This window comes from Pseudomonas sp. MYb193 (assembly GCF_002966775.1).
GTDB classification, from domain to species: Bacteria; Pseudomonadota; Gammaproteobacteria; order Pseudomonadales; family Pseudomonadaceae; genus Aquipseudomonas; species Aquipseudomonas paracarnis.
In genome coordinates this window covers 1037141-1151061 of sequence record NZ_CP023269.1, presented here as the reverse complement: position 1 = coordinate 1151061, position 113921 = coordinate 1037141, and the positions used below count along the sequence as shown (strand labels likewise).

Here is a 113921-nt window from a genome sequence, read left to right as displayed (position 1 = left end):
GAGCCCCGCCGCCGCCGCCAGCCGAATTGGGGGGGGCCTTCAGGCCACTGCCAACGGCATTGGCCACCTGACTGATGTTGTCCAACACCCGCCCTTCCAAGTGCAGCGCTGCAGCAGCTTTTTCACCGGCATTCACCACTTCATCGGCCAACTTACGGTAGAAATCCAGGCGTCCCTGAGCCAGTGCCTTACTCGCCTCCAGCGCTTTTTTCTGCTCAAGGTCGATCTTTTGTGCCTGCTGCTGAAGGTCCACCGCAAATTGGGCGAACTCCCAAGCCTGGTGGTATTGCAGCTCCTGCAGTTGCGCCTGTTCCTTGCGCTCGATCAATGACAACAACGTATTGCCAAATTGGATCAGGGTTTCCACAGCACTGCTGGCACGGTTGTGCATCACACTGTAGCGATAAGGTGGCACCTCCTGGGCCAACAACCGCGCGGCACCACCGGAGGCCGCGCCCTGACCGAACGCCGCCAGCAGATCGCGCGGGTTCAAGGGGGCAGCAAACAAGGGCAGCATCAGCGGCTTGCCGTCCAGCGTACGGTTGTTACGCAGGTTGTCCAGGCGCGCCTCGGCGGTATCCCAGTTCTGGACCAACTCACGGTTGAAGGGCAAGCGCAGGTATCTGTTATCCAGATCAAGCAGGGTAGGGTCGGGCGCGAAAGTGCGCAGGTACAGCGGCGGTTCGGCGAAGTGGTAGAGCGACTCGCCATCGTTGGCCGCGGCACTCTCTTCGCGTAGTTGGTCCTGCCGGATCAGGCGCTGTTCGAACTCGCGCAATTTTGAGTTGGTGGCGTCGCTCAGGGTTTTCAGGGGGATCGGTTGCCAATGGTCCACCACGTTGATATCAGGGCGCGGCCCCAGCAGGTCAAGCACGCGCACGTACCACAGCTTGGCCGCTACGAGGCTGTCGGGGGTCAGTTGCCGGTAGGCGGCGTCACCCCGGTCCAGCAGGTTCTTGATGTAGAACATGTAGATCGCCTTGCGATAGCGCACCGGATGACTACTGGCAATACCGTCCGGGTCGGCGGGTTTGCGCGACACGTAGTCCATTTCTACCGGGTCATCCATCAAAGGCCGTACGTTCCAGTAGGCCGGACGGCCCTTCTCGTCTTTTTTGCGCGAAGGGTCGAAGATAAAGCCCAGCCACTGTTCGGCGCCTTCGAAGTTTTGCTCCTGGTTCAGACGGTGGCTGACCATGAAAGGCAGGTGCAGGAACAACTCCCAGAAATACAAGCCGTTGGCACCGTGAAAATCCATCTGGTTAATGGCCGCTGGTGGATTGAGAGGGGGCTCTTCAAGGAGCTGAGTATCCCAGGACAGCAGGTTTTCCAGGGCGATATTGGCGCGATTGATCAACTCACGCGCAAACAGGGTATTCATGCGGATGGGTTGGCGTGGGGAGTTGCCGGCATCGTTTTGTTTGATGTCGGAGCCGGTGAAATCGATAAATTCGGCGACCCCCAGGGTTGGGTTGGCACAGGTGTTGATGCGAGGGGCAACAAGTGACGTATTGATAGCAGCGACACGTTGCAATTCGACAAAAGTAAGCCTCAATGCATGCCCGACATTCTTGTTGCCCTGGAACATCTTGATGCCATGAATCAGCGGGATTTTCTTCGAACTTGCTGGCCATGTGCCGGGCCAACTGGGCAACAGTGTTTCAATATCAATTAGCATAGAGGCTGAGAAGGTATCGGGTGGGTTTCTGACTGAAAGACCGGAGGAGAAATTAAGCCAAGCCGCACCGGGATTAGCCGCTTCAGGGTCATTTAAATTGAGCGGCCGTAAAATAACGTGCTGAAAAACAAGAGGTGTAAAACTATCACTCCTTACAATAGGCATATCAAAAATTATCACGTCCCTCATAATATCAAAGAACTCTACCGAAAAGTTTTCTCCAAGACATCGCACAACGTCCAATCTCACAAGTTTCCCTTCCAAAGATGCGGACCCACCCGCACCAATCGGCGGAAGAGTGCACCCAGAGTCCTCGAACGAATCCACCAAAAAATCCGTGTAAATAACGTTGCTACCCCCAGTGTATCTTCCATAGTTAAATATATCCGTCCCCCCTCCGGCCCACATCCCCGGTACGTCCTCCAATACGTCTATTCTCGACCCCCCAATTAGCCTACACCGCCCCAATACCGGTAGGTCAGCGGATAAAACAAAAGTGAATTTACAAGTACCCCCATTAAAGCGAAAATCTACAATGCATGTATCACCCATGCTAGTAAACGAGCCTGACAGTCCAGAGTCGAAGTACACTCTTTTAGAACCCGGGTCATACCTTACCTCTACATCCACACGCGGCGCCTTGATATTGACCTGCCCACCCTGAAAGTTCCAAGCATCCAAATTCTGATTTGGCGTAAACGTCTCAACGCTTTTCAATGCCACGCTAAATGCCGGCACTACAAACTGAAGTCGCTCCTTGTTATCCAACGCGAACATTCGTGCCACCTGTAACACATGAACTTTTTTGCCCCCTGGTGTCACCTCAATGCTTGGTACATACCCTTGCGCAGGAAATAGAGGCATTACATTAAAGTTCTTATCAATATGCGCCACTTTCAAAAAGGCGTACGCATCATTTATTCCGTCATTCGCCGCACCTGGCGTATAACCTGCATACATGGCTACCAACATCAAATCCGATGAACCGCCGCTGTCTTCCACCGCAATACTATCAAGCAAGCCCGATAGATTCTCGGTGCGCAATAACGGCGACTTACTCCAGGCTTCAATGACGGTTTGCGGCACACTCCAGCTATCGTCGAATTTTTTATAAACCATGTTCAAGCGCAACATCGGGTTACTGTGTATCTTGATTACCGGTGAGCCCGGATCAGGCGGCGTGGGGGTACCACCTGGGAGATAACCTTCTTCAACCGTCATCTGAGCAGGGTTGTTATCCACACATTCCACCCAAAATACAAACAAGCGGTTATTGAACAACACCGGCCTTATTGTACGCTCAATGGCACTGGCCGAAATCGGCAAGTCAGCCTTGTGCCAGTCCGACCACGCCCCCGGCTGCGGATAATCGAACTTTGGCCGGTTGGGATCCGTGCCGTTGAGGTTCACGTAAGTACGCTGGGACATATCCACCGAGCGCCAGTAGTACACACTCTCGGCCCGGGACTTGCCGATAAAGTAATACATGCCATTCTTGAAATCGGTGGTATTGATGTAACCATTGATAATCGTCAGGTTGGCCACTTCCTCAAAGCTCGCCAGATAAGACAGCACCGCTTCCTGAGTGGTGTCGATCTCGATCTTGTTCTGATTGAGGTCGTTTTCCAGTTGTTGGAAATACGTTGATTTGCTCAAGCGCAACGAGGGGTCGATATACAGCTCCGGGTAATAGCTCAACTGCTGGTTGGCCGCCCAGATGGGGTACTGGCAGTCGATCTCGCGCCACTGCCTTATCAGGTGCTCTTCCATCACCTTGGTTTCATAGCCCGGCTCCATGCCCATCAGCGCGGCATTGATGTATTGCTGAATACTGGCGATGGCCGAGGCCACCGGGCTGGTGGGCACGGCCTGGCTGACCTGCACATCCAGCAGCTTGTATTGGTAGAGGTCGTTGGCGGTCTTGATTTTGTCGCTCAACTGGGCGTCGACAAACTCCGCTGCGTTCGGTACCACCTCATCCAGATAGTAGGCCACCAGGGCATCGCGCAGGGTTTCGTTGAGCTGGCTATCGATTGAGCTGGACATGCTCGCTCCTTATTCATCGTAAAAACGCGCAGGCGCTCAGCGCCGGGCAGCCATGACGGCATTGCCTACCGCTTGCCAGGCCACCCCCGTACTGTCGCCGTGCAGGGCTGTGGCCCTGAGCAAGTCCGCCGCAGACAGGCCGCTGGCGGCACAGGTGGCTTGGCTGCGCAGGATCCAGTCGATGTCGGCCATGGAGCAGGCGCGCTTTTGCGCCAGCAATTGGAAAAGCTCATGCACGTCGTCCTGCCTCCACCCCAACAGCCTGGCCAAAACGGAAGCGGCCTGGTCGCTGACTGCAGCGCGCAATGTTTTGTTTTTGAGCGCTGTTTTTCCGGGGTTGGCCGCGATGAAATAACCCAGCAATGCCTCCTCCGCCTGGCTTTGGCCATGAAACCACTGACTGTAGCGGCTCAGCAGGTAGAAGCTCTTGAGGTTCAACTCCAGATTTCTACCCGGAACTCCCAGCCATTGCGGATTAAGCAAAAACACACGCAAGGCACTGGTGCTCAACCGCAGGTCCATCACCACTGTCCCATGACGCAATACACGCTCGAGTTGATTGATCAATGAGTCAGTGGCGGCTGCAGTAGCTAGCCCCAACACCGCTGACAACAGGGCGTGTACCGAGGTCTGTGCCCAACGCAGTACAACTTGGGTGCGGTCCATCGGCAGGTTGATCATTTCTTGTGCCAAACCTTCGATCAGCCGCAGTTGGCGGTCATGCCCGGCCAGTAACAAGCCGACAAGCTTCGCCACGCTCTGCTCACGTTCATCAGGGAATAGGTTCAACTGCCCCACTCGATAGTTAATCGCTTCTTGCAAGTACTGATGGGGGTCTTCGAGACCTGTGAGCGGAACAGGCCTCACGAGCCCCTGCGGGTCCAGCAAATACTGCAGCACTTCGCGCCATTTGATAGGCTCTCGTGCGGCTGCGGACTTGGGTCGTTCATAAACAGGCAGATTCAGCGCCGAGATCTGCTCATCGGTAATCAATACCTCTCGCGTCGCGGCGGTCAATATGCCCAAGCGGTCCACCAAGCCTTGGGGGGGCAGGTAATCTCCAGGCTCCAGGCCCAACGCGCGGCGTACCCCGGTAACACTTTGCTTGCTGTCCTTGAGCCAATTCACGGCCCAATCCATCTGCATCAACACATCGAGAACGTCAGGCGCGGGCGCCATCGCATCCTCTTCCCAAGCCTCTACGGTCGGTAGGTGTCTTTTAGGCAGCGAGCCGCACTTTACTTGCAGGTGGTGAATTGAAGACAGTTGGCTGGTTATTACCTCCCAAGCTGTCCTTGAAAGGCGCTTGCCGCTGAGCGACAACGTCCCACCAGCGCTCAACGGTTCAAGCGTAAGCGCGCTGCCGTCAGGATTGCGCACGAAGTTTTCTTCGTCTGAATGCTGGGGCTGCCGCTCCAGGGTAAACACCCGCGTGCCAGTTGCTGATGCAAAGTCGGTCCCCGCCAGCACAAACAAGGCTGAACCTGGTAGCAGACGCAATAAGGTACCTTCATGCGCGGCATCAACCACCAGCACCAGCCTGATGCTCATATCGCTGGCGCCCTGCGCAGTCAACGACCATGGCCTGAGGGACGACAATGAGGGTTGCAGCAGGCGCCCGGTACAGAGTAATCGCTGGTACTCCAGCCCCCCCAGCATATCCACCAAGCCCCAGCCTTCCTCCGGCGACAAGCCAAACATTTGCGGAATACGCGCCTGACGGTAGAGAGAGGACAGGGTGCCAAGGTCGCGGAGTAACGGCCCAACAAAATCCTTCGTTTGGTTGGCCAAGCGAGAAAGCGATGACTCTGTAGGCTCAAGGCCGAGCGCGGCACAGAGTTGTGCGACGATTTTTTTGTTCGCAGCGTCTGTCCCACTGATATTAAAGGCGGCTCTATTGAGTTCCAACGGCGTATCGAACAGCGCAGCAGGGTTAAAGACGTGGTCAAACAGCGGCACCTTGTCACCCGTGGCGTAAGGCGTGAGATCGTGGAGGAACGCCGCAAATTCTTCGGGCTTGATGCCATAACGTCGGCTGAAATAACGATAAACACCCAGGACCCGCAGGGTATTGGTGTTCAGGTCCATGGTCAGGTTGTGTTCACCCTCGCTGCGGATGGCGCAGATGAGCAGCGTGTCCAGTTCGGCATAGGACATGTCCATACCCAGGTCTTTTTTCAGCCAGCGCTGCAGACGAATCATGCGTTGCAAGCGGTCAAACCGTTGAGGGGACGTTTTAGTCAGGTACCAGACCGTGCGGCTACCGAGCGTGGTTTCCTTGAGGCCCATGGAATTGTCGAACTGGTCCGCACGCGTCGAGACAACGGTAGCAGGCACAACACTGTCATAACGCTCACTGCCATGGCCGTTGACATAACACGCGCCATAGTGAGAGGCGTGCGGGTATGCCTTGCCGACTCCCGCGCCCCCCGTCCATTGTGGGTTGCCGCTGGGGCAATTGGGAGACACGCGGGGGAAATGCTGACGCTGGGATAAAAGCGCCTCGACCTGCTCGGCATCCAGCTCCGAACGTTGCATGAACGTCTCGAGCTGCACCAGTGGGTTGTCAAGGTGGCCAATACCTTGGAGACCGTAACTGCGCTGAAAAAACTCCTGCTGCTCGGCCGTCCATGTCACGTACTCATCCAGGACAATGGTGAAGCTGAGTACCGCCAGTGAAACTGGCCTAGTGGTAGTGCCCGTGGTGGTGGTGACAGTAAATGAGGCTCGATAGCCCGGTTCGATCGGAAACGGTTCTTCTCCCCCCCAGCGGATAACTGTGCAGATTGTTGAGGTATTCGCGGGGTGAAGATAATTAGGCGTCCATATATTAGCCGTGTTCGCATATAACGGCGTCCCAGAATTAATCCAGAAAAGACCCTCTCGTTTAGCATCGTCAGACCCCGAGAATTCAATCGTTGCCGTGCTCGTCAAATCCCCTTTGTTGACTAAGGTTTCTGCCTGAGGCACAACAGACTTCAGGCTTGACTGTGGGGATATCAGTAAAGCAATCCTGATAGCCGAATGCGGACTCAGATGAGAAGTCCCCGGCCCTCCCCAGGCCGCCGTCAGCTCAGCCTTCGATAGATAAAACGTGGTGAACATTGAAGGTTCGATCAACAGTTGCTGTTGCTGTGGGCTTAACCCCGACATCAACAGTTGCGCTTGCGCTGCAGTGTTCTGCACCGCGCCATAATCGTTCAAGCCCCGTTGGCTGATGGGCAACTGCAAGCTGATACGGTAGTTCAACTCCCCCAACTCAAGCTTCTTTTCGGCCAGCCCTAATCGGCATTGGTGGTGAGGGTAGTAATACGGAAACATGAACGGATAGCGCCGCTCGGCCAGCACGTCGTAAATCGGCTTGTTGGCATCCGGCTTTCCTGTCCGGTACCGGACGATGTCGGCCATGAGTATCTCATTGACCAACTCCAGCATCGGTCTAGGGGTAAAGGTGCTTTGCTGGTCAATGATCAACCCCTCCAGATCGGGCCGCCGAGTCCTCAACAGAATCTTGGGCCGATCACCCTGGCCGGAGCCTTCCAGGGTGCGCGTAGCGAAACGATATTGAGCGCTGAGGTAGGCCACCGGCGAATCGACCGCCGCCATCGCGCCGACTTTGCAGAACTCATCCCAGTTTTCCTTGAACAGGTTCGGGAAACTCGGCCCGACATCGACCAGCGCACGCACACCGGTCTGCTGGCCCTGGTACTGGGTTCTGCCGTTGGATACCTGGTGTTCACGGTACAGCCGACCGATCTGCACCGCATAGCACATGGCATTGTCATAGGCCTCCTCGCCATCCGCCTCGCAGATCTCACCCAGGCGTTGGACGAAGTGGGGCTTGGGTTGGGCGATGATGTCGAACACCGACGTCATGCCCATTTGCTGCATCGCGGTGATGAAGCTGACTTTTTCCAGGCCCGCTTGCCGTTCGGGCTCGTTGACCAACGTAAGGAGCAGACGGTCAATTCTCGAGTCGTTGTCCATGCCCACGCATTCCCTCAGGTAGAGATACACCGCTACGTCCAACAAACTGAGTGGTTCTAAAAAATAAAGAACCTGTGAACTCTGACAGTAACGACGAACGGTACCTGGGGACGGCCGAACACCAGAGCTACCTGAATTGGACGAGTCTGCAGTTGGCGGAAACTGGCTTGGCTTTGGTGGAAGCTTGCATTGATGGCTTGCATTGATGGCTTGCAGGCCGATGCTTGTGCTCAGTAAGTCAGTCATCGCGGGCGAGCCCACTCCCACAGTTTGACCGGGTACGTCCTTGGAATAGGGTCAACCTGTGGGAGCTGGCTTGCCTGCGATGGCGTGCGCCCGGCCAGCACAATGCTCAAGCTAACCAATCCCGCCTACGCTTAAGTTAGGATGCTCGTTCCCTATTCGAGGTGGTCTCCATGTTTTTCGGCGTTCTCCTGATCATCACCTGGCTGATCCTGCTGCTGCGCTACCCGGCCAAGGCGCTGCCGGTATCGTTGGCCGCTGCCGTCGGCCTGGGGGTTGTCGCGGTTTGGGTGGTATGGCTGGACAATCGCGAAGCGTCACAACTGGCGCGTCTTGAGCTGCGCATCATCTACGCGCCGCAAGACTGCCCCGCCGACCGCCCGCTCAAACTGACCCTCAACAACGGCAACGATGTACCGCTCACCGAACTGCGCTGGCGCGTGGCCGCCTACGCACCGGGCGATACGGTCAACCTGGCCGACAACGTCTACGCCGCCCCACGCTATCGCGGCCCCGGCGAGTTGCAGGCGGGCGCCACCTGGGATGACTGCCTGCCCACCCCGCCGCTGCGCCCCGGCTATCGCCCACAAACCCTGGAATTTCGCGCCGAGCACCTGCAAGGCAGTTTCTCGGACTGACAAAGGATGGACCCATGCCCAACGTACTGATCACCGGTTGCTCCAGCGGCATCGGCCGCGCCCTCGCCGACGCGTTCAAAGCCGCAGGCTTCGAGGTATGGGCCAGCGCCCGCCAACCCGATGACGTCGCCGCCCTCGCGGTCGCAGGCTTCAATGCTGTGCAGTTGGACGTCAATGACAGCGCCGCTTTACAACTTCTGGCCGAGCAATTGAGCGAGCTGGATGTACTGGTCAACAACGCCGGCTACGGCGCCATGGGCCCGTTGCTCGACGGCGGTACCGAGGCGATGCAACGCCAATTCGAAACCAATGTGTTTTCCATCGTCGGCGTGACCCAGGCGCTGTTTCCTGCCTTGCGTCGCAGCAGGGGCCTGGTGGTGAATATCGGCAGTGTTTCCGGCGTACTGGTGACGCCGTTCGCCGGCGCCTACTGCGCATCCAAAGCCGCCGTACATGCCTTGAGCGACGCCCTGCGCATGGAGCTGGCACCGTTTGGCGTGCGGGTGATGGAAGTGCAGCCCGGTGCGATCAATACAAGCTTTGCGAAGAATGCCGGCGCCCAGGCCGAGTTACTGATCCAGGAACAGTCGCCATGGTGGCCATTGCGCGACGGCATTCGTGCGCGCAGCCAAGCGTCCCAGGACAAGCCAACCCCGGCCAGTGAGTTTGCTGCAGACGTGCTCAAGGCGGTGCAGCAAGCGCAACCGCCGCGCCTGTTGCGTTCGGGTAACGGCAGCCGCGCGTTGCCGTTGATGGCGGCGCTGTTGCCCAAGGGGTTGTTGGAGAAGGTGCTGAAGAAGCGCTTTGGCTTGGGCGGTAGGCTCTAAGGCTTCATGAAATCAATAAACGCCCGCACCTTCAGCGGCAAATGCCGCGTGTCCGGATACATCGCGTAAACCCCTTGCGGCGCAAAGCGGTGGTCCGCCAACAGGCGCACCAAGCGTCCCGCGTCGACATCCCCCTGCACCAACCATTGCGGTAAAACCGCCACACCGTGGCCGCGCACCGCAAATGCCTGGAGGACCGCCGCGCTGTCGGCCACCAAGGCTGACGGGCCGGCTCGATAAGGGTGTTCGAGACCTGCCGGGTCGGTGACGCTCAGTTCGCTCAAGCGGCCGTGGCCCAGCCTGGGCAACTGCTCCAACTCAGCCAGGGTTTGAACTGCGGCAAACTGCGGCGCCGCGACGGCGAACACGTCGAATGTGGACAACTGCACGGCGCGGTGGTTGGAGTCCAGCAAGCGCCCCAGCCGAATCGCCACGTCAAAACGTTCGGAGATCAGATCGGCGTGGGTGGAGGATGTGGATAAGTGGATATTCAGGTCCGGGTGCAGGCGTCGAAAGGCTTCTACCGCCGGAGCAACTACAGCCAGGGCATATTCGACAGTGGTGGTGATACGCAGGGTGCCTTTGAGCTGGGCATGTTCACTGCGGGCTTCTTCTACCGCCAGGCGGGCCTCTTCAAGCATGCGCGTGCAGCGCAGGTAGAAGCGCTCACCCGCGTCGGTCAGTGCCAGTTGGCGGGTGTTGCGGGTCAGCAGGGTGACGCCGAGTTCCGCTTCCAGGCGCTTGAGGTTGAAGCTGACCACGGCGCGAGTCTGGCCCAGCAGGTCCGCGGCAGCGGTGAGCGAGCCGGCCTCGACCACGGCCTTGAAAGTGTCAAAACGGTCCAGGCTGACCATGGTGAACGCCCTCCTTTGTCAAAATAATTTTGACAAACTAGCAGGCAAACCAACGTATCCCAAACCCTGTCTGCGGCCTACCCTGCCGGCTTCACTCGCAGGAACGCGTTCATGACCTACCGCTCGAAAGTCGCCTGGATCTTTTTATTGGGTTTTGCCCTGGACCTGGTGAACATGTTTGTCGCCACCGTCGCCTACCCGGATATCGCTCGCGAATTGCAAGCCTCGGTCACCCAGTTGGCGTGGATCAGCAATGCCTACATGCTCGGGCTGACAGTGATCATTCCCTTGAGTGTGTGGTTGGCGGCGCTCATGGGCGAGCGCACCCTGATCGCTACCAGCCTGCTGCTGTTTGCCGGCGCATCGGTTATGGTCGGCCAAGCCGGCTCCATCGAAGCGTTGATAGCTTGGCGCGCCTTGCAGGGGCTCGGCGGCGGCTTACTGATTCCGGTGGGGCAAGCCATGGCTTACCGACACTTTCCCGCGGCCGAGCGCAGCCAATTGACAGCGCGGGTGATGTCGGTGGCGTTGCTGGTGCCAGCGCTGTCCCCGGCGTTGGGTGGGGTGATTGTCGACAGCCTGTCCTGGCGTTGGATTTTCTACGCCAACCTGCCTCTGGCGCTAGTGACCCTGCTGCTGGCGCTGCTGTGGATAAAACCCGATGTGCCTTTAACCGAGCGCCCGCCCCTGGACCTGGGCAGTGTGTTCAAACAAGCCGCCAGCCCGATGCTGCGCGTGGCAATGCTGGTTTACCTGTGTATTCCGGGGGTATTTATCGGCACCAGCCTGATCGCTATCCTCTACGTGCGTGGCCTGGAGTATGACGCCACCCAGACCGGCGCGCTCATGCTGCCGTGGGCACTGGCCTCGGCCGTGGCGATCTACCTGAGCAAGCGACTCTTCAATCGCTTTGGCCCCAAACCCTTGTTACTGGCCGGCATGGCGCTGCAATGCGGCGGTATCCTGCTGCTCAACGAGCCGACGCTGATTATTGCGGCCTACGTCTTGATGGGCCTGGGCGGCAGCTTGTGCAGCAGCACCGCACAAACCCTGGCCTTTCTGGATATTCCCGCCGAGCGCATGGGCCACGCCAGCGCGTTGTGGAACATGAACCGGCAAGTGAGCTTCTGCGTAGGCGCCGCCGTGCTCAGTGCAGTACTGTCGGCCTTGGATTCCTTCGCGATTACCTTCACGATGGCGGCAGCTCTGACCCTGTTGCCGCTTTTCGCAGTGTTGCGCCTGGATGCTTCCAGGATACGCACGCTGCTTCACCCTTGCAGCGAGCCCAAGCATGATTGACTACAGTGATTTTTTTGAAGAAGTGATCCAGACCCACGTCGAGATCGAACAATGGTTTGCCGGCGTTGCGCCTGAGGGCACGCTGGAAAACCTGCTGGCGCGCTTCTCACCCGAGTTCAGCATGGTGGCGCCCGCCACCGGTACGCGGGTCAACACGGCAGGGGTCAATGCCTTGTTCACGCGCCTGGGCGGGATGCGTCCGGGGTTGAAAATCACCTTGAGCGAAATGACCGGGATTGACCGCCATGCACGCGGCGCGACGGTCACGTATCGCGAGCATCAGATTGACGACAGTGGCACCCAGACCGACCGCCGCGCCACGGTGGTGTTCGAGAAACAGGCCAGTGGCGCGCTGCTGTGGCGGCACTTGCATGAAACCTTTATCAAAGCCTGACACGGTCAACTGTGGGAGCTGGCTTGCCTGCGATAGCGGTGTGTCAGCTACAAATACTTCAACTGACAGTCCGCTATCGCAGGCAAGCCAGCTCCCACAGTTTAGTTTTGTGTTGGGTTGACGATCACGGTGCAGGTAATCCCGGCCGCCAACAACACGCCCTCCGGCACTTCATCAATATGAATCCGCACCGGCACACGCTGGGCCAAGCGCACCCAGTTGAAGGTCGGGTTCACATCGGCGATCAGTTCACGGCTCTCGGGGTTGTCGCGGTCGTAGATGCCGCGCGAGATGCTTTCCACATGGCCCTTCAAGGTCTCGCCGCTCATCAATTGCATATCGGCGTTATCACCCACCTTCACATGGGGCAGTTTGGTTTCTTCGAAGAAGCCATAGACCCAGAACGAGTTCATATCCACCACGGCCATTTTCGCTTCGCCGATGCGCGCATAGTCGCCACGGTGCACGTTGAGGTTGGTGACATAACCGTCCACCGCCGCCAGCACTCGCGTGCGTTTCAAGTTGAGTTCGGCGGCCTCCAGTTGCGCCAGGGCGTGCTGATAATCGGCCAGGGCCGAGTCGGCGATGTTGCTGGCGTCGTCGCGGTTTTCCCTGGAGATCACCAGGGCGTCGAGGTCGGCGCGGCGGTGCGCGTTGACCTTGCGCATTTCCCAGGTGGCCTTGCGTGAGGCCACCAGCGATTGCGCTTGCTTGACGGCAATGCGGTAGTGCTCGGGGTCGATCTGCATCAGCAGGTCGCCTTTTTTCACCAACTGGTTATCGCGTACCGGTACGTTCACCACTTCGCCGGTGACGTCAGCCGCCACATTGATAATGTCGGCGCGCACGCGACCATCGCGGGTCCACGGCGTTTGCATGTAGTGCACCCACAACGTGCGGCCAATCCAGATCGCCAACGCCAGAACCAGCAAGGTGGCGAGCAGGCTGAAAAACTTTTTCATCGGGGCATTCTCAACGGTAGACGCTCAGCGCCAGGGCGCCGAACAGGCAAGCGAACAGGCTCAGGCGCAGCAGCGCCGGGTGCCAGAAGAAACGGTACAGGTCGAACCCGGCCAGGAAGCGATCAATCGCCCAGGCCAGCCCGGCTGCGATCAAGAACATCAGGGTCATGGTCGGCATATAGATGCCGTGGAATGCAATTTCACGAGGCATTCGGGGCTCCTTTGAGGGCGGCCAGAGGCGATTGCGGGTCGAGCAACGAGGTGCGAATAAAGTGCAGGTAGCTCTTCACACGGCGCAGGGCCGAGGTGTCGAAGTGCGGGGCGAAGGGTTCGTCGGTGGCCTGCACACGGCTGATCGCATGGTCGACGGCAATCAACCCGCGCTCCAGGTTGCTGGCGCTGGGTTGCAGGAACAGCCGCACCAGCGAGCGCCCCATCACGCGGATCGCCTGACGCCACGGCTGCGACTCGGCATACGCCGGGTGCACCGGCAAAATTGCCTGTTCCTTGCGCAGCTCGATGATCGCGTGGCCGACCTCCAGCACCACGAACATCCAGCGCAGCAAATCGCGCTGCACCTGCGGCTCGCCGGCCGCGAGGCCGTAGGCCTGGTGCAGCAGGTCGCGGGTGCGGCTTTCAAAGCTCGACGCCAGGCCCTTGAGCTTGCCGCTGATGGCATACACCACTTGCTCACGCAGGTCTTGCTCCAGGCGGCGCCACAACCAGCGGCTGTTGGGCGGCAGGATGATCGCGCCCGCCGCCGCGCACACCAGCATACCGATGACCATGGCGATGTAGTCGTTGATAAAGGTGTAGGGGTTGTAGACCGTGAGGTTATCCGGCACCGAGCCGGTGCTGAAAAATATCAACAGGCCCACGCCCACACCGGCGTATTGCGGGCGTGAAGACAGGAAGGCACCGAAGATGATCACCGGTGCGAGCATCACGCACAGCAATGGGAAACCGTCGATCCAGGGGAACACGAAGAACATTTCGACAAAGCCGACCAAGGCGCCGATCAAGGTGCCGCAGGCCATCTGGAACGCCATGCGCTTGGGGTTGGGCGTGGCAGCAGACAGGCCCACCGTGGCCGCCGCGATCAGGGTCATGGTGGCGCCGCTGGGCCAGGCCGTGGCCACCCAGTAACTGCCCAGCACAACCAGGATAAACGAGGCGCGCACCCCGGCAGCGGCACAGGCCAACCAGTTGGTCTTTGGCGTGTAGGCTTCGTGCCAATCCTCCCGTGCATGGCGATGCTCGGCCAGGGAGGCGTGGGTTTGCGCGTAGTTGTGCAGGTCGTCGACGAAGCGGTACAGCAGCTCGTAGGCCGTGTGGAAATCCAACTGCTCGGCGTCCGTCGGGTTGCCCTCCTGGAAGCTCGCCCGCAGGCTGCGCACCTTGGCGGGCAGGCCGTCCTTGTAGGCGCTCAGTTGGTCGACCAGGCGCGCGGCATCGGGGCTGGTGAGGGCGCGACCAGAGAAGCTGTCGAGCACTTCGGCCAGGTCTTGCAGGCCGGGTTTGATCGCTGCCACCACATGGTCTGCCTCATCGGCGCGCAAGCGTTCGAGCAATTGGTGCAAGGCGTTGAAGCGTGTGGTGATGCTCATGAATTCGCTGTTGAGGCGACTGAGCCGCCCGTTGCGCCGACGCATGTGCGGGTCTTCGAACACGGTGACGCTACGCAAGCCTTCCAGGCCCACGGCTTCGGCAATAAAGCGCACGTTGCTGGCCTCGAAGCCTTCGCGCTGGCTGCGCCCGCGCAGGCCATCGGTCACGAACAGCGCGAACACACCGAAGCGCTGGTACAGCGCGTTGCGCATGGCGGCGCTGGAGGTCTGCGGCAGGATGGCGGCGCTGACCAGTGTCGAACACAGTATCCCCAGGGAAATTTCCAACACCCGCCACACCGCCGCCATGAAGGCGCCGTCCGGGTGGGCCAGGGCCGGCAGGCCGACCATCGCCGCGGTGTAGCCGGCGAGCACGAACCCATAGGCGCGAAAGTTACGATTGCGCGTGGCACCGGCGGTGCAAATGCCGACCCAGATCGCCAGCGCACCCAGGAACAGTTCGGTGTTCTGCGCAAACAAGGCGATCAACAGCACCATCACCGCCGAGCCTGCCAAGGTCCCTAGGAAACGGTAGAAACTTTTGGCGAACACCTGGCCGCTCTGGGGCTGCATCACGATAAATACGGTGATCATCGCCGTGCGCGGTTGCGGCAGTTCCAGGCGCATGGCCAGCCACAGCGTCAGGAACGCAGCGACCAGCACTTTGAAGATATACACCCAGGTCACGCCATCACTGCGTGCCCAGTCGAAGAAACCACGGCGCCACTCAAGGGAATGCAGCCAGCGCAGCGGTGCAGGCAAGGGAGTCATCAAGGCCTACTCAGTGATCAAACACGGCGAGCGCCGCCGGAGTCTTGCTTGGGAGTGTCTTGGTAGCCGAGGGCACATCGTCGCCAGCACCGAGGCCGCCGCCCAAGGCGGTCACCAGCTCGGCATGGGCGCTCAGGCGTGCCGCCTGCACCTGTTGTTCGATCTGCTGCTGGCGAAACAACAAGGTTTGGGCGTTGAGCACGTTGAGATAGTCAGTGAGGCCACGTTGATAGGCGACCATGGCGATGTCGTAGGTTTTCTGCGCCGAGGCCACCGACTGCGCGGCGAAGGCCGACTGTTTGTCCATGGACTCGCGGCGGATCAACTGGTCGCTGATGCCCTTGAGCGCATTGACCAGGGTCTGGTTGTACTGGGCCACCGCGATGTCGTAGCCGGCACTGGCTTCACCCAATTGCGCACGCAGGCGGCCGCCGTCGAAGATCGGCAAGGTGATCGCCGGGCCGACGTTGTAGTTGAATTTTTTGCCGGCCAGGAATTCCAGCATGCCGCCGCCAGTGGCCATGTAGCCAAGGCTGCCGACCAGGTCGACGTTGGGATAGAAGCCTGCATGAGCCACATCGATACCCCGTGCCTGGGCTGCTACCTGCCAGCGGCTGGCAACCACATCCGGGCGTTGGCCGAGCAATTGCGCCGGCAGGCTGGAGGGCAATTTCAACGGCGCGGCGAGGGCCAGGGTCGGGCGCTGCAACTTCGCGCCCTCCCCCGGACCTTTGCCGGCCAACGCCGCCAGTTGGTTACGGCTCAGGGCGATTTCCTCGTCCAGGGCATCCAGCTGGCGATGGGTTTCCGGCAGCGGGGTTTCGGCCTGGCTGACGTCAAAGTGAGTGCCGATCCCGGCGGCCAGCCGTTTGTTGGCCAGGTCCAGGATCTGCTGTTGCTGGGCCAGGGTAGCGGCCGCGATGTCACGGTTGGCGTACTGCAACGACAGCTGGATATAGGCGCGCACCACGTTGTTTTGCAGTTCGAGTTGGGCCAGGCGCGCTTCGGCGGCGCTCATGTGCGCCAGGTCGACCGCACGTTCGGTCGTGTTGCTTTCCAGGCCCCAGAGGTCGAGGGCGTAGCTCAGGCCCAGGGACGAATTGTTGTCCCAGGTGTTGGCGCCGCTCAATTCGCCAGGACCGTAGAACTGATCCTTCGGCCAGTTGTGGCGCTTGAGGGTGGTGTCACTGTTGATCTGCAGCGACTCGGCCGACTCGGCCACCCCGGCCAGCGCTCGGGCTTGCCGTACACGGGCGGCGGCCACGGCCAGGCTGGGGCTGTTGCGGGTGGCGAGTTCGACCCAACGGTTGAGCTGCGGGTCGCCGTAGGCCTGCCACCATTGGGCGGTAGGCCAGTGGGCGTCGCGGGCGGCGCTCTGGATCGCGGCGTCGGTGGCCAGGCTATTGGCGTTGATCGCCTGGCCCTGCGGGGCGATTCCTCCGGTTCCGATGCAACCGCTGATGACTGACGTTAAGGCCCAAACACTGAGAGTCTTCAGCTCTCTGCTGATGCGACGCGGCACGGCAAGCGAATTCCTGAGAGGGTGTTGCGGGAGAGGTGGCGCAATTCTAGGCGGCGCCAGGGAGGACGATAAGCTGGCATTCCTGTGAATCTTTGTTACCGTTCAGGCGATAATCCGTTGGTAGGGATCACTGAAAGCGTAACTTTCTGTCACAATTTGCTATCTCCCTTGAGAACACTCCATGGACACTTTGCAAAACATGCGCGCCTTCAGTTGCGTGGCCGAAGCCGGCAGCTTCACCGCCGCCGCCGTGCAACTGGACACCACCACGGCCAACGTCTCGCGCGCGGTCTCCAACCTTGAGGCCCACCTGCAAACCCGCTTGCTCAACCGCACCACCCGGCGCATCGCGCTGACCGAGGCCGGCAAACGCTATTTGCTGCGCTGCGAGCAGATCCTCGCCTATGTCGAGGAGGCCGAGGCCGAAGCCAGTGACGCCCATGCGCGCCCGGCCGGGCAGTTGAAAGTGCACACCATGACCGGCATCGGCCAGCATTTCGTTATTGACGCCATTGCCCGCTATCGCCGCACCCATCCCGACGTGACCTTCGACCTGACCCTGGCCAACCGCGTGCCGGATTTGCTCGACGAGGGCTACGACGTGTCCATCGTGCTGGCCAGCGAACTGCCGGACTCAGGTTTCGTTTCCCAGCGCCTGGGCATCACCTACAGCATCGCCTGCGCCTCGCCGGACTACGTCAAGGCCAAGGGCTGCGCACAGCGGCCCCAGGACTTGCTCAACCATGCGTGCCTGCGCCTGGTCAGCCCGGTGGTCCAGCTGGACAAATGGACCTTCAACGGCCCTGAAGGCCAGGAAAGCGTGGCGATCAACAGCTCGCCCTTCCTGGTGAACTCGGCCGATGCGATGAAAACCGCGATCACCAGCGGCATGGGCGTCGGCCTGCTGCCGGTGTACGCCGCGATCGAAGGGCTACGCAACGGCACACTGGTGCGGGTGATGCCGACCTACCGTTCCCAGGAGCTGAACCTGTACGCCATCTACCCCTCGCGCCAATACCTGGATGCAAAGATCAAAACCTGGGTGGAATACCTGCGCGGTTCGTTGCCGGAAATTCTCGCGGCGCACCAGGCGGAGTTGGTGGCGTATGAGTTGAGCGGTGGTGTGCGGATGGCGAACTGATTTTGAAATGCTGCTTCCCACCCCCTATAAACTCATTGGGGGAGCTGGCTTGCCTGCGATGACGGTGGATCAGCCAACACAACAGTGGCTGACACACCGTCATCGCAGACAAGCCAGCTCCCACATGTTGAGTGGAGTTCTGCCATGAAAAAGACTGTCCTGGCCTTCAGCCGTATCACCCCACCGATGATCGAACGCCTGCAACAGAATTTCGAGGTGATCGTGCCCACCCCCAAGTTGGGTGACATCAACGCACAGTTCAACGAAGCCCTGCCCCATGCCCATGGCTTGATCGGCGTGGGCCGCAAGCTGGGCCGCGAGCAGCTTGAAAGCGCGAGCAAGCTGGAGGTGGTGTCCAGCGTGTCGGTGGGCTACGACAACTACGACGTGCCGTACTTCAACGAGCGCGGGATCCTGCTCACCAACACCCCCGATGTGCTCACCGAGAGCACTGCCGACCTGGCCTTTGCGTTGCTGATGAGCAGCGCACGCCGCGTGGCCGAACTGGATGCCTGGACCAAGGCCGGCCAATGGAAAGCCAGCGTGGGCGCGCCTTTGTTTGGTTGCGATGTGCACGGCAAGACCCTGGGCATCGTCGGCATGGGCAATATCGGCGCGGCCGTGGCCCGGCGTGGGCGCCTGGGCTTCAATATGCCGATCCTTTACAGCGGCAATAGCCGCAAGACCGCGCTGGAGCAGGAACTGGGCGCGCAGTTTCGCAGCCTGGAGCAGTTGCTGGCCGAGGCGGATTTCGTCTGCCTGGTGGTGCCGTTGAGCGACAAGACCCATCACCTGATCAGCACCCGGGAGCTGGGGTTGATGAAGTCCAGCGCGATCCTGATCAATATCTCCCGTGGGCCAGTGGTAGATGAGCCTGCGCTGGTCGAAGCCCTGCAAACCCAGCGCATTCGTGGTGCCGGGCTGGATGTGTACGAAAAGGAACCGCTGGCTGAATCGCCGTTGTTCCAACTGAGCAATGCGGTGACCCTGCCGCATATTGGTTCGGCCACCGGTGAAACCCGCGAAGCCATGGCCAACCGCGCCGTGGACAACCTGCGCAGCGCCCTGCTGGGCCAACGCCCGCAGGATCTGGTGAACCCACAGGCCTGGAAGGGCTGATACTGGACTTTATGTGGGAGCTGGCTTGCCTGCGATAGCGGTACATCTGTCACTCAATAGCTGACTGACAGATTGGTATCGCAGGCAAGCCAGCTCCCACATAAACAGTGCCCGACACAAAAATCCGGTTAAAGCCCAGGCCAGCCAAGTCGATAACTCTCTATAGATCGTCATCCCTGATCCACAGAAGGTTTTTATGTCCACCACCAAAGCCCGCGCAGACTCACTCTCGCTTCTGCTCTTTACCTTGCGCAGCGGCAAGCTGATGGCCATCAACCTGTTGAAAGTCAGTGAGATCATCCCCTGCCCGCCGTTGACCAAGCTGCCGGAGTCCCACCCGCACGTCAAAGGCATCGCCACCTTGCGCGGCGCTTCGTTGTCGGTGATCGACTTGAGCCGCGCCCTGGGTGAAATGCCCTTGCAAGACCCGGATGGCGGCTGCCTGATCGTCACCGATGTCAGCCGTTCCAAACAGGGCCTGCACGTGCAGGCGGTGAGCAAGATCGTGCATTGCCTGACCACCGATATCCGCCCGCCTCCCTACGGCTCCGGCGGCAATCGGGCGTTTATCACCGGCGTTACCCAAGTGGAAGGTGGCCTGGTGCAGGTGCTGGATATCGAGAAAGTCATCCATGGCATCGCCCCGGCACCGATTGAAGCGGCGCCGACCGACCTGACCATGGAAGAAGCCGAAGTGCTGGGCAACGCCCGCATCCTGGTGGTGGACGACAGCCAGGTGGCTTTGCAGCAATCGGTCCACACCCTGCGCAACCTCGGCCTTACCTGCCACACCGCCCGCAGCGCCAAGGAAGCCATCGACGTGTTGCTGGAGCTGCAAGGCACGGTTGAACAGATCAACGTGGTGGTGTCGGACATCGAGATGTCTGAGATGGACGGCTACGCCCTCACCCGCACCCTGCGCGAAACCCCGGATTTCAAGGATCTCTACGTGCTGTTGCACACCTCCCTGGACAGCGCGATGAACAGCGAAAAAGCACGCCTGGCCGGTGCCGACTCAGTACTCACCAAATTCTCATCCCCAGAATTGACCAAATGCCTGGTCGTCGCCGCACAAACCGTGGCGCAAAAGGGCCTGTAAGCCTTGGGCGAGTATTACCAGCTGCTGCGTCGCGACCTCACCGGCAGCCTGCCCGCCCCGCAGTGGCCAGCGGATACCCGACTGGATCATTATCGCGATGAACTGGCCCCGGCGATCCATGCCGTGCTGCGCATGACCCAGGACCAGGGCGGTGGCCGTGTCGGCCACCTGGATGAGTGGCGCCAGCAGTTCGTCACCGATGCCGAGTACGACCCGACGCTGTGCCTGGTGGCCAGTAACCACGACGGTGTTCTCGCAGTGGCCCAATGCTGGACCAGCGCCTTTATCAAGAACCTGGCCGTACACCCCTGCGCCCAAGGCCAAGGACTGGGCCGCGCCTTGCTGCTGCACAGCTTCCAGGTATTCAAGCAGCGCGGTGAACCCTATGTGGACCTCAAGGTGCTGGAGAGCAACCTGCGCGCCCGGCAACTGTATGAAAGTGCGGGCATGCGATTTGTGCTGCGCGACATCGTATCCCAGGGCTGATCCTCACTGGCGCATAACTTGCTTCCAGAGCCCCTGAGCGGTAGATAGAGGTAAAAACCCGTCACCCCTCAAGCGTGCCCTCTGACCTTGCCTGGTGACAGATCCGCCATGAACACACACTTTTCCTGCGTCGGTTGCGGTAAATGCTGCAGCGACCATCATGTGCCCCTGACCCTCGAAGAAGCCCGCAGCTGGGCGGCGGACGGCGGTAACGTCATCGTTCTGGTGGAGGGCTTTCTGGGTAACGGCCTGGGCCTGCCCCTGCAACAACGGGAACATGCCGAGCGCCGCTCAGTGGTCGTGCCCAGCGGCAATACCGAGGCGTTTGTGGCAATTACCTTTGCCGCCTACAACGCCGGACGCTGCCGGAATCTTGACGAAGACAACCGCTGCCGCATCTACGAACGGCGCCCGCTGGTGTGCCGCATCTACCCGATGGAGATCAACCCGCATATCCCACTGAACCCAAGCGCCAAGGACTGCCCGCCGGAATCCTGGGAGCAAGGCCCTGCGCTGATCGTCGGTGGTGAGTTGATGGATGCGCAACTGGCCGAACTGATTCGCCGTTCACGCCAGGCCGACCGTGATGACGTGCAGACCAAAGAAGCGGTGTGCGCGTTGCTTGGCATTCGCACGACCGCACTCAAGGGCGACGGGTTTACCGCGTACCTGCCGGACATGCAGGCGTTTGCCCAGGCCATTGAACAGGCGGTTGAACAGCCGGTAATGGCCAACGAATGGGTGTTTCATGTGTCCGGGATGGACATCGCTGAACAGGTGCTGGATGCCGGGGCGCGCATTGCCACTGAGGTGCCGGCCAATTATGCGTTTATCTCGTTGAGGGCGGCTTAGGCTACTACGGCCTTATTTTGGCGTAGGTATCTACTCAACTTCAGCGCGACGCTGGACCTGTGGCGAGGGAGCTTGCTCCCGCGACGGCCTACCATTCGACGAAAATTTCCCTGACGCCCCTCGATCCAACTGTGGGGCGTCAGCTAGATAGTCGCAGGCTGTCAGGCCGTCATCGCAGCAAGCCAGCTCCCACATTTGGAGCTCGGAGTGTCAGGTAGATAGGCGCCTCTCGGGAGCAGAGTTGCACTCACACAATAGCGCTCATGGATGGGCAGGCAACACATCGAGGCGATAGGGCTGGAGGATGCGTTGGTATTCGCCATTGTGCATCAGTTGCTCAAACGCGTGATTAAGCTCATTACGCAACGCGGTATCGGTTTTTCGCACCGCAATCGCCACGCTATTACCCAGCAGACCAGACGACACAGGCGGCCCCATGAAATTGAAGTCCAAGCCCTGGGGCGTGTCTAGCAGGGCCTCTCGGATCTCCACGGCGCCTTGAAGGGTCGCGTCAATATCGCCCGAAACCAGGCTCTGCACCAGTTGGTCGTTGAGCCAGAAACTCCTGATGATTACCCCTGCCGGCGCCCACTGCGACAGGGCAAAGGCTTCCCGATTACTGCGCACCAGCACCCCGACACGCTTGCCCCTGAGCGACCGTCGATTAGGGCGCAGGCCCGAGGTTTTACGCGCCACCAGCCGAGTGGTGATCGGGTAGAGATCACGGGTGAAACTCACCCGTCGCCGTCGACTGCAGGTGGGCGCCATGCCCATGATCGCGTCGAACTGCCTGGCCTCAAGAGCGGGGAAATTTTCCATGACGATCTGGTCAACCCAGGTACAGCGCACGTTGAGCTGCTCGCACAGGGCATTGCCCAGTTCGATGTTCAGCCCCACCAATTGCCCTTGAGAATTGCGGCTTTGAAAAGGCGGAAAATGCGCGGCGACGGCGAAACGGATTTCACGCCGCGGTTGAACGTCGGCGGCAACGACACTTGTCGAGAGCAAGAGGGCAAGCACCGCACAAAGGTGTATCAGGGCCACGGGAATGTCCTTTTCCGGAAAGCTGACTCACCACGCCCCGATGAGCGTCATCGGGACGAAGCAAACGCTGTGCAAGCTTTCAAGAATCGGTCGCAGACCTACAAGCAGAAATGTCCACGGGCGATGTAGGCAACTGCCTATAACGCACGCAACGCTTTAATCTCAGCGTTTACCCATGGAGCGGCGAGTGCCCGGAGGCGCCATGCCTGGCGTCTTGGTATGGCCGTTCTTGGCGCCGCCTTTGTACCAGGGCTGGCTGGCATTCTTGGCGCCAGCCAGCTCACCCGGTTTGAAGGGGAACTTGAACGCCGGGATCTCGGCTTTTTCAACGCCGTCGGCGGTGGCCGAATCGACGGGGTCAGCCGCGTCGACAGGGGGTTGGGTTGGGGAAGTCATAAGGGCTCCGGCGCAGCTATAGGTGTAAAAGCGCCAGTATACGGGGGCAAAGCGGCGAGCGGTAAGCTTCAAGCCACAAGTAAAAAGCGCTAGCTGTCGCGGCTGTCAGTTTGGCGTCACCGTGCTGACCGCATTACCGGGCTATAAAGCAGCTACCCAACCTTCAACTGGCAGCTTGCAGCTTAAAACGTGCAACTGCGCCCCGGCGCCTCCCATGCAGATAAAACGAAACACGGCCCTGATGGTGGGCATCCTCTTGGTATTGGCGGTGGCCGCCTGGGCAGTAACACGGCCTGCCAAGCCCCGCCTGGCAGCGCCCACGGCGATCCCGGTACGGGTGGTGAACGTCGCGCAACAGGACGTTCCCAGGTTTGTCAGCGGCATAGGCTCAGTGCTGTCGTTGCACAGCGTGGTGATTCGCCCGCAAATCGACGGCATCCTCACACAACTGCTGGTCAAGGAAGGCCAATCAGTGAAAGCGGGCGATCTGCTGGCCACCATCGACGACCGCTCGATCCGCGCCAGCCTCGACCAGGCCAAGGCGCAATTGGGTGAAAGCCAGGCACAGTTGCAAGTGGCGTTGGTCAATCTCAAGCGTTACAAGGCGCTGAGCATCGACGACGGTGTGTCGAAACAGACCTATGACCAGCAACAGGCACTGGTCAACCAGCTCAAGGCCACGGTGCAGGGCAATCAGGCGGCCATTGATGCGGCTCAAGTACAACTTTCCTATACCCAGATTCGCTCCCCGGTCAGCGGCCGCGTGGGCATCCGCAACGTGGACGAAGGCAACTTCCTGCGCATGAGCGACACCCAGGGGCTGTTTACCGTCACCCAACTCGACCCGATTGCCGTTGAGTTCTCGCTGCCACAGCAGATGCTGCCAACCTTGCAGGGCCTGATCGCCGCCCCCACCCGGGCCACCGTCGACGCCTACCTGGGCGCCGACACCGATGGCCAGACCGGCGACCTGCTGGGCGAAGGCCACCTGAGCCTGATCGACAACCAAATCAGTTCCACCACCGGCACCCTGCGGGCCAAGGCCGAGTTCAGCAACCCGGCGCATAAGCTATGGCCGGGACAACTGGTGACCATCAAAATCCAGACGGCCCTCGACAAGAACGCCCTGGTGGTACCGCCGACCGTGGTGCAGCGCGGGCTGGACTCACATTTCGTGTACCGCGTAAGCGCTGAAAAAGTCGAGGTGGTGCCGGTGCAGGTCGCTTACCAGAACAGCGACATCAATATCATCAAAGGCGTGCAGGCCGGCGATGTGCTGGTCAGCGATGGGCAATCTCGGCTCAAGGCCGGTGCGCAGGTGGAGGTGCTCAAGGAGCCGCCACAAGTGATCCACACCGCCGACGCCCAGGTGCAGCCATGAGCGCAAGCCGGTCGCCCTCGGCCTGGTGCGTTGATCACCCGGTCGCCACCCTGCTGTTGACCTTCGCAATGGTGTTGCTGGGGATTATTGCCTTCCCGAACCTGGCCGTCGCGCCACTGCCGGAAGCGGAATTCCCGACCATCCAGGTCACCGCGCAACTGCCCGGCGCCAGCCCGGACACCATGGCCTCATCGGTGGCCACGCCCCTGGAGGTGCAGTTCAGCGCCATCCCCGGCATGACCCAGATGACCTCCAGCAGCGCCTTGGGCTCCAGCCTCTTGACCCTGCAGTTCACCCTGGAAAAAAGCATCGACACCGCCGCCCAGGAAGTCCAGGCCGCGATCAACACCGCATCCGGCAAGCTGCCCAGCGACATGCCGAGCTTGCCTACCTGGAGGAAGGTCAACCCGGCAGACAGCCCGGTGTTGATCCTCAGCGTCAGCTCCAGCAGCATGCCCAGCACTGAGCTGAGCGACTACGTGGAAACCCTGCTGGCGCGCCAGATCAGCCAGATCGACGGCGTCGGCCAGATCAACATCACCGGCCAGCAACGCCCGGCGATTCGCGTGCAGGCGTCCCCAGACAAGCTCGCGGCCATCGGCCTGACGCTCGCCGATATACGCCTGGTCATCCAGCAGTCGAGCCTCAACCTGGCCAAGGGCGCGATCTATGGCGAAAACAGCGTGTCCACCCTGTCGACCAACGACCAGCTGTTTCACCCTGAGGAATACGGCCAACTGATCGTTTCCTACAAGAACGGTGCGCCAGTTCAACTGCGCGATATCGCCAACGTCGTCAACGGCTCGGAAAACGCCTACGTACAAGCCTGGTCCGGCGATACGCCTGGGGTGAACCTGGTGATTTCGCGCCAGCCCGGCGCCAACATCGTCGACACCGTCGACCGCATTCAAGCCGAACTGCCGCGTCTGCAAGGCATGTTGCCGGCCTCGGTGCAGGTCAGCGTGTTGACCGATCGCACCAAGACTATCCGCGCCTCACTGCATGAAGTGGAAATGACCCTGCTGATCGCCATCCTGCTGGTGGTGGCGGTGATGGCGTTGTTCCTGCGTCAACTGTCGGCGACGCTGATTGTGTCTGCGGTGCTGGGTGTCTCGCTGGTGGCCAGTTTCGCCCTGATGTATGTGATGGGGTTCAGCCTGAACAACCTGACCCTGGTGGCCATCGTGATCGCCGTGGGCTTTGTGGTGGACGATGCGATTGTGGTGGTGGAGAACATCCATCGGCACCTGGAGGCTGGCCTGGGCAAGCGCGAAGCAGCGATCAAGGGCTCGGGTGAAATTGGCTTTACCGTGGTGTCCATCAGCTTCTCGCTGGTGGCGGCGTTTATTCCGCTGCTGTTCATGGGCGGGGTGGTCGGTCGGTTGTTCAAGGAGTTTGCGTTGACGGCCACCGCGACCATTCTGATTTCAGTGGTGGTTTCGCTGACATTGGCACCGACGCTGGCCGCCTTGTTCATGCGTGCCCCTACCCACCCTGCCCACGCCAAACCCAGCTTCAGCGAACGCCTGCTGGCCGGCTATGCGCGCAACCTGCGCCGTGCCCTGGCGCACCAACGCAGCATGGCCGCGACCTTCGTGGTAACCCTGGCCCTGGCGGTGGTCGGCTATGTGTTCATTCCCAAGGGATTCTTCCCGGTGCAGGACACCGGTTTCGTGCTCGGCACCAGCGAAGCGGCGGCCGATGTGTCGTACAAGGACATGGTCGCCAAGCACAAGGCCCTGGCCGAGATCGTCAAGGCCGACCCGGCGGTGCAGGCGTTTTCCCATTCAGTGGGCGTTACCGGCAGCAACCAGACCATCGCCAACGGCCGCTTCTGGATCGCCTTGAAAGACCGCAGTGAGCGCGATGTGTCCGCCAGCCAGTTCATCGACCGCATCCGCCCGCAGCTGGCGAAGGTGCCGGGCATCGTGCTGTACCTGCGCGCCGGCCAGGACATCAACCTGAGCTCCGGCCCCAGCCGCGCCCAGTACCAATACGTGCTCAAGAGCAACGACGGCCCGACGCTGAACATCTGGACCCAACGCCTCACCGAAAAACTGCGCGCCAACCCGGCGTTTCGCGACCTGTCCAACGACCTGCAACTGGGCGGCAGCATCACCCATATCAGCATCGACCGCCAGGCCGCCGCGCGCTTCGGGCTGACCGCCACCGATGTCGACCAAGCGTTGTACGACGCCTTCGGCCAGCGCCAGATCAACGAGTTCCAGACCGAGATCAACCAGTATCAAGTGATACTTGAACTGGACAGCCAACAGCGCGGCAAGGCCGAAAGCCTCGACTATTTTTACCTGCGCTCGCCATTGACCAATGAAATGGTGCCGCTGTCGGCCTTGGCCAAAGTCGACCCGCCCACAGTCGGGCCGTTGTCCATCAGCCATGACGGCATGTTCCCCGCCGCCAACCTGTCATTCAATCTCGCGCCCGGCGTGGCGCTGGGCGACGCAGTGATCATGCTCGACCAGGCCAAAAACGAAATCGGGATGCCGAGCACAATCATCGGCAACTTCCAGGGTGCGGCCCAGGCGTTCCAGAGCTCGCTGGCCAGCCAACCCTGGCTGATCCTCGCGGCGCTGGTAGCGGTCTACATTATCCTGGGTGTGCTGTATGAGAGTTTTGTGCACCCGCTGACGATCATTTCCACCCTGCCCTCGGCGGGCCTCGGTGCGCTGATCATGCTGTGGCTGCTGGGCCAGGACTTTTCGATCATGGCCTTGATCGGCCTGGTGCTGCTGATCGGCATCGTGAAAAAAAACGGTATCTTGATGATCGACTTCGCCCTGGAGGCGCAGCGGGTACGCGGGCTGTCACCCGAAGATGCGATTTATGAAGCCTGCGTCACGCGGTTCCGGCCGATCATCATGACCACCCTTGCTGCGTTGCTCGGTGCGGTGCCGTTGATGCTCGGCGCAGGCCCTGGGGCGGAACTGCGCCAGCCGCTGGGCATCGCGGTGGTGGGCGGCTTGTTGGTGAGCCAGGCGCTGACGCTGTTCACCACTCCGGTCATATACTTGTACCTCGAACGGCTTTTCCACAGGCCCAAACCAGCGCTTGCGCTGGCGACCACACACTGAGGCGGTCATGCGCGTCCTGATTATTGAAGATGAAGAAAAAACCGCGGACTACCTGCACCGCGGCCTGACCGAGCAAGGCTATACCGTCGACGTGGCCCGAGAAGGCATCGAGGGCCTGCACCTGGCGCTGGAAAACGATTACGCCGTGATCGTGCTCGACGTGATGCTGCCCGGCCTGGATGGCTTCGGTGTGTTGCGCGCCTTACGCGCCCGCAAGCAGACGCCGGTGATCATGCTCACCGCTCGCGAGCGCGTGGAAGACCGCATCCGCGGCCTGCGCGAAGGCGCCGACGATTATCTGGGCAAGCCCTTTTCGTTCCTGGAACTGGTGGCCCGCCTGCAAGCCCTGACCCGCCGCAGCGGCGGCCATGAACCGGTGCAGGTCACCGTCGCAGACCTGTGGATCGACCTGATCAGCCGCAAGGCCAGCCGCAACGGTGTACGCCTGGACCTGACCGCCAAGGAGTTCTCGCTGCTCAGCGTATTGGCGCGGCGCCAGGGCGAGATCCTGTCCAAGACTGCGATTGCCGAGATGGTCTGGGACATCAATTTCGACAGCGACGCCAACGTGGTGGAAGTGGCGATCAAGCGCCTGCGCGCCAAGCTCGACGGGCCGTTCGAACACAAGCTGCTGCACACCATTCGTGGCATGGGCTATGTGCTGGAGAACCGCATGCAGGAAAACCACAGTGGTCGCTAATTCCATCGCCCTGCGCCTGAGTGGCATGTTCACCCTGGTGGCGCTGCTGATCTTTCTGTTGATCGGCGGCGCGCTGTACCAGCAGGTCGACCGTGGCCTGGGGTTGTTGCCAGGTGCCGAGCTGGATGCGCGCTACAGCGTGCTGGAGTCGTCGATCAATCGCTTCGGCACGCCGGAGCATTGGGCCAAGATCAGGTCCAAGCTCAAGCTGTTGGGGGAAGAAGACAAGCGCATCCGTTTCTGGGTGGTCAGCAGCGACCCGAGCTACGAATACGGTGAGCCGGATGCGCAGATTCGTGCCTTTGCCGAGGGCGCCACGGGTAAGCGCGACCTGCGTCTACCGGATCACGATTATCCCTTCAAGGTGCTGGTCAGCCAGTTTTCAGCCAAGGACCAGCGCCCGGCGCTGCGCTTCATGATTGCCATCGACACGGAAAACTTCCGTGCCACCCAGCATCACTTGCTGGTGGCGTTGATCAGCCTCGCGCTGGTGGGTGTAACACTGGCGGCACTGTTGGGGTTCTGGGTCGCGCGTATCGGCCTCAAGCCCCTGGGCAAACTCTCGGATGAGGCGCAAAAGCTTGCGCCGCCGAAACTCTCCGGGCGCCTGCACCTGTCGCCGCTGCCGCCGGAATTGAGCCAGTTCGTCAATTCGTTCAACGCCACCCTCGACCGTGTCGAGCAGGCGTATTCGCGCCTGGAATCGTTCAACGCCGACGTCGCCCATGAACTGCGTTCGCCGCTCACCAACCTGATCGGCCAGACCCAGGTTGCCCTCACTCGCGGCCGTTCGGCAGAGCAATATTTCGAGGTGCTGCAATCGAACCTGGAAGAGCTGGAACGGCTGCGCTCGATCATCAACGACATGCTGTTCCTCGCCAGCGCCGACCAGGGCAGCAAGGCCACCAAGCTGATCGAAAGCGCCCTGGCCGATGAAGTGGCCACCACCCTCGACTACCTGGACTTCATCCTCGAAGACGCCCAGGTCGAAGTGCGCGTGCACGGCGATGCCGTGGTACAGATCGAAAAGGCCCACCTGCGTCGCGCACTGATCAACCTGCTGAGCAATGCCGTGCAACACACCGCGCCGGGGCACGTCATCGACGTGCACATTGAAGTGCAGGCACACCAGGTGGCGATTGGCGTGACCAACCCCGGCGAGGTCATTGCCAGCGAACACTTGCCACGCCTGTTTGAACGTTTCTACCGCGTGGATGCATCGCGCAGCAACAGCGGGGCCAATCATGGGCTGGGGCTGGCGATCGTCAAGGCGATTGCGTTGATGCATGGGGGGGATGTGTTTGTGCGTAGTGAAGGCGGTGGCAATACGTTTGGTATCACCCTGCCGATCTAAACAACTCGGTCAAAATGTGGAAGCTGGCTTGCCTGCTCCCACAGAAGATCCCATGGCCCTCACTGTTGCGGTTTGGGCAATAGTTATTATCTTGTTACACTCTGTATCGCACCGCTCGCCTGCGTTACTTTGACGCATCGATGAGCGCGACGGCAAAGGCAGCTGACCACTCACCCGAATTTCCCTCGACTTATTTCCAGGGCTCTACACTGGGAATCTGTCTTAAAGCCGCTGACTTCAGCGGCTTTTTTTTGCCGTGAAAAAAGGCCGGGCACACCCCACGACACTGGCCGTTCATGATTGACCAAAGGAGCTCCACCGGTGAAGAACTCGCTGACGTTAACCCCGTTATTCCTCGCAATCGCAGCAACGATCATCCCCCTTGCCCATGCGACAGACGCCCCGCCCGCCGAAGGTTTCGTCGAGGGTTCGCACCTCACGATCAACACCCGCAACTACTACATGAATCGCGACCGACGCGATATTCATACCGATGACAGCAAGGAATGGGGCCAGGGCTTTATCGGCACCTTCGAATCCGGCTACACCCAGGGCACCGTCGGCTTCGGCCTGGACGTCAATGCCATGCTCGGCCTCAAGCTCGACGGCGGTGGTGGTACGGATGGTTCCAGCATCCTTCCGTATGGCAGCGGCAACGGCAAAGCGCCAGGTTCGTTCTCGACGGCTGGCGGCACCTTGAAGCTGCGCGCCTTCGACACCGAACTGAAAGCCGGCGACCTGTTCCTCAACAACCCGGTGATCGCCGGCGGAATGACGCGCATGTTGCCGCAGACTTTCCGTGGCGTGAGCCTGACCAACCACAGCTTTGACGGCTGGATGATCGAAGGTGGCCAGGCCAGTTTCACCAAGCTCTACAACCAGAGCGGCCATCGGCGCATCGGCACCAGCTACGGCACTCTGCCCGCCAACACGGACAGCCAGCATCTGGACTGGGCTGGCGTGTCGTTCAGCGGGATCGAGGGGCTGACCAGCAACCTGTACGCCTCCGAACTCAAGGACGTCTGGCACCAGTATTACTACGACCTGGAATACACCTATGCCCTGAACGACCTGGTCAGCCTGACCCCCGGCGTGCACTACTACCATACCCAGGACACCGGCCAATCGCTGCTGGGGGATATCGACAACAACACCTACAGCCTGCATTTCACCGTGGGCGTGGGCAACCACAGCGTCACGGCGACTTATCAGCGGGTCAATGGCAATACGCCGTTCGACTACATTACCCAGGGCGACAGCGTGTACCTGGACAACTCCCAGCAGTACTCGGACTTCAACGGGCCCAACGAGCGCTCCTGGAAGCTCAAGTACGCCTACGACTTCGCCGGCCTCGGCGTGCCCGGCCTGACGTCCGCCGTGTCCTACATCAGCGGCAAGACCGACCTGACCAAGGTCGACCCCAACAGTCGTGGCTACAGCAACTGGTACAGCGCCGATGGCAAGGACGCCAAGCACTGGGAGCGCGATATCGACCTGAAATATGTGGTGCAGGGCGGCACGGCCAAGGACTTGGCCGTGCGCCTGCAATGGGCGACCAATCGCGGCAGCAATGGCTACTCTGCAGTGGACCGCGATGTGGATGAATACCGTGTGATCGTGGATTACCCGATCAACGTGTTCTGAGTACAGGTAGGAGCGAGCTTGCTCGCGAAAAACGTTAACGATGACGCGGGCATCCTTAATGCACGCGGCGCACTCGAGTTTTTCGCGAGCAAGCTCGCTCCTACAGGTTGGCTTTGCGCCATATTTAAGAGTTGCTACTACGCTAAGGGCATTCTCAACGCAGAAGTGTGCCCGATGAGTTCAAGCCCTACCCGCCCCAACCGCCGCCCGGAGCGCCTGCTGATCCTGGGCAGTACGCTCACAGTGTTGCTGATCGTGGGGGTCGTCACTGCGCTGCTGATTCGTGAACATGCCAATACCCTGCAGACGGCCAAGCGCACCGCCAATACCATCACTCAATTGATCGACGCGGACGTGCTGCGCAATGTCGAACTTTACGACATGGCCCTCAAAGGCTTGATCAGCGCCACCGAGCGCACCGACCTGCAAGACGTTTCAGAGAGCATCAGGCACCTGGTGCTGTTTGATCGTTCTGCAGCGGCGCCCTACAAGGGCGATATCCTGCTGTTGGACCCGGCCGGCGAGGTGATTGCCGATTCGTCCCTGCTCACGCCCAAGCTGGGTAACTTTGCCGATCGGGACTATTTTCAGGCGCACCGCACCAACCCCGACCTGGGCTTGTATATCAGCCGCCCGTTCATGGCGCGCTGCCAGTGTGCCGACCCCTGGCGCATCGCGTTCAGCCGTCGCGTTTCGTCACCGGATGGGCGCTTCCTGGGAGTGGCGGTCGCGTCCATGCGCCTCTCGTACTTTCATCAGTTGTTCAGCAGCTTGAACATCGGCAGCCACAGCACCATCAACCTGCTCAACCACCAAGGCATCCTGCTGGCGCAAGAGCCTCTGCTGGAAGTAGATATCGTCGACAAGGACCTGAGCCAGCGCCCGAATGTGGCGCGCATGCTGCGCGAACGGGACGGCAGCTTCCAAAGTATCTCCAGTGTCGATCGCCATGCACGGCTCTACAGTTTTTCGAATGTGGGCAACTTGCCGCTGATCGTGGCGGTGGCCTTGTCCAGCGATGAAATGTTCGCACCCTGGCGGCGTGCGGCGTGGCTGGTCAGCATCGCGACCGGAGTGTTGTGCGTGGGCCTGTTGTGGCTGACTTGGGCGCTGTGCATGGAACTGCGCCGTCGCCATCGGGCTGAACAGGTGCTGTCAGAACTGGCAGCCACCGATGCCCTCACCGGCCTGGCCAACCGTCGCACGCTGGACGAACGCTTGCGGCTGGAATGGGACCGGGCACAACGCTCAACCGAGTCGTTGAGCGTACTGATGATCGATGTGGACCACTTCAAGGCCTTCAACGACCGCCACGGTCACCAGGGCGGCGATGAGGCGTTGCGTGCAGTCGCGCATGTGATCGCCAGCCATATCCGCCGCCCTGCCGACCTGGCGGCGCGTTATGGCGGTGAAGAGTTCGCGGTGGTGCTGCCCAATACCGACGCCAAGGGCGCGTGGGTGATCGCCGAGCATATCCGCAAGGGGGTCCAGCACTTGCCGAGAGTGGCCGGGGATGAGCAACCGATCACCGTAAGCATCGGCCTGAGTACCTGGCAGAAGCACAGCCGTACCTCCCTTGAAGACCTGCTGCTCAAGGCTGATCAGGCGTTGTATCAGGCCAAGCACAGCGGCCGTAACCGGATAGTGGATGTTTCAAAGAACTCAAACTGATGAGGTCAAATGTGGGAGCTGGCTTGCCTGCGATGGCCATAGGTATCTACACAACTTCGGCACGACGCTAAATCTATGGCGAGGGAGCTTGCTCCCGTGACGGCCTGGCAGCCGACACAGATATAACTGATGCCCCGCGATCCAATGTGGGAGCTGGCTTGCCTGCGAAGACGGCCTGACAGTCAACACAGTTGGACCGTGTACATATCCATTCCTGCGGTAACGGCCACTTAGGGTTCCGCCCTGACGGCGGCTCACTTTCGAAAAGCGCGAAAGTAAGCAAAGCGCTCTTGCCCCACCACTCGGCACCTCGCTTAGGCTCGGTGTGCCCGTAATCCGCCAGCGTGGTTTAACGGGGCGCCTAAGATCAAAAGCAGATCAAGATCAAGAGCGGCTCGCTTCGCATCGTGATTACCGTTGAGCTAACAGAGTTATGTAGATACCTATGCTGCGATGGCGGTGGGTCAGCTACCTATAAGCTAACTGGCAGGCCGCTATCGCAGGCAAGCCAGCTCCCACATTTGGATATTCGTCGGGCATAAAAAAAGGCCACCCGAAGGCAGCCTTTCAAAACTAAAGAAAGAGAGTTGTTACTTACACCGCCGCAACGGGACGCATGTAAGAGATCGGTGCGGTGCTGGCATCTTCGAAGGTCACGACTTCCCAAGCGTCTGTCTGCTCAATCAACTTGCGCAGCAGCTGGTTGTTAAGGGCGTGGCCCGACTTGAAGCCTTTGAACTCGCCTATCAGGCTATTGCCCAGCAGGTAGAGGTCACCGATTGCATCGAGGATCTTGTGCTTCACGAATTCGTCTTCGTAGCGAAGGCCGTCTTCGTTCAGTACACCATCCGCGTCGACCACAATGGCGTTTTCAACGCTGCCGCCGAGTGCGAGGTTGTGCTTGCGCAGGTACTCGATGTCACTCATGAAACCAAAGGTACGGGCGCGGCTGACTTCTTTTACGAACGAAGTGCTGGAAAAATCCACGCTTGCACTTTGGGTGCGGTCACGGAATACCGGGTGATCGAAATCGATCTCAAAGCTCACTTTAAAGCCTTCGAACGGGACGAAGGTAGCGCGCTTGTCGCCGTCTTCTACTGTCACTTCCCGCAGAATGCGAATGAACTTCTTGGCTGCGTCCTGTTCTTCCAGGCCGGCAGATTGAATCAAGAATACGAAGGGGCCAGCGCTGCCATCCATGATCGGGACTTCGGACGCGGAGAGCTCGACGTAGGCGTTATCGATGCCCAGGCCAGCCATGGCCGAGAGCAAGTGCTCCACCGTGTCCACTTTGACGTCACCGTTGACCAATGTGGTCGACATAGTGGTTTCGCCAACGTTTTCCGCGCGAGCAGGAATCTGCACCACAGGGTCCAGGTCGGCACGCACAAACACGATGCCGGTGTCGACAGGTGCAGGCTTGAGGGTCAGGTATACCTTCTCCCCGGAGTGCAGACCTACACCTGTGGCACGAATAATATTCTTCAGGGTGCGTTGTTTAATCATGGCTTGGACCGCTTCAGCGCAAATTGCGAACTGGTATCAACAAAGGCTGGCGATAATAGCAGACCAGACCTTTGCTGAACACCAATCACCTTCATAGCCCTGATACATTCCATTAATCGGCCTGACGACGCAGGAATGCCGGGATGTCCAGGTAGTCCAGGTCATCTTGCGGATTCGGGCTACGGGACGCCGCAGCACCGGCCTGAGCCTGGTTGCGCATCACGGTCGGACGGTCCAGGTCACGGTAGTTGACCGACGGCAGTTCCTGGCGAGCAGGGGCTGGAGCGGCAGCTGCCTGGCTGGCCTGGCTGGTGTGCAGGGTGTTGTCGATGACCTTCACAGGCTTCTCGATTTTTGCACCCAGGCCGGTAGCAACCACGGTTACATGCAGCTCATCGCGCATGTCCGGATCAATAACGGTACCGACTTTGACCATGGCGTGCTCGGACGCGAAGGCTTCGATGATGCTACCCACGTCGGAGTACTCACCCAGGGACAGGTCAGGACCGGCGGTGATGTTCACCAGGATGCCGCGTGCACCTTGCAGGTTCACGTCTTCGAGCAACGGGTTGCGGATGGCCGCTTCGGTGGCTTCGCGTGCACGGTTCGGACCGCTGGCGCAGCCAGTGCCCATCATCGCCATGCCCATTTCGCTCATCACAGTACGTACGTCGGCAAAGTCGACGTTGATCATGCCTGGGCGCTTGATGATGTCGGAGATACCGCGAACGGCACCGGCCAGTACATCGTCAGCCTTGGCGAACGCGGACAGCAGGCTGGCATCCTTGCCCAGGATGGTCAGTAGTTTCTCGTTGGGGATGGTGATCAACGAGTCGACGCTTTCAGACAACAGACGGATACCTTCGTCGGCGATCTGCATGCGCTTGCGGCCTTCGAACGGGAACGGACGGGTCACGACAGCAACGGTCAGAATCCCCATTTCCTTGGCCACTTCGGCAATGATCGGTGCAGCACCGGTACCGGTACCGCCGCCCATGCCCGTGGTGATGAACACCATGTTGGTGCCTTGCAGCACTTCGGCAATACGCTCGCGGTCTTCCAGGGCGGCTTGACGGCCGACTTCCGGATTGGCGCCAGCGCCGAGGCCCTTGGTCACTGCGGTGCCCAATTGCAGGATGGTCCGCGCGCCGATGCTTTTGAGCGCCTGGGCATCAGTGTTGGCGCAGATGAACTCAACGCCTTCAATGTTGCTCTTGACCATGTGGTTGACAGCGTTGCCGCCGCCACCGCCGACACCGATTACTTTGATAACCGGGCTAGCGGGGATGTTGTCTACGAGTTCGAACATGTTCCCTCTCCTTTCATTTTCTCTAGTTTTTTCGCCTACTGCTTATTGCGGGTGCTGCGGTGTCGCGGTAAATCTTTAGAAATTGCCTTTTACCCAAGCCTGCAGCCGCTCGAACAACGGCGCTTTCGCCTCGTCGTCGCTGCGGTAGCTGTCACGGATGCTCGGGCCCGACAGGGAAATGCCGTCGGTCTGCTTTTGCAGCCCGTACAACAGCAAGCCCACACCGGTGGAATAAATCGGATTACGCACCACGTCGCCCAGGCCCTTCACGCCATGAGGCACGCCCAAGCGCACCGGCATGTGGAAGATTTCCTCGGCCAACTCGACCGCGCCTTCCATCTTCGAGGTGCCACCGGTCAGCACGATGCCAGCCGGGATCAAATCTTCGTAGCCGCTGCGGCGCAGTTCAGCCTGGATCAGGGTGAACAGCTCGTCGTAGCGTGGCTCGACCACTTCGGCCAGGGCCTGGCGCGACAGCTCGCGCGGTGGACGATCACCCACGCTTGGCACCTTGATGGTCTCGCCGGCACCGGCCAGCTTGGCCAGGGCGCAGGCGTAGCGGATCTTGATTTCTTCGGCGTACTGGGTCGGTGTGCGCAGCGCCATGGCGATGTCGTTGGTGACCTGGTCGCCGGCAATCGGGATCACGGCGGTGTGACGGATCGCACCCTCGGTGAAGATCGCGATGTCGGTGGTGCCGCCGCCGATGTCCACCAGGCACACGCCCAGTTCTTTTTCGTCGTCAGTCAGGACCGAGTAGGCCGAGGCCAACTGCTCGAGAATGATGTCGTCGATTTCCAGGCCGCAGCGGCGCACGCATTTTTCAATGTTCTGTGCGGCGTTGACGGCGCAGGTCACCACGTGGACCTTGGCTTCCAGGCGAACGCCCGACATGCCCAGGGGCTCGCGCACGCCTTCCTGGTTATCGATCACGTAGTCCTGCGGCAGGGTGTGCAGCACGCGCTGGTCCGCCGGGATCGCCACGGCCTGGGCAGCGTCGAGGACGCGCTCAAGGTCGGCCGAGCTGACTTCACGGTCGCGGATCGCCACGATGCCGTGGGAGTTCAGGCTGCGGATGTGGTTGCCAGCCACGCCGACGAACGCCGAGTGAATCCGGCAACCGGCCATCAGCTGCGCTTCTTCGATAGCGCGCTGGATCGACTGCACAGTGGACTCGATGTTCACCACCACGCCCTTCTTCAGGCCCCGGGACGGATGCGTGCCAATACCGACGATTTCGATCGCGCCGTCTTCCCCGACCTCGCCCACCAGCGCCACCACCTTGGAGGTGCCGATATCGAGACCGACGATCATTTTGCCGCTTTGCACGTTTGCCATGGGTCCTGCCTCTTCTTAATTCTTCGCGACAGCGGGTTGTGCTGCCGTGGGCGCAGCCGGTGTACGCCAGCCGACGGCCAGGCCGTTGGCGTAACGCAGGTCGACGCTCGCAATGTTCGTAATCTGTTCTTTCAAGGTTTTTTCATAGATGGCAATAAAGCGGCGCATCTTTTCCACCAAGCGGTCGCGTCCCAGCAACAACTCGATGCCCGGGCCGGAACTGCCTGCCCCGGTCGTCAAAAACCAGCTGCCCCGCTCACGCAATTCCAGGCGTGCAATGGAGAAGCCCAATGGCCGCAGCATCTGGCTCAAGGCCTGGTACTGCTGCATCACTTGCTGCTGCGCCCGCTGCGGCCCGAACAGCTGCGGCAGGTGTTCATAGTTGGCCAGCTCACGCGGGGTGAACGCCTGGCCCTGGTTGTTCAACAGCGCTCCATCGCCCCAACGGGCCACGGGCAGTTGTTCTTCCAGGCGGATCGTGACCTGGTCCGGCCATACCCGGCGAACTTCGGCGTGGGCGATCCACGGCATCTGTTCCAGCTCCGAGCGCATGCCAGCCAGGTCGATGGTAAAGAAGCTCGCCGCCAGGTATGGGCCGATGCGCTGCTGTACCGCTTGCTGGCTGATGTAGCTCAAGTCGCCCTGCACGCTGATCTTGGTGATCGGCCGGTCGGCATACGGCAACAGACGCTGCGCGCCTTCGTACGTGCCAAAGCCCAGCACCACCAGCAGCACCGGCCAGAACAGCGCCTTGATAAAACCAAAGTTGGCTTTTGGCAGGCGCGCCGACATCGGCTCTTTAGCCACCATTCGGCTTGCACCCCGTGGCACCGGCTTGCGGCTCGGTGCTTGTGGGGGCTGATGACGAAGCGATGCGCCGTTCATGTCTTTAGCCTCTTGGCTCAATGCTGTCGGCCAGGATCGCCAGCACTAACTGCTGGAAATCCAGACCGGCGGCACGGGCAGCCATGGGAACCAGGCTGTGATCAGTCATGCCCGGTGCGGTGTTGACTTCAAGGAACCAGAAATTCCCTTGGTCATCCTGCATCACGTCTGCCCGCGCCCAACCGGCGATACCCAGCGCCTCACAGGCTTTCGCCGTGAGGTCCATCAATTCCTGTTCCTTGGTTGCTTCGAGCCCACACGGGATCCGGTACTGAGTATCGGAAGCCAGGTACTTGGCGTCGTAGTCATAAAAGGTGTGGGGCGTGCCCAAAGCGATGGGCGGCAATACCTGGCCACGCAGGGTGGCGATGGTGTACTCGGGACCGGAAATCCACTGTTCCACCAACACTTGCGAATCGTAGGTACTTGCCGCTTTCCATGCGTCGATCAATTCGGCGGCCGAGTTCACTTTGGCCATGCCGATACTGGAGCCTTCATGGGCTGGTTTGACGATCAAAGGCAGGCCCAGTTCCTTGGCCGCAGAAATACAATCGTCTTCACTGCACAGTACGGCGTGACGTGGGGTCGGAATGCCCAGGCTGTGCCACACCTGCTTGGTGCGCAACTTGTCCATCGCCAAGGCCGACGCGAGGATGCCGCTGCCGGTGTAAGGGATGCCGGCGCATTCGAGCAGGCCCTGCATGCTGCCGTCTTCACCGCCGCGGCCGTGAAGAATGAGAAAGGCACGGTCGATCTTCTCGGCCTGCAGGCGGGCAAGGAAGTCATCGCCCACATCGATACCGAACGCGTTCACGCCAGCACTTTGCAGCGCCTCAAGCACCGCATTGCCGGACTTGAGCGACACTTCGCGCTCGGCGCTCTTGCCGCCGAACAACACGGCCACGCGACCGAAGTCGGCAGGCGCAAGGGTGGAAAACAGGGAGCCGTAATCAGTGGTCATTTCGACTTCCCCTTGGCGGCGGCTGCAAACAGCGGGCTCGCCAGCAATTTGGGCGCAAGGCCACCGATATCACCGGCGCCCTGGCACAGCAGGATGTCACCGGCACGCAGCAGCGGCTTGACGATAGGCGCCAGATCCACGCCACGCTCGATGTAGATCGGGTCCAACTGGCCGCGCTGGCGGATGCTGTTGCACAGCTTGCGGCTGTCAGCGCCCGGGATCGGTTCTTCACCGGCCGGGTAGACTTCCATCAGCAGCAGCACGTTGGCATCGGCCAGTACATTGACGAAGTCGTCGTACAGGTCGCGGGTGCGGCTGTAGCGGTGCGGCTGGTACACCATCACCAGCCGGCGCTCCGGCCAACCACCGCGTACGGCCTTGATAACGGCCGCAACTTCGGTCGGGTGGTGGCCGTAGTCGTCCACCAGCATCACGTCACCGCCTTCGACCGGCAGTTGGCCGTAGACCTGGAAGCGACGGCCCACACCGGCAAAGCGCGACAGGCCCTCGACGATGGCTTCATCGCTGACGCCTTCATCGGTGGCAATGCAGATGGTCGCCAAAGAGTTCAGCACGTTGTGGTTGCCCGGCATGTTCACCGACACGTCCAGCGGCTCGCGATCGGGGCGCAGCACGGTGAAGAAGGTTTGCATGCCTTCCTGGCGCACATTGATTGCGCGCACGTCGGCGTCTTCGCTGAAGCCGTAGGTCACGGTAGGGCGTTTGACCTGGGGCAGGATTTCACGCACCACCGGGTCGTCCAGGCACACCACCGCCAACCCATAGAACGGCAGGTTGTGCAGGAAGTCGACGAAGGTTTTCTTCAACTTGTTGAAGTCGCCGTCGTAGGTCGCCATGTGGTCTTCGTCGATGTTGGTGACGACGGCGACCAGCGGTTGCAAGTGCAGGAAGCTCGCGTCACTTTCATCGGCTTCGGCGATCAGGTAGCGACTGGTGCCCAGCTGGGCATTGGTGCCAGCTGCATTCAGGCGGCCACCGATGACGAAGGTCGGGTCCAGGCCACCGGCGGCGAACACCGAGGCGATCAGGCTGGTGGTGGTGGTCTTGCCATGGGTACCGGCCACGGCGATGCCGTGGCGATAGCGCATCAGCTCGGCAAGCATCTCGGCACGCGGTACCACAGGGATACGGCGCTCAAGGGCGGTGGCCACTTCCGGGTTGGACGTGTTCACGGCGCTGGACACCACCAGCACGTCAGCTTCGGCGGCGTTCTCGGCACGGTGGCCGATGAAGATCTGTGCGCCAAAGGACTTCAGGCGCTCGGTGACCGGCGACTCTTTCAAGTCCGAGCCGGACACCTGGTAGCCCAGGTTCAGCAACACTTCGGCAATCCCGCACATGCCCACGCCACCGATACCGACGAAGTGAATACGGCGGATGCGGCGCATCTCGGGTTGCGGCATGGCTTTCTGATTCTCAACCATGGGCCACCTCCAGGCAGATATCGACCACGGTGCGGGTTGCGTCAGGTTTGGCCAGGCGGCTTGCGGTGCTCGCCATGCTGTTGAGTCGTTCCGGTTGCATCAAAACCTCGGTCAGGCGTGCGGCCAAATCGGCGGCGCCAGTCGTTCTTTGCGGCAGCAGGAAGGCAGCGCCCTCCCCGGCCAAATATTCGGCGTTGCGGGTCTGGTGATCGTCGATGGCGTGGGGCAAAGGCACCAGCAAGGACGGCAGACCGGCGGCCGCCAGTTCACTGACGGTCAGCGCACCAGCGCGGCAGACCACCAGGTCGGCCCAGCCATAGGCTTGGGCCATGTCTTTGATGAAGGGCTGTACATTGGCCTCTACACCGGCCTCGCGATAACGCGCGGCGGTGACTTCATCGTGGTTCTTGCCGGCCTGGTGGAAGATCTCCGGGCGCACATCCTCAGGAAGTTGCGCAACGGCTTCAGGCAGCAATTTATTCAGCGGCTCGGCGCCCAGGCTTCCGCCCAGGATCAGCAGGTGAGCCTTGCGCCCCGCCAGCGCGTCACGCGCAATGGCCATGAACAGCTCGGTACGCACCGGGTTACCGGTGGTGCGAAGCTTGTCGGAGGCGGCGAAGGTTTTCGGAAAGGCTTCACACACCCGCGCAGCCAATGGCACCAGCAGGCGGTTGGCAGTACCGGCGACGGCGTTCTGTTCATGGACGATCACCGGCACGCCCGCGAGTTTCGCCGCAACGCCACCAGGGCCGGTCACATAACCGCCAAAGCCGAGCACACACACCGGCTTCAACTCGCGAATGATCTTGCGCGCCTGCATGACCGCCTTGAGCAACACGAACGGCGCCTTGAGCAATGACAACTTGCTCTTGCCGCGCAACCCGGTGACGTTGATCAAATGCAGCGGCAAACCGGCATTGGGCACCAATTCGTTTTCGATGCCACGGGGCGTACCCAGCCAGTGCACGGTGTAGCCACGGTTCTGGAATTCACGGGCGCAGGCCAGGGCCGGGAACACATGCCCCCCGGTACCGCCCGCCATGATCAGCACGTTAGCGCCCATGAGTCGGCTCCTCGGCGAAGTCGCTCTCGCTGAACTCCATCTCTTCGCTGCCCAGGTGGGTGCGACTCTCCCACTCGATACGCAGCAACAACCCGAGACAGGCGCAGCAAATCACCAACGAGCTGCCGCCGTAACTGAGGAACGGCAAGGTCAGGCCCTTGGTCGGCAGCAGGCCGACGTTCACACCGATGTTGATCAGGAACTGGCCGATCCACAGGAAGGCCAACCCATAGGCAACGTAGGCGGCGAAGAACTGCTTGGCCTTCTCGGCCCACAAGCCGATGTACATGGCGCGCACACAGACGAATACAAACAGTGCCACGGTGCACAGCGAGCCCACCACACCCAACTCTTCGGCCAATACCGAGAACACAAAGTCGGTGTGGGCTTCCGGCAGGTAGAACTGCTTCTGCACACTGTTGCCCAGGCCCACACCCAGCCACTCGCCGCGACCGAAGGCAATCAGCGCCTGGGTCAACTGGTAGCCGGAGCCGAACTGGTCGGACCAGGGGTCGGTAAAAGTAATCAGACGCGCCATTCGGTAGGGTTGCGCCTGCACCAGGATGGTCACGGCCGCCACCGCCAGCACCACCATCAAGGTGAAGCGGAACAGCCCGACACCACCCAGGAAGAGCATCGCGGCGGCGGCGCCCATCATCACGACCGTGGCCCCGAAGTCGGGCTCCATCAGCAGCAGACCAGCCATGGGCAGCAGCACGATGAACGGCTTGAAGAAGCCCATCCAGCTTTCGCGTACTTCTTTCTGACGGCGCACCAGGTAACCGGCGAGGTAGATCACCACGAACACCTTGGCGATTTCCGAAGGCTGCACGTTGAACGCGCCGAAGCCGATCCAGCGCATCGAACCGTTCACCTCGCGGCCAATGCCCGGGACGATCACCATGACCAGCAAGCCGAACGCACCGATCAGCATCAGCCAACCCAGGCGCTGCCAGGTGGCAATCGGAATCATCATGGTGACGATGCAGGCGCCCAGGCCGATCACCAGGTACACCAGGTGGCGGATCATCATGTACAGCGTGTTGCCCGACTGCACGGCAGCCACTTCGGAGGACGCCGAAGTGATCATCACCAGGCCCAGGCCGAGCAGCGCCAGGCAACCGGCGAGCATAGGGAAATCAAGGTCAATGCCGCGCCCGGTAATGATCGGCGACGGGTATGGCTTGATGATGTTTCTCAGGTTGAGGCTCATGCCAAAGCCTCCACGGCGCGGGCGAACAGTTGGCCGCGCTCTTCATAGTTCTTGAACATGTCGAAGCTGGCGCACGCGGGCGACAGCAACACCGCATCGCCAGGCTGGGCCAAGGCTTTGCTCTGGGCAATGGCATCGTCCAGGGAAGCTGCGCGTACTTGCGGTACAGCGTCACCGAGGGCGGCGGCGATCAGGTCCGAATCGCGGCCCATCAGCACCACGGCGCGGCAATGGGCGGCCACTGGCGCTTTAAGGTCCTTGAAGTCGGCGCCCTTGCCATCACCACCGGCGATCAGCACCAGCTTGCCGTCGATATCGGCACCCAGGCCTTCGATGGCCGCCAGGGCTGCACCGACGTTGGTGGCTTTGGAGTCGTTGTAATAGCTGACGTCATTGAGGTCGCGCACCCACTGGCAGCGATGCTCAAGCCCGGCAAACGTGCGCAGGCTCGAGAGCATGGCGTCGAATGGCAGGCCAACCGCGTGACCGAGTGCCAAGGCCGCCAGGGCATTGGACTGGTTGTGCGCGCCACGGATTTTCAGTTCGCGTACCGGCATCAGGTTCTGGAATTCGAACGCCAGGTACTTCTCGCCGTTCTCTTCACGAATGCCGAAGCCTTTGAAGTCCGGTTTGCCCAAGCCGAAGGTCCAGCAGGGCATGCCCTCGCCCATCAGCGGACGGCTCAGGGCATCCTGGCGGTTAACGACAAATTGCCTGGCGCCACGGAAGATCCGGTGCTTGGCCAGGTGATAAGCCGGCAGGCCGCTGTAGCGGTCCATATGGTCTTCACTGACGTTCAATACCGTCGCCACTTCAGCGCCGAGGTCGTGGGTGGTTTCCAGCTGGAAGCTCGACAACTCCATCACATACAGCTCGACGTCGTCGCTGAGCAGGTCCAGCGCCGGCACGCCAAGATTGCCGCCGACGGCCACACGCTTGCCCGCCGCCGCGGCCATCTCGCCGACCAGGGTGGTGACGGTGCTTTTGGCGTTGGAACCGCTGATGGCCACGATCGGCGCCTTCGCGTTGCGTGCGAACAGGTCGATATCGCCAGACAGCTTCACGCCACGGGCCGCAGCCGCTTGCAGGGCCGGTGTCGCCAGGGCCAGGCCCGGGCTCACGTAGAGCTCGTCGGCACGGCACAGAAACTCGACATCCAGCTCGCCACAACGCACTTCCACGTGCGGGTAGTCACGGCGCAGCGTGACCAGCTCCGGTGGATTTTCCCGCGTATCGGCCACGGCAAACGACGTGCCCCGGTTCGCCAGGAAGCGAACCAGGGACATGCCGCTCTTGCCGAGGCCGACAACGATGCGGAAGTGGTCTGAAGCGATCAGGGACACTCGTTTCTACCTCAGTTTCAGGGTGGCAAGGCCGACCAGTACCAGAATCACGGTGATGATCCAGAAGCGGACAATCACGCGTGGCTCAGGCCAGCCCTTGAGTTCAAAGTGGTGGTGAATCGGTGCCATGCGGAACACGCGGCGCCCGGTCAACTTGAAGGACGCCACCTGGATGACCACCGACAGGGTTTCCATCACGAACACACCGCCCATGATGAACAGCACGATTTCCTGGCGAACGATCACCGCGATGGTGCCCAGGGCGGCGCCCAGCGCCAATGCGCCGACGTCGCCCATGAAGACTTGTGCCGGGTAGGTGTTGAACCACAGGAACCCCAGGCCGGCACCGATCAAGGCGCCGCAGAACACGATCAACTCACCGGCGCCCGGTACATAGGGAATCAGCAGGTATTCAGCGAATTTCACGTTACCCGAGAGGTAGCAGAAAATGCCGAGCGCACCGCCTACCATCACCGTCGGCATAATCGCCAGGCCGTCGAGGCCGTCGGTCAGGTTCACCGCGTTGCTGGAGCCGACGATCACGAAGTAGGTCAGCACCACAAAACCGACACCCAGCGGGATGCTCACATCCTTGAGCATCGGGATGATCAAGGTGGTTTCCACGGCGCTCGGCGCGGTGGTGTACAGGAAAATCGCCGCAGCGAGGCCGAACACCGACTGCCAGAAATACTTCCAGCGGCTTGGCAGCCCCTTGGAGTTTTTCTCGATCACTTTGCGGTAGTCATCCACCCAGCCGATGGCACCGAACAGCAGGGTCACCAGCAACACCACCCACACGTAGCGGTTATGCAGATCGGCCCACAGCAAGGTACTGACGCCGATGGACGACAGGATCAGCGCACCGCCCATGGTCGGCGTGCCGGACTTGGACAGGTGCGACTGCGGGCCGTCGTTACGAACCGATTGACCAATTTGCAGGTTCTGCAGGGTGCGGATCATCCACGGCCCCAGGAACAGTGACAAAGACAGCGCGGTCAGCACACCCAGGATCCCGCGCAGGGTCAGGTACTGGAAGACCGCGAAGCCTTTGTGGAACTGTTGCAGATACTCAGCCAGCAGCAGCAGCATTAATGTTTCTCCGTACTTGAGCCACACAAGGCTGCGACGACGTTTTCCATCACCGCGCTGCGCGATCCCTTGATCAAAATGGTTGTGTGTTTGTCATGTTCAGCCGCCGTCAACGCCTGGATCAGCTCGGCCTGGCTCGCGAAATGCCGCGCGCCAGGGCCGAAAGCGTTGACCGCATGGGCCATGTTTGTGCCAACGGCGTAGAGCGCGTCCACTTTGCCGGCGGCGTAGGCGCCGACTTCACGGTGGCCTTGTTCAGCCCAATCGCCCAATTCACCGATATCGCCCAGCACCAGTACCTTGCGCCCATCAAAACCTTTGAGCAGGTCCACAGCGGCATTGATGGAAGACGGGTTGGCGTTGTAAGTGTCATCAATCACGCGCATGCCGTTGCCAGCCAGTTGCGCCACGGTGCGGCCCTTGACCGGCTGCACCGCGCCCAGGCCGGTGGCAATACCGAACAGCGACACACCCAGGGCATGGGCGGCAGCGGCGGCGGCCAAGGCGTTGGCGACGTTGTGGTTGCCCAGCAGGTTCAACTGCACGTGCTCATCACCTTGCGGGGTGTGCAAAGTGAAGGACGGGCAGCCACGGGCATCGACATTGATGTTGGAGGCGTGGAAATCGGCTGCGGCATTCAGCACTGCAAACGTCAGGACCTTGCGACCGGCGGCGCGTACACGCCAGGTCTCGAAGGCCTTGTCATCCAGGTTAAGTACCGCAGTGCCCGAAGCGTCGAGCCCCTCAAGGATTTCGCCCTTGGCTTCGACGATTTTTTCCGGGCCGCCGAACTCACCGACGTGGGCGGTACCGGCGTTGTTGATGATCGCCACGTGAGGCTGGGTCAGCGCCACGGTGTAGGCGATTTCGCCGATGCGCGAAGCCCCCAGTTCGATCACTGCCGCCGTGTGTTCCGGGGCCAGTTCGAGCAGGGTCAGCGGTGCGCCGAAATCATTGTTCAGGTTGCCACGGGTCGCGAGTACCGGCCCGCGCGTGCGCAAAACGCCGGCGAGCAGCTCCTTGACCGTGGTCTTGCCGCTGGAACCGGTAATGGCCGCCACCGGCTTATCAAAAGCAGCACGGTTAAGCGCACCCAGTTGGCCCAGCGCCAGGCGGGTGTCGGCTACCAGCAGTTGCGGCAAGGCAGAATCGGCCACTTCACGCTGCACCAAGGCACCGACGGCACCTTTGGCGGCAACGTCGTTGAGGTAGTCGTGACCATCGAAACGCGGGCCGGCCAGGGCGACAAACAGCTGCCCCGGCTGGATGTTACGACTGTCGATACTGACGCCGGTGAATGTGCAGTCGCTCGACAGCACACGGGCCGACAGGGCCTGGGCCAGTTCGCTGAACGTCATCGCCTTAAGCATGGGCGACCTCCCAGGCGGTCAGGGCGTGATCCGCCTCGACCAGATCAGAGAAGGCATGGCGCTCACCGTTTATTTCCTGATAGTCCTCGTGACCTTTACCCGCGAGTACCACTACGTCGTCCGCGCCGGCACTGGCGATCAACTGGGCAATGGCGGCGCCGCGACCAGCCACAAAAGTGACGTTGGAGGCGTCTTTGAAACCGACACGGATGTCGTCGAAAATCTGGCTCGGGTGTTCGCTGCGCGGGTTGTCGTCGGTGACGAGTACGCCATCGGCCAAGCGCTCGACAATTTCGGCCATCAACGGGCGCTTGCCGCGATCGCGATCACCGCCGCAACCGAACAGGCAAAGCAGTTTGCCTTTGGCATGTGGGCGCAGGGCTTCGAGGACTTTTTCCAGGGCGTCCGGAGTATGGGCGTAATCGACCACCACCAGCGGTTGTGTACCGCCACCCAGGCGCTGCATGCGACCGGCAGGGCCTTCCAGCTTCGGCAGTACCCGCAGGATTTCATCCAGGGCGTAATCCAGGCCCAGCAGTGCACCGATAGCGGCGAGCACGTTGCTCAGGTTGAACCGCCCGAGCAAGGTGCTGCGCAAGTGGTGCTCGCCCTGCGGCGTCACCAACGTGGCGCGCACGCCTTCATCATTGAATTGGGCTTCGCGGCAGTACAGGTAGGCACTGGCATCTTGCAGGCTATAGCTGATCAGGCGCGCGTCGCTGTCTTCGCCCGCCAGTTGGCGGCCGAATGCGTCGTCGAGGTTGACCACCCGGCACTTCAGGTCATTCCAGGCAAACAGCTTGGCCTTGGCGGCGGCGTACGCCTCCATGGTGCCGTGGTAGTCGAGGTGATCGCGGGACAGGTTGGTCATCACGGCCACGTCAAAAGCCAGTGCGGTGACACGCCCTTGGTCCAGGCCATGGGAAGACACTTCCATGGCTACCGCCTTGGCGCCGGCCTTTTTCAGGTCGGCCAGGGTCGCTTGTACGGCAATCGGGTTTGGCGTGGTGTGCAGGCCGCTTTGCAGCGCGCCATAGAAACCGGTACCCAGGGTGCCGACGATGCCGCAGTGCTGACCCAGCAGGTCCAAAGCCTGGGCAACCAACTGGGTCACACTGGTCTTGCCGTTGGTGCCAGTCACGCCCACCAGGTTGAGTTGGCGGCTCGGGTCACCGTAGAAACGCCCGGCGATGTCGGACAACTGCGCTGCCAGGCCCTTGACCGGAATCAACGGCACATCGGTGATCGGCAGCACGGTGGCGCCTTCCACTTCATAGGCGACCGCAGCCGCACCGCGTTGCAGGGCATCGGCAATATGCGCACGGCCATCGAGCTTGCCGCCAGGTACCGCCAGGAACAGGTCACCGGCGCGTACATTACGGCTATCCAGGGTCAGCTCACGAATCAGCAGATCGTGGCCGGCATGGGCAAAAATCTTGTTCAGGCTAAGAGACATCAGCCGCGCCCTCCATTGGCTTTAACAGCGGCAGCCGGTGGACCAGCGTTGGCTTGTTGCGTCGGCGGCAGGTTGTCCGGCGTGATATTCATCAAGCGCAGGGTGCCGGACATCACTTTGCTGAACACCGGCGCCGAAACCAGGCCACCGAAGTAGCCGGCTTTACTAGGCTCGTCGATCACCACGACGATGGCGTAGCGAGGGTCGCTCATCGGGCCGAAGCCGGCGAACAGCGAACGGTAGGAGTTTTCGGCATAGCCCTTGGTGCCCACCGAGGTCTTACGCGCCGTACCGGACTTGCCAGCAACGTGGTACGCCGGCACCTGGGCGCGGAATACGCCACGCGGTGCCTCGATCACTTGTTGCAGCATGCCTTGCATGGTCTTGGCGACGTTTTCCGGGATCACTTGGGTGGCTTTTGGCGCTTCGTCGACGTGGATCAGGCTCAGCGGAACCATACGGCCGTTATTGGCCAATACCGAGAACGCGTGGGCCAACTGGATGGCGGTCACCGACAGGCCGTAGCCATAGGACAGCGTGGCAGTCTCGGCCTTTCTCCACTCGCGGTAGTTCGGCAGGTTACCGACCCGCTCGCCCGGGAAGTCGAGGCCGGTGGGTTGCCCCAGGCCGATCTTTTGCGCCAGGTGATAGATGGTCTCGCCGCCGATATCGAAAGCAACCTTGCTCATGCCGACGTTACTGGAGTTGATCAGGATGCCGGTCAGGTCCAGCACTGGCCCCTCGGTGCGGGACACGTCACGAATGGTGTACTTGCCCAACTGCAAGGTGCCTGGGTAAACCTCGACCTTGTCGCTGGGTTTCCAGCGGCCGGTTTCCAGGGCAGCACTCATGGAGATGGCTTTCATGGTGGAACCGGGTTCGAACACGTCGATCATCGCGCGGTTACGCATCATCGCCGGCTGCAGGTTGCGACGGTTGTTCGGGTTGTAGGTCGGCTGGTTGACCATGGCGAGGATCTCGCCAGTCTTCACATCCATAATCACCAGGCTGCCGGCCTTGGCGCCGTTCTCGATGATCGCGTTACGCAGTTCGCGGTTGGCCAGGTATTGCAGGCGCAGGTCAATCGACAACGCCAAGGGCTTGCCAGCCTTGGCGTTCTTGGTGACCTGGACGTCCTTGATCAGCCTGCCGCGCCGATCCTTGATGACCTGACGCTTGCCCGGAACCCCAGCCAGCCATTCGTCATAGGCCAGTTCGACCCCTTCGCGGCCGTGGTCATCGATGTCGGTGAAACCCACCATGTGCGCGGTGGTTTCACCGGCCGGGTAGAAACGCCGAAATTCCTCGATGCCGTAGACGCCGGGGATTTTGAGATCGAGCACTTGCTGGCCTTGCTCAGGGGTAAGCCCGCGAACCAGGTAGATGAATTCTTTATTGGCCTGGGCTTCCAGGCGTTCGGTCAGGGCCTTGCGGTCCTGCCCGAGGGCAGCGGCCAGTTCAGGCCACTTGTCCTTGGCAACTTGCAGCTCTTTGGCGTTGGCCCACAGGGTGGTCACCGGGGTACTGACGGCCAGAGGCTCGCCGTTACGGTCGGTGATCAGGCCACGGTGTGCAGGAATCGGGATGTGCCGCAGGCTGCGGGCATCACCCTGGCCGATCAGGAAGTCGCGGTCGACGACCTGAAGGTCGAAGATGCGCCAGACGATCGCGCCCACCATCAATGCCAGCAAGCCGAGCATCAGGCGAAAGCGCCATGGGTAGAGTGCCCCTTCGAGTTTCATCATGGCGCCACCATGCGAACTTCAGCCGCGCCTGGGATGTGCATCTTCAACTGTTCGGTAGCCAGCACTTCGATACGGCTGTGGGCCGTCCAGGTGCTTTGCTCAAGGATCAACCGGCCCCACTCTGCCTGGGCTTTGTCGCGCACGCTCAATTCCCCGTAAAGGGTATTGAGCAACTGACGGTTCCAGTGGGCGCTGTAGGACACCGCAATCGCGGACACCAGCACGCCGACAAACAGCAGCAACATAAAGAAGCTACCGCCCGGGAGGGGCTTGGCGAAAAGCTTGCTCACCGCAATTTCTCCGCAACACGCATGACGGCGCTACGGGAACGTGGATTGGCCTTGAGTTCGGCTTCGGAAGCGAACTGCGCTTTGCCATGGATTTTGATTTTTGGCACGAAGGCTTCGAAACGCACCGGCAGGTTACGCGGCAGGTTATCGGACTCACCCTTGACCAGACGACGCATGAAGAGTTTGACGATGCGGTCTTCCAGGGAGTGGAAGCTGATCACCACCAGGCGACCGCCCACTTCCAAAGCATCCAGAGCGGCTTCGAGGCCGGCTTCCAGATCGCCCAATTCGTTATTAACGTGAATGCGCAACCCTTGGAATGCGCGGGTGGCCGGGTTCTTGCCTTTTTCCCAGGCAGGGTTGGCGACCTTCAGCACTTCGGCCAGGTCAGCGGTGCGTTCAAACGGCTGGATTTCGCGGCGCTCGACCACGGCACGCGCCATTCGACCGGCGAAGCGCTCTTCACCGTATTCCTTGAACACACGGGCGATTTCTTCTACCGGCGCGGTGGCGATGAATTGTGCGGCACTGACCCCACGAGTGGGATCCATACGCATATCGAGGGGACCGTCGTTCATGAAGCTGAAGCCGCGCTCCGGGTCGTCGAGCTGTGGCGAAGACACGCCCAGGTCGAGCAGAACCCCGGCCACCTTGCCCGCCATACCGCGCTCGGCAACTTCGGCACCCAGCTCGGCAAAGCTGCGCTGCACAACGACAAAGCGGCCGTCTTCGGCCGCTAGCGCTTGCCCGGTGGCAATCGCTTGAGGGTCTTTGTCGAACCCGAGGAGTTTGCCGTCGGACCCGAGCTGGCTGAGTATCAACCGGCTATGCCCGCCCCTGCCGAATGTGCCATCGACATAGCAGCCATCGGCACGTACGGCGAGAGCCTCAACGGCTTCGTCAAGCAGTACGGTGATGTGGTTAAAGCCGCTATCAATAGTCACAGGATCAAATCACGCAGTTCATCAGGCATGGCGCCCGGTTGTTGAATAGCAGCCAGGTCCGCTGCAGACACAGCATCCCAGGCATCTTCGTCCCACAATTGGAACTTGTTCAGTTGGCCTACCAGCATTGCGCGCTTGTCGAGCCTGGCGTACTCGCGCAGTCGCGGCGGCACCAGGAAACGACCGCTGCCATCGAGCTCAAGGTCGACGGCATTACCGATCAGCAAACGCTGGAGGCGGCGGTTTTCTTCACGCAATGAAGGCAGCGCGCGCAACTTGGTTTCAATCAACTCCCACTCGTCGAGGGGGTAAACACATAAACAGGGGTCAACGGCGTCAATCGTGATGATTAACTGCCCTGAACTTCGCGAAATAAGCTCGTCACGATACCGGCTCGGCATGGCGAGACGGCCTTTTGCATCGAGACTGATAGCGTTAGCTCCGCGAAACACAGATGCGTTTCTCCAAATTTTAGCGTTTTACGTTCAAAAAACCCACTTTGTGCCACTTTCCGCCACTTGCGCACACTATAGGAATGCGCCCACCACACCGTCAAGGCGCGTATTCAAGGAAAAGCCTTACAGAACGGAGATTTAGGAGTGCAAAAGGAGGAGAAACGAGAGTTTGGCGATGCTTTTGACTCAACAATGGCAAATAGCTCAGAGAGCTAGAGGCTAAAGTTAAAGTAATTTATTAAGAGTAAGATTTTTTTGGTATTACGAAGATGCATCTGCCAATGATTTGGCAGGGAGGGATTCTTGCGTTACTACCGGGTTTGCGCACGAGATTCGAACGCAAGGAAAAAAGGTGGAGAGTCGATCTGTAAGCCGGGTTCTGTCTTGAACAGTCATTCGTCTACGATGGCCATCACTGGACATCTTTAGCAACCTACCCGGTCCCAGCGCGGGCCACGCCTTGGGACCCTATTTGGTCTTGCTCCAAGTGGGGTTTACCTAGCCACGAACTGTTGCCAGTCGTGCGGTGCGCTCTTACCGCACCTTTTCACCCTTACCGGCACCGAAGTGCTTAGGCGGTTATTTTCTGTGGCACTTTCCGTAGGCTCACGCCTCCCAGGCATTACCTGGCACTTCGCCCTATGGAGCCCGGACTTTCCTCCCCCCCCTAATTTTCATAGAGGGCAGCGACTGTCCAATCGACTCTCCGCCGCGCAGGTTAACGGCACGGCGGCTTGAGGACAAGTATTAAAAGTGCAGCATTGCCATCACGTTCAGACGAAATGCAGATTTGCCCCTGGAACTATTCGACCTTCTGCTTATCGAGTGCGACCTGATACAACACATTCTTGCGCACGCCGGTAATTTCCGCTGCCAGGGCGGCGGCGCGCTTGAGTGGCATTTCCTTGAGCAACAAATCGAGGACGCGCATCGCCTCGCTGCCCACCGCATCTTCATTCTCCGGCGCGGTCCAGCCTGCGACCAGCACCACGCATTCGCCACGTTGCTGATTGCTGTCGCCCTCGACAAACGCTCGCAGCTCCTCCAGCGGCAACCCCTTGAGGGTTTCGAAGGTCTTGGTCAACTCTCGAGCCAGCAAGGCCAGGCGCTCACCGCCGAACACCAGCTCCATGTCTTGCAGGCATTCAAGGATGCGATGCGGAGCCTCATAGAAGATCAAGGTGCGCGGTTCTTCTTTAAGTGCCTGCAGACGCGCCCGACGCCCTACAGCCTTGGCGGGCAGGAAGCCTTCGAAGATAAAGCGGTCCGAGGGCAACCCGGCGGCCGATAATGCAGCAATCAGCGCGCAAGCTCCGGGAACAGGCACTACATTGATACCAGCGGCACGTGCCTGGCGGACCAGGTGGTAACCAGGATCGGAAATCAGGGGCGTGCCCGCGTCGGAAATCAGCGCGACGTCATCACCCGCCAAAAGACGTGTGATAAAGCGGCTACCCTCTTCACGTTCGTTGTGTTCGTGGCAGGCCGCTAATGGCGTGCTGATACCAAAATGCTGCATCAACCGCTGGGAGTGCCGAGTGTCTTCTGCCGCGATCAATTTCACCTCGCGCAACACTTTCAGCGCCCGGGCACTGATGTCGTCCAGGTTGCCAATGGGCGTCGCCACCACAAAAAGCGAGCCAGCAGTGGAATTCAAAGGACCTGGAGCAGTCAAAGCGCACACCTCGATGATTGGCAAAAGCCACATTGTAGCGCGTAGACGCCTTGAAAATATGCCATCACGGCCGATGCCGTTTCAGCCACCATTAGCTAAACACAACATTTGCACGACCTAAATCCACGGTTTAACGCCATGAACATCGCGCCTGGGCCAGTGCTTGGGTACACTTCCACGCTAATTTGATCGGTATCAGGAACACTTACATGATCGCTTGCCTGCGGCTGCTCTCCGCCCTCTGCCTCGCTGCCTTGCTGGCTGCTTGCGCCAGTTCGCCCTCCTCCAGTCTTGGCGAACTGCCACGCACGCCCGACGCCAGTATCGAGCAACTGCTCGAACAGGCGACGAACGCCAAGACGCCAGAAAAAGCCGCGTTGCTGCGCCTGAGCGCGGCAGACCTGGCTTACCAGCAGAACAACCCCGGCCGCTCCTCGCAGATCCTTGCGCAAGTGCCCCTGGACGCCCTGAAGCCAGCCGCGCAAGTATTTGCCAGCACCCTGGCCGCAGAACTGGCCATGGGGCGCAACCAGCCCAAGGCGGCCTTGGCAGCGCTGAACCACCCCAGCCTGCAAAGCCTGAAGGAGTTGCCGACCGACCAGCAGATCCGCACCGGTACCGTACATGCACGTGCCTATGAAGCCGATGGCCAGACCCTCGCCGCCGCTCGCGAGCGGGTGTCCATGGCGCCCCTGCTGACGGGTGAGGCTGCCAACAGCAACCACGAGGCCATCTGGGTATTGATTGCCGCGTTGCCAGCCGAACAGCTGCAAGCCACCGGCAACCCGACACTCGATGGCTGGATCACCCTGGCCCAGGCGGTCAAGGGCGCCGGTACGCTGGAGCAACAACAAGCCGCCATCGACACCTGGCGCGCACAGAACCCGGGCCACCCAGCGGCTGTGCAACTGCCAGCGCCGCTGACCAAACTCAAGGAACTGGCCAGCCAGCCCCTGAACAAGATCGCCCTGCTGCTACCGCAGGAAGGCCCGCTGGCGGCTGTGGGCAAAGCGCTGCGCGAAGGCTTCATGGCGGCTCACTACCAGGCTGAACAAGCCGGGCAGAAGCCACCGGTCATCGAGTTCTATGACAGCTCGCGCCTGGGCTCCCTCGACGACTTCTACGCCAAGGCCCAGGCCGCCGGCGTGCAACTGGTCGTCGGCCCGCTGGAAAAACCGCTGGTCAAGCAACTCAGCGCACGCCCGCAGCTGCCGATCACCACCCTCGCCCTGAACTACAGCGAGACCGATCAAGGCCCGGCGCAGTTGTTCCAGTTCGGCCTGGCCGCTGAAGACGAAGCCCGCGAAGTGTCGCGCCGTGCACGTGCCGACGGCCTGCACCGCGCCGCCGCCATGGTGCCCCGTGGCGAATGGGGCGAGCGCGTCTACAAAGCGTTCCGCCAGGATTGGGAAGCCAATGGCGGCACTGTCATGGGCGTTGAATATGTCGATCAGCCTGTTGCCCTGGCCCAGCAGATCGCCGATCTGTTCCAACTGCGCAAGAGCGAAGGCCGCGCCAAGAGCCTGCAAAGCACAGTAGGCACCGACGTAGCCGCCCAGCCTTCGCGTCGCCAGGACATCGAGTTCATCTTCCTGGCTGTCACGCCACAACTGGCCCAGCAGATCAAGCCGACCCTGAACTTCCAATACGCCGGCGATGTGCCGGTGTACGCAACCTCCCACGTGTTCAGTGCCAGCGGTGACCGTAACCAGTACCTGGACATGACCAACGTGATGTTCTGCGAAACCCCTTGGTTGCTTAACACCACCGACCCACTGCGCAACCAGGTTGCGGCGCAATGGCCGCAAGCCAATGGCAGCCTGGGCCGGCTCTACGCAATGGGCGTCGATGCCTACCGCCTGGCACCACGCCTGGGCCAGCTCAAGGCACTGCCTGACACCCGTGTCGACGGCCTCTCGGGCAACCTGGGCATCAGCGCCAACCAGCGCGTGGACCGCCAGATGCCTTGGGCGAAGTTCGTCGGCGGCGAAATACAGCGCCTGCCCGATACCCCACGCTGATGCCCCAGCGGTCCAGCGCACAAAGCGGCAAGGATGCCGAACTGCATGCGCTCGATTACCTGCAACAACAGGGTCTGCGCCTTCTGGCGCAGAACTGGTTATGTAAACGCGGCGAGCTTGATCTGGTCATGCTTGACGGCGATACAGTAGTATTCGTCGAAGTCCGCTACAGAAAACACGCACAATGGGGTGGCGCGCTCGCCAGTATCGACGAGCGCAAGCGTCAAAAGCTGATACTCGCTGCGCAGTTTTTCCTGCAAAAAGAGCATCGCTGGGCTGACCGCCCCTGCCGTTTCGATGTGGTTGCAATGGAAAGCACCCCGTCAGGCACAGCTGATCTGACCTGGCTTAAAAATGCCTTCGACAGCTGATTCGCCGGGCACCCTCACCACTCACTTTTGCTCTTTGCATTGCGGGCTGCACATTACCTGTGCCAAACAGCCGCGCTACTTAAGGTCACACAGATGGACATGCAATCCCGAATTCGCCAGCTTTTCCAGGCCAGCATCGACACCAAGCAACAGGCGATGGACGTACTTGCACCGCACATCGAGCAAGCCAGTCAGGTCATGGTCAATGCCTTGCTCAACGAAGGCAAAATGCTTTCGTGCGGCAACGGTGGTTCGGCCGGCGATGCCCAGCATTTTTCATCCGAGCTGCTCAACCGTTTTGAACGCGAGCGCCCGAGCCTGCCGGCCATTGCGTTGACCACCGACTCGTCGACGATCACTTCGATCGCCAACGACTACAGCTACAACGAAATCTTCTCCAAGCAGATCCGCGCCCTAGGCCAGCCGGGCGATGTATTGCTGGCGATTTCCACCAGCGGTAACTCGGCGAATATTATTCAAGCGATCCAGGCCGCACATGATCGCGAAATGATTGTCGTAGCCTTGACCGGTCGCGACGGCGGCGGCATGGCTTCGCTGCTGCTGCCAGAGGACGTGGAGATTCGCGTCCCGGCCAATGTCACTGCACGTATCCAAGAAGTTCATCTGCTGGCGATCCACTGCCTGTGCGATCTGATCGACAGCCAACTGTTCGGGAGTGAAGAATGACCGTTAATCGCCTCAGTCTTTTGGCCATTACGCTGTGCGTCGCCATCAGCGGCTGCAGCTCGGCTATCACCGCTACACGGGACACCCCTATTCAGGACGACCGGGGCACACGCACCTTCGGCAGCACCATTGATGATTCGCTGATCGAAACCAAGGTCAAGGTCAACGTCGCCAAGGCTGCTACCGACCTGGGCAACGGTGCCTCGCGCATCGTGGTGACCAGCTTCAACGGCGTGGTCCTGCTGGCAGGCCAAACACCCCGCGCCGATCTCAAGGCCCAGGCCGAGCAAGCCGCTGCCGGCGTGCAACGCGTCAAGAAGGTCCACAACGAACTACAAGTCATGGACCCGATCACTCTGCTGGCCATCAGCAACGATGCCTTGCTGACCACCAAGATCAAGGCCCAGATGCTGACCGACAGTGCAGTGCCAGGCTCGCGAATCAAGATCGTCACCGATAACGGCATCGTCTACATGATGGGCCTGCTGACCCAGGCAGAAGCCACCCGCGCCGCCAACCTGGTGCAAGGCGTGTCGGGCGTACAGAAGATCGTCAAGGTATTCGAATACATCGACTGATGTAGATCGATCGGCCACAAAAAAGGGCGCCGTGCATTGACTGCACGGCGCCCTTTTTAGTGCCCAGGGTTTACTGGTATTGCTGGTACGGATTGCCCTGGAACTGGTTGTTCTGCTGTGGCGCCTGCTGCTGGCCAGGCTGGCCGTATTGCTGGCCAGGGATCGGGCCGAGGTTGACTTCGACGCGACGGTTCTGCGCACGGCCATTCACGTCGGCGTTGCTGGCAATCGGGTTATCCGGACCGGCACCGCGTGCGCTCAGGTTGGCACCATTGACGCCTTGGGAGGTCAGGTAGTTGGCCACGCTCTGCGCACGGCGCTGGGACAGGTCCATATTCAGTTGGCGGCTACCGGTGCTGTCGGTGTAGCCAACGATCTGGATGGTGTTCTGGTTGAACTGCTTGAGAGAGTTGGCCAGGTTGTTCAGCGGCTGGTAGAAGCTGCTGGAGATCGCGTCCGAGTTGGTGGCGAAGGTAATGTTGCCCGGCATGATCAGCTTGATCTGGTCACCCTGGCGCTGCACCTCAACCCCGGTGTTCGCCATGCTTTCACGCAGTTTTTTCTCTTGCTGGTCGGCGTAGTAGCCATAGCCCGCCGCACCGGCACCCGCAACGACTGCGCCAATCAGCGCGCCCTTGCCACGGTTGTTATGGTCGATGGCCGCACCGGCCAATGCACCAGCCAGTGCACCGAGGCCGCCGTACTTGGCGGTTTTGCTCATGCCGCTTTCGGAACCATTGCTGGCCTGTCCCTGGCTGCCGTCATAAGGGTTAGGTGAAGCGCAGCCAGACAACAGGGCTACGGCGGTAGCGACAACAAGCAGACGACGCGGAGTGAACATGAAGGAAGCTCCTACTTTTGCATTCTGTGATGCAGAGGACATTGGCAATGGACCTGTGCCGAGTTTGGAACGCGACAAACGGCAAAAATTCCGTGGAGGGTGCGTAAAGCATAGCTGTGTTTGGCTCGGGCCTGTGTCTGTGTGTCTGTACCGCTTTGTATCAGAGCCGACAACCCATCACGCACGCACGAAAGGATTCTCCCGCATCTCATCGCCCAGCAACGTATCCGGCCCATGCCCAGTGACCACCGTCGCGCCCTCGTCCAGCGTATACAAGCGCTGCTTGATCGACCGCACGATCGTCGCCTGGTCGCCGCCCCATAAGTCCGTGCGCCCTACGCCGCGACGAAACAAGGTATCGCCGGCGATCAACAGCTTGGCGTCGGCGAACCAGAAACTCATCGAGCCCGGCGTATGCCCTGGGGTGTGCAAGGCTACGCCACAGCCGCAGGCCAGTTCTTCGTCATGCTCCAGCCAGCGATCCGGCGACGGCACCGGGACGTAGGGCACGCGAAACATCTGGCATTGCATTTCCAGGTTGTCCCATAAAAATTGATCATCTTTGTGCAGATGCAGCGTGGCGCCGGTCTTTTCTTTCAATTGGCCGGAGGCGAGGAAATGATCGAGGTGAGCATGGGTGTGGATAATGCTCACCACCTTCAGGCCCAGCGCATCAAGGCGCGCCAGGATCAACTCGTGATTGCCACCGGGGTCGACTACGATGGCTTTTTTAGTGATCGGGTCGCCAATGATGGTGCAGTTGCACTGCAACGGGCCGACGGGAAAGGTTTCGCGAATCAACAGTTGTTTTTCAATAGTCATGGGTGTCCTGCAAGCTCTCTGGCGCGTTCCAAGTGCAGTATGGTGTAGCTTGGCCCTGCTCTGGAAGGAGTCGATTACGCGACCCATCCGCTGCTAAGCTACGCAAGCGCCATTGAAATCCCTGCTGCAGTCAGTCGCATTTGGAGCAACACCCATGGCGAATCAACAGATCATCTGCGAACACTGCGACTGCGTGTACGAGAAAGTCACGCTCGCCAAACATCAAAAAGCCCTGTGTGTGCGTTGTGCTGGCGTGCTGCAGCGCTATAACGGCCTGTCGGTGCAGCAACGCCTCGCCTTGACGGTGACCGCCGCAGTGCTGTGGACCTTTGCCAACTTTTATCCGGTGATGAGCATCAGCCTGCAAGGCTTGAAAAACAGCGCGACGCTCTGGGATTCAGTCGTTGCATTGAGCCTGGGGCCGATCACGTTCATTGCCTTGGTCGCGGCGATTTCCATCATTATCGCGCCGGTGTTTCAGCTGCTGTTGCTGATCTGGGTGCTGAGTTTCGCCTTGGCCGGCAGGCGCTCGCCGGCGTTCAAGCTGTGCATGCGCTGGCTCGAAGCACTCCGGCCCTGGAGCATGCTGGAGGTGTGCCTGCTGGGCGCGATGGTCGCGGTGTTCAAGCTGGCCGGCATGCTGGATGTGATCCCTGGCACTGGCCTGTTTGCCTTGGCTGCCCTGAGCCTGTTGCTGATCCGCATTGCCGGGCGCGATGTGCGCGACCTGTGGGACACCCTATGAATTCACCGCCCACCGCCCGCGAGCTGAACCTGTGCCTGTGCCACACCTGCGGCCAGCCCTGCGACATGCGCCTTGAGCCCACCGAGTGCGATCGCTGTGGCGCCGCGCTGCATCGGCGCAAGGTGCAGTCCCTGACCCGAACCTGGGCCTACATGCTCACCGCCCTCGCCTTTTATGTCCCGGCCAACTTACTGCCGGTGATGAACACCACCATGCTCGGCTCGGGCGCAGACAGCACCATCATGAGCGGCGTGCTGGAGTTCTGGCAGCATGGCGCCTGGGACATTGCGCTGATCATTTTCATCGCCAGCATTGCCGTGCCGGGTATCAAGTTCCTGTCGCTGGGGCTGCTGCTGGTCACCGTGCAGCGCAATAGCCAGTGGGCGCGCAAGGAGCGTTCAAAGCTGTTTCGGTTTATCGAACTGATCGGCTACTGGTCGATGCTTGACGTCATCGTGGTCGCCCTGGTGGCCGCGCTGGTGAAGTTTCAAGCCCTGGGCACGATCGAACCGCGCCTGGGCATTCTGTTTTTTGGCCTGGTGGTCGTGTTTACGATGCTGGCGGCCATGAGTTTTGATTCCCGGCTAATCTGGGAAAATCCACATAACGAGGAGACCTCGGATGAGCTCATCCAAGGCTGACACCCCTGCGGGGCAACCCGTGATCAAGACGCGTCGTTTCAGCGTTTCGCTGGTCTGGATCGTGCCGATTGTCGCCGTGCTGGTGGGGATCTCGCTGGTGATTCACAGCGTCATGCAACAAGGGCCGACCATCGTCCTCAACTTCAAGACCGGCAGCGGGCTGGTTGCCAACAAAACCGAGGTCAAATACCGCAACGTGGTGATCGGCCAGGTAACCGCCGTGGCCCTGAGCGATGACCAGAAAAGCGTCAATGCCACCGTCGAGCTGGTCAAACAGGCCGAAAGTTTCACCCGCGAAGATTCAAAATTCTGGGTGGTGCGCCCGCGCATCGGCGCAGGCGGTGTGTCGGGCATCGATACGTTGTTGTCCGGCGACTACATCGGCGCAGACATCGGCCAGTCCGAGACTCGCGCCAAACACTTCACCGGCTTGGAAAACCCGCCGCCCATCACTTACGGCGAACCGGGCAAGCGCTTCACGCTGCACACCCAGGCCCTGGGCTCGCTGGACATCGGCTCCCCCGTCTATTACCGCAAGATTCCGGTGGGCCAGGTAGTGGCCTATGAGCTGGACAACGAGGGCAAGGGCGTGAATGTCGAAATCTTCGTGCACGCGCCCAATGATGTGTACATCACTGAGAACACGCGTTTCTGGAATGCCAGCGGCGTCGACTTGAGCGTCGGTGCCAATGGCTTCGCGCTGAAAACCGAATCCTTGTCCTCCATGCTGATGGGCGGGATCGCCTTCCAGGCGCCGCCCTACAACCCCAATGACAAACCGGCCGAAGAAAGTCGCAGCTTTGAATTGTTCGAAGACCAGCAAAGCGCCCTCGCCCCGCCCAACGGCAGGGGGCAATACATGGTCCTGCGCTTCGATCAGGCCCTGCGCGGGCTGAAAGTCGACGCACCGGTGGAGTTTCTCGGCGTCGAGTTCGGCAGGGTTGTGTCGATCAACCTGGATTTCGATGCGAAAAAGCGCACCTTTCCGGTCAATGTCGGCATCGTGATCTACCCGCAACTGCTCGGCGAGGCCCACACCAAGTTGCTCAAGGCCATGAACAATAACCCTGACGATGAGGCAGCCGGCGTGCGCCTGATCGGCACCTTCATCGAAAACGGCCTGCGCGCCCAGGCTCGCAGCGGTAACTTGCTGACCGGCCAGCTCTACATCGCCCTGGACTTCTACCCCAAGGCCGAGAAAGTCGCGTTCGACCCGAACCAGCGTCCGGTGGGCATCCCCACCATCCCGGGCAACCTGGAACAGCTGCAAGAGAAGTTCGAAGGCATCGTCAACAAGATCAGCCAACTGCCTGTCGAGCGTATTGCCGGCAACCTCGACGCCAGCCTGGTCGAACTGCGCAAAGGCCTGGCGCAATTCAACGCCAAGACGCTGCCGGGTGTGCAGACGACCTTGGCCGACGTGAGCAAGACCCTGCAATCGGCCAGTTCAACCCTGGCAGAAGACTCGCCGCAGCGTGAACAACTGACCCAGACCCTCGACGAGTTGGGACGCATGTCGCGCTCCCTGCGCGAGCTTTCGGATTACCTGGGCCGGCATCCGGAGTCGCTGATTCGCGGCCGCCCCGATAACGCCGCACCGACGGACCTGCAAGGGCCACCCCGCAAATGACCATTGGAGCCGCCATGACATTGCCGTTGAAGATCACGTTACTGAGCGCCCTGCTGCTGCTCGGTGCCTGTCGCAGTGAACCCATCGCTTTTCATACACTGACCCCAGCGCACTTGAGCCCGAGTACGCGTGCAGAGGCCGGCGGTGTACGCATTGAGAGCATCAGCGTGCCGCCTCAGGTCGACCGTGCGCAGATCGTGATTCGCCAGGGCGACAGCGGCCTGGCGATTCTTGAAACCCAATGGTGGGCCGCCACCCTCGCAGATGAACTGAGGAGCGCCTTGGTGGATCAATTGGCCAACAGCAATGCCCGGCAAGCCGTAGCTTTACGCGTAGACGTGCAGCGGTTTGACTCGGTACCGGGGCAGTACGCATTGCTCGATGTGCGCTGGCGCCTGAGGCAAGTCAATGGCGATCGCCCGGCCTTGACCTGCCGCACCACCTTGCAATCACCTGCCGGGCCGAGCATCGACGAGTTGGTGGTGGCGCATCAGAACAACCTCAAGCGTTTCGCCGCGCTGATCAATCAGACCGTCGACACCTCACTCAAAGGTTGCCCGACCACGCCATAAACCCAGGGCTCAGGCCAGCAAGCCCATAGCCTTGGCCCGCGCCACCGCCTGGGTACGACGCTCCACGCCGAGCTTGCTGTTGATATGGCTGGCGTGGGTCTTCACCGTGTGCAGGGAGATGAACAGCTGGTTGCTGATTTCCTGGTTTGAACAGCCTTGGGCAATCAGTTGCAGCACCGCCAGCTCTCGGGTGCTGAGGGTTTCCTGTTGAGGTGTGGCTTCAACTGCGCTGGCTTGGGGCAGCAACGCCAGCAAGCTCTGGTTGAGCAGCCCATGGGAGTCCTTGCTCAACTGATCGCGTATCCACTGCGGGTAACCCTCCAACAACCGTTGAAACGGCTGCAACGCACCGCCCGAACCGGCTTCCAGGGCACGGGCGAATACCGGCCGGGCCTTGGCTTCCTGGCCATTGTCCAGAAGTAACTGCACCTGCTGAACCAGCGCCATCAGGGCAATCATCTGGCGCCCACTGTCATGGGCCTGTTGGGCCAATGCTTCCAGGCGTTGCAGCGCGCTGTCGGGTTGATGGCGGGTGGCATCGAGTGCGGCTTGTTGCAGCTCGATATGTTGCGGCAGGTGCGGATGAAACTCGGGGGCGGCCGCGGCGTGCTCGCCGTTGTAGGTCTGCCCCAGGCGGGCCAGCCAGGCGTCGGCCAGGTCAGTGCGCCCCTGGGCCAGCCACAACTCGCATTTGATCAGGGTGATCATCGCCAGGTAATAGATCGGCGGCACATCCCAGATGTGCATCAAGCGTTCGGCCTCGGCCAGTTCGGCAAAGGCATTGGCAAACTCCCCACGCCGCCCTTCGAAGCTGGCGATGACGCAGTGCCCGATCAGCACGCTGATGTCGCGGCAGGCACGGGCCTCGGCCAGGCCGGCGCGCAAACGCGCCAGGCCGGCCTCGGGCTGGTAACGCACCAGCAGCAGGTAACCTTCGTACAGCGACAGCCGTGCGCGCACGGCATACAGGCGCTGGGGCGCCAGCCCATGCAGGCGCTCAAGGCCCTGGCGGACTTCATCCAGGGAACGCAGGATCTCCCCCCGCGCCTGCAGCACCCGCGCCCGATCGTAATGGGCCAAGGCTTCAAACAGGGGGTTACCGACGCGCTGCGCCAGCTCCAACGATTCGCGGTTCAGGCCACGGGCGCGCCACAGGTCGGCATCGACGATCGCCAGGTTGGACAGGGTCGAGAGGCACATCAGGCGCTGGCCGTAACGCTTTTGCGGCAGGCTTTCCAACGCTTCGTTGCAATAGCGCTGGGTCAGCTCACGGTCCCCGCGCCCACGGGCGATGATCCCGCTCAACGCCAACCACTGAGCCAGCATGGATTTTTGCGCGGTGGCCGATGGCGCCGGCAGGAAACGGCTGAGGTAGCTGGACAGCTCCTGCGCTGCATCCAATTGGCATGCGAGCCCCAGCGCCCAGCTGTACAGCACGATCAAACGCGGCGTACTGATCAGCAGGCTGTCGGGCAAATCCATCTTCCAACGCAATAGCATGCCCACGTTCTGCTCTGCCAGCAGTTGCTCTTCGGACAGGTTCTGCACCAGGTTCGCCGCCACATCCAGATGCCCGGCCCGCAGCGCCTGCTCCACCGCCTCGTCGATCAAGCCCTGGGCGTTAAACCAGCGACAGGCGCGCAAGTGCAAACTGGCCGGCGGCAAGGTGGCGCTTTTCTCGCGGCGGGTGCGCAGCAGGTCGGAGAACAAGTGGTGGTAGCGGTACCAATGGCCTTGCTCATCCAAAGGCACCAGGAACACTTGATGAGCCTGCAGATAACGCAGGATTTCTGCGCTGTCATGGGCCTCGCGGACGGCGTCGCATAGTTCGCTGCAAAAGCGCTCCTGCGGTGCGGTGTCGTACAGGAACGCTTGCACCTCCGCAGGCAGGCAGTCGATGACTTCTTCGAGCAGGTAATCGCGAATCAGACCCTCGCCACCGTGCAGACTTTGCGGCAAGGCGCTCTCACTGCCGGCTTCGGAGGCCGCCAACAGCCAGAAACGCAGGCCGGCGACCCAGCCCTCGCTACGGCGGATCAGGTTTTCCAACGCCTCGCCGCGCAATGCATTGCCGTGTCCATCCAGCACCGCCAGGGACTCGCCATGGGTCAGGCGCAGGTCTTGCTCATGCAGTTCCAACAGGTGCCGCGACAGGCGCAGGCGTGCCAGGTGCCAGTCCGGACGCTGCCGGCTGGTAACCAGCACCACCAGGCCATCAGGCAAATGATTGAGAAAAAACTGCAGGCAGCGATCCAGCACCGGACCCTGGGCCAGGTGATAGTCATCCAGCACCAGCAATAACGGCGAGCGTGCAGACAGGTGCACTGCCAGCTCGTCGAGCAGGCCATCGAGCCATTCTTCGAAGGCAAAGGGTTGGTGACGCTGGCGCATTTTCAGCAACCCCAGGGATTGGGCGCCGAGTTGCGGGAAATACTGTTGCAAGCCGTCGAGCAGCCGTTCCAGGAAACGGCCGGGGTCGCTGTCCCGAGGGCTCAGGCCCAACCACAGGCTTTGCCACTGGGCAGGCAAGCCCTGGCAGAACTCCACCGCCAACGAACTCTTGCCAAACCCCGCGGGCGCGCTGACCAGCAACAGTCGCCCATCAAGGCCCGCATTCAGCCGTTCGCACAGGCGCGGGCGCAGCACGTAGCCGTCAGGCAGCGGGGGCCGGTAGAAGCGGCCTTCCAGGGTCGGCATCACCACACTGGCAGGCCCATGGGTTCGGGACAGATCAGTCATCGCCGGGCTCTTGTAGAAGGCTGTTGTCGGCATTGCAGATGTCCGCAGACTAGCGGTAAAAGCGGCGGGATTGTAGATCTTTGCAACAAATGGCTGAAAAAGAACTGCGACAAGAAATATCCCTTCCAGCCGCCAAGCAAGAAGTAGGAGCGAGCTTGCTCGCGAAGCACTCAAAAAAAACGCGCCCATCCAGGATGGGCGCGTTCTCGTTGGCGACCTTCGCGAGCAAGCTCGCTCCTATGTATGGACTCGCCCCCACTTTCAACCCGCTTTTCAAACATTGGTACCCGGTTGCATCTATGTATCAGGCCTATCCGAGGAAGCTCCAAACAGCTTCTGGCCAACATTGGATCAGCTCGCGATCTGCCCATTACAAAAAGGCCTCAAGGGCCGGTAGGAGCGCAGGCATCAATTCGCGACGGTCTGACCAGGGGTCAATGTTCGTTAGCACGGGTTGGAGCGGCTAAACGCCCCGGTGGCAGAACTCTGTAAATCAGTGGCTCATCGCAGCCTCCTGACTGTTGCCTGGCTGGCGGCGATACGTCTGGTCGTTCTGCAAGAGCCGCCAGAGGATACGCAGGTTACGGTTGGCCAAACGCACTGCCGCCTCCTTGCGCCCCAGACGAGATACCCAACGCTGTAACCGCTGGTCGTCGGGCTGCTCTGAATCCGGTCGTACCTGTCTTAAAACGGCGTGGGCACCCTGGACCGCCAGGCTGCGCAAATACGCATCACCCTTCTTGCTCATCTTGCCGAGCCGGATTTTTTCTCCGCTGCTGTGCTGGCTGGGCACCAGCCCGAAGTAGGCGGCGAACTGTCGGGCATTTGCGAAGCGTTCAGGCTCCGTCTGCTTGGCCAACAGTGCTGTGGCTATGATCGGGCCAACTCCGCGCACCGTCATCAATCGCTTGGCTGTCTCATCGTTCTTCGCCGCTGTTTCGAGCCGACCGGTCAACACGTTGACGCGTTCGCCCAAATGAACCCATTCAACTAGCAGTTCGGCGATTAGTTCGCGCAGCAAATCGGGTAATGGCTGAGTGGCGTCTTCCAGTATTCGCGGGATACGTTGGCTGATGGCCATTTCGCCTTGGGGCATGGATACTCCCTGCTCCAGCAGTAAGCCGCGCATCTGATTACCGACTGCCGTACGTCGCCGTATATATCCCTGTCGGGCCCGATGCAGCGCTTGCATTGCGAGCGCCGCCGCACTTTTGACCGGTACGGCAGATATCCTGCAGTCGCGTCCAGCACGCAGGATCGCCAACGCATCGTTGCGATCATTTTTCGGACCGCTGCGATGAGTGGCCACATGCTGAGCCGGTAGGATGCGCACTGAATTGCCCTGCGTTTGCAGCAATCGCGCCCATGCCTGAGCACCTGGCCCGGTTTCCACCAGTACCGTCACGCTTGCTGGAAGCTTAAGAAGAAAGGCTTGAAAGGCCTCGCGTGACTTAATCCGATCCTCGAATATCACCTGGCCAAGCGCATTCTCGCCGGCCACTTGGAAGACCTTTTTGGCAAGGTCTACCGCGACGTTTACGCAAGTAGATACATCGGCTGACAAAGACTGATTGATCGTCGTATGCTTTTTCATGGGCTCGCCCTCGCTGTCGTTGGCTTCTATAAGAATGCCACCGTGGCGCATAGACGCCTCGGCTTGGGCGAGTCCATCTAATTACAGGTTAGCGAACACCGTCCTGACGCAGGGCCGCTGGGGTGAAGTCGCTGGTGCTGGCGGTGAAGCCGAAGTCATAGGCCTGCTTCTCTTCGTTCTTCATGCCCAGGGCCAGGTAGCGGCCGGACTGCAGGTCATAGAGGGTTTCCAGGGCGTACCACGGCACTTGCTTGTCGTAGTAGTTCTCGGCATGGGCTTCGGCAACGCGCCACAGTTGGCCGCGACCGTCGTAGTGGTCGATCACCGCTGCTTGCCAGGTGTCTTCGTCGATGTAGAAGTCACGCTTGGCGTAGATGTGGCGCTGGCCTTCCTTCAAGGTGGCGACCACGTGCCAGACCCGGCGCAGCTCGTAGCGAGCCAGGTCCTGGTTGATGTGGCCAGCCTTGATGATGTCGGCGTACTTGAGCTTGGGATCGTCGACCTTGTAGCTGTTGGAGGCGATGTACATCTCTTTCTTGCCTTCCAGCTTCCAGTCGTAGCGGTCCGGCGCACCGTTGTACATGTCGAGGTTGTCGGAGGTACGCAGGCCATCGGCGGCAGTACCTGGCCCGTCATAGGACACTTGCGGCGCCCGACGCACACGGCGCTGCCCGGCATTGTAGACCCAGGCCGAACGCGGCTCTTTGACCTGGTCGAGGGTTTCGTGCACCAGCAGTACACCACCGGCCAGGCGCGCTGGCGCAGTCACTTGCTGCTTGAAGTAGAACAGCACGTTGCCTGGGTTTTTCGGATCGAAGTCCTTCATCTTGTCGCGGAACACGAACTGGTCGCGGAAGTACACCAGGCTGTAGGAACCGTTGGTTTGCGGGGTGGCCTGGGTGACCAGGCGGGTCACGCTGCCGCCGCGATAACGGGTGATGTGGTTCCAGATAACCTCGACGCCGCTCTTGGGAATCGGGAACGGAATGGCGGTTTCGAAGTTTTCCAGGCCGTTGCCGCCGGACACCAGGTTGGTGGTGGTGGCGTTTTTCTTGATCGAGGCAAACACCTCGGCCGGCACGGTGGCGCCGCGATGGGTCGGGTACACCGGCATCTTGAAGCTGTCCGGGTAACGCTTGAACATCGCGTATTGCCCGGGGGCCAGCTTGTCTTTGTACTGCTCGACGTTCTGCGCAGTGATGGTGAACTGCGGTTGCTCGCTGGCATACGGGTTGGCGAGGAAACCACGGGCGTCCACCGCGCCGGCATTGGTCGGCAATGGCGACCATTTCGGAATGGTGCCGGCCGCGTTACCGGCCATCTCGGCGCCCATCGGGGTCAGGGTCGTGCCGAGCTTGGCGGCTTCATCTGCCGAGACTGCCGCCATGACGTTACTCGCCAGGATCGACAGCCCAAGCACACCCACGTGCAACAGACTTTTTGTTATTTTCATGCTCTGGTCTTCCTGAATACATGCCACTTGAAAAGAGTGTGCTTAGAAGTTGGCGCCGAAGCTCAAGGCGACAAAGTCGCGGTCATCCACGGTGCTGAACTTGCCACCAAAGAAGTTGGTGTACGCCAGGCTCGCGGTGTAGGTGTTCTGGTATTCGGCATCCAGGCCCAGGCTGACCGCCTTGCGACCTTCTTCAAAGTTGCCGCCAGGGCCTGGCGAGTAACCCTTGACGTCATGGGACCAGGCCACGTTGGGCTTGAGGTTCACGCCCGCGAACACGTCCGGGTATTCCCAGATGGCACGGGCTCGGTAGCCCCAGGACGTTGCGGTGGTATAGCCGTCGTTATTGCAATTGGTGTTCAGGCCAGCAGCGTTGGGCAAGCCGGCGCCGTTGGCGGTGGAGTTGTTGAGGGCGTTGCAGAACCCACCTGGCAGCGTGCCTGGGCCGAACACCGGATCGCGGCCGTAACGAGCCTGGGATTTGCTTTCCAGGCCACCCACGTGCGTCACGCCGATTTCACCGACGGTGGTGAGGCGGCTGGCGCCCATGACCTGGTCGAAGAAGTGCGTGAAAGTGGTCTGGAACTGGGTGACTTCCTTGCGGTTGTAGCCGTGCAGGTCCTGGCCCGGCGTGCCCTTGAGCACGGACGCATTGCCAAAGCCGGGGATCGGCGTGACGCCCGCGAACAGAATGTCAGTGGTGCTCAACTGCACCGGCGCATTCGGACGGTAGCTCAACTCACCGCTCCAGGCGGTGCCGGTAGGCAAGGTGGTGGAGAAGCTCAGGCCGTAGAGGCGAATATCTTCCGGGTACTCGACGAAGTAGTTCGAGCTACCCGCCACGATCAACGGCCGCAATGCCCCCAGTGGCCCCAGCGGACGCGTGTAGGCCGCCGATGGCGCGCCCTGCGCACTGAAGATCGGCGCGCGGCTGTGGTAGTTCATGAAGTAGGCGCCGAATTCGGTATCCAGCGGTTCGAAGTTGTAGCGCATAGCCACGCCGAACTGGCCGCTGTCGCGTGCATCACGGTCCGGCCCACGACGCACCAGTACGCCTTCGCTGTTCACGTCCACACCCAAGGCACCCAGCGTCGGCAGGGCGGCAGCAGGAATGGTGGAACGCTTGTTCAGTACCCGCAGGTTGTTGCTGCAACCATCGGAGATCACGTCCGGCTGCGAGAAGAACGTGCCGCAGTTATCGGTCACGGTCTGGTCCCACTCCAGTTGGTAAAACGCCTCGGCCGACAGGTTGTCGGTGAGCGACTGGGACACGTAGAACATGTTCACCGGGATCAAGCCTTCCTTGATCTCGGCCCCCGGACGACGAAACGCCGACACGTCGATCGGGTTGATGGAGTTGATGCCGCCGCCGATGAAGGTACTTTCGCCCCAGCTCACAACCTGCTTACCAAAACGCACGGAACCCGGCGCATCGGCAATCGAGTAGTTGTGGTAGACGAATGCATCGAGAATCTGCCCGCCCGAAGACTTGGCGCCTTCCTTGCGGTTGTTGTCGCTGATGTCCTTGAACGGACGGCTTTCGTCCTTGAGTTCGAAGTCGTACCAGTACTTGCCCCGCACAAACACACCGGTGTCGCCGTACTTCAGTTCCAGGTCGTGGATGCCCTTGAAGATCTTCGAGAACGTTTCGCCGCGCTTGAAGTTCAGGTGGCCGTCATCGGAGGTCTGAGACAGGCCCTTGCCGCCGTTGTTGGCACCGATCAGGTCACGATTGGGCTTGGCCGTGGACCAGCTCGCCCCCACGGAAAGCGACGAGTCAAAGCTCCCTTCGATTTCACCAATGTTGAAACTGACGCCGAATGCCGGCCCGGCGAGCGTAGAAGCGAGGCTGACGGCCAGGGGCAGTCTTGCCCGGCGCCAGAACTGGTTTACTGAGGTCATCGACGCTACTCCATGTGCATATTTTATTGTTATGGCAGTGAGCCCTTTCTTCAGATGTAACGGCCGGGATACAACGATTCCAATGCCGCATCGCCACCGAGCCTCCATGGCTCGAAGCGCAACATCCGCGAAAAACTCTGAAAGGGACTATAGCCAGAGGGGGGGTAGTGCTTGATCCCTCTAAAGTGTGATTTGCATCACCAACCTGTCTGCCACAACCCTTTCGCCACGTCGACGAAGGTCGACGCGGGAAGGATGGCTGAAATTCGGCAAATCACAAGTAAAGGCTTGATATAGAGCATTACCGCGCCCGAACGGGCGCGGCGAGAGGGTTTAGAGCGTGGACAGGAACGTGCTGTTGTTGGCCTGCCATTCGATGATGTCGACACGGATACGTTTCTTGTCGAGCTTGCCGACACTGGTCTTGGGAATTTCAGTAACAACGGCGATCTGGCTCGGAATCGCCCACTTGCTCAGATGGCCCAGCTCGACAAAAGGCTTGAGGTGTTCCTTGAGCTCTCGCGCATCAATCACATGCCCTTCACGCACCACCAACAAGGCGAAGGGGCGCTCGCCCCATTGCGGATCGGCAATGCCTACCACCGCCACTTCCCGCACGGCGGGGTGACGGCTGACCAGGTCTTCGAGGGCCAGGGAGGAGATCCATTCGCCGCCGGTCTTGATCACATCCTTGATGCGGTCACGGATATCAATCACGCCGAAGGCATCCAGCGTGGCCACATCACCTGTGTGCAACCAGCCACCGGCCCATAGCTCGGCGCCCTTGTGCGGCTCGTTGTAGTAACCCTCGGTCAGCCATGGCGCGCGCAGCACCAGTTCGCCCTGGGTTTCGCCATCGGCGGGCAGGAAGCGACCGTCGGTGTCCATGATTGCCGCCTCGACCAACGGGCCCGGCACACCGGCCTTGATACGGTAGGTGGTGCGCTCATCTTCGCTGCCAGCCATCAACTCATCATTGAGGTGAGCGCAGGACACCAGCGGCCCGGTCTCGGACATGCCGTACGCGGCGGTCAGTTGAATGCCTCGGGCCTTGGCGGCTTCGTACAGCGAACGGTTCAGGGCGCTGCCGCCGATGACGATTTTCCAACCGCCGAAATCCACGTTCTGCGCAGCCTTGGCGTTGAGCACCATTTGCAGAATGGTCGGCACACAGTGGGAGAACGTCACCTTCTCCTTGCGCCACAGTTCCACCAGGTATTCCGGGTCGTAGCGGCCGGGGTACACCTGTTTCAGCCCGAGCATGGTCGCCACATACGGCAAGCCCCAGGCGTGTACGTGGAACATCGGCGTGATCGGCATATATACATCGTTGGTGCCCAGCAGCCGCACGCTGTCGACGCTGCCCATGATGGTCGCCACGCCGATGGTGTGCAGCACCAGTTGCCGATGGGTGAAATACACACCCTTGGGGTTACCGGTGGTGCCAGTGGTGTAGAAGGTGGTGGCGACCGAGTTTTCGTCGAAGTCCTCGAAGTCATAGGTGGGGCTGGCGGCGGCCAGCAGGGTTTCATACTCACCCACCAGGTTGGGTAGCTCGGCGGTGTGGGTGTCACCATCGGTAATCAACAAGGTCTTGTCGACGGTGGTGAGCTGCCCGGCAATCGCCTGGTAGAGCCCCACGAACTCACTGTTGACCAGCACAAAGCGGTCTTCGGCGTGGTTCATGGTGTACAGAATCTGTTCTGGCGACAGGCGCACGTTGATGGTGTGAATCACCGCGCCGATCATCGGGATGGCGAACATACACTCCAGGTAACGGTGGCTGTCCCAGTCCATCACCGCCACCGTGTCACCGGCCTTGACCCCGGCTTCGGTCAGCACATTGGCCAGGCGAGCGACGCGCTCGATCAGCGTCGGGTAGCTGTAGCGCAGCTTGTCGCGATAGATAATTTCCCGGGTTTTCTCGTAGCGAGTCCCGGACATCAACAGGCGCTTGATCAACAGCGGGTATTGGTACGCACCTTCGGCGGGCGGGATAACACGGGTCTGCAACATAAGAATCCCTTTAATGACTGCACAGTCTTGGCTTGAAGACCTGCACTGTAGAGCGCTTATGTTTCAGCCAAATCAGCCAAAGGAATGATTTGCAGGGGCCAGCAAATGCTAGCGTTACGCCATTACCGAGGACCTAATGAAGCCCGCTCCCACATCTGGATTGTGCTCACTTGAGAAAAATGATTATTTCATGCTGGTAAAGGCCAGTTTCACCCCGATGGCAATCAACACCGCGCCCATGGTCCGATCAAACCAATGACCCATCTTTGCAAACCCGGCGCGCACGCGCTGCTGGCTGAACAACATGGCCACCAGGCAAAACCACAACGCAGTCGCCACCGCCAGGTACACCCCATAACCGGCCTGCACTGCCAGCGGCGTGTGCGGGTTGATCACTACGGTGAACAGCGACAGAAAGAACAGCGTGGCCTTGGGGTTCAAGCCATTGGTCACAAAACCTGCGGTAAACGCGCCGCGTGGGGTGCGCTCGCCCGCTTCACGGTGCAACTCGCCCTCGGCCGCAGGCTTGGCCGGCTGGGCGCGCAGGGCCTTGAAGCCAATGTAAAGCAGGTACGCGGCAGCGGCCCACTTCAACGCATTGAACAGCACAATGGACTGGGACACGATCAAGCCGATACCCAGCAACGAGTAACCCACATGCAGGAAAATCGCCGAACCGACGCCCAGTGCAGTCCATGTGCCGGCACGGCGGCCATGGGTCACACTCTCACGCACCACCACAGCGAAATCCGGGCCGGGGCTGGCCACCGCCAGCAAGTGAATCAAGGCTACGGTCAAAAACTCGGCGACGTACATGCTCACTCCATTAAGTAACTGATTATTTCATCTGATAGGCTCGGCAGATTACGCCTTCGAACCTCGTCGCAAAAGGTACAGTTGATCATGAACAATCGCCGCGCCGTCTTCCTCGACCACCCTTCCCTGGACTTGGGCGACCTCGACCTCAGCGGTTTGCATGACTGCTTCAGCCAGTTGCAGTTGTTTGAACAGACCACGCCAGAAAATGTGCGGGAGCGCTTGCAGGGCGCCCAAGTCGCCATCAGCAACAAAGTCCCGCTCACCGCACAAACCCTGGCGGCCTGCCCCGAGCTCAAGCTGATCCTGGTGTCGGCCACCGGCACCAACAATATCGACCTTGAAGCGGCCCGCGCCCAGGGGATTACCGTGAGCAACTGCCAGGGTTACGGCACGCCATCAGTGGCGCAACATACGATCATGCTGTTGCTCAACCTCGCCACGCGCTTGAAGGATTACCAACAGGATGTGGCCGCTGGCAAATGGCAGCATGCCAAACAGTTTTGCCTGCTGGACCATCCGATCGTCGAACTGGAAGGCAAAACCCTCGGCCTGCTCGGCCATGGTGAATTGGGCAGTGCCGTGGCACGCCTGGCCGAAGCGTTCGGCATGCGCGTGATGCTCGGCGCGATACCTGGGCGCCCTGCCCGCGCCGACCGTGTGCCGCTGGACGAACTGCTGACCCAGGTCGATGCGCTGACCCTGCATTGCCCACTCAATGAACACACCCGCGACTTTATCGGCGCCCGTGAACTGGCCTTGCTCAAGCCCGGCGCATTTGTGGTCAATACTGCGCGCGGTGGTTTGATCAATGAACAGGCCCTGGCCGACGCGCTGCGAAGTGGTCACCTTGGCGGCGCAGCGACTGACGTGCTGAGTGTCGAGCCGCCAGTCAATGGCAACCCGCTGCTGGCTGGAGACATTCCACGCTTGATCGTCACGCCCCACAACGCCTGGGGCAGTCGCGAAGCACGGCAGCGTATCGTCGGCCAGCTTACGGAAAACGCCCAGGGCTTTTTCAACGGCGCCCCGCTGCGCGTCGTCAGTTGATAAACTGCGCCCCTTTTCAAGGAGCAGACTATGGATCCGCGCAGTGAAGTACTGCTTCGCCAGGCCGAACTTTTTCAAGGCAACCTGCTGCTGGTAGGTTTGCCTGCCGACGATTTGCTTGGGCGCCTGCCCAATGCCCACGGCTGGTGCTGGCATGCCGGTGACCAGGCGGCGCTCGATGCGCGCTTCGCCGAACGCAGCCAGTTTGGCGTGACAGTGCCCGAGCGCGCCTTTGATGCGGCGGTGATTTTCCTGCCCAAGTCCAAAGACCTCACCGACTACCTGCTCAACGCCGTGGCCGCGCGCCTGCCTGGCGCCGAGCTGTTTCTGGTGGGCGAGAAAAAGGGGGGTATCGAAAGCGCCGCCAAGCAGATGGTTCCGTTCGGCAAACCGCGCAAGCTCGATAGCGCACGGCATTGCCAACTATGGCAGGTCACTGTCGCCAACGCGCCGCAAGCCGTGGAGCTTGAGAGCCTGGCGCAGGTCTTCGACGTACCCCTGGCAGAAGGCCCGCTGAAGGTAGTGAGCTTGCCAGGTGTGTTCAGCCATGGTCGCCTGGACCGCGGCACCGAGTTGTTGCTGGAGCACTTGGACAAGCTGCCCAGCGGCAACCTACTCGATTTCGGTTGCGGCGCTGGCGTACTGGGGGCTGCGGTCAAACGCCGCTACCCGCATAACACCGTGACGATGCTGGATGTGGATGCCTTCGCCGCCGCCAGCAGCCGACTGACGCTGGCGGCGAACGGTCTGGAAGCCGACGTGTTGACCGGCGACGGAATCGACGCGGCGCCCATGGGTTTGAACGCGATTTTGAGCAACCCGCCGTTCCATGTCGGCGTGCATACCGATTATTTCGCCACGGAGAATCTGCTGCGAAAAGCAGCGAAACACCTGGCAAAAGGTGGCGAACTTCGCTTGGTTGCCAATAGCTTTCTGAAGTACCAGCCACTGATCGAAGAGCATTTGGGCATCTGCGCAATCAAGGCCGAAGGCAATGGTTTTCGCATTTACCGCGCCAAGCGCCCCTGACGGACGTTTGAAAAAGAACGCTTGCCGAATGGATTTTGCCTAGGCAGAATCCGCAGCGTCCTAGGGGAGTAGTCTCCCACGAGCCCATGCTCGTCCGGCATACGTCAACATACTTGGTCAGCAGACCATGGCGTATGCGACCCAGGAGTCCGCACAGACGGACCGGGGTTTGACAAGACCTATGACACGCACACCTTACCCGGGGCGGGAAGGCTGTACGTGTCATAGCCGTGTCGACCCGCCCCTGGAAACTACCTGATGCTGGATTCACTACTCGTTCCTACCGCAATCGTTGCCTTGGCCGAAATCGGCGACAAGACGCAACTGCTCGCACTCATCCTTGCTGCTCGCTTTCGCAAGCCCTGGCCGATCATCGCCGGCATCGTCGCCGCGACCCTGGCCAACCATGCGGCGGCTGGTGCCGTGGGCGCCTGGTTCGGGAGTTTCTTCTCGGATGCGGTGCTGCACTGGATCCTCGCCGCGAGCTTCTGCGCCACGGCGCTGTGGACCCTGGTGCCAGACAAACTCGATGATGACGAAGCCAGTACCACCCGTAAGTTCGGGCCCTTCCTGACCACCTTGATTGCGTTCTTCCTCGCCGAAATCGGTGACAAGACCCAGATCGCCACGGTGATGCTGGCGGCGCAATACCCGGAACTGTGGCTGGTGATTATCGGTACCACCCTGGGCATGTTGATTGCCAACGTGCCGGTGGTGCTGGCGGGGAATTTTGCCGCGGAGAAACTGCCGCTGACCTTGATTCGTCGCTTGGCGGCTACGGCGTTCTTCGTGCTGGCGATTATTGCGGTGTACAAGGCCATGCAGAGCAGCGGCTGGCTGTAAACCGATCACTGCGTGTAGGAGCGAGCTTGCTCGCTCCTACACGGCGTCGATCAGGACTTCTTGGCCTGCTGGTAGAGCGGCATCACCTTCGGAATCGCCGCCTGCAAGGACGCGATGCGGCTGTCCGAAGCCGGGTGCGTGCTCATGAATTCCGGCGGTGCGCCTTCCGAAGCCTTGGCCATCTTGTTCCACAACGTGATGGCCGCGTTCGGGTTGTAGCCAGCGCGGGCGGCCAGCTCCAGGCCGATCAGGTCGGCTTCGTTTTCGTTGCTGCGGCTGTTGGGCAAGGTCATGCCGTAGTTGGCGACGGTATCGGCCAGTGCCAGGCTGTCCTGGCCGAGACCGAATATTGCCCCGGCGCCCTGCTTGGCCATCTGGATACCGTAGGCCTTGGACATGGCTTCGCGGCCGTGTTCACGCAGGGCGTGGGCGATTTCATGACCCATCACGGCAGCCAGCTCGTCATCGGTGAGCTTGAGGTTGTCGATCAAGCCGCTGTACACCAGGATCTTGCCGCCAGGCCCGCAGTTGGCGTTCATCTCATCGCTTTTGATCAGGTTCACGTCCCAGTTCCACTGGGCCGCATCCGCGCGGAAAGTCGGAGCCTGGGCGATCAGGCGCTTGGCAATGGCCTGCACGCGCTTGGCGTTGGCGCTGGTCTTGTCCAGCACCCCTTTGCTGCTGGCTTCACCCAGGGTCTGCTGATAAGACTGGGCATACATCTGGTCGACTTCCTGACTCGACAGCATGCTGAACATGTACTGCTTGCGCTCTACCCCAACGGCGCCGCCGCTGGTGGTATTGACCGACTGGCAACCCGCCAGCAGCATTGCTGCAACCAAACCACTTACCACCAATGACTTCTTCATGAACACGCTCCCTGAAAACATGGCGCGTATCGTAGGCGGTCATTTGTATCTGCGCCAGATACCCTGGACGTTTAACCGCTGAATTTAAGATACATCCGAACGCGGCCCGACGGGCAAAGCTCATGCCGGGGTCAGGCATTCCGGCCCATTGAGCTTCGGATCGTTGACCATATTGGCCAGCACCCGCTCGCGCAGCACGGCAGGCTCAGCCGCCAGCAGGCCCTGCAGCACCTGCAGCGGAGTCTCGGGGTCGAGCCAGGCGGCCTGCCCTGCCGCGTCCAGGATCAATGGCCGTCGCTGACTTTGCGCCGCCTGGGTAACCACCGCCGTGCTCAGCCACACTTGCTCCTGCACCGGATACGCTTCCCACACTGCGGCAAAGAACAACGTGGAGCCCTCCCCCGGCGTAAGCCAGTACGGGCGCTTGCGCTGGGTGCCGCGCCACTCATAAAAGCCATTGGCGGGCAGCAGGCAACGGCGCAAGCGGAAGGCTTCACGAAACATCGGTTGTTCGGCCAGGGTTTCTGCGCGGGCATGGGCCGGGGTGCGCGACAGGTCTGTCAGCCAGGGCGGTGTGAGGCCCCAACGGGCACGCGCCAGGGTGAGTTGGCCCTCGCTCAGGCGCTGGATCAGCACCGAATCATTGGGGGAGATGTTCCACTGGGCCTGCTGGTCGGCGGGGAAGCCGGGCAAGGCAGCAAAGGCAGGGTTCCAGCGAAACAGGGCATAACGTCCACACATGGGGCAACACGACTCTTGGGGTAAACCGACCGACAGCCTAACAGACCAATACGTCGGGGAAGCTGTCGGGTTCGTCGCCGGGCAAGGGTTGAGCGCCGATATAGGCGGTGATCAGCTCACGGGCGCAGGCGGCCTGGTCGTTGTCGACCTCCAACCCCAGTAAGCCGAATATCGGCAATTCGCCCGTGCCGCCGAGCAAATGGCGCCCCACCAGGTGCGCATCGATGCCTTCACTGGCAAGCATCTGCTGCAGCAACTCGCCCTCCATCAGGTTTTCCGGTTCGTAGATTCGCTGCATGGGCGTACCTTTTTATTCGTTCTCGCTGCGCATTATTCATTTTCGCTGCGGGTTTCAAGCATCCACTCTTCACCATGAACTTGCAGGTCGAACTTGATCGGCCGGCAACACACTTGGCAGTCTTCTGTATAGGTCTGGTCCCCGCCAGACAAATCCACCGTCGTCTCGACCGCTTCGCCACAATAAGGACAATCGTACAGCGCAGTTTCGAGCATCGCAGTCTCCCAGGTGACTTGTGCGTATAATCGCCGGTCTATTTACAGGGCTATTCTTGGCCGGCCCCTTATTCGGACCGCACCCTGACATTTCCTTTTACTTACCCTAGCCGTTTCTAACAAGAGAGCATGATGGGCGAATTCGATACCATCCGACCTTACAACGACAGCGAAGTCCCGGCAGTGCTGGCGCGCCTGTTCAGTGACAAGGCCTTTCTGGACATCCTGACCCACTTCCGCTTCCCGCGCTTTGCCGGCGCCCTGGGCTGGCTGCTCAAGCCAATGATTGCGCGCAAACTGCGCCGCGAGTTCGCTGGCGTCACCACCGTGGCCACGCTGCAAGACAAAGTTGAGTACTACGTTGACCACACCATTGACCGGGCGACCGACGGCGTGACCTATACCGGCGTCGAGCAACTGAAATCCGGCACTGCCTACCTGTTCCTGGCCAACCACCGCGACATCGTGATGGACCCGGCCTTCGTCAACTACGCCGTGTACCACGCCGGCCTGCCGACGCCGCGCATCGCCATCGGCGACAACCTGCTGCAAAAGCCGTTTGTCAGCGACCTGATGCGCCTGAACAAGAGCTTCATCGTGCACCGTTCGATTACCGGGCGAAAGGAGAAGATGGCGGCCTACAACCTGCTGTCGGCCTACATCAACCATTCGATACGCAACGACTGCCAGTCGATCTGGATTGCCCAGGCTGAAGGCCGGGCCAAGGATGGCGATGACCGTACCGAATCGGCGATCCTCAAGATGTTCCACGTCAGCCGCAAGGACGAGCCATTTGCCGAGGTCATCCAGTCGTTGAACCTGACGCCGGTGTCCATCAGCTACGAGTACGACCCCTGCGATGCCGCCAAGGCCCGCGAGCTGTATATCCGCGCCACCACCGGCACCTACACCAAGGCACCGGGAGAGGATGATGTGAGCATTGCCTTGGGCATTACCGGCTATAAAGGCCGAGTGCACGTGAACTTTGCGCCGCCGATCACCGAGCGTTTCGAAGACACCAAGCTGCTGGCGGCAGAAATGGACCGGCAGATCCTGGGCGGCTATCGCTTGTTTCCGGTGCACTACCTGGCCTACGCGCAGTGGAGTGATGCCGACCCGCAATTGCAGGTGCCCAAGGCGGCGGACGTGTTCCCGGCCGATGAGCTGGCCAAGGCCAAGGCGGAATGGGAGCGGCGCTTGAACGAGTGCCCGGCGGAGCATCGGCCTTATCTGGTGGTGCAGTATGCGACGCCGGTACGCAACCAATACCGAGTCAAGGCTGGTATCCCCCTGTAATAGTGAGCCCACAGGGGATATGTGGCAGGCGCTGACTCTGCGGGCAGTACATGGCCAGTGTGGGAGCTGGCTTGCCTGCGATAGCGGTGGCTCAGTTAAAAACTCAATGGCTGATACACCACCTTCGCGGGCAAGCCAGCTCCCACATTTGGTTTTGCAGTGGAATTATAAGCGGGTGCTGAGCCAGGAGATGGCCAGGGCCAGGCCAAGGCAGGCGAACCCGACGCGGTACGCCAGACGATGCGCCCGTTCGGTGCGTGTATCCAGAAACAGCATCGGTTGGTCGATAGCGCGCTCTTCGCTGCGCAGGGCCAGGTCGGCTATCGCACGCTGTGCATGCAGACGGGTGATGAACAACACCCAGGCGCCCGAGCAGGCAACCAAGAGGGCAACAATATTGATGAGCAGTGCGGGCAGCGCCATCGCAAACCTCGGTAAATCAGTCTTCGGGTATCAGTCCAAGTACACACCTGAACGACAGTCGCCTCCTGCGCCTTTAATGCTCCTTCCCCATTGACGGCTAATGTATCCAGTAATTTACGCCGTCACCTGAACGTCACCTTAACAAGCCACTCTGTTGCCCTTCGACGCTTGAGGAGCTTGTCATGTTGCATGCGCAAAACCAGGATCGGCTGTATCTGATCGCCCAGAGTGATGAACAGGAGGCGCTGATCGGCAGCCTCGCGTTCAACGTCCAGGACCGCCATTGGCTGGTGTATTGCGCCCTCGGCGGGCACCAGCATGCCGATCTGCCGGAGCTGGATCTGCTTACCGGTGTGAGCATGTTGGACTTTTATGTCGATACAGCCGCATGACAAAAACCACAGGCACAAAAAAACCGGGCTCAGCGATGAGCCCGGTTTTTTGTGAGCGGCTTATTGCGCGCTGAGCAGTTGACCGATGCTTGGGTCCTTGAACAGGCGGGTCAGGGCATCGCTGAGCACGTCGCTGACCAGCTTGGTGTTGGTTTCCTGGTTGGGCGACATGCCGAACCGCTGGTTGAGCGAGGCAGCGTAGCGGCCACTGTAGCGGCGGGTACCGGCACTGACGTCAGACTTGAAGGTAGCGCCGATGGAAGCCTCGGTCACATACAGGCCGTCTTTGGGCGACTGGTATTTCAGCTCGGCCAGGGTCACGGTCAGTTGCGGCACGCCTGGCGAGTTGGTCGGCGTAAAGCCCAGCAAACGCACAGCGGCTTCAGCCTGGGCCTGCAACTTGGGCAGCACATCCTGGCCGTTCACCGAAATCAGTGCGGTCTCAGGATACAGGCCGCCACGCGAACCCAGGGTTGGCGACGGACGACCGTCAACCACGCGTACCGACACCGGCTGGCCGTGGCCTACCGCCGCCAACTGCGCGGTGACTTTAGGTTGCGGGCTGAGTTGTTGCGGGCTGTTGGCGCAGCCGACAAGGGTCAAACTGGTCACAGTGATCAAACCGAACAACAGGCGTTGCAACATACGCATTTCTCCAAGACTAGGTGCAGACAGGACGCCAGTATAACGGTGCACGCGCACCACTCACCAGCGATCCTGAACGGCGGCTGAAGCCCCTGCGCAAATTACAAATTCGCATAAATTCGTCACCCCAGTGTCATGCCACACTGGCAACCTTCAAGCATGTAACACACCAGGTACACAGCCATGCGCCTTCTCAAGACCCTGTTCATGTCCCACACCCGCCATCGTCACTTTGCCTTGCTTGATGCCCACGGACATTGCCTGGCCTTCAAGCAGTGCAGCCTGCCGCCCGTCGGTGAAGGCTGGGTGGAAGTGACCGAGACTCACCTGGGCTGGATGCACCGCCCACTGCCGGCCAGCGCCCGGGTCAGCCCAAAGGTTTTTCGCCCACGACACCGGCAAGCGTTGGCCTCCTGACCAGGCCCCTAATAAAAGTCATAAAACACGCCCATTTCACTGACGTTCTTCGCTACAATCTCCCCCCGATTATAAGGACGTCTCCTGATCGGGCCTCGCAGCATCGTTAATGCCCAGGCATTAGCCCCAAAATCGCCCACAGAGAGCCGCCCACACAGATCGAGTGAAGCTGGCGTGCTTGCTGTTTCCTTTGCAAACCACCCCGTCTTTTATCGAATCTGCCAGAGCTGCCATTGCGCTCGGCCACTTGAGTTGTTTGCCCGTTTTGCCGCGTGTCGGCAGAGGTTTACGGGCCAGGTGCCAGGCTGGGGCAGCCCTTTTTTGAGGTTCACGTCTTCAAAAGAGCGTGAAAAAACGGGTTTTCACAACTTCACAAGAGTGTGGCGAGCAAATGAATAGTTTGGCGTTTGTACAAGCACCATCAGCGTCTGGGTCAGCCCAATTACACAGGATCGAGCCTTCCTCAAAAACCGGAGCTTGAGCCTGTCCGCTACGGATTGGTTGCACGAATCGCACGCTTTGACCATAAGTCGAATTGCCACAGGCGCCCGTGAATGCGTTCATAGGCAGATTAGCCCGGCAGGAAGCGTGTGCTGAAGTTGCAAAGAATTGCGAATCGGACATGGCGATCCTGGCCATGGGTAACCTGGGGCAACACGTGAACCGCCCCGTCACTCCTGGCAGCCATGCCGTCAATTTGGTGCTGCAGATTTTGGAGACGCGTTAAATGGCGCATAACGAAGCAGTCGACGTAGTACTGGTAGGGGCCGGCATCATGAGTGCCACCCTGGCCGTACTGCTCAAAGAGCTCGACCCCGGCCTCACGCTGGAAGTCGTTGAGCTGATGGATTCGGGTGCCGCGGAGAGTTCCAACCCGTGGAACAACGCCGGTACCGGCCACGCCGGGCTGTGTGAGCTGAACTACACGCCGCAGGCCGCCGATGGCTCCATCGACATCAAGAAAGCCGTGCACATCAACACCCAGTTCGAGGTGTCGAAGCAGTTCTGGGCCTATCTGACCAAAAAGGGCACCTTTGGCTCGTCCAGGTCGTTCATCAGCCCGGTGCCGCACCTGAGCTTCGTGCAGGGCGACAAAGGCGTGTCCTTCCTCAAGAAGCGCTTTGAGACCCTCAGCCAGCACCACGCGTTTTCGGACATGCACTACACCGAAGACCGCAGCGAAATGGCCGAGTGGATGCCGCTGATGATGCCGGGCCGCCCGCTCGATGAAAAAATCGCCGCCACCCGTGTGATGAACGGCACAGACGTCAACTTTGGCGCCCTGACCAATCAGTTGCTCAGCCACCTGACCAGCTCGCCGGACGCCCAGGTCAAGTACTGCAAACGCGTGACCGGCCTCAAGCGCAACGGCGCGGGCTGGACCGTGAGCATCAAGGACGTCAATAGCGGTAACAGCCGCGACGTCGATGCCAAGTTCGTATTCCTCGGCGCTGGCGGTGCGGCGCTGCCATTGCTGCAGGCCTCGGGCATCGAAGAGAGCAAAGGCTTCGGCGGCTTCCCGGTGAGCGGCCAGTGGCTGCGTTGCGACAACCCGGAAGTGGTCAAGCAGCACCAGGCCAAGGTCTACAGCCAGGCTGCCGTGGGCTCGCCGCCGATGTCCGTGCCGCACCTGGACACCCGCGTGGTGGATGGCAAGAAATCCCTGCTGTTCGGGCCATACGCCGGTTTCACCACCAAGTTCCTCAAACACGGCTCGTTCCTTGACCTGCCGATGTCGATTCGCGCCGGCAACATCGGCCCGATGCTGGCCGTGGCCCGCGACAACATGGACCTGACCAAGTACCTGGTCAGCGAAGTGCGCCAGTCCATGGAACAGCGCCTGGAATCCCTGCGTCGCTTCTACCCCGAGGCGAAAGCCGAAGACTGGCGCCTGGAAGTGGCCGGCCAGCGCGTGCAAATCATCAAGAAAGATCCGAAGAAAGGCGGCGTGCTGCAGTTCGGCACCGAACTGGTTGCTGCCAAGGACGGTTCGCTTGCGGCGCTGCTGGGCGCGTCTCCTGGTGCTTCGGTCACCGTCTCGATCATGCTGGAGCTGATCGAGCGCTGCTTCCCGCAGAAAGCCGCCGGTGAATGGGCCACCAAGCTGCACGAGATCTTCCCGGCGCGCGAGAAAGTGCTGGAGACGGACGCCGAGCTGTATCGCAAGATCAACACACAGAACAACATCAGCCTGGAGCTGGTGGAACCTGTAGGAGCGAGCTCGCTCGCGAAAAACGTCAACGATAACGCGGCGCAAGTGGATTAACGCGCCGCTCTCAGGTTCTTCGCGAGCAAGCTCGCTCCTACCGTTAAAAGCAAAACGCCCCGGACTCTGAAGCCGGGGCGTTTTTTTTGGCTCGGATAATCAGCCGCGGGCGTTGTCGATCAGTTCGATGTACTCGGCGGCGTTGCGCTGGTCCTTGATCAGGTCGACAAAGGTCTGCCCATGCTCGTCCTTGCCGTCCAGGTCCAGGCCTGCTTCTTTGAAAAAGCCCAGGAAACGCTCGAAGTCGTCGATACGCAGACCACGGTAAGCCTTGATCAGTTTGTGCAGAGACGGCGAAGTTGCATCAACCGGCTCGAAGTCCAGGAACAACTTGATCTGGTCGTCACCGATTTCGTCGCCAATCACCTGTTTCTTATCTTTACGCATTACCGACTCCAGCCTGCAGACATTTACACGGGGTTTGAAGTCTACCTGCGCGACGCAGTATGTGGGAGGGGCTTGCCCTAATACCTGTAATTGGATGGACTCGCCCAAGCCGAGGCGTCTATGCGCCACGGCTTGGGCGAGTCCATCCAATTACAAACAGACGCCACCTGCCACATTTGGATTTCAGTGTTCAATCGAACTGAGCAAGCATCCAGCGGTGATACTCCGCCATCCCCACCTCGCCTTCACGAGGCGCCCAGCTTGCCAGTTCGCCATCGCCGACAGGACGGTAAGGGCCTGCTTTGCATTCAAACATGATGCTGTCTGGCTCCAGCACCACCAGGCCATGAAAAACGCCCGGCGAAAGGTCTACGCCCTGGCACTCTCCGCCGGCTTGGAACACACGCTTGCTGAGCAGTTCGCCGGTCTCGCTGAAAATCAGGATTCCCAGGCGCCCCTTGAGCACCAGCAAGGTCTCGGCCTTATCGGCGCTCATATGACGATGAGGCTGCACATAGGTGCTGGGCTGCAAGCCGACCGCCATGCGATGACATGGCTCTTGCATCTCATGGAAGTTGACGTTCTGACGCCCACGGGGGTTGGCGGCCGCTTTCTCGACCAATTCGGCAAACAGAGTCTGATCAAGAAAGCGGGCCATCAATCACATTCCTTTAACGGCAAAGATGCCATTGGCGTTACGCCAGTAGCCTTTGTAGTCCATGCCATAACCAAAAATATAGCGGTCGACGCACGGCAGCCCCACAAAATCGGCTTTCAGTTCAGGACGGGCTTTGCGATCGTGGTCTTTATCGATCAGTACAGCGGTGTGCACTTTGCGCGCACCGGCATGTTTGCAGAAGTCGATGATCGCACCCAAAGTGTGACCCTCATCGAGAATGTCATCGATGATCAGCACATCGCGGTCAATGAACGACACTTCCGGCTTGGCCTTCCAGAACAAGTCGCCGCCGCTGGTTTCGTTGCGATAACGGGTGGCGTGCAGGTATGAGGCTTCCAGCGGGAATTGCAGGTGGGTAAGCAATTTACCGGCGAAGATCAGACCACCGTTCATCACGCAGAAGACCACCGGGTTGGTGTCGGCCATTTCGCGAGTGATGTGCTCGCCGACCTTGGCGATTGCTGCTTCGACCTGCGCTTCGGTGTACAGGCAGTCAGCCTCGTGCATGATTTGACGGATATGCTCGAGATCAGCAGACATGGCGCTCTCCAAGGGGGTGCTGTGGCAAGAAAAGCGGGCGAAGGTACGCTTCTCGTGCGCTCCAATCAAGCCTTTATGGACTAACGTACTTGATGTCTATAGGACAACACCCTCGGATAGATTAATCTAGGCCGGTTTTTTTGCCCGCCGCCGGAGCCTTTCCTATGCCCACTCGCGAGATCCGCCACCCGCTGATCCGACACAAACTCGGCCTTATGCGCCGTGCCGACATTAGCACGAAGAACTTCCGTGAGCTTGCTCAGGAAGTCGGAGCGCTGCTCACTTACGAAGCCACCAAGGATTTGCCCCTGGAAACCTACGAGATCCCCGGTTGGGCCGGTCCCGTACAAGTGGAGAAAATCGCCGGTAAGAAAATTACCGTGGTACCGATCCTGCGCGCCGGTATCGGCATGCTTGAAGGTGTGCTCAGCCTGATTCCGGGCGCCAAGGTCAGCGCCGTGGGCGTGGCCCGCAATGAAGAAACGCTGCAGGCCCACACCTACCTGGAAAAACTCGTCCCGGAAATCAACGAGCGCCTGGCCATGATCATCGACCCGATGCTCGCCACAGGCAGTTCCATGGTCGCCACCATCGACCTGCTGAAAAAAGCCGGTTGCCGGGACATCCGCGCCATGGTGCTGGTGGCCGCGCCCGAAGGCATCGCCGCCGTCGAGAAGGCCCATCCGGATGTACAGATCTACACCGCATCCATTGATGAGCGCCTGAATGAACACGGCTACATCATCCCGGGCCTGGGCGATGCCGGTGACAAGATCTTCGGCACCAAGCAGAAGGACGCGTGAACATGCAGGATGAATTCAACGACCCGCTTTGGCGCCAGATCCTGTCTGGCGCACAAATGCTCTTCGTAGCATTTGGCGCGTTGGTGTTGATGCCGCTGATCACAGGTCTTGATCCAAACGTCGCGCTGTTTACCGCAGGCCTTGGCACGTTGCTATTCCAGGTGGTGACAGGGCGGCAGGTGCCGGTATTTTTGGCATCGAGCTTCGCGTTCATCACCCCGATCATTCTCGCCAAGGGCCAGTTCGGCCTCGCAGCGACCATGGGCGGGGTGATGGCAGCAGGTTTCGTCTATACGTTCCTGGGCCTGGCCGTGAAGGTCAAGGGCACCGGTTTTATCGACCGGCTGCTGCCGCCCGTGGTGATCGGCCCGGTGATTATCTCGATCGGCCTGGCCATGGCGCCGATTGCCGCCAACATGGCCATGGGCAAGTCCGGCGACGGTGCAGAGCTGATCCACTACCAGACGGCGATGCTGATTTCGATGCCAGCGCTGCTCACCACCTTAATCGTGGCGGTGTTCGGCAAGGGCATTTTCCGCCTGGTGCCGATCATTTCCGGGGTGCTGGTGGGTTTTGCCATGTCGTTCTATTTTGGCGTGGTCGACACGGCGAAAATCGCCGCTGCGCCGTGGTTCGCCCTGCCCCACTTCACCGCGCCGGAGTTCAACTGGCAGGCCATCCTGTTTATCGTCCCGGTAGCACTGGCCCCGGCGATCGAGCATATCGGTGGTGTGATTGCGGTAGGCAGCGTGACCGGCCGCGATTACCTGAAAAAGCCTGGCCTGCATCGCACGCTGCTGGGTGACGGTATCGCCACCACGGCTGCCGGCATGTTTGGCGGCCCGCCAAACACCACCTACGCCGAAGTGACCGGCGCCGTGATGCTGACCAAGAACTACAACCCGAAAATCATGACCTGGGCGGCAGTGTTTGCCATCAGCCTGGCATTCATCGGCAAGTTCGGCGCGCTGCTGCAGAGCATCCCGGTGCCGGTGATGGGCGGGATTCTGTGCCTGCTGTTCGGCTCGATTGCCGCGGTGGGGATGAACACGCTGATTCGCCACAAGATCGACCTGGGCGAGGCGCGCAACCTGGTGATTGTGTCGGTAACGCTGGTGTTCGGGATTGGCGGTGTGCTGGTCGGTACCGGCACCGGCCCGGATGATTTCGGCCTCAAGGGCATCGCCCTGTGTGCGGTGGTGGCGATTGGTTTGAATTTGCTGCTGCCGGGCAATGATGGCTGGAAGAACAAGAAGCCGGATGAGCCGCTGATCTAAGCCTTCCAGTTTTCTGGTGTAGCTGATGGCCTCATCGCGGGCAAGCCCGGCTCCCACAGGGCAATGCAGTTTCCTGTGGGAGCCGGGCTTGCCCGCGATGAGGCCCTTACAGCCTGTAAAGAATTAGAGCTCGCCGAGCCCGTCGATCAGCGCCTGGTTCTGCTCCGGCGTCCCGATGCTGATGCGCAGGTACTGAGCAATCCGCTCCTGCTTGAAGTGCCGTACGATCACCCCTTGCTCACGCAACTTGGCGGCCAGCCCTGCAGCGTCATGCTGCGGGTGACGCGCAAAGATGAAATTCGCCGCCGACGGCAATACCTCAAACCCCTTGCCCTGCAATTGCGCGACGACCTGGTTGCGGCTGTCGATCACCCACTGGCAGGTCTTCTCGAAGTATTCACGGTCGTCAAACGCGGCCGCCGCGCCAACAATCGCCAACCGATCCAACGGGTAGGAGTTGAAGCTGTTCTTGACCCGCTCCAGCGCTTCGATCAGGTCTGGGTGGCCCACGGCCAGGCCCACACGCAAACCGGCCAGTGAGCGCGATTTGGAGAGAGTCTGTGTCACCAGCAGGTTCGGGTAACGGTCGACCAGGCTGATGGCAGTTTCGCCACCGAAGTCGATATAGGCTTCATCGACCACCACCACCGAATCCGGGCTGGCCTTGAGGATCTGCTCCACCGCGTCCAGCGCCAGTACGCACCCGGTGGGCGCGTTAGGGTTGGGGAAGATGATCCCGCCGTTGGGCCTGGCATAGTCAGCGGCCCGAATCTGGAACTGTTCGTCCAGTGGCACCGCGTCGAACGTGATGCCGTACAGGCCGCAGTACACCGGGTAGAAGCTGTAGCTGATATCCGGGAACAGCAGCGGCAGATCGTGCTGGAACAGACCATGGAAGATGTGCGCCAAGACTTCGTCGGAACCGTTGCCGAGGAACACCTTGCCGGCATCGATCCCGTAATACTTGGCCACGGCCTGCTTGAGCAGGTCGCTGTTGGGGTCCGGGTACAGGCGCAAGTTGTCATTCAACTCGGCCTGCATTGCCGCCAGCGCCTTGGGCGATGGGCCGTAGGGGTTTTCGTTGGTGTTGAGCTTGACCAGCTTGGTCAGCTTCGGTTGCTCACCGGGTACGTAAGGCACCAGGTCCTTGACGAAAGGGCTCCAGAATTTGCTCATGCCTTACTCTCCCTTGACGATGCGGTATTCAGCGCTGCGTGCGTGCGCGCTGAGGGATTCACCACGGGCCAGCACCGAGGCGGTCTTGCCCAGTTCGGAAGCGCCTTGTGGCGAGCAGAAGATAATCGACGAGCGCTTCTGGAAGTCGTACACCCCCAGCGGCGACGAGAAACGCGCAGTACCAGAGGTTGGCAACACGTGATTGGGGCCGGCGCAATAGTCGCCCAGGGCTTCGCTGGTGTGACGGCCCATGAAGATCGCCCCAGCGTGACGGATCGATGGCAACCAGGCCTGTGGGTCCGCTACGGACAGCTCAAGGTGCTCCGGTGCGATGCGATTGGCCACTTCAATGGCCTGCTCCATGTCACGCACCAGAATCAGCGCACCACGGCCGTTGATCGACTTCTCGATAATCTCGGCACGCTCCATGGTCGGCAGCAGCTTATTGATGCTGGCGGCGACCTTGTCGAGGAACTCGGCATCGGGGCTGACCAGGATCGCCTGGGCGTCTTCATCGTGCTCCGCCTGGGAGAACAGGTCCATGGCGATCCAGTCCGGGTCGGTCTGGCCGTCACACACCACGAGGATTTCGGAAGGACCGGCGATCATGTCGATACCGACCTGGCCAAACACATGGCGCTTGGCAGTCGCGACGTAGATATTGCCGGGGCCGACCACTTTGTCGACCTTCGGCACGCTTTCGGTGCCATAAGCCAGCGCTGCGACGGCCTGGGCGCCACCGATGGTGAACACACGGTCCACACCGGCGATGCAGGCGGCAGCCAGCACCAGCTCGTTGATTTCGCCACGCGGGGTCGGCACCACCATGACCACTTCGGTCACACCTGCGACTTTGGCCGGGATCGCATTCATCAACACCGACGATGGATACGACGCCTTACCGCCCGGCACGTACAGACCGGCGCGGTCCAGTGGCGTGACCTTCTGGCCCAGCACAGTGCCGTCGGCCTCGGTGTAGCTCCAGGAGTCCTGCTTCTGCTTTTCGTGATAGCTGCGTACCCGCGCCGCAGCGACTTCGAGGGCTTCGCGCTGCGGTGCGGTGATGCGCGTCAGCGCCAGCTCCAGGCGTTCACGCGGCAGGATCAGGTCAGCCATGGACTGCACGTCCAGGCCGTCGAACTGGCGGGTGAAGTCCACCAGCGCTGCATCACCGCGCTCACGCACGGCCTTGATGATGTCGAGCACCCGCTGGTTGACCGAGTCGTCGGACACGCTTTCCCAGCTCAGCAGATGATCCAGATGATGGGCGAAATCCGGGTCGGCAGCGTTGAGTCGGGCAATTGCAGTGGACGTGGTCATAGCGAGGGCCTCAATAGAATTGGCAAAAACTCAGGCGCCCTAAACTAGCAGTCGTTTCCGCTTGGGCACCTGAGAATTCTGGCTATGAGGCGGATAGACGGGCGTAGCTCTTCAGCTACGCGGGTGAGTCAACCGCGGTGTCGAGACTCCACTGCCTTGCGCAGGGTGTCGATCAACGCCTGGATACGGGCGTGCTGCATCTTCATCGATGCTTTGTTGACGATCAGGCGGGAGCTGATGTCAGCGATAAAATCCTGGGGCTCCAAACCGTTGGCGCGCAGGGTGTTGCCGGTGTCGACCACGTCGATGATCTTGTCGGCCAGGCCGATCAGCGGTGCCAGCTCCATGGAGCCGTAGAGCTTGATGATATCGACCTGGCGGCCTTGTTCGGCGTAATAGCGCTTGGCAACGTTGACGAACTTGGTGGCGACCCGCAGGCGGCCCTTGGGTTCGACATCACCGACGCGGCCGGCGGTCATCAGTTTGCACAGGGCGATGCGCAGGTCCAGGGGCTCGTACAGGCCCTGGCCGCCGTATTCCATCAGCACGTCCTTGCCGGCAACACCCAGGTCGGCGGCGCCATGTTCAACGTAGGTCGGCACGTCGGTAGCCCGCACGATCAGCAGGCGTACGTCGTCCTGGGTCGTGGGGATGATCAGCTTGCGGCTCTTGTCCGGATTCTCGGTCGGCACGATGCCCGCTTCAGCCAGAAGCGGCAACGTGTCGTCAAGGATGCGGCCCTTGGACAGTGCGATGGTCAACATGGGAAATGTCAGTCCTTCATCAGGCTATTGCTGTCCGGTCGCAAACGGCGCCAGACACAGATCGAGGCCATGACAGCCTCGATTTGAAACAAACCAGTCAACAACAAACTGTGGCGAGGGAGCTTGCTCCCGCTGGGACGCAAAGCGGCCCTCGAAGAGCGGGACTGCTACGCAGTCCCGCGGGAGCAAGCTCCCTCGCCACAAACAGGGACTAGCCCGGTACGCGGCGAATCTTCGCGCCGAGCATCTGCAGTTTCTCTTCGATGCACTCGTAACCACGGTCTATGTGGTAGATGCGGTCGATCAGGGTGTCACCTTCGGCGCACAGTGCCGAGATTACCAGGCTGGCCGAGGCACGCAGGTCGGTTGCCATTACTGGCGCGCCCTTGAGCTTGTCGATGCCGGTGACGATGGCGGTGTTGCCTTCGACCTGGATCTTGGCGCCCATGCGGTGCAGTTCATACACGTGCATGAAGCGGTTTTCGAAGATGGTCTCGATCACGGCACCGGTGCCTTCGGCAATCGCGTTCAAGGAGATGAACTGCGCTTGCATGTCGGTCGGGAACGCCGGGTACGGAGCGGTACGCACGTTGACGGCTTTTGGCCGCTTGCCGTGCATGTTCAGCTCGATCCAGTCTTCGCCGGTGGTGATCTCTGCGCCGGCTTCCTTGAGTTTTTCCAGGACGGCTTCCAGGATGGTCGGATCGGTGTCCTTGACCTTCACACGGCCACCGGTCACGGCAGCGGCAACCAGGTAGGTACCGGTCTCGATGCGGTCAGGCATGACTTTGTAGGTGGCGGTGTGCAGACGCTCTACACCATCAATAGTGATGGTGTCGGTGCCAGCACCGGAAACCTTCGCGCCCATGGCGTTGAGGAAGTTGGCCAGATCGACCACTTCCGGCTCGCGTGCGGCGTTCTGCAACACGCTGCGACCGTTGGCCAGGGCAGCGGCCATCATGATGTTCTCGGTACCGGTGACGCTGACGGTATCAAAGAAGAAGTTCGCGCCGCGCAGGCCGCCTTCCGGCGCCTTGGCCTTGATGTAGCCGCCTTCGACGTCAATGACTGCGCCCATGGCCTCAAGGCCACGGATGTGCAGGTCGACCGGACGCGAACCAATGGCGCAACCGCCAGGCAAGGCTACTTCGGCTTCGCCGAAACGGGCAACCATGGGGCCCAGCACCAGGATCGACGCACGCATGGTTTTCACCAGTTCGTACGGAGCGACCAGGGTCTTGATGGTGCGTGGGTCGATTTCGACGGCCAGCTTCTCGTCGATCACCGGCTCAATGCCCATGCGACCGAACAACTCGATCATGGTGGTGATGTCGTGCAGGTGCGGCAGGTTGGCCACAGTCACCGGGCCATCGCACAGCAGGGTCGCTGCCAGGATCGGCAAGGCGGAGTTTTTCGCACCGGAAATGCGAATCTCGCCATCAAGGCGGGCACCGCCGGTAATAATCAATTTATCCATAAGAATCTCGACGCCTTGGGGGCTCAGGTGCGCTCGGCCCAGGCCGCGCGGCTGAAAAATTTCATAGTGACCGCATGGATGCTGCCATCGGTGATCCATGGGTTCAAATGGGCATAGATCTGCTGCTGACGCTTGACCGGGCTCAATGCCGCCAGTTCATCGCTAATCACGTTCAGCTGGAAATTGCAGCCTTCGCCTTCGACTTCTACAGTCGTTTCAGGCAGCTTTCCTTCAAGGAAGCTCTTAACTTCTAGGGCCTGCATGCTCAACCTCTATCGGCGCCCAGTGCGCACGGGTCGCACATCATACAAAAAAGCCCCGCGCCTGCGAACCCCGCATAGCAGGACTCTGACGGGGGGCTTCTTTAATAATGTGTATCAGGGATGCGCCAGCAGCTCGGTCAAACCGGAAACTTCGGCAATTTCGCGCATGTCTTCTGGTAACGCACGGATGCTGACCGGCTTTTTCGCCGCCTCGGCATCACGCATGAAGCACAGTAACAACGACAGGCCGACGCTGCTGGACTTGGTCACCGCCGAGCAATCAAGCACCAGCTCTGGCGCCTTGCAGGCCTTGATCAGCGCCTGGCCCTGCTTGCGCAGGTCAGGCCCGGTGCGGTAATCCAGCACGCCGCTGAGGAACAGCTCGCCGGCGTCGCCGATACGAACAGCCGACTCGGTCATTGCGCAGGCTTCCCGGCAGCTTTGTCGGTTTCTTCCTTGGCCTTGGCCACTTCACCGGCCCAACCATTGATGGTCTTGTCCAGATCGTTGCCATTGCGCTGCATCGCGTCGGCGAACTGATCACGGAACAGCTTGCCGATGTTGATACCGTTGATGATCACGTTACGCAGTTTCCACTCACCGTTGATCTTCGTCAGGGTGTAGGACACAGGGTACACGGCGCCATTGCTGCCGGAGACTTTCATCCCGACTTCGGCACGGTCGCCCGACTCGTCCTTGGGCGCATCAACGATAATGCCCTGGTTGTTGTATTCCAGCAGAGCGTTACCGTAGAACTGGAACAGCCCCTTCTTGAAGTTTTCCTGGAACGTCTGCATTTGCGCAGGCGTAGCTTTGCGCGAATATTTGACCGTCATGATGCTTTTGGAGATGCCTTCAGCATCGACCACAGGGCCAACGATCGTGTTGAGCGCGTTGTAGAACCTGGAAGGGTCTTGCTTGTACTGTTCTTTATTAGCCTTGAGGTCAGCCAGCATTTTGCTGGTGGTGTCCTGTACCAAATCGTGGGCAGAACCTGCCGCGTTGGCCATCATCGGCAATGCTGCAAGCAGTACCAGCAGGCCACGTCGCAAGGTAGAGATCATGAACAGATTCCTCATTTAGCGTCTTTATTGACCGTATTGAGCAAAAATTTCCCGATCAGGTCTTCGAGCACCAGCGACGACTGTGTGTCGTGGATGGTCGAACCATCCTTGAGCAGGGCTGTTTCCCCACCCACGCTGACCCCGATGTACTTCTCGCCCAGCAAACCCGCAGTGAGGATAGATGCCGTGGAGTCAGTTGGCAGATTATCTACCTTCTTGTCCAGTTGCATCGTCACCCGACCGGTAAAGCTGTCGCGATCCAGATCGATTGCCGTGACCTTGCCGATGGTGACACCGGCCATGGTCACTTTGGATCTGACCGTCAAACCGGCGATATTGTCGAAGTACGCGTAAAGTTTATAGGTATCGGCGGTAGGGCTGGCCGAAAGACCACTGACTCGCAGGGCCAGCAACAGTAAAGCCAGGATGCCAGCCAGCAAGAAAAGGCCGACACCGATTTCCACAGTGCGGTTTTGCATCAGAAATCTCCAAACATCAAGGCGGTCAAAATGAAGTCAAGGCCCAGTACCGCCAACGAAGCGTATACAACGGTCTTGGTAGTGGCACGGCTGATCCCCTCTGAAGTGGGCTCACAGTCATAGCCTTGGAATACGGCAATCCAGGTCACCACAAAGGCAAAGACAATGCTCTTTATGATGCCGTTGAGCACGTCACCGGTGAAGGTCACGCTGTTTTGCATGTTGGCCCAGTAGGAGCCGTCGTAGACCCCCAGCCAGTCAACCGCCACCCACGAACCACCCCAGATACCCACCACGCTGAAGATCATTGCCAGCAGTGGCAGGGAAATGAAGCCGGCCCACAGGCGCGGGGCAACAATGTACTTGAGCGGGTCCACGCCGATCATTTCCAGGCTGGACAGCTGCTCAGTGGATTTCATATTGCCGATTTCAGCGGTCAGCGCCGAACCTGCACGCCCCGCGAACAACAAGGCGGTAACCACCGGGCCAAGCTCACGCAACAGGGTCAGGGCCACCATCTGCCCTACCGCCTGCTCCGAGCCGTAGCTGGACAGGATATTGAAACCCTGCAGCGCCAGCACCATGCCGATGAATACGCCGGAGACCACGATGATCACCAGGGACATCACCCCCACCGAGTGCAGCTGCTTGACCAGCAGGCCAAAGCCGCCGCCGATACCGCCGCGCCCCAGCAAGGCGTGAAACAGGAAAATGGTCGAACGCCCCAGCACTTCGACGATGTCGATGCCCGAGCGACCGAAAAGGCGAACCTTCTCGATAAGAGATGTCTTGCGCATCAGCGCTTCCCCAGAAGATCTGAGCGGTAGTCCGCTGCCGGAAAGTGAAAAGGCACCGGGCCATCGGGGTTGCCGGTCATGAATTGGCGAATGCGCGGGTTATCGGCGTTCATCAACTCTTCAGGCGTACCCTGCCCCAGCACCTGACCATCACCCACTACATACAGGTAGTCGGCGATGCTCGCGGTTTCGGCCAGGTCGTGGGAAACCACGATACTGGTGATCCCCAATGCATCGTTGAGCAGGCGGATCAGGCGCACCAACACGCCCATGGCGATCGGGTCCTGACCTACGAATGGCTCGTCATACATGAGGATCTGTGGGTCGAGGGCAATCGCCCGCGCCAAGGCGACACGGCGCTTCATGCCGCCGGACAACTCGTCCGGCATCAGGTCGATGGCGCCGCGAAGCCCTACGGCCTGCAGTTTCAACAACACGATGTCACGAATCATCTCATCGGACAGCTGGGTGTGCACCCGCAGCGGGAAGGCTACGTTTTCGAACACATCGAGGTCGGTGAACAGCGCGCCGCTCTGAAATAGCACGCCCATATGCTTGCGCGCATCGAACAGATCGCTGCGCGACAGCGTTGGCAGGTTCTGGCCGTTGACCCACACTTCCCCGGCACTGGGGCGCAATTGCATGCCCATCAGGCGCAACAGGGTGGTCTTGCCGCAACCGGAAGGCCCCATGATGCCCGTGACCTTGCCGCGAGGAATGCGAATATCGACGTTATTGAAGATGCTGCGCGTACCGCGCTTGAAGGTAAGACCCTTCAGCTCGACCGCGTAGGCGTTATCGGCACTCATCTAATCTCCTTGGGATGCAGCCTTTCACTCAGACACCATGTGTGCGACTTTGGTTTTCAACAGATGCGCAATAGTTGAGCACATGGGTTGGGCGGACCGAACTGGCGGCGAACTATATCACTGCTGGTACAGAGCCCCCAAGGCCGGAACAGCGCTGGTTCAGATTTGAGACAGGGAAAAAACGTTGCTTGCTATGTTACCGACGGTGGTTTTCAGTTATCCCGCGCACAAAGCCTGACGAACTTGCGTGAGGGAATTGATCATTACCGCTATAATCGCCGACTTTTCGTCAGGCTATACGATTTCAGACATGAGCCAATCCAGCGACCTTATTCAATCCGCACAACGCACCATACGCCTTGAGCTTGAAGCCGTAGAGGGCTTGCTGGCGCATATCGACGCGGATTTCGTGCGCGCCTGCGAGATGATTCTGGCCAGCAAGGGCCGCGTTGTGGTGGTCGGCATGGGCAAGTCCGGCCACATTGGCAACAAGATCGCAGCGACCCTGGCGAGCACCGGGACCACCGCGTTTTTCGTGCACCCGGCCGAAGCCAGCCACGGCGACATGGGCATGATCACCAAGGACGACGTGATCCTCGCCCTGTCCAACTCCGGTACTACCAACGAAATCGTGACCCTGCTGCCGCTGATCAAGCGCCTGGGCATCCAGATGATCAGCCTCACTGGCAACCCTGAGTCAACGCTGGCCAAGGCCGCCGACGTGAACCTGAACGTGCACGTAGCCCATGAGGCCTGCCCGCTGAACCTGGCGCCCACCTCCTCCACTACCGCCGCGCTGGTAATGGGCGATGCCCTGGCGGTGGCACTGCTGGAGGCCCGCGGGTTTACGGCCGAGGACTTCGCATTTTCCCATCCGGGTGGCGCACTGGGCCGTCGCCTGCTGCTGAAAGTGGAAAATGTCATGCATCGCGGCGCCGAGCTGCCGAGCGTTCCACGCGGCACCCTGCTCAGGGATGCGCTGATGGAAATGACCCGCAAGGGCCTGGGCATGACTGCCATCGTCGAAACCGATGGCCGACTGGCAGGGATATTCACCGACGGTGACCTGCGTCGCACCCTGGACCGCACCATTGATATCCATACCGCGACCATCGACGCAGTGATGACCCCTCACGGCAAGACCGCGCGCGCCGAAATGCTCGCGGCCGAAGCGTTGAAAATCATGGAAGATCACCGCATAGGTGCTCTTATCGTGGTCGACGACGATGACCGGCCGATCGGGGCCCTTAACCTTGGCGACTTGCTGCGCGCAGGAGTGATGTAAATGAACAGCGACCTGTTGCAACGCGGTAAAGACATCAAGCTGGCGATTTTCGACGTTGACGGAGTGCTGACCGATGGCCGCCTGTACTTCCTCGAAGACGGCAGCGAATTCAAGACCTTCAACACCCTCGACGGCCAAGGCATCAAGATGCTGATGGCAGCGGGCGTGCAAACCGCAATTATCAGCGGTCGAAAAACACCGGTTGTGGAACGCCGTGCACAAAACCTCGGTATTCCTCACCTGTATCAGGGCCGCGAGGATAAACTGGTGGTGCTGGACGAGCTTCTTGGCCAACTCAACCTAAGCTATGAACAAGTCGCCTATCTGGGCGACGACCTGCCAGACCTGCCGGTGATTCGCCGGGTGGGCCTGGGCATGGCCGTCGCAAATGCCGCGGCGTTTGTCCGCGAACACGCCCATGGCATCACCACCGCCCGTGGCGGCGAGGGTGCCGCCCGCGAGTTCTGCGAGTTGATCCTGCGTGCCCAGGGCAGTCTTGAAGCGGCCCACGCCGCCTACCTATAGAGCGTTATATGCTGAGTAAAAAGATTCGCAACTTCCTGTTATTCGGGGTCATCGCCGCGCTGCTCCTGGCGGTGGGCTACTGGAATATCAGCCCGGAGCGCTTTCTCGACAAGCCTGTTGCGCAGGTTGACGAAGGCCTTATCGACTATTACGCCACGAATGCCTACAGCATTCAGTATCTGCCCGACGGCAAGGTGCAGTATGAGATGACATCGGACAAGGTCGAGCACTTGAAGGCTTCCGAAGTCAGCCTGCTGACCAATCCGGACCTGAACCTGTATCGCGGCACCGAATTTCCCTGGCACGTGACCAGCAAGCGTGGCGAAGTCAACCCTGACGGCACCGAAGTTGAACTGATCGACTCGGTTCGCGTCGCACGTACAGACGCGCAGAACCGCGACACCATCATTACCAGCAGTCGCATGACCGTATTCCCACAGAAGCAATATGCGCAGACCGAGCAAGACGTTAGAATCGACGGCGCTGGCGGTGTATCGACTGGCAAGGGAATGAAAGCGTATTTGAAAGAAAGCAGGATACACCTGCTATCGAACGTAAGAGGACAGTATGAGGCTCGTTAAAACTCTCCCTATTTTGCTCGGTCTGGGCGCAGCACTGGGAAGCGTGAGCGCCTGGGCTCTGCCGAACGATAGCCAGCAACCGATCCACATCTCGGCTGACGATGCGCAGCTCGATGACAAGCAAGGTGTCGCCACCTACACCGGCGGCGTGATCATCACCCAGGGCTCGATGAAGATTACCGGCAACACGGTGACCCTGACTCGTACCAAGACCGGCGATATCGATGTGGTGACTTCGGTCGGCAATCTGGCTTATTTCGAGCAGAAGCAGTCCGCTACCGATACGGGCCCCATGAAAGGCTACGGCAAGACTATCCAGTATCACGCCCAGCAGAACCGCATCGTACTGATTGACCAGGCCAAGGTGCTGAGCCCGGACGGCAACTCCACGGAAGGTGAAAAAATCACCTATGACACCGTGAAGCAGATCGCTAACGCCGGTCGCGCCAACGGCAACAAGGTCACCGCACCCCGCCCACGCATCGACATGGTTATCCAGCCGAAGAAGAAGGCCGAGTAATGGCAACCCTGAAAGCCCAGCATCTGGCCAAGGCCTATAAAAGCCGCCAGGTGGTACGCGACGTCAGCCTGTCGATCGACAGCGGCCAGATCGTCGGCCTGCTCGGCCCTAACGGTGCCGGCAAAACCACCTGCTTCTATATGATCGTCGGGCTGGTCCAGGCGGACCAGGGTCGCGTATTGATCGACGACCTGGACGTCAGCCACCAACCCATGCACGGTCGTGCACGGGCAGGTATCGGCTATCTTCCGCAGGAGGCATCGATCTTCCGTAAACTGTCGGTAGCCGACAACATCATGGCGATCCTCGAGACCCGCAAGGAACTCGATCGCGATGGCCGCCGCCAGGAGCTGGAAAGCCTGCTGCAGGAATTCCACATCAACCATATTCGCGACAACCTCGGCATGAGCTTGTCCGGTGGTGAACGTCGTCGCGTGGAAATCGCCCGCGCCCTGGCGACCGCGCCGAAATTCATCCTGCTGGATGAGCCCTTCGCAGGTGTCGACCCGATTTCGGTAGGTGACATCAAGCAGATCATCCATCACCTCAAGGCCAAGGGCATTGGTGTGCTGATCACCGACCACAACGTGCGCGAGACCCTTGATATCTGTGAAACCGCTTATATCGTCAATGATGGCCAGCTAATTGCCGAAGGCGATGCCGAAACCATCCTGGCCAACGAGCTGGTGAAGGAAGTGTACCTGGGTCACGAGTTCCGCCTGTAAACACAGGGGTATCGCGCTCTTACCTGAAGCGCGCGGGAGTCAATGGAAACCTCGGTTTTTTTATTGTTACCGCGCTCTAGGCAAAGGCCCCGAGATCAGGCATATAATTTGCTTATGTTTGGCGCTCACGCGCCCTGTCGTGGATGGCGCATTGCGCCGGCGAATAAGGTGTTAAGCCCCTGCCATGAAACCATCGCTAGTCCTGAGAATGGGCCAGCAGCTGACGATGACACCGCAGCTGCAACAGGCCATCCGCCTGCTCCAATTGTCGACCCTGGACCTGCAACAGGAAATCCAGGAGGCCCTGGAGTCCAATCCGATGCTCGAACGCCAGGAAGAAGGCGACGACTTCGATAACGCAGATCCTCTGGCCGATAACATCGAGCAAAAACCCAATTCCGACGTGCAGGAACCCTCCTATCAGGAAACCGCCCCGACGGTGGACAACCTGGAGGAAGGCGACTGGAACGAACGCATTCCCAACGAGCTTCCCGTGGACACCGCCTGGGAAGACGTCTACCAGACCAGCGCCAGCAGCCTGCCAAGCAGTGATGATGACGAGTGGGATTTCACTACCCGCACGTCGGCGGGCGAGAGCCTGCAGAGCCACTTGCTGTGGCAACTGAACCTGGCGCCGATGTCCGATACCGATCGCCTGATCGCGGTCACCCTGATCGATTGCATCAATAACCAGGGTTACCTGGACGAAACCCTCGACGAGATCCTCGAGGCCTTCGACCCGGAACTGGATATCGAACTGGACGAAATCGAAGCCGTCCTGCACCGTATCCAGCAATTCGAGCCCGCAGGCATCGGGGCACGCACACTCAGCGAGTGCCTGTTACTGCAACTGCGCCAATTGCCGGCCAAGACGCCATGGCTCACCGAAGCGCAACGCTTGGTCAGTGACTACATCGACCTGCTGGGCAGTCGCGATTACAGTCAACTGATGCGCCGTATGAAGCTCAAGGAAGATGACTTACGCCAGGTCATCGAGCTGGTGCAAAGCCTCAACCCGCGTCCAGGCTCGCAGATCGAGTCCAGCGAAGCCGAATATGTGGTACCCGACGTCATTGTGCGCAAGGACAACGAACGCTGGCTGGTGGAGCTGAACCAGGAGTCAGTACCGCGCCTGCGGGTCAACCCGCAATACGCAGGTTTTGTGCGCCGCGCCGACACCAGCGCCGATAACACCTTCATGCGCAACCAGTTGCAGGAAGCGCGGTGGTTCATCAAGAGCCTGCAAAGCCGCAACGAAACCCTGATGAAAGTCGCAACTCAGATCGTTGAACACCAGCGCGGTTTCCTGGAGTACGGCGACGAGGCCATGAAGCCTCTCGTGCTGCACGACATCGCCGAAGCCGTCGGCATGCATGAATCGACGATTTCCCGGGTTACCACGCAGAAATTCATGCATACCCCACGGGGTATTTATGAGCTGAAATACTTTTTCTCCAGCCACGTCAGCACCTCTGAAGGCGGTGAATGCTCGTCCACGGCGATCCGCGCGATCATCAAAAAACTGGTTGCCGCTGAAAATCAGAAAAAGCCGTTGAGTGACAGCAAGATCGCTGGTTTACTGGAGGCACAAGGCATTCAGGTCGCCCGTCGAACCGTCGCCAAGTACCGCGAGTCCCTAGGGATCGCGCCTTCCAGCGAGCGTAAGCGGTTGATGTGACGGGCGGGCCACAGCGTTCCAGTGGTGGGTATTCCTGCCCACCGCTTTATGCACTGGCAACGAAGGAGAAGCTGTATGCAAGTCAACATCAGTGGACACCAGCTGGAAGTCACCAAGCCCCTGCGTGAATACACCGAGAGCAAACTGAACAAGCTTGCGGGGCATTTTGACAAGATCACCAACGTGCAGGTCATCATGGAGGTCGGTAAGCTCAAGCAGAAAATCGAGGCCACCCTGCACGTACCGAATGCCAAGCTCGTCGCCAATGCGGAACATGAAGATATGTACGCGGCCATTGACTCCCTCTACGACAAGCTCGACCGCCAACTCATAAAGCATAAGGAAAAGAATCTGCACCTGATGCAAGGTACAGGTCGTTAACTCTCCCCCCATGATCCGACTTGAAAACATCCTGACCCCCGGCCGTTCCCTCGTGAACGTGCCGGGCGGCAGTAAAAAGCGCGCCCTCGAACAAATTGCCAACCTGATCGCCCGGGAAATTCCGGATCTGGAGATGCAAGATGTCTTCGAAGCTCTGATTGCCCGTGAAAAACTCGGCTCCACCGGTTTTGGCAACGGCATCGCGATCCCCCACTGCCGCCTCAAAGGTTGTGATAAACCTGTGAGCGCGCTGATGCACCTGGACGCTCCGATTGATTTCGACGCCATCGACGGCGCCCCGGTCGACCTGCTGTTTGTGCTGCTGGTCCCGGAAGCCGCCACCGATGCGCACCTGGAACTGCTACGGCAGATCGCCAGCATGCTAGACCGCAAGGATGTACGCGACAAACTGCGCAGCGCCTCCAGCAATGAAGCGTTGTACCAAGTTGTCCTGGATGAACAAAACGGGCAGTAATCATGCGTTTGATCATCGTCAGCGGTCGCTCCGGCTCCGGTAAGAGCACCGCCCTCAATGTGCTTGAGGACAACGGCTTCTATTGCATCGACAACCTGCCTGCCGGCCTGCTGCCAGAGCTGGCGGAGCGTGCACTGATCCATACCGAATTGGCGCAGCCGCTGGTTGCGGTCTCGATTGACGCACGCAACCTGCCCAGCCACCTCTCGCGGTTCCCGGAACTGTTGGAGGAAGTGCGTGCCAAGCACATTCATTGCGATGTGCTGTACCTGGATGCCGACGAAGAAACCCTGCTCAAGCGTTTCTCCGAAACCCGTCGACGCCACCCCCTCAGCAGCGCCAACCGCTCCCTGGCCGAAGCCATCGAGGACGAGACCAAGCTGCTCGGGCCGATCATTGACCTCGCCGACCTGAAGATCAACACCACCAACCTGAACCTGTATCAGTTGCGCGACGCGATCAAGCTGCGCCTGCTGAACCAGCCTGAGCCGGGCACAGCGTTCCTGGTCGAGTCGTTTGGCTTCAAGCGGGGCATGCCGGTAGATGCCGACCTTGTGTTCGATGTGCGCTGCCTGCCCAACCCTTACTGGAAGCCAGAGTTACGCGACCAGTCGGGGCTGGATCAGCCCGTGATCGACTACCTGGCCGCACAGCCGGATGTGGAAGAGATGTTCCAGGACATCTCCAGCTACCTGCTCAAATGGTTGCCGCGCTTTGCCGCCAGCAATCGAGCCTATGTCACCATTGCCATTGGCTGCACCGGCGGCCACCACCGCTCGGTCTATCTGACTGAGCGCCTGGGCCAGGTGCTGCAACAAACCCTCAAGAACGTCCAGGTTCGCCACCGCGACCTTAGCTGAAAGGAACACCACTGCGATGCCGGCTCGGGAAATTGAAATCATCAACAAGCTGGGCCTGCACGCTCGGGCGTCGGCTAAATTCGTCGGGGTGGCCGGGCAGTTCCCCTGCCAGATCCGTGCTGGGCGCACGCCAGAGACCATGGTCGATGGCAAAAGCATCATGGCGATGATGATGTTGGCGGCCGGCAAAGGCACAAAAATTCATCTGAGCACCGAGGGCGAGCAAGAAGACGAAGCAATGGCCGCGCTGGTCGAGTTGATCAACAACTACTTCGACGAAGGCGAATAACCCCTACTGTAGGAGCGAGCAAGCTCGCTCCTACATGGAACCACCCTTAGCCCAACGCCGTATCCATCACCATCATTAGGCAAAACCCGATGCACAGCCCAAGGCTGGCAAGCTTTTCATGGCCATTGCGGCGCGACTCGGGGATGACTTCATGAGTCACTACCAGCAACATTGCCCCGGCGGCCAGCGCCAAACCCAGCGGCAATAACACTTCGGCAAGGCTCACCAGCCATGCGCAGAGCACCGCAAATACCGGTTCAACCAAGCCCGATGCAGCGCCAATCAGGAAGGCTTTGATCCGCGACATTCCCGCCCCAGCCAATACCAACGCAATCACTAGCCCTTCGGGTACATCCTGCAAGGCAATGCCCATGGCGAGGCTGTCGGCATCCGCCATGCCTCCGCCCGCGGAAACACCTACAGCCATGCCTTCCGGGATATTGTGCGCAATGATGGCAAACACGAATAACCAAATACGCGGCGGGATAACCGGTTTATCCGGTGTACCCACCAGCATTTCCGGGCTGGCGCCAGAAACCTTGCGGTCTACGAGGTACAGGCCGAACGCCCCGAGCATGATGCCGAAGCTGATCAAGCCACCGGCGCCCCAAGGTGAAAGCCCCAGGCTTTCAGCGGCGGCGATACCCGGCACGACCAGGGAAAAAGCGGTCGCCGCCAGCATCACACCGGCACCAAAGCCCAGCAGGGTATCGCTCAGCGCCATCGGCATGCGCCGAATCACCAACACCGGCACCGCGCCCAGCGCCGTGCCCAGCGCGCAGATCGCTCCACCCTGCAAAGCGCGCAGGATGCGCGGCTCCAGGTTCAACCAGGCCAGCCCATGGGCCACCAATAACGCAGTACCTGCCAATAGCAGCAGCGTGCCAAACGCATAACGAAACATTCGTACGCTACCGATCGCCAGTGTTTGAGTGCCCATAGTCGGCCTTAGATCTTGTTATGGAGTGAGTGTCAGGCCAAGGCCGCCTGATAGCGCGCGGCAACTTCCGGCCAGTTGATGACGCTGTAAAATGCATTGATGTACTCAGGTCGTCGGTTTTGATATTGCAAGTAGTAGGCGTGCTCCCAAACGTCCAGGCCCAGGACCGGTGTATTGCCGCTCATCAGCGGGCTGTCCTGGTTGCCGCTGCTTTCCACCACCAGCGTTTTCTGCGGCGTAACACTCAACCAGGCCCAGCCACTACCGAAACGCGTCAACGCCGCCTTGGTGAACGCCTCCTTGAAGCTGTCGAAACCACCCAATTGCTCGTCGATAGCCTTGCCCAGCGCGCCCTCGGGTTTGCCGCCACCTGTAGGTGACATGACAGCCCAGAACAACGAGTGGTTCGCATGCCCGCCTCCTTGGTTGACCACGGCAGCGCGTAATTTCTCCGGCAATGTTTGGACGCTGGACACCAGCTTCTCCACCGGCCAGCCGGCGAACTCAGTGCCCTCGACCGCGGCATTGAGGTTATTGATGTAGGTCTGATGGTGTTTGGTGTAGTGAATTTCCATGGTTTGCGCGTCGATATGCGGCTCGAGGGCGTCGTAGGCGTAAGGCAAGGCCGGCAAGGTATAGGTCATATCAATGTGCTCCAAAGTGGGACGTGGACGTTGGCGTCGCAGCACCGCCCAGCAGACGATGAGTACGTGGGTATTCGCCGTGATCGCTGATGAAATTCAGCAGCTCGACGTAGGTCTTGCTGCTCTGGCGCAACGCGGCCTCGCGCAATGACGGGCTGAGGCGTGGGTCCTGCATGGTCTGTAAGAGGCGCTGATGGATAGCGCAGAGGTATTCCGCGCTTTCCTCAGGCTGGTTCAGGCGCAAGTGCAGGTCCGCCAGGTTGTGATGGGAAATGACACAGGCCGCCACTGCTTCGTCGGCATCCGCCCAGCGTTCGAACAACACTTGGGCCAGGGCCAGGGCTTGCAGATAGGCCTCGCGAGCGTCAACCAGCTCACCTGCCATAAAGCAGCGATTGGCCCGTTCGATCGTGCGTTTCCAGTGCTCCATGGTGAGCCTCCAAAGCAGGGTCGTTGATTACACACCGCCGGCGGTGAGCTTTTCCGGGTCCAGCAGGACTTCCAGTTGGCTGCGAGGCAGGTCGGTGTGTTCGAGGGCGACATCGATCACCGGGCGGCCTTGCTGATACGCCTTCTTGGCGATTTCAGCGGCTTTCTGGTAGCCGATGATCGGGTTGAGTGCAGTGACCAGGATCGGATTGCGCGACAGCGCTTCCTTGAGCTTGGGCTCATTGACCTTGAAGCTGGCAATGGCCTTGTCCGCCAGCAACCGGCTGGCATTGGCCAGCAATTCCAGGCTGCTGAGCAGGTTTTGGGCAATGATCGGCAGCATCACATTCAGCTCGAAGTTACCCGATTGGCCGGCCACCGTGATCACTGTGTCATTGCCGATAACCTGGGCGGCTACCATGGCGGTCGCTTCCGGAATGACCGGGTTGACCTTGCCCGGCATGATCGAAGAGCCTGGCTGCAGCGCCTCCAGTTCGATTTCACCCAGGCCGGCCAATGGCCCGGAGTTCATCCAGCGCAGGTCATTAGCGATCTTCATCAGCGACACCGCCGTGGCTTTCAACTGGCCAGAGACTGCAACGGCGGTATCCTGGGAGCCAATCAGCGCAAACAGGTTTTTACCGGGCGTGAACTTCACCCCGGTCAAAAGGCTCAGCTGCTGGCTGAAGCGCCCGGCAAACTCGGGGTGTGCGTTGATCCCGGTACCGACCGCCGTGCCGCCCTGAGCCAATGCTTGCAGCGCCGGTAGCAGGTCCTGCAAGTGACCGATATTGGCCTTGAGTTGCTGCGCCCAGCCGTTCAGCACCTGGCTCATGCGCACCGGCATGGCGTCCATCAAATGCGTACGGCCGGTCTTGATGAACGGATGAACCGCCTCGGCTTTTTGCTCGATGACTTGCACCAGATGCAGCAGCGCCGGCAACGTTTGCTCGTGCAGCACCAACGCGGCACTGACGTGGATGGTGGTGGGGATGATGTCGTTGCTGCTCTGGCCGCAATTCACATGATCGTTGGGGTTGACCGCCTCGCCCAGCAAACGGCTGGCAAGGGTCGCGATCACTTCATTGGCGTTCATGTTGGAGCTGGTGCCGGAGCCGGTCTGGAAGATATCCACCGGGAAGTGCTGCATGTAGTCGCCTTCCAGCAAGCCTTGGGCGGCATCGACAATGGCCTTGCCCTGCCCTTCACTGATTTGCTTGAGCTCGACGTTGACCTTGGCCGCGGCTGTCTTGGCCAGGATCAGGGCGCGGATGAATTGCGCCGGCATGGGTTGATGACTGACGGGAAAGTTGTTCACCGCACGCTGTGTTTGTGCGCCATACAAAGCTTCTTGCGGCACATGCAGTTCGCCCATGCTGTCGCGTTCGATACGGGTGTTACTCATCATTAGATCCTTGCACCAAGTCAGAAACGGAAATCGAAGGCAGTAATTCGCAGCTCGCCAATTGCCAGGCAAAGGTCTGCCAGCGCTTGAGGCGGCAGGCACAGTGGGAGAGTTTTTCCAGGTCGCGCAGTGGCCGCCAGGCTTGGTCCAGGCACAGGGAGCGCCAATGCCAGGGCAGGGCGACATCAGCGGCGGTGTCGATCAACAAACGAAATGAGGTTTCAGCGATCGTCCACGGATGGGTTGCGGTGCAACACGCCAGATACCTACCTTCGTTCAGGTAGTGCTCAATCAGGCGGGGTTCATTGGGATCCAGACCACAGCGAATCTGGCGGCTCATCCAACGCCAGCTTTCCAGATAAGGATCCTCATGCAGGACAGAACTCATGAGCCACACTCATTCGGTAATGATATTTATTATTAAATGATATTGAGAATCAAAACAAGAGCAGCCTATTAATCCTGCTGTGACAAGGCAATAAAAAAGGCGCGCCATCTTTGCGATGGCGCGCCTTTCAGGACGTGCGGGAGGGATTAGCTGCCAGCGACCGTCATGCGTTCGATAAGCACCGAACCCGTGCGAATATTGCTGCGCAGTTCCAGGTCGTTACCCACGGCAACGATCTGCTTGAACATATCGCGCATATTGCCGGCGATGGTCACTTCCTGGACGGCGAACTGAATCTCGCCATTCTCCACCCAGAAGCCCGCCGCACCGCGCGAGTAGTCACCGGTGACCATGTTCAGGCCATGGCCCATCAATTCAGTCACCAGCAACCCACGCCCCATCCGCCGCAACAACGCCGCCTGGTCTTCATCACCGTGGGTCACGAACAGGTTATGCACGCCGCCCGCGTTAGCGGTGCTTGGCAGGCCCAGCTTGCGACCGGCATAAGTGCCCAGCACATAGGACACCAGCTCACCCTGCTCGACAAACGGCTTGGCATAGGTCGCCAGGCCATCGCCGTCGAACGACGAACTGCCCATCGCGCGCATCAGATGCGGGCGCTCGTCAATGGTCAGCCACTCAGGGAACAGCTTCTGGCCGATGGCGCCTTCCAGGAACGAAGACTTGCGATACAGGTTGCCACCGGAAATCGCGCCCAGGAAGCTGCCGAATAAACCACCGGCCAGCTCTGCGGAAAACAGCACAGGCACTTCGCAGGTCGGCACCGGGCGCGCGCCCAGGCGGCTCGCAGCCCGTTGCGCCGCACGCTGGCCAATGCTTGCAGGGTCTGCCAGTAAATCGCCTTGGCGGTTTACGTCGTACCAGTAATCACGCTGCATCTGCCCATTGGCTTCGGCGATCATCACGCAACTGAGGCTGTGACGCGTGGAGGCATAACCACCGATAAAGCCATGGCTATTACCGTAGACGCGGCAACCCTGATGGGTGCTTAAGGTGGTGCCGTCCGCATTCTTGATGCGGGCATCGGCATCGAACGCTGCCGCTTCGCAGGTCAGCGCCAGCTCGATGGCTTGCTCAGGGGTGATATCCCAGGCATGGAACAGGTCGAAATCCTGCACATCCTTGGCCATCAGCGCCTTGTCGGCCAGGCCCGAGCTTTCATCCTCGGAGGTGTGCTTGGCAATCGCCAGTGCTGCGGCGACGGTCTCGCGAATCGCCTCAGGGCCACTGGCCGAGGTGCTGGCCGAGCCTTTGCGCTGGCCCGCGTACAAGGTAATGCCAAACCCTTGGTCGCGATTGAACTCCACCGTTTCCACTTCACGCTGGCGCACCGAAGTCGACAACCCTTGCTCCAGCGACACCGCCACTTCACAGGCGCTGGCCCCCTGGCGCTTGGCTTCGGCAAGGATCTGCTCGACTTGTTCCTGCAGTGCCGGTAACGCTTGTGGACCGACGCTTTGGGCTGCACTCATGGTTTTCTCCACTCAAATTCTGCTTTCGGTTAAGGCCATCGAGCGACCGGGCCGGACAAGCGGCCCCCGACTGGTTATCATGGCGGCGTTTCTTTGCGGACTGCCACCATGGTTGATTCTTACGACGACTCCCTCGATGGGGAGAAAAGCAAAACCCAGGTCAAACGTGAGCTGCATGCGCTGGTTGACCTTGGCGAGCGCCTTACAACGCTCAAAAAAGATTTGGTTGCCAAACTGCCACTGACCGACGAAATGCGTCGGGCCCTGGCCGATGCGCCCAAGCACACCGCGAATATCGCGCGTAAACGGCACATCTCGTTTATCGGCAAACTGATGCGCGACCAAGACATTGACGCCATTCTGACTTTGCTCGATCAAACCGATGCCTCCACTCGCCAGTACAATGAACGCTTCCACAACCTGGAACGTTGGCGTGACCGCCTGATCTCGGGCGATGACGCGGTGCTGGAGAAATTCGTACTGGACTACCCGGACGCGGACCGCCAGCAATTGCGCTCCCTGATCCGTCAGGCCCAGCACGAGCTGGCGCATAACAAGGCGCCGGCCACCAGCCGTAAAATCTTCAAGTACATCCGTGAGCTGGACGAGACTCAACGCGGTCTGCGCTGATCCTCCTCCCCGGGTGGCGGTCTTCGCCACCCGAAGCTCCGGCTCCTACGATCCCGTGCCACCCACGGTAATCGCATCAATTTTCAACGTTGGCTGGCCGACACCTACCGGCACCGACTGCCCATCCTTGCCGCACGTGCCCACGCCGCTGTCCAGCGACAGGTCGTTACCGACCATCGACACCTTGCTCATGGCTTCCGGCCCGTTACCAATCAGCGTCGCCCCTTTGACCGGCGCGGTAATCTTGCCGTCTTCGATCAGGTACGCCTCGCTGGTGGAGAACACGAACTTGCCGCTGGTGATATCCACCTGGCCGCCGCCGAGGTTGGCGCAGTAGATACCGCGTTTTACCGAGGCAATGATTTCTGCCGGATCGCTTTGACCACCGAGCATGTAGGTGTTGGTCATGCGCGGCATTGGTAGATGCGCATAGGATTCACGACGGCCGTTACCGGTGCGCGCCACGCCCATCAGGCGGGCGTTGAGCTTGTCTTGCATGTAGCCCTTGAGCACGCCGTTCTCGATCAGGGTGGTGCATTCGGTCGGTGTGCCTTCGTCATCGACACTCAGCGAACCACGACGGCCGGCCAGGGTGCCGTCATCGACAATGGTGCACAGCTTGGACGCAACCATTTCGCCCATGCGCCCGCTGTAGGCGGAACTGCCCTTACGGTTGAAATCGCCTTCCAGGCCATGGCCCACGGCTTCGTGGAGCAACACGCCAGACCAACCCGAACCCAGCACCACCGGCAAGGTGCCGGCCGGCGCCGGAATCGCTTCCAGGTTGACCAATGCCTGGCGCAGCGCCTCACGGGCATAGCCCATGGCACGGTCGTCAGCAAGGAAATAACGGTAGTCGGTGCGCCCGCCGCCGCCATGTCCGCCGCGCTCGCGGCGCCCGTTCTGTTCGACGATCACACTCACATTGAAACGCACCAGCGGCCGTACATCCGCCGCCAGCCCACCGTCGGTGGACGCCACGAGGATGCGCTCCCACACGCCAGCCATGCTCACGGTCACTTGCTGGATACGCGGGTCCAGGGCACGGGTGGCTGCGTCGATACGCTTGAGCAGCTCGACCTTTTCCGTACGACTGATCACTTCCAAGGGGTTATCCGGCGCATACAACTGCGCCACGTCCTGGGTACTGAACGCCTGCACCGTGCCATTCTGCCCGGCACGGGAGATCGAACGGGCGGCACGCGCCGCCAGGCCCAGGGCCTCCAGGGTGATCGCATTGCTGTAGGCAAAGCCGGTTTTCTCACCCGATTGCGCGCGAACGCCTACGCCCTGGTCAAGGTTGAAACTGCCTTCCTTGACGATCCCATCTTCCAACGCCCAGGACTCGGAAATCTGCCCCTGGAAATACAGGTCAGCCGCATCGATACCCGGTCCGGCCAGATCGCCGAGCACGGCTTGCAGGCTTTCGATGGTCACGCCACCGGGTGCCAGGAGGTGATCACTGACTGAGGACAACAACTCGCTCATAGGTTTGGCCTTAAATTCATCGTTCTGAAGCAGGCCGCTGCGCGCCCTGCGAGAAAAAGCGCCGGTGATTGGCCACCGGCATGCGCGCCCGTATCGACGCCTGTTCACTGCTATCGCGTTCGGCCAGTAACACCGCTTCGCCTTGATCCTGTTGCGCCAGCACTCGGCCCCAAGGGTCGACAATCGCCGCGTGGCCAAACGTTTCCCGTGGGCCTGGGTGCACACCGCCTTGGGCGGCTGCCAGCAGGTAGCACTGGGTTTCGATGGCACGTGCGCGAATCAGCACATCCCAGTGTGCAGCCCCGGTCACCGCCGTGAAGGCCGAGGGCGCGGTAATCAGTTCAACCCCCGCCGCACGTAACTCGCTGTACAGCTCGGGGAAACGCAGGTCGTAACACACCGTCAACCCCACACGGCCCACCGGCGTGTCCGCCACCACCACATGGTTACCGAAAGCATAGTCGTCAGATTCGCGATAACGACCGCGAGCATCCGCCACGTCCACATCAAACAGATGGAGTTTGTCGTAGCGAGCGACGATTTCACCCTGATCATTGATCAGCAGCGAGCAAGCATTGGGTTTGGCGTGGGGCTGGTCCTTGGGCGGCAGCGGCAATGTGCCGGCCACTATCCATAAGGTGAGGTCGCGGGCGGCCTGTTTCAACCAGGGCAGCACAGGCCCTTGGCCCAACGCCTCGGCACGGCCTATGTCGGCCAGGTCGCGGCGCCCCATGGCAGCGAAATTTTCTGGCAGCACCGCGAGTTTCGCGCCATCAGCCGCCGCCTGCTCCAGCAGGCGACGCGCCTGGGCGAGGTTGGCCAGCACGTCACTCTGGCTGACCATTTGAATTACCGCAAAGGACATGGGCCGACACTCCATACAGGGCATGGGGCCATGCTACTCCACAGGCTCTCAGTTTGGCTTTTCAAATGGCTTGTCGAAGGTGATTTTTGGATCCTTCCAGGGACCTTGCACCTTGTATTGCACACTGGCGAAGCGCGAAACCCGGTCACCGATCAGCTTGTCGATCAAAAACAGCGCACCACCAATGGCCGGCGCACCGACAATCAGCGCCGCAATCGGCAGGTTGTTGGTCACAGGCAAGGTGACCAGCAATTTGGCGTCGACGCGATCGGCCACCAGATCCAGGGTGCCGTTAAGCTCCAGGTTGGTGGAAGGCCCGGTCATGGTGATGGGCTCGCGGGTCACGAACACGCCATTACTGGCGGCCAACAAGCCTTTGACCCGGTCGTAGCTCAAGCCCTTGCCGAACAAGTCGGAAAAGTCCAAACGCAAACGCCGGCCAATGGAGTTGAAGTTAAGCAGGCCAAACACTCGCAATGCCTGGGCACCGCCCTCCACTTCGACGAACTGACCTTTACGGAACGCGGCATCCAGGCTGCCGGAAAACCGCTTGGGCCCGACCCAGGCCGGCGAACCCGGCCAGCGGCCATCCACGTCCAGATGAAAATCTTCGCTGGTCACCGTAGGCGCAAAACCCCAGCCCTTGAGCACGTCGGCAATGTTGCGGCCATCAAGGCGGCCCTTGTACCAACTGCTGCTGGCGCCTGGCGCACCTTCCCAACCCCCGGCGCCCTTGAGCAGCATGCCCTTGAGGCCAAGGTCGAGGTTATTGAAGGCCAGCCCCTTGGCGGTGGGGCGGATCCTCAGCGACCAGGCCCCGATCAGGTCCGAGCCCTGGAACAGCTGGTCGACGGCAATATCCAGCGCCGGAATGCTTTTTGGGTCGATATCGGCCAGCGGGTCCGGCGCGTTTTCGTCCGCCTGCGCGGTCGGGTCTGGCGCAGGCAATTTCACATACTTGAGGTTGACCGCAATCGGCGCGCCTTTGGCGTCCGGCAGGTTCACCGCGCCCTTGGCTTGCTGGCTATCGAGTTGCAGGCCCCAGGCCGCTGGTTTGCGATCGAGCTGCAAGCTGACCTGATCAAACTGGGTACCAAACCCGGTCAGTTTGCCCACCTTGAAGTCCGCACCGCTGAGCAGTTGCTTGGCATTGCCACCTGGATCGTTGCCCGCGTAACGATCCACAAGTTTCTTCCAGGGATCGATATCCAGTTCCGACAGCACGCCACGAATGCGCAGGCCTTTAGCACCGGGCAACATGGCATCACCGTCGCCGAGGAACAGTTCGCCGCGGCCATCATTGAACTTGTCCGGCGGCGCGGCAAAAGTGAAATTCGCCAACTCGCCGTAATCAAACCAGTAACGGCGCTCAGCACCCTGCAAGGTCATGCGAAAGGTGCTGTCACGCCCCTGGCTGGCGGGCATGCCGAACGGTGCCGGCAGGTCCACCGCGACACCCTTGAGGTTGGAGTTGACCATCAACTGGCTGTCCGCGCCATCCAGGATCACTTGCAACTGGTACGGAATATCGCCGGAGACCGGCAACGGCTGGCTGATTTTCAACCAGTCCGTAAGGCGCTTGACGGTGACCTGGCCATTGGCAGTCACCCGCGTGCTGATATTGCCCGGTTTGCCTTCGGCAAAGATCTGCGCCGTGATGGGGCGGTCGAACGCCTGGGCCGAGATCTTCTGCCCGCTCAGGCCCTTGGCGCTGTCGAAGCGAAAATCACCCTTGAGCTGGGTCAGGTCCAGCGGCGGCTCGGCCAATTGCAGGCGCGCCTTGTCGGTCTTGAAGTCCACCACGATCTTGGGCTCAGTGCCTTTGGCCAGCGGTACGTCCAGGTCCAGGCTACCTTGCAGGTCGCCCTCGCCTTTCCAGCCGGCGAACGTAGACGCCGTGCCGATAGGGGCTTCTTGAAGGATCTTCAGGCCGTCGCCCAAACCGCCGGAGAACCCGCCCGTGAGCAGCAGATGACTGTCCCCGCCCGCTGGGGCGTGGGGGATATTGACGTAGACATCCTTGACCTGGGTGTCGAGCAACTGGCCCTTGCTCGCCAGAATGCGTACGCCGCTCTCCTCGACAAACACTTCGCCATTGACCTTGTTCACATGAGGCCAGCCCGGCTGGAAGGCGAGCTCGGCATCATGCACCTTGAAGAACAGGCTGATATTGCGCGACGCGGGCAGCGCATTGTGGCTGAGCGAGCCCTGGTACTGGAAGAAGCCTTCGTCCACCGCGCCCTTGAGGATCGCCGTGCGCAGCCATTCATCCAGCGCCGGGCTCAACACGGCCGGTAGGTACTTGGGGGTGAAACGGCCATCGCCATCGACCATGCCGACCCGCAGGTCCATGTAGTCTTCCTGGCTGTGGTCGAAATGCAGGCGAATCAGGAAGTCCGCCGCCACCTTGCCTTCCTCCCCCAGGACCTTGATATACGGGGCGATCAGGGTGAAGCCTTGCTTGTCCAACTTCCAGGTCAGGCGCGCATTGGCCTGGATGTACTGCCAAGGTTTGGCGAAGATCGGATACAGATGCAAGGAAAAGTCTTTGCTGTCCATGCGCAACTCACCCTGGCCCAGGTCGCCACTGATACTGCCGGACACATTGCGTGCGGCCGGCGCGCCGAAGTAGGCATCGAAGCCGACACGCTCCAGGTTGGCGGCAAAACTGAGTTTGCGATCGGTGGTGTCTTGCGGTCGGAAGTCCACCAGCACATTGCGTAACAGGCCAGTAGCTTTGAGGTGTTCGACGGCCTTGGCGAAACCGTCCGGCAGCGGCGCCAAGGCGTTGAGCAACGGGGTAATGGGGGTCAGGTCGAGACGGTCGGCCTGCAATTTCCACACTTCCTGTTCCTTGTCGGTCGCCAGGCTTTGCTGCAATTGCAGGCGCGACTCCCAACGGGTTTCGCCAATGTTCATCGCCAGGGAATCAAACAGCACCTTGAGGCCAGCGTCACTGCGCTGCAGGTAGGCGGTCAGGGCCAGGTTTTCAAGATGCACCGGCTTACGGTCGGCGTAACTGCCCTTCACTTGGGGCGAATTGAGGTGTACCGCCGCGCTTTGCACCGTGCCTTTGGCCCAACTGAGCCAAAACTCGCCGCCGGCCTTCAATTGCGTCAGCTTCCATTGCTGGGTCAGTTTGGCGGGAATCCACTTTGCCCAGTCGCTCTGCGGCAGGCTCAGGTAGGCATCGACCTCAGCGTCTTGCCACTGGCTGGCACGAATGCGGCTACGCAGGCTGACCGCCAACGGTTGGCCATCGGGCAATGTCAGGCGAGCGTCCAGACGCTGCTGGCTCATGCCGGTATGCAGGCTCAGGCCCACATAAGTCACGCTCACTGGTGCCTGGTCGAAGGGTTGCAGGGTCACCTGGCTGTCCAGCACCGACACGCGCTTGACCATTTGCATGCGCGTCAGCAGTTGTTGCGGGTCCAACGGCTGGTCGTCCTGCACCGGCAAGCCTTGCAGGGTCCAGCGGCCGTCCTGGTCTTCCTTGACACTCAGTTGCAAGCCACTGACTTGCAGATGGGCGATACGCACTTCGCGGGCCAACAGGCTGGCCCACATATCCGGCACCACTTGCACCTGGTCCAGGCGCAAGGCGCTGCTGCCCTCGCCGACCATGACGTCGTGGGCCAGCAATACCGGGGCAAACCCGCTCCAGCGGCCTTCAAGGCTA

105 protein-coding genes, 1 other RNA gene and 1 riboswitch (2 of these 107 running past the window's edge) are annotated in these 113921 nt (G+C 60.4%); of the genes, 43 read left to right on the top strand and 63 right to left on the bottom strand.

Annotation, left to right across the window (positions count from 1 at the left end):
- A protein-coding gene (locus tag CLM72_RS05310; protein WP_105225820.1) for a neuraminidase-like domain-containing protein crosses the window boundary here: on the bottom strand, positions 1–3724 show its 5' portion. The gene continues 1088 nt to the left of window position 1, outside the view; the window shows 3724 of its 4812 coding nt (coding positions 1–3724); the start codon lies at positions 3722–3724; its stop codon lies off the left edge, out of view.
- 36 nt (positions 3725–3760) lie between these two features.
- On the bottom strand, positions 3761–7711 hold the full coding sequence (locus CLM72_RS05305) for a Tc toxin subunit A (protein WP_105225819.1): 3951 nt from the start codon (positions 7709–7711) through the stop codon (positions 3761–3763).
- A gap of 416 nt (positions 7712–8127) precedes the next feature.
- Here CLM72_RS05305 and CLM72_RS05300 point away from each other — a divergent pair, with 416 nt between their 5' ends.
- Positions 8128–8592, top strand: coding sequence for a multidrug transporter (locus tag CLM72_RS05300; RefSeq protein WP_105225818.1), 465 nt, complete (start codon positions 8128–8130; stop codon positions 8590–8592).
- A 14-nt stretch (positions 8593–8606) separates the two neighbouring features.
- Positions 8607–9419: an SDR family oxidoreductase gene (locus tag CLM72_RS05295; RefSeq protein ID WP_105225817.1), complete on the top strand. Its 813-nt coding sequence runs from the start codon at positions 8607–8609 to the stop codon at positions 9417–9419.
- On the opposite strand, the gene CLM72_RS05290 is transcribed toward CLM72_RS05295, so the two are convergent.
- Positions 9416–10273, bottom strand: coding sequence for a LysR family transcriptional regulator (locus tag CLM72_RS05290; protein ID WP_054919259.1), 858 nt, complete (start codon positions 10271–10273; stop codon positions 9416–9418). The genes CLM72_RS05295 and CLM72_RS05290 overlap by 4 nt on opposite strands.
- A 111-nt stretch (positions 10274–10384) precedes the next feature.
- On the opposite strand from CLM72_RS05290, the gene CLM72_RS05285 reads away from it, so the two are divergent.
- On the top strand, positions 10385–11572 hold the full coding sequence (locus CLM72_RS05285) for an MFS transporter (RefSeq protein ID WP_105225816.1): 1188 nt from the start codon (positions 10385–10387) through the stop codon (positions 11570–11572).
- Positions 11565–11966, top strand: coding sequence for a hypothetical protein (locus CLM72_RS05280; protein ID WP_034126358.1), 402 nt, complete (start codon positions 11565–11567; stop codon positions 11964–11966). Before CLM72_RS05285 ends, CLM72_RS05280 begins: the two co-directional genes overlap by 8 nt.
- Positions 11967–12067: 101 nt before the next feature.
- Here CLM72_RS05280 and CLM72_RS05275 read toward each other — a convergent pair whose 3' ends face one another.
- Genes CLM72_RS05275 through CLM72_RS05260 form a run of 4 tightly spaced genes read right to left on the bottom strand, consistent with a single transcriptional unit; the run spans position 12068 to position 16828 of the window.
- Positions 12068–12928, bottom strand: coding sequence for an HlyD family secretion protein (locus CLM72_RS05275; RefSeq protein WP_105225815.1), 861 nt, complete (start codon positions 12926–12928; stop codon positions 12068–12070).
- Positions 12929–12938: 10 nt separating this feature from the next.
- Entirely contained in the window at positions 12939–13139 is a 201-nt protein-coding gene (locus tag CLM72_RS05270; protein ID WP_005784982.1) for a DUF1656 domain-containing protein, read from the bottom strand.
- On the bottom strand, positions 13129–15306 hold the full coding sequence (locus CLM72_RS05265; RefSeq protein WP_105225814.1) for an FUSC family protein: 2178 nt from the start codon (positions 15304–15306) through the stop codon (positions 13129–13131). The genes CLM72_RS05270 and CLM72_RS05265 overlap by 11 nt, the downstream gene beginning before the upstream one ends.
- 10 nt (positions 15307–15316) lie before the next feature.
- Positions 15317–16828 (bottom strand): efflux transporter outer membrane subunit, encoded by a 1512-nt coding sequence (locus CLM72_RS05260; protein WP_105225813.1) that lies wholly within the window; start codon positions 16826–16828, stop codon positions 15317–15319.
- Positions 16829–17009: 181 nt separating this feature from the next.
- Between CLM72_RS05260 and CLM72_RS05255 the strand changes: the two genes are divergently transcribed.
- From CLM72_RS05255 to CLM72_RS05235, 5 genes are all read left to right on the top strand, one after another.
- Entirely contained in the window at positions 17010–17969 is a 960-nt protein-coding gene (locus CLM72_RS05255) for a LysR family transcriptional regulator (protein ID WP_034126355.1), read from the top strand.
- Between the two features lie 144 nt (positions 17970–18113).
- On the top strand, positions 18114–19088 hold the full coding sequence (locus CLM72_RS05250; RefSeq protein ID WP_105225812.1) for a D-glycerate dehydrogenase: 975 nt from the start codon (positions 18114–18116) through the stop codon (positions 19086–19088).
- A gap of 196 nt (positions 19089–19284) precedes the next feature.
- Entirely contained in the window at positions 19285–20187 is a 903-nt protein-coding gene (locus CLM72_RS05245) for a chemotaxis protein CheV (RefSeq protein WP_014716988.1), read from the top strand.
- Positions 20188–20190: 3 nt separating this feature from the next.
- Positions 20191–20673, top strand: a complete 483-nt coding sequence (locus tag CLM72_RS05240) for a GNAT family N-acetyltransferase (protein WP_105225811.1) — start codon at positions 20191–20193, stop codon at positions 20671–20673.
- 108 nt (positions 20674–20781) lie between these two features.
- The gene (locus CLM72_RS05235) at positions 20782–21525 is read left to right on the top strand and encodes a YkgJ family cysteine cluster protein (protein WP_105225810.1); all 744 of its coding nucleotides are present in this window, start codon (positions 20782–20784) and stop codon (positions 21523–21525) included.
- Positions 21526–21786: 261 nt separating this feature from the next.
- Here CLM72_RS05235 and CLM72_RS05230 read toward each other — a convergent pair whose 3' ends face one another.
- Entirely contained in the window at positions 21787–22569 is a 783-nt protein-coding gene (locus CLM72_RS05230) for a transporter substrate-binding domain-containing protein (protein ID WP_034126351.1), read from the bottom strand.
- Between the two features lie 162 nt (positions 22570–22731).
- Entirely contained in the window at positions 22732–22965 is a 234-nt protein-coding gene (locus CLM72_RS05225) for a hypothetical protein (protein ID WP_105225809.1), read from the bottom strand.
- Positions 22966–23179: 214 nt separating this feature from the next.
- On the opposite strand from CLM72_RS05225, the gene CLM72_RS05220 reads away from it, so the two are divergent.
- From CLM72_RS05220 to CLM72_RS05195, 6 genes are all read left to right on the top strand, one after another.
- Complete coding sequence (locus CLM72_RS05220) at positions 23180–24346, top strand: efflux RND transporter periplasmic adaptor subunit (protein WP_105225808.1); 1167 nt, start codon at positions 23180–23182, stop codon at positions 24344–24346.
- Positions 24343–27438 (top strand): multidrug efflux RND transporter permease subunit, encoded by a 3096-nt coding sequence (locus CLM72_RS05215; RefSeq protein ID WP_105225807.1) that lies wholly within the window; start codon positions 24343–24345, stop codon positions 27436–27438. Before CLM72_RS05220 ends, CLM72_RS05215 begins: the two co-directional genes overlap by 4 nt.
- Before the next feature lie 7 nt (positions 27439–27445).
- Positions 27446–28138: a heavy metal response regulator transcription factor gene (locus tag CLM72_RS05210; RefSeq protein WP_014716981.1), complete on the top strand. Its 693-nt coding sequence runs from the start codon at positions 27446–27448 to the stop codon at positions 28136–28138.
- A complete protein-coding gene (locus CLM72_RS05205) occupies positions 28128–29492 on the top strand; it encodes a heavy metal sensor histidine kinase (RefSeq protein ID WP_105225806.1) in 1365 nt (454 codons plus the stop codon). The genes CLM72_RS05210 and CLM72_RS05205 overlap by 11 nt, the downstream gene beginning before the upstream one ends.
- A 321-nt stretch (positions 29493–29813) precedes the next feature.
- Positions 29814–31136, top strand: coding sequence for an OprD family porin (locus CLM72_RS05200; protein WP_105225805.1), 1323 nt, complete (start codon positions 29814–29816; stop codon positions 31134–31136).
- Between the two features lie 174 nt (positions 31137–31310).
- Positions 31311–32807 carry a diguanylate cyclase gene (locus tag CLM72_RS05195; RefSeq protein WP_105225804.1) on the top strand — a complete coding sequence of 499 codons (1497 nt, stop codon included), beginning with the start codon at positions 31311–31313 and terminating at the stop codon, positions 32805–32807.
- Between the two features lie 594 nt (positions 32808–33401).
- Here CLM72_RS05195 and lpxC read toward each other — a convergent pair.
- From lpxC to rsmI, 18 genes are all read right to left on the bottom strand, one after another.
- Positions 33402–34313 carry a UDP-3-O-acyl-N-acetylglucosamine deacetylase gene (lpxC, locus tag CLM72_RS05180; protein WP_003171886.1) on the bottom strand — a complete coding sequence of 304 codons (912 nt, stop codon included), beginning with the start codon at positions 34311–34313 and terminating at the stop codon, positions 33402–33404.
- A gap of 112 nt (positions 34314–34425) precedes the next feature.
- Positions 34426–35622: a cell division protein FtsZ gene (ftsZ, locus tag CLM72_RS05175; RefSeq protein WP_003188685.1), complete on the bottom strand. Its 1197-nt coding sequence runs from the start codon at positions 35620–35622 to the stop codon at positions 34426–34428.
- A gap of 75 nt (positions 35623–35697) precedes the next feature.
- Positions 35698–36960 (bottom strand): cell division protein FtsA, encoded by a 1263-nt coding sequence (ftsA, locus tag CLM72_RS05170; RefSeq protein WP_003188682.1) that lies wholly within the window; start codon positions 36958–36960, stop codon positions 35698–35700.
- Between the two features lie 15 nt (positions 36961–36975).
- On the bottom strand, positions 36976–37845 hold the full coding sequence (locus CLM72_RS05165; protein WP_105225802.1) for a cell division protein FtsQ/DivIB: 870 nt from the start codon (positions 37843–37845) through the stop codon (positions 36976–36978).
- Between the two features lie 4 nt (positions 37846–37849).
- Entirely contained in the window at positions 37850–38806 is a 957-nt protein-coding gene (locus CLM72_RS05160; protein ID WP_014716974.1) for a D-alanine--D-alanine ligase, read from the bottom strand.
- Positions 38803–40251, bottom strand: a complete 1449-nt coding sequence (murC, locus tag CLM72_RS05155) for a UDP-N-acetylmuramate--L-alanine ligase (RefSeq protein WP_003188677.1) — start codon at positions 40249–40251, stop codon at positions 38803–38805. The genes CLM72_RS05160 and murC overlap by 4 nt, the downstream gene beginning before the upstream one ends.
- Entirely contained in the window at positions 40244–41314 is a 1071-nt protein-coding gene (gene murG / locus CLM72_RS05150) for an undecaprenyldiphospho-muramoylpentapeptide beta-N-acetylglucosaminyltransferase (RefSeq protein ID WP_003188675.1), read from the bottom strand. Before murG ends, murC begins: the two co-directional genes overlap by 8 nt.
- Positions 41304–42527 (bottom strand): putative lipid II flippase FtsW, encoded by a 1224-nt coding sequence (ftsW, locus tag CLM72_RS05145; RefSeq protein WP_003188673.1) that lies wholly within the window; start codon positions 42525–42527, stop codon positions 41304–41306. Before ftsW ends, murG begins: the two co-directional genes overlap by 11 nt.
- On the bottom strand, positions 42524–43870 hold the full coding sequence (gene murD / locus CLM72_RS05140) for a UDP-N-acetylmuramoyl-L-alanine--D-glutamate ligase (protein ID WP_105225801.1): 1347 nt from the start codon (positions 43868–43870) through the stop codon (positions 42524–42526). The genes ftsW and murD overlap by 4 nt, the downstream gene beginning before the upstream one ends.
- A 6-nt stretch (positions 43871–43876) precedes the next feature.
- Complete coding sequence (mraY, locus tag CLM72_RS05135; protein WP_003188670.1) at positions 43877–44959, bottom strand: phospho-N-acetylmuramoyl-pentapeptide-transferase; 1083 nt, start codon at positions 44957–44959, stop codon at positions 43877–43879.
- A complete protein-coding gene (gene murF, locus CLM72_RS05130; RefSeq protein WP_054898898.1) occupies positions 44959–46329 on the bottom strand; it encodes a UDP-N-acetylmuramoyl-tripeptide--D-alanyl-D-alanine ligase in 1371 nt (456 codons plus the stop codon). The genes mraY and murF overlap by 1 nt, the downstream gene beginning before the upstream one ends.
- Entirely contained in the window at positions 46322–47785 is a 1464-nt protein-coding gene (locus CLM72_RS05125) for a UDP-N-acetylmuramoyl-L-alanyl-D-glutamate--2,6-diaminopimelate ligase (protein ID WP_105225800.1), read from the bottom strand. Before CLM72_RS05125 ends, murF begins: the two co-directional genes overlap by 8 nt.
- A complete protein-coding gene (locus CLM72_RS05120) occupies positions 47785–49527 on the bottom strand; it encodes a penicillin-binding protein 2 (protein ID WP_019816949.1) in 1743 nt (580 codons plus the stop codon). Before CLM72_RS05120 ends, CLM72_RS05125 begins: the two co-directional genes overlap by 1 nt.
- Positions 49527–49820 (bottom strand): cell division protein FtsL, encoded by a 294-nt coding sequence (gene ftsL / locus CLM72_RS05115; RefSeq protein WP_003188663.1) that lies wholly within the window; start codon positions 49818–49820, stop codon positions 49527–49529. Before ftsL ends, CLM72_RS05120 begins: the two co-directional genes overlap by 1 nt.
- Positions 49817–50764, bottom strand: coding sequence for a 16S rRNA (cytosine(1402)-N(4))-methyltransferase RsmH (gene rsmH, locus CLM72_RS05110; RefSeq protein ID WP_003188661.1), 948 nt, complete (start codon positions 50762–50764; stop codon positions 49817–49819). The genes ftsL and rsmH overlap by 4 nt, the downstream gene beginning before the upstream one ends.
- Complete coding sequence (gene mraZ / locus CLM72_RS05105; RefSeq protein WP_004371993.1) at positions 50761–51216, bottom strand: division/cell wall cluster transcriptional repressor MraZ; 456 nt, start codon at positions 51214–51216, stop codon at positions 50761–50763. The genes rsmH and mraZ overlap by 4 nt, the downstream gene beginning before the upstream one ends.
- Before the next feature lie 355 nt (positions 51217–51571).
- Positions 51572–51925, bottom strand: an RNA gene (gene rnpB, locus CLM72_RS05100) — RNase P RNA component class A.
- Between the two features lie 96 nt (positions 51926–52021).
- On the bottom strand, positions 52022–52927 hold the full coding sequence (rsmI, locus tag CLM72_RS05095; protein ID WP_168220162.1) for a 16S rRNA (cytidine(1402)-2'-O)-methyltransferase: 906 nt from the start codon (positions 52925–52927) through the stop codon (positions 52022–52024).
- Positions 52928–53103: 176 nt separating this feature from the next.
- Here rsmI and CLM72_RS05090 point away from each other — a divergent pair, with 176 nt between their 5' ends.
- The 4 genes from CLM72_RS05090 to CLM72_RS05075 all read left to right on the top strand — a co-directional run bounded on the left by CLM72_RS05090 (position 53104) and on the right by CLM72_RS05075 (position 56551).
- Positions 53104–54915: a penicillin-binding protein activator gene (locus tag CLM72_RS05090; protein WP_054919296.1), complete on the top strand. Its 1812-nt coding sequence runs from the start codon at positions 53104–53106 to the stop codon at positions 54913–54915.
- Positions 54915–55286 carry a YraN family protein gene (locus tag CLM72_RS05085; RefSeq protein WP_073524108.1) on the top strand — a complete coding sequence of 124 codons (372 nt, stop codon included), beginning with the start codon at positions 54915–54917 and terminating at the stop codon, positions 55284–55286. Before CLM72_RS05090 ends, CLM72_RS05085 begins: the two co-directional genes overlap by 1 nt.
- Before the next feature lie 93 nt (positions 55287–55379).
- Positions 55380–55973, top strand: a complete 594-nt coding sequence (locus tag CLM72_RS05080) for a phosphoheptose isomerase (protein WP_007904374.1) — start codon at positions 55380–55382, stop codon at positions 55971–55973.
- A complete protein-coding gene (locus tag CLM72_RS05075) occupies positions 55970–56551 on the top strand; it encodes a BON domain-containing protein (RefSeq protein WP_003188655.1) in 582 nt (193 codons plus the stop codon). Before CLM72_RS05080 ends, CLM72_RS05075 begins: the two co-directional genes overlap by 4 nt.
- Before the next feature lie 70 nt (positions 56552–56621).
- On the opposite strand, the gene CLM72_RS05070 is transcribed toward CLM72_RS05075, so the two are convergent.
- Positions 56622–57392 (bottom strand): OmpA family lipoprotein, encoded by a 771-nt coding sequence (locus CLM72_RS05070; protein ID WP_019816951.1) that lies wholly within the window; start codon positions 57390–57392, stop codon positions 56622–56624.
- 177 nt (positions 57393–57569) lie between these two features.
- Positions 57570–58214 carry an MBL fold metallo-hydrolase gene (locus CLM72_RS05065; RefSeq protein ID WP_054919299.1) on the bottom strand — a complete coding sequence of 215 codons (645 nt, stop codon included), beginning with the start codon at positions 58212–58214 and terminating at the stop codon, positions 57570–57572.
- A gap of 154 nt (positions 58215–58368) precedes the next feature.
- On the opposite strand from CLM72_RS05065, the gene CLM72_RS05060 reads away from it, so the two are divergent.
- The 4 genes from CLM72_RS05060 to CLM72_RS05045 are packed head-to-tail and all read left to right on the top strand — an operon-like array spanning position 58369 to position 61802.
- A complete protein-coding gene (locus CLM72_RS05060; protein WP_105225799.1) occupies positions 58369–58959 on the top strand; it encodes a paraquat-inducible protein A in 591 nt (196 codons plus the stop codon).
- A complete protein-coding gene (locus tag CLM72_RS05055) occupies positions 58956–59600 on the top strand; it encodes a paraquat-inducible protein A (RefSeq protein WP_105225798.1) in 645 nt (214 codons plus the stop codon). The genes CLM72_RS05060 and CLM72_RS05055 overlap by 4 nt, the downstream gene beginning before the upstream one ends.
- Entirely contained in the window at positions 59581–61230 is a 1650-nt protein-coding gene (locus tag CLM72_RS05050) for an intermembrane transport protein PqiB (RefSeq protein ID WP_073524099.1), read from the top strand. The genes CLM72_RS05055 and CLM72_RS05050 overlap by 20 nt, the downstream gene beginning before the upstream one ends.
- Positions 61231–61244: 14 nt before the next feature.
- Positions 61245–61802, top strand: coding sequence for a membrane integrity-associated transporter subunit PqiC (locus CLM72_RS05045; protein WP_019816952.1), 558 nt, complete (start codon positions 61245–61247; stop codon positions 61800–61802).
- 9 nt (positions 61803–61811) lie between these two features.
- Here CLM72_RS05045 and CLM72_RS05040 read toward each other — a convergent pair whose 3' ends face one another.
- The 6 genes from CLM72_RS05040 to CLM72_RS05010 form a co-directional block, all read right to left on the bottom strand.
- Positions 61812–64541, bottom strand: a complete 2730-nt coding sequence (locus CLM72_RS05040) for a LuxR C-terminal-related transcriptional regulator (protein WP_105225797.1) — start codon at positions 64539–64541, stop codon at positions 61812–61814.
- 493 nt (positions 64542–65034) lie between these two features.
- A complete protein-coding gene (locus tag CLM72_RS05030; protein ID WP_105229078.1) occupies positions 65035–66135 on the bottom strand; it encodes an IS110 family transposase in 1101 nt (366 codons plus the stop codon).
- Positions 66136–66223: 88 nt separating this feature from the next.
- A complete protein-coding gene (locus CLM72_RS05025) occupies positions 66224–67588 on the bottom strand; it encodes a DUF1329 domain-containing protein (RefSeq protein ID WP_105225795.1) in 1365 nt (454 codons plus the stop codon).
- A 42-nt stretch (positions 67589–67630) separates the two neighbouring features.
- The gene (locus CLM72_RS05020) at positions 67631–69490 is read right to left on the bottom strand and encodes a DUF1302 domain-containing protein (protein ID WP_003188640.1); all 1860 of its coding nucleotides are present in this window, start codon (positions 69488–69490) and stop codon (positions 67631–67633) included.
- 333 nt (positions 69491–69823) lie between these two features.
- Positions 69824–71506 carry a fatty acid--CoA ligase gene (locus CLM72_RS05015; protein ID WP_089041368.1) on the bottom strand — a complete coding sequence of 561 codons (1683 nt, stop codon included), beginning with the start codon at positions 71504–71506 and terminating at the stop codon, positions 69824–69826.
- A 183-nt stretch (positions 71507–71689) separates the two neighbouring features.
- On the bottom strand, positions 71690–72322 hold the full coding sequence (locus CLM72_RS05010) for a LysE family translocator (RefSeq protein ID WP_014716957.1): 633 nt from the start codon (positions 72320–72322) through the stop codon (positions 71690–71692).
- Positions 72323–72406: 84 nt separating this feature from the next.
- Here CLM72_RS05010 and CLM72_RS05005 point away from each other — a divergent pair, with 84 nt between their 5' ends.
- The 3 genes from CLM72_RS05005 (at position 72407) to CLM72_RS04995 (ending at position 75244) form a co-directional block, all read left to right on the top strand.
- The gene (locus tag CLM72_RS05005) at positions 72407–73372 is read left to right on the top strand and encodes a 2-hydroxyacid dehydrogenase (protein ID WP_105229077.1); all 966 of its coding nucleotides are present in this window, start codon (positions 72407–72409) and stop codon (positions 73370–73372) included.
- 30 nt (positions 73373–73402) lie between these two features.
- Complete coding sequence (locus CLM72_RS05000) at positions 73403–74401, top strand: class I SAM-dependent methyltransferase (protein ID WP_034126326.1); 999 nt, start codon at positions 73403–73405, stop codon at positions 74399–74401.
- Between the two features lie 51 nt (positions 74402–74452).
- Positions 74453–74571, top strand: a riboswitch (yybP-ykoY riboswitch).
- Between the two features lie 88 nt (positions 74572–74659).
- Positions 74660–75244 (top strand): TMEM165/GDT1 family protein, encoded by a 585-nt coding sequence (locus CLM72_RS04995; RefSeq protein WP_014716954.1) that lies wholly within the window; start codon positions 74660–74662, stop codon positions 75242–75244.
- 50 nt (positions 75245–75294) lie between these two features.
- On the opposite strand, the gene CLM72_RS04990 is transcribed toward CLM72_RS04995, so the two are convergent.
- The 4 genes from CLM72_RS04990 to CLM72_RS04975 all read right to left on the bottom strand — a co-directional run bounded on the left by CLM72_RS04990 (position 75295) and on the right by CLM72_RS04975 (position 77367).
- Complete coding sequence (locus CLM72_RS04990) at positions 75295–76113, bottom strand: M48 family metallopeptidase (protein WP_014716953.1); 819 nt, start codon at positions 76111–76113, stop codon at positions 75295–75297.
- A 120-nt stretch (positions 76114–76233) separates the two neighbouring features.
- Positions 76234–76854: an SOS response-associated peptidase gene (locus CLM72_RS04985; RefSeq protein WP_034126325.1), complete on the bottom strand. Its 621-nt coding sequence runs from the start codon at positions 76852–76854 to the stop codon at positions 76234–76236.
- A 37-nt stretch (positions 76855–76891) separates the two neighbouring features.
- Positions 76892–77152 (bottom strand): putative signal transducing protein, encoded by a 261-nt coding sequence (locus CLM72_RS04980; RefSeq protein ID WP_105225794.1) that lies wholly within the window; start codon positions 77150–77152, stop codon positions 76892–76894.
- Between the two features lie 32 nt (positions 77153–77184).
- Positions 77185–77367 carry a CPXCG motif-containing cysteine-rich protein gene (locus CLM72_RS04975; RefSeq protein WP_105225793.1) on the bottom strand — a complete coding sequence of 61 codons (183 nt, stop codon included), beginning with the start codon at positions 77365–77367 and terminating at the stop codon, positions 77185–77187.
- Between the two features lie 132 nt (positions 77368–77499).
- Here CLM72_RS04975 and CLM72_RS04970 point away from each other — a divergent pair, with 132 nt between their 5' ends.
- Positions 77500–78663, top strand: coding sequence for a 1-acyl-sn-glycerol-3-phosphate acyltransferase (locus tag CLM72_RS04970; protein ID WP_169918829.1), 1164 nt, complete (start codon positions 77500–77502; stop codon positions 78661–78663).
- Between the two features lie 165 nt (positions 78664–78828).
- Here CLM72_RS04970 and CLM72_RS04965 read toward each other — a convergent pair whose 3' ends face one another.
- Positions 78829–79086, bottom strand: a complete 258-nt coding sequence (locus CLM72_RS04965; RefSeq protein ID WP_034126322.1) for a hypothetical protein — start codon at positions 79084–79086, stop codon at positions 78829–78831.
- 182 nt (positions 79087–79268) lie between these two features.
- Here CLM72_RS04965 and CLM72_RS04960 point away from each other — a divergent pair, with 182 nt between their 5' ends.
- Complete coding sequence (locus tag CLM72_RS04960) at positions 79269–79478, top strand: hypothetical protein (protein ID WP_105225792.1); 210 nt, start codon at positions 79269–79271, stop codon at positions 79476–79478.
- Positions 79479–79538: 60 nt separating this feature from the next.
- Here CLM72_RS04960 and CLM72_RS04955 read toward each other — a convergent pair whose 3' ends face one another.
- Positions 79539–80123, bottom strand: coding sequence for a YajG family lipoprotein (locus CLM72_RS04955; RefSeq protein ID WP_034126321.1), 585 nt, complete (start codon positions 80121–80123; stop codon positions 79539–79541).
- A 183-nt stretch (positions 80124–80306) separates the two neighbouring features.
- Here CLM72_RS04955 and CLM72_RS04950 point away from each other — a divergent pair, with 183 nt between their 5' ends.
- The gene (locus tag CLM72_RS04950; RefSeq protein ID WP_105225791.1) at positions 80307–80540 is read left to right on the top strand and encodes a hypothetical protein; all 234 of its coding nucleotides are present in this window, start codon (positions 80307–80309) and stop codon (positions 80538–80540) included.
- A gap of 727 nt (positions 80541–81267) precedes the next feature.
- Positions 81268–82806: a malate dehydrogenase (quinone) gene (gene mqo, locus CLM72_RS04945; RefSeq protein ID WP_034126319.1), complete on the top strand. Its 1539-nt coding sequence runs from the start codon at positions 81268–81270 to the stop codon at positions 82804–82806.
- 99 nt (positions 82807–82905) lie between these two features.
- Here mqo and CLM72_RS04940 read toward each other — a convergent pair whose 3' ends face one another.
- The 3 genes from CLM72_RS04940 to CLM72_RS04930 form a co-directional block, all read right to left on the bottom strand.
- Positions 82906–83193, bottom strand: coding sequence for a PA4642 family protein (locus CLM72_RS04940; protein WP_003188614.1), 288 nt, complete (start codon positions 83191–83193; stop codon positions 82906–82908).
- A 190-nt stretch (positions 83194–83383) separates the two neighbouring features.
- Entirely contained in the window at positions 83384–83851 is a 468-nt protein-coding gene (locus tag CLM72_RS04935; protein WP_105225790.1) for a WbuC family cupin fold metalloprotein, read from the bottom strand.
- 3 nt (positions 83852–83854) lie between these two features.
- Positions 83855–84412, bottom strand: a complete 558-nt coding sequence (locus CLM72_RS04930; protein ID WP_005784869.1) for a hypoxanthine-guanine phosphoribosyltransferase — start codon at positions 84410–84412, stop codon at positions 83855–83857.
- A 164-nt stretch (positions 84413–84576) separates the two neighbouring features.
- Between CLM72_RS04930 and upp the strand changes: the two genes are divergently transcribed.
- Both upp and CLM72_RS04920 read left to right on the top strand, forming a co-directional pair.
- Positions 84577–85215: a uracil phosphoribosyltransferase gene (gene upp / locus CLM72_RS04925; RefSeq protein WP_003188608.1), complete on the top strand. Its 639-nt coding sequence runs from the start codon at positions 84577–84579 to the stop codon at positions 85213–85215.
- A gap of 2 nt (positions 85216–85217) precedes the next feature.
- Positions 85218–86492, top strand: a complete 1275-nt coding sequence (locus CLM72_RS04920) for a uracil-xanthine permease family protein (protein ID WP_057701581.1) — start codon at positions 85218–85220, stop codon at positions 86490–86492.
- A gap of 123 nt (positions 86493–86615) precedes the next feature.
- Here the strand turns inward: CLM72_RS04920 and hisC are convergent, their stop codons facing one another.
- From hisC to CLM72_RS04870, 10 genes are all read right to left on the bottom strand, one after another.
- Positions 86616–87668 carry a histidinol-phosphate transaminase gene (hisC, locus tag CLM72_RS04915; protein ID WP_105225789.1) on the bottom strand — a complete coding sequence of 351 codons (1053 nt, stop codon included), beginning with the start codon at positions 87666–87668 and terminating at the stop codon, positions 86616–86618.
- A gap of 3 nt (positions 87669–87671) precedes the next feature.
- A complete protein-coding gene (gene hisD / locus CLM72_RS04910) occupies positions 87672–88988 on the bottom strand; it encodes a histidinol dehydrogenase (protein WP_054919317.1) in 1317 nt (438 codons plus the stop codon).
- 128 nt (positions 88989–89116) lie between these two features.
- The gene (gene hisG / locus CLM72_RS04905) at positions 89117–89752 is read right to left on the bottom strand and encodes an ATP phosphoribosyltransferase (protein ID WP_003188599.1); all 636 of its coding nucleotides are present in this window, start codon (positions 89750–89752) and stop codon (positions 89117–89119) included.
- 211 nt (positions 89753–89963) lie between these two features.
- Positions 89964–91229 carry a UDP-N-acetylglucosamine 1-carboxyvinyltransferase gene (gene murA / locus CLM72_RS04900; RefSeq protein WP_034126315.1) on the bottom strand — a complete coding sequence of 422 codons (1266 nt, stop codon included), beginning with the start codon at positions 91227–91229 and terminating at the stop codon, positions 89964–89966.
- A 23-nt stretch (positions 91230–91252) separates the two neighbouring features.
- Positions 91253–91492 (bottom strand): BolA family protein, encoded by a 240-nt coding sequence (locus CLM72_RS04895; protein WP_003188597.1) that lies wholly within the window; start codon positions 91490–91492, stop codon positions 91253–91255.
- 114 nt (positions 91493–91606) lie between these two features.
- Positions 91607–91912, bottom strand: coding sequence for a lipid asymmetry maintenance protein MlaB (locus CLM72_RS04890; protein ID WP_105225788.1), 306 nt, complete (start codon positions 91910–91912; stop codon positions 91607–91609).
- Positions 91909–92556, bottom strand: a complete 648-nt coding sequence (locus tag CLM72_RS04885; protein WP_054919319.1) for a phospholipid-binding protein MlaC — start codon at positions 92554–92556, stop codon at positions 91909–91911. The genes CLM72_RS04890 and CLM72_RS04885 overlap by 4 nt, the downstream gene beginning before the upstream one ends.
- 11 nt (positions 92557–92567) lie before the next feature.
- Positions 92568–93035 carry an outer membrane lipid asymmetry maintenance protein MlaD gene (gene mlaD / locus CLM72_RS04880; RefSeq protein ID WP_003188593.1) on the bottom strand — a complete coding sequence of 156 codons (468 nt, stop codon included), beginning with the start codon at positions 93033–93035 and terminating at the stop codon, positions 92568–92570.
- Positions 93035–93832: a lipid asymmetry maintenance ABC transporter permease subunit MlaE gene (gene mlaE, locus CLM72_RS04875; RefSeq protein WP_003188592.1), complete on the bottom strand. Its 798-nt coding sequence runs from the start codon at positions 93830–93832 to the stop codon at positions 93035–93037. The genes mlaD and mlaE overlap by 1 nt, the downstream gene beginning before the upstream one ends.
- Positions 93832–94641 (bottom strand): ATP-binding cassette domain-containing protein, encoded by an 810-nt coding sequence (locus CLM72_RS04870; RefSeq protein WP_003188590.1) that lies wholly within the window; start codon positions 94639–94641, stop codon positions 93832–93834. The genes mlaE and CLM72_RS04870 overlap by 1 nt, the downstream gene beginning before the upstream one ends.
- A gap of 310 nt (positions 94642–94951) precedes the next feature.
- Between CLM72_RS04870 and CLM72_RS04865 the strand changes: the two genes are divergently transcribed.
- The 10 genes from CLM72_RS04865 to CLM72_RS04820 all read left to right on the top strand — a co-directional run bounded on the left by CLM72_RS04865 (position 94952) and on the right by CLM72_RS04820 (position 101960).
- A complete protein-coding gene (locus CLM72_RS04865; protein ID WP_034126314.1) occupies positions 94952–95926 on the top strand; it encodes a KpsF/GutQ family sugar-phosphate isomerase in 975 nt (324 codons plus the stop codon).
- Positions 95927–96451, top strand: a complete 525-nt coding sequence (locus tag CLM72_RS04860) for an HAD family hydrolase (RefSeq protein ID WP_054897015.1) — start codon at positions 95927–95929, stop codon at positions 96449–96451.
- A gap of 8 nt (positions 96452–96459) precedes the next feature.
- Positions 96460–97032, top strand: a complete 573-nt coding sequence (gene lptC, locus CLM72_RS04855) for an LPS export ABC transporter periplasmic protein LptC (protein ID WP_014716937.1) — start codon at positions 96460–96462, stop codon at positions 97030–97032.
- Positions 97019–97552, top strand: coding sequence for a lipopolysaccharide transport periplasmic protein LptA (gene lptA, locus CLM72_RS04850; protein ID WP_032893554.1), 534 nt, complete (start codon positions 97019–97021; stop codon positions 97550–97552). Before lptC ends, lptA begins: the two co-directional genes overlap by 14 nt.
- Positions 97552–98277 (top strand): LPS export ABC transporter ATP-binding protein, encoded by a 726-nt coding sequence (lptB, locus tag CLM72_RS04845; RefSeq protein WP_003188582.1) that lies wholly within the window; start codon positions 97552–97554, stop codon positions 98275–98277. The genes lptA and lptB overlap by 1 nt, the downstream gene beginning before the upstream one ends.
- Before the next feature lie 184 nt (positions 98278–98461).
- Positions 98462–99955, top strand: coding sequence for an RNA polymerase factor sigma-54 (locus tag CLM72_RS04840; RefSeq protein WP_034126312.1), 1494 nt, complete (start codon positions 98462–98464; stop codon positions 99953–99955).
- A gap of 75 nt (positions 99956–100030) precedes the next feature.
- On the top strand, positions 100031–100336 hold the full coding sequence (gene hpf, locus CLM72_RS04835) for a ribosome hibernation-promoting factor, HPF/YfiA family (RefSeq protein WP_105225787.1): 306 nt from the start codon (positions 100031–100033) through the stop codon (positions 100334–100336).
- A gap of 10 nt (positions 100337–100346) precedes the next feature.
- A complete protein-coding gene (gene ptsN, locus CLM72_RS04830; RefSeq protein WP_034126311.1) occupies positions 100347–100811 on the top strand; it encodes a PTS IIA-like nitrogen regulatory protein PtsN in 465 nt (154 codons plus the stop codon).
- 2 nt (positions 100812–100813) lie between these two features.
- On the top strand, positions 100814–101671 hold the full coding sequence (gene rapZ, locus CLM72_RS04825; RefSeq protein ID WP_019816957.1) for an RNase adapter RapZ: 858 nt from the start codon (positions 100814–100816) through the stop codon (positions 101669–101671).
- Between the two features lie 16 nt (positions 101672–101687).
- Complete coding sequence (locus CLM72_RS04820) at positions 101688–101960, top strand: HPr family phosphocarrier protein (protein WP_105225786.1); 273 nt, start codon at positions 101688–101690, stop codon at positions 101958–101960.
- A gap of 46 nt (positions 101961–102006) precedes the next feature.
- Here the strand turns inward: CLM72_RS04820 and CLM72_RS04815 are convergent, their stop codons facing one another.
- The 6 genes from CLM72_RS04815 to pmbA all read right to left on the bottom strand — a co-directional run bounded on the left by CLM72_RS04815 (position 102007) and on the right by pmbA (position 107259).
- Entirely contained in the window at positions 102007–102900 is an 894-nt protein-coding gene (locus tag CLM72_RS04815; protein ID WP_105225785.1) for a ZIP family metal transporter, read from the bottom strand.
- 32 nt (positions 102901–102932) lie between these two features.
- On the bottom strand, positions 102933–103544 hold the full coding sequence (locus CLM72_RS04810; RefSeq protein ID WP_014716929.1) for a superoxide dismutase: 612 nt from the start codon (positions 103542–103544) through the stop codon (positions 102933–102935).
- A gap of 1 nt (position 103545) precedes the next feature.
- The gene (locus CLM72_RS04805) at positions 103546–103974 is read right to left on the bottom strand and encodes a hypothetical protein (protein WP_089041373.1); all 429 of its coding nucleotides are present in this window, start codon (positions 103972–103974) and stop codon (positions 103546–103548) included.
- A gap of 27 nt (positions 103975–104001) precedes the next feature.
- Positions 104002–105378, bottom strand: coding sequence for a lyase family protein (locus tag CLM72_RS04800; protein ID WP_105225784.1), 1377 nt, complete (start codon positions 105376–105378; stop codon positions 104002–104004).
- Positions 105371–105766, bottom strand: coding sequence for a hypothetical protein (locus CLM72_RS04795; RefSeq protein WP_003188570.1), 396 nt, complete (start codon positions 105764–105766; stop codon positions 105371–105373). Before CLM72_RS04795 ends, CLM72_RS04800 begins: the two co-directional genes overlap by 8 nt.
- A gap of 146 nt (positions 105767–105912) precedes the next feature.
- The gene (gene pmbA / locus CLM72_RS04790; RefSeq protein WP_105225783.1) at positions 105913–107259 is read right to left on the bottom strand and encodes a metalloprotease PmbA; all 1347 of its coding nucleotides are present in this window, start codon (positions 107257–107259) and stop codon (positions 105913–105915) included.
- 108 nt (positions 107260–107367) lie between these two features.
- On the opposite strand from pmbA, the gene yjgA reads away from it, so the two are divergent.
- Entirely contained in the window at positions 107368–107889 is a 522-nt protein-coding gene (yjgA, locus tag CLM72_RS04785; RefSeq protein ID WP_003188568.1) for a ribosome biogenesis factor YjgA, read from the top strand.
- Between the two features lie 45 nt (positions 107890–107934).
- Here the strand turns inward: yjgA and tldD are convergent, their stop codons facing one another.
- The 3 genes in view from tldD to CLM72_RS04770 are tightly spaced (at most 48 nt apart) and all read right to left on the bottom strand, a layout consistent with a single transcriptional unit that may run on beyond the window.
- Complete coding sequence (tldD, locus tag CLM72_RS04780) at positions 107935–109377, bottom strand: metalloprotease TldD (protein WP_105225782.1); 1443 nt, start codon at positions 109375–109377, stop codon at positions 107935–107937.
- A gap of 16 nt (positions 109378–109393) precedes the next feature.
- Entirely contained in the window at positions 109394–110242 is an 849-nt protein-coding gene (locus CLM72_RS04775) for a carbon-nitrogen hydrolase family protein (RefSeq protein ID WP_105225781.1), read from the bottom strand.
- A 48-nt stretch (positions 110243–110290) separates the two neighbouring features.
- A protein-coding gene (locus CLM72_RS04770) for a YhdP family protein (RefSeq protein ID WP_105225780.1) crosses the window boundary here: on the bottom strand, positions 110291–113921 show its 3' portion. 185 nt of this gene lie beyond the right edge of the window; only the last 3631 of its 3816 coding nucleotides appear in the window; its start codon lies beyond the right edge, outside the window; its stop codon occupies positions 110291–110293.

What these genes read in the sequence shown, in the direction of transcription:
- CLM72_RS05015 (WP_089041368.1), bottom strand. Translation starts at nt 71,506, where the DNA reads ATGTTGCAGACCCGTGTTATCCCGCCCGCCGAAGGTGCGTACCAATAC.
- CLM72_RS04800 (WP_105225784.1), bottom strand. Translation starts at nt 105,378, where the DNA reads ATGAGTAACACCCGTATCGAACGCGACAGCATGGGCGAACTGCATGTG.
- CLM72_RS05090 (WP_054919296.1), top strand. Translation starts at nt 53,104, where the DNA reads ATGATCGCTTGCCTGCGGCTGCTCTCCGCCCTCTGCCTCGCTGCCTTG.
- CLM72_RS05010 (WP_014716957.1), bottom strand. Translation starts at nt 72,322, where the DNA reads ATGTACGTCGCCGAGTTTTTGACCGTAGCCTTGATTCACTTGCTGGCG.
- murF (WP_054898898.1), bottom strand. Translation starts at nt 46,329, where the DNA reads ATGCTTAAGGCGATGACGTTCAGCGAACTGGCCCAGGCCCTGTCGGCC.
- CLM72_RS05295 (WP_105225817.1), top strand. Translation starts at nt 8,607, where the DNA reads ATGCCCAACGTACTGATCACCGGTTGCTCCAGCGGCATCGGCCGCGCC.
- CLM72_RS05020 (WP_003188640.1), bottom strand. Translation starts at nt 69,490, where the DNA reads ATGACCTCAGTAAACCAGTTCTGGCGCCGGGCAAGACTGCCCCTGGCC.
- CLM72_RS05055 (WP_105225798.1), top strand. Translation starts at nt 58,956, where the DNA reads ATGAATTCACCGCCCACCGCCCGCGAGCTGAACCTGTGCCTGTGCCAC.
- CLM72_RS05275 (WP_105225815.1), bottom strand. Translation starts at nt 12,928, where the DNA reads ATGAAAAAGTTTTTCAGCCTGCTCGCCACCTTGCTGGTTCTGGCGTTG.
- CLM72_RS05280 (WP_034126358.1), top strand. Translation starts at nt 11,565, where the DNA reads ATGATTGACTACAGTGATTTTTTTGAAGAAGTGATCCAGACCCACGTC.
- hisD (WP_054919317.1), bottom strand. Translation starts at nt 88,988, where the DNA reads ATGACCACGTCCACTGCAATTGCCCGACTCAACGCTGCCGACCCGGAT.
- CLM72_RS05075 (WP_003188655.1), top strand. Translation starts at nt 55,970, where the DNA reads ATGACCGTTAATCGCCTCAGTCTTTTGGCCATTACGCTGTGCGTCGCC.
- pmbA (WP_105225783.1), bottom strand. Translation starts at nt 107,259, where the DNA reads ATGAGTGCAGCCCAAAGCGTCGGTCCACAAGCGTTACCGGCACTGCAG.
- rsmI (WP_168220162.1), bottom strand. Translation starts at nt 52,927, where the DNA reads ATGTGGCTTTTGCCAATCATCGAGGTGTGCGCTTTGACTGCTCCAGGT.
- CLM72_RS04815 (WP_105225785.1), bottom strand. Translation starts at nt 102,900, where the DNA reads ATGGGCACTCAAACACTGGCGATCGGTAGCGTACGAATGTTTCGTTAT.
- CLM72_RS05220 (WP_105225808.1), top strand. Translation starts at nt 23,180, where the DNA reads ATGCAGATAAAACGAAACACGGCCCTGATGGTGGGCATCCTCTTGGTA.
- CLM72_RS05070 (WP_019816951.1), bottom strand. Translation starts at nt 57,392, where the DNA reads ATGTTCACTCCGCGTCGTCTGCTTGTTGTCGCTACCGCCGTAGCCCTG.
- CLM72_RS05215 (WP_105225807.1), top strand. Translation starts at nt 24,343, where the DNA reads ATGAGCGCAAGCCGGTCGCCCTCGGCCTGGTGCGTTGATCACCCGGTC.
- ptsN (WP_034126311.1), top strand. Translation starts at nt 100,347, where the DNA reads ATGATCCGACTTGAAAACATCCTGACCCCCGGCCGTTCCCTCGTGAAC.
- lptA (WP_032893554.1), top strand. Translation starts at nt 97,019, where the DNA reads ATGAGGCTCGTTAAAACTCTCCCTATTTTGCTCGGTCTGGGCGCAGCA.
- hisG (WP_003188599.1), bottom strand. Translation starts at nt 89,752, where the DNA reads ATGTTGACCATCGCACTGTCCAAGGGCCGCATCCTTGACGACACGTTG.
- CLM72_RS05250 (WP_105225812.1), top strand. Translation starts at nt 18,114, where the DNA reads ATGAAAAAGACTGTCCTGGCCTTCAGCCGTATCACCCCACCGATGATC.
- CLM72_RS04935 (WP_105225790.1), bottom strand. Translation starts at nt 83,851, where the DNA reads ATGGCCCGCTTTCTTGATCAGACTCTGTTTGCCGAATTGGTCGAGAAA.
- CLM72_RS05085 (WP_073524108.1), top strand. Translation starts at nt 54,915, where the DNA reads ATGCCCCAGCGGTCCAGCGCACAAAGCGGCAAGGATGCCGAACTGCAT.
- CLM72_RS04995 (WP_014716954.1), top strand. Translation starts at nt 74,660, where the DNA reads ATGCTGGATTCACTACTCGTTCCTACCGCAATCGTTGCCTTGGCCGAA.
- lptB (WP_003188582.1), top strand. Translation starts at nt 97,552, where the DNA reads ATGGCAACCCTGAAAGCCCAGCATCTGGCCAAGGCCTATAAAAGCCGC.
- CLM72_RS04965 (WP_034126322.1), bottom strand. Translation starts at nt 79,086, where the DNA reads ATGGCGCTGCCCGCACTGCTCATCAATATTGTTGCCCTCTTGGTTGCC.
- CLM72_RS04860 (WP_054897015.1), top strand. Translation starts at nt 95,927, where the DNA reads ATGAACAGCGACCTGTTGCAACGCGGTAAAGACATCAAGCTGGCGATT.
- ftsA (WP_003188682.1), bottom strand. Translation starts at nt 36,960, where the DNA reads ATGGCAAACGTGCAAAGCGGCAAAATGATCGTCGGTCTCGATATCGGC.
- CLM72_RS04970 (WP_169918829.1), top strand. Translation starts at nt 77,500, where the DNA reads ATGGGCGAATTCGATACCATCCGACCTTACAACGACAGCGAAGTCCCG.
- CLM72_RS04940 (WP_003188614.1), bottom strand. Translation starts at nt 83,193, where the DNA reads ATGCGTAAAGATAAGAAACAGGTGATTGGCGACGAAATCGGTGACGAC.
- CLM72_RS05080 (WP_007904374.1), top strand. Translation starts at nt 55,380, where the DNA reads ATGGACATGCAATCCCGAATTCGCCAGCTTTTCCAGGCCAGCATCGAC.
- hisC (WP_105225789.1), bottom strand. Translation starts at nt 87,668, where the DNA reads ATGAGCAAATTCTGGAGCCCTTTCGTCAAGGACCTGGTGCCTTACGTA.
- CLM72_RS04810 (WP_014716929.1), bottom strand. Translation starts at nt 103,544, where the DNA reads ATGACCTATACCTTGCCGGCCTTGCCTTACGCCTACGACGCCCTCGAG.
- CLM72_RS04920 (WP_057701581.1), top strand. Translation starts at nt 85,218, where the DNA reads ATGCAGGATGAATTCAACGACCCGCTTTGGCGCCAGATCCTGTCTGGC.
- CLM72_RS05050 (WP_073524099.1), top strand. Translation starts at nt 59,581, where the DNA reads ATGAGCTCATCCAAGGCTGACACCCCTGCGGGGCAACCCGTGATCAAG.
- CLM72_RS05265 (WP_105225814.1), bottom strand. Translation starts at nt 15,306, where the DNA reads ATGACTCCCTTGCCTGCACCGCTGCGCTGGCTGCATTCCCTTGAGTGG.
- CLM72_RS04950 (WP_105225791.1), top strand. Translation starts at nt 80,307, where the DNA reads ATGCGCCTTCTCAAGACCCTGTTCATGTCCCACACCCGCCATCGTCAC.
- CLM72_RS05245 (WP_014716988.1), top strand. Translation starts at nt 19,285, where the DNA reads ATGTCCACCACCAAAGCCCGCGCAGACTCACTCTCGCTTCTGCTCTTT.
- CLM72_RS04980 (WP_105225794.1), bottom strand. Translation starts at nt 77,152, where the DNA reads ATGCAGCGAATCTACGAACCGGAAAACCTGATGGAGGGCGAGTTGCTG.
- CLM72_RS05060 (WP_105225799.1), top strand. Translation starts at nt 58,369, where the DNA reads ATGGCGAATCAACAGATCATCTGCGAACACTGCGACTGCGTGTACGAG.
- CLM72_RS05300 (WP_105225818.1), top strand. Translation starts at nt 8,128, where the DNA reads ATGTTTTTCGGCGTTCTCCTGATCATCACCTGGCTGATCCTGCTGCTG.
- lptC (WP_014716937.1), top strand. Translation starts at nt 96,460, where the DNA reads ATGCTGAGTAAAAAGATTCGCAACTTCCTGTTATTCGGGGTCATCGCC.
- CLM72_RS05165 (WP_105225802.1), bottom strand. Translation starts at nt 37,845, where the DNA reads ATGAACGGCGCATCGCTTCGTCATCAGCCCCCACAAGCACCGAGCCGC.
- tldD (WP_105225782.1), bottom strand. Translation starts at nt 109,377, where the DNA reads ATGAGCGAGTTGTTGTCCTCAGTCAGTGATCACCTCCTGGCACCCGGT.
- murA (WP_034126315.1), bottom strand. Translation starts at nt 91,229, where the DNA reads ATGGATAAATTGATTATTACCGGCGGTGCCCGCCTTGATGGCGAGATT.
- CLM72_RS05030 (WP_105229078.1), bottom strand. Translation starts at nt 66,135, where the DNA reads ATGAAAAAGCATACGACGATCAATCAGTCTTTGTCAGCCGATGTATCT.
- CLM72_RS05160 (WP_014716974.1), bottom strand. Translation starts at nt 38,806, where the DNA reads ATGACCACTGATTACGGCTCCCTGTTTTCCACCCTTGCGCCTGCCGAC.
- mraY (WP_003188670.1), bottom strand. Translation starts at nt 44,959, where the DNA reads ATGCTGCTGCTGCTGGCTGAGTATCTGCAACAGTTCCACAAAGGCTTC.
- CLM72_RS04960 (WP_105225792.1), top strand. Translation starts at nt 79,269, where the DNA reads ATGTTGCATGCGCAAAACCAGGATCGGCTGTATCTGATCGCCCAGAGT.
- CLM72_RS04865 (WP_034126314.1), top strand. Translation starts at nt 94,952, where the DNA reads ATGAGCCAATCCAGCGACCTTATTCAATCCGCACAACGCACCATACGC.
- CLM72_RS04805 (WP_089041373.1), bottom strand. Translation starts at nt 103,974, where the DNA reads ATGGAGCACTGGAAACGCACGATCGAACGGGCCAATCGCTGCTTTATG.
- upp (WP_003188608.1), top strand. Translation starts at nt 84,577, where the DNA reads ATGCCCACTCGCGAGATCCGCCACCCGCTGATCCGACACAAACTCGGC.
- ftsW (WP_003188673.1), bottom strand. Translation starts at nt 42,527, where the DNA reads ATGAGCCTCAACCTGAGAAACATCATCAAGCCATACCCGTCGCCGATC.
- CLM72_RS04930 (WP_005784869.1), bottom strand. Translation starts at nt 84,412, where the DNA reads ATGTCTGCTGATCTCGAGCATATCCGTCAAATCATGCACGAGGCTGAC.
- ftsZ (WP_003188685.1), bottom strand. Translation starts at nt 35,622, where the DNA reads ATGTTCGAACTCGTAGACAACATCCCCGCTAGCCCGGTTATCAAAGTA.
- mqo (WP_034126319.1), top strand. Translation starts at nt 81,268, where the DNA reads ATGGCGCATAACGAAGCAGTCGACGTAGTACTGGTAGGGGCCGGCATC.
- CLM72_RS05040 (WP_105225797.1), bottom strand. Translation starts at nt 64,541, where the DNA reads ATGACTGATCTGTCCCGAACCCATGGGCCTGCCAGTGTGGTGATGCCG.
- CLM72_RS05195 (WP_105225804.1), top strand. Translation starts at nt 31,311, where the DNA reads ATGAGTTCAAGCCCTACCCGCCCCAACCGCCGCCCGGAGCGCCTGCTG.
- CLM72_RS04775 (WP_105225781.1), bottom strand. Translation starts at nt 110,242, where the DNA reads ATGTCCTTTGCGGTAATTCAAATGGTCAGCCAGAGTGACGTGCTGGCC.
- CLM72_RS05025 (WP_105225795.1), bottom strand. Translation starts at nt 67,588, where the DNA reads ATGAAAATAACAAAAAGTCTGTTGCACGTGGGTGTGCTTGGGCTGTCG.
- CLM72_RS04985 (WP_034126325.1), bottom strand. Translation starts at nt 76,854, where the DNA reads ATGTGTGGACGTTATGCCCTGTTTCGCTGGAACCCTGCCTTTGCTGCC.
- CLM72_RS05255 (WP_034126355.1), top strand. Translation starts at nt 17,010, where the DNA reads ATGGACACTTTGCAAAACATGCGCGCCTTCAGTTGCGTGGCCGAAGCC.
- CLM72_RS05125 (WP_105225800.1), bottom strand. Translation starts at nt 47,785, where the DNA reads ATGTCTCTTAGCCTGAACAAGATTTTTGCCCATGCCGGCCACGATCTG.
- CLM72_RS04840 (WP_034126312.1), top strand. Translation starts at nt 98,462, where the DNA reads ATGAAACCATCGCTAGTCCTGAGAATGGGCCAGCAGCTGACGATGACA.
- CLM72_RS05225 (WP_105225809.1), bottom strand. Translation starts at nt 22,965, where the DNA reads ATGACTTCCCCAACCCAACCCCCTGTCGACGCGGCTGACCCCGTCGAT.
- CLM72_RS04870 (WP_003188590.1), bottom strand. Translation starts at nt 94,641, where the DNA reads ATGAGTGCCGATAACGCCTACGCGGTCGAGCTGAAGGGTCTTACCTTC.
- CLM72_RS05065 (WP_054919299.1), bottom strand. Translation starts at nt 58,214, where the DNA reads ATGACTATTGAAAAACAACTGTTGATTCGCGAAACCTTTCCCGTCGGC.
- mlaE (WP_003188592.1), bottom strand. Translation starts at nt 93,832, where the DNA reads ATGCGCAAGACATCTCTTATCGAGAAGGTTCGCCTTTTCGGTCGCTCG.
- CLM72_RS04955 (WP_034126321.1), bottom strand. Translation starts at nt 80,123, where the DNA reads ATGTTGCAACGCCTGTTGTTCGGTTTGATCACTGTGACCAGTTTGACC.
- CLM72_RS05000 (WP_034126326.1), top strand. Translation starts at nt 73,403, where the DNA reads ATGGATCCGCGCAGTGAAGTACTGCTTCGCCAGGCCGAACTTTTTCAA.
- hpf (WP_105225787.1), top strand. Translation starts at nt 100,031, where the DNA reads ATGCAAGTCAACATCAGTGGACACCAGCTGGAAGTCACCAAGCCCCTG.
- CLM72_RS04795 (WP_003188570.1), bottom strand. Translation starts at nt 105,766, where the DNA reads ATGAGTTCTGTCCTGCATGAGGATCCTTATCTGGAAAGCTGGCGTTGG.
- lpxC (WP_003171886.1), bottom strand. Translation starts at nt 34,313, where the DNA reads ATGATTAAACAACGCACCCTGAAGAATATTATTCGTGCCACAGGTGTA.
- CLM72_RS05120 (WP_019816949.1), bottom strand. Translation starts at nt 49,527, where the DNA reads ATGAAACTCGAAGGGGCACTCTACCCATGGCGCTTTCGCCTGATGCTC.
- yjgA (WP_003188568.1), top strand. Translation starts at nt 107,368, where the DNA reads ATGGTTGATTCTTACGACGACTCCCTCGATGGGGAGAAAAGCAAAACC.
- CLM72_RS05290 (WP_054919259.1), bottom strand. Translation starts at nt 10,273, where the DNA reads ATGGTCAGCCTGGACCGTTTTGACACTTTCAAGGCCGTGGTCGAGGCC.
- mlaD (WP_003188593.1), bottom strand. Translation starts at nt 93,035, where the DNA reads ATGCAAAACCGCACTGTGGAAATCGGTGTCGGCCTTTTCTTGCTGGCT.
- CLM72_RS04975 (WP_105225793.1), bottom strand. Translation starts at nt 77,367, where the DNA reads ATGCTCGAAACTGCGCTGTACGATTGTCCTTATTGTGGCGAAGCGGTC.
- CLM72_RS05285 (WP_105225816.1), top strand. Translation starts at nt 10,385, where the DNA reads ATGACCTACCGCTCGAAAGTCGCCTGGATCTTTTTATTGGGTTTTGCC.
- CLM72_RS05045 (WP_019816952.1), top strand. Translation starts at nt 61,245, where the DNA reads ATGACATTGCCGTTGAAGATCACGTTACTGAGCGCCCTGCTGCTGCTC.
- CLM72_RS04990 (WP_014716953.1), bottom strand. Translation starts at nt 76,113, where the DNA reads ATGAAGAAGTCATTGGTGGTAAGTGGTTTGGTTGCAGCAATGCTGCTG.
- CLM72_RS04820 (WP_105225786.1), top strand. Translation starts at nt 101,688, where the DNA reads ATGCCGGCTCGGGAAATTGAAATCATCAACAAGCTGGGCCTGCACGCT.
- CLM72_RS05270 (WP_005784982.1), bottom strand. Translation starts at nt 13,139, where the DNA reads ATGCCTCGTGAAATTGCATTCCACGGCATCTATATGCCGACCATGACC.
- CLM72_RS04885 (WP_054919319.1), bottom strand. Translation starts at nt 92,556, where the DNA reads ATGATCTCTACCTTGCGACGTGGCCTGCTGGTACTGCTTGCAGCATTG.
- rapZ (WP_019816957.1), top strand. Translation starts at nt 100,814, where the DNA reads ATGCGTTTGATCATCGTCAGCGGTCGCTCCGGCTCCGGTAAGAGCACC.
- CLM72_RS04895 (WP_003188597.1), bottom strand. Translation starts at nt 91,492, where the DNA reads ATGCAGGCCCTAGAAGTTAAGAGCTTCCTTGAAGGAAAGCTGCCTGAA.
- CLM72_RS05305 (WP_105225819.1), bottom strand. Translation starts at nt 7,711, where the DNA reads ATGGACAACGACTCGAGAATTGACCGTCTGCTCCTTACGTTGGTCAAC.
- murC (WP_003188677.1), bottom strand. Translation starts at nt 40,251, where the DNA reads ATGGTTGAGAATCAGAAAGCCATGCCGCAACCCGAGATGCGCCGCATC.
- CLM72_RS04890 (WP_105225788.1), bottom strand. Translation starts at nt 91,912, where the DNA reads ATGACCGAGTCGGCTGTTCGTATCGGCGACGCCGGCGAGCTGTTCCTC.
- CLM72_RS05210 (WP_014716981.1), top strand. Translation starts at nt 27,446, where the DNA reads ATGCGCGTCCTGATTATTGAAGATGAAGAAAAAACCGCGGACTACCTG.
- CLM72_RS05235 (WP_105225810.1), top strand. Translation starts at nt 20,782, where the DNA reads ATGAACACACACTTTTCCTGCGTCGGTTGCGGTAAATGCTGCAGCGAC.
- murG (WP_003188675.1), bottom strand. Translation starts at nt 41,314, where the DNA reads ATGGGCGCTAACGTGCTGATCATGGCGGGCGGTACCGGGGGGCATGTG.